Source organism: Glutamicibacter arilaitensis Re117 (assembly GCF_000197735.1).
GTDB classification, from domain to species: domain Bacteria; phylum Actinomycetota; class Actinomycetes; order Actinomycetales; family Micrococcaceae; genus Glutamicibacter; species Glutamicibacter arilaitensis.
Genome location: NC_014550.1, coordinates 1,319,987 through 1,435,329 on the forward strand (window position 1 = coordinate 1,319,987; position 115,343 = coordinate 1,435,329).

Here is a 115,343-nt window from a genome sequence, read left to right on the forward strand (position 1 = left end):
GTGCGCGTGGCTGTGGGTCCGGTGCAGCTGGGCGACCAGAAGCAGGGCACCATCCGTTCCCTGGGCAACCAGGAAGTCGGACATCTCATGGCCATGGTGGGGATGTAACCCATGCTTTCCTCTCACCTTGCAGGCCCGGTGCTGGTCATCGGCACCGGCTTGCTGGGCACCTCGGTGGGATTGGGCTTGCGCGCCAAGGGCGTGCACGTCTACCTGTCGGATATTTCGCCGACCGCTGCCGGGGTAGCCCAGGACATTGGTGCCGGGACGCTGCTGGAGCACCAGCAGATCGCCCCGGAACTGGTCGTCATCGGCGCCCCGCCGGATGTCACCGCCGCCTTGGTGGGCGACGCGCTGCTGGCCTACCCGAATGCAACCGTGGTGGATATCGCCAGCGTCAAGGGCTCCATCCTGGCCGGCGTGCTGGCCGATGAGCGCCTGGGCCAGAGTGACACCTCCCGCTATGTGGGAACGCACCCGATGGCAGGGCGAGAGAAATCCGGTCCGGCTGCGGCCCGTGGCGAGCTGTTCACCTCCATGCCGTGGGTCATCTGCGCCCATGAGGGTGCCGAAGCTTCGCGGGTGAAGGCTGCTGAATCGCTGGCCATCGACTTGGGCGCGACCATGCACCGCATGTCCGTGACCGAGCATGATGAGTCCGTCGCGCTGATCAGCCACTTCCCGCAGGCGGCCAGCTCGATGATCGCCTCGCGGCTGCTGAATGCCGAAGGCCACCAGCTGGCCTTGGCCGGCAACGGGCTGCGCGACACCACGCGCATCGCGGCCAGCGACGAGAAGCTGTGGATCCAGATCTTCTCGCACAATGCCGCCGCGCTGGTGCCGATCCTGACCGGGATGAAGGATGATCTGGACCGGCTGATCAACACGCTGCAGAACCCGCAGGGCCCAGGCGCCCTGCTGGATCTTTCGCAGCTGATGACCGAAGGCAACGCCGGCAAGGCCAGGATTCCTGGCAAGCACGGCGCCCCGCCGCAGGCTTTTGCCCTGGTCACCGTGCTGATCGATGACCGTCCCGGGCAGATCGCGCAGCTGCTGACCGAAATCGGCGACGCGCAGATCAACATCGAAGACTTGCGCATGGAGCACTCCGCCGGCCACCAGGTCGGCATGGTGGATGTTTCGGTCGTGCCCGGCCGGCGCGATGAACTAATTGACGTATTGACCAAGAACGGATGGAAAGTAGCCCAGTGAGCACCTTGAACAACGACAAGCTCGTTATCGCCATCGACGGACCTAGCGGTTCGGGCAAGTCCTCGGTCTCCAAGGCCGTGGCCCGCAAGCTGGGCGCAGCCTACCTGGACACCGGCGCGATGTACCGTGCGATCACCTACTCGGTGCTCGCCGACGGCACCGATCTGTCCGACGCCAACGCCATTGCCCAGGCAGTGCGCGATGCCAAGCTGTCCATCTCGCTTGATCCGGATGCTGAACTGGTGCAGATCGGCGGCGAGGATGTTACCGCTGCGATCCGCGAGCCGCGCATCTCCGAGCAGGTCTCCACCGTGGCCACCAACCTGGACGCGCGTGCCGAACTGGTCCGCCGCCAGCAGCAGATCATTGCCGAGAACACCCGGATCGTGGCCGAAGGCCGCGACATCACCACTGTGGTGGCACCGGATGCCGATGCGCGCATCTTGCTGACCGCTTCGGAAGAGGCCCGGCTTCGCCGCCGCGGCCTGCAGCTCGGTGGAACCCAGAACGAGTCGCAGCTGGCCACCCAGGTGCTGGCGCGCGACGCCAAGGACTCCACCGTAGTGAACTTCACCCAGGCAGCCGATGGGGTCATGACCGTTGACTCCTCGGACCTGGATTTTGAACAGACCATCGACGCGGTGCTTGACGCAATCAGCACCGCAACGAAAAACTAGCCTAAAGCTGGTGCCCATCCTCGGCGAGAGCCGATGAAGATTACGATCGCTGTGAAGGGAATATCATGAGCGAGAACAACTCCACCCACGACGAGGAATACATCCCCGTTGGAGACGACGATATCGCCGAGCGCCTGGCCGAACTGAGTGAGGAAGAGGCTGCGGTTCGCGCCCAGGCTCTGCTCAGCGGACTGGAAGACTACGAACTGGACGAAGAGGACTCCGCCCTGCTTGCAGGACTGGACTCCTTCGATGACGATGATGAAGACGTTGTCATCCCGCCGGTCCTGGCTGTTATCGGACGCCCCAACGTGGGCAAGTCCACCCTGGTCAACCGCATCCTGGGCCGCCGCGAAGCGGTAGTCGAAGACACCCCGGGCGTGACCCGCGACCGCGTGTCCTACTCCGCCGAGTGGATGGGCCGCCCATTCACCATCGTTGATACCGGTGGCTGGGAGCATGATGCCAAGGGCATCCACGCTTCGGTGGCCGACCAGGCAGAAATCGCCGCCGACGTGGCCGACGCCATCCTCTTCGTGGTCGACTCCCATGTGGGAGCAACCGCAACCGATGAGGCTGTGGTGAAGATGCTGCGCAAGAAGGGCAAGCCGGTCTTCCTGGTAGCCAACAAGGTCGATGACTTCAACCAGGAAGCCGAAGCCGCCGTGCTTTGGGGCCTGGGCTTCGGCCAGCCATGGCCAGTCTCGGCCCTGCACGGCCGCGGCACCGCCGACCTGCTGGACGCTGTCATGGAGAAGCTGCCGGCCCACTCGGCCTTCGGCGGCATGATCCCATCGGGCGGTCCGCGCCGCGTCGCGCTGATCGGCCGTCCGAACGTGGGCAAGTCCTCGCTGCTGAACAAGGTCGCAGGCTCCGAGCGCGTGGTCGTCGATGAGTATGCCGGCACCACCCGCGACCCGGTCGACGAGCTCGTCGAGCTGGGCGGAGAAATCTGGCGCTTCGTGGATACCGCAGGCATCCGCCGCCGCCAGCACATGGCAGTCGGTTCGGACTACTACGCTTCATTGCGTACCCAGACCGCCTTGGAAAAGGCTGAAGTCGCCGTGATCCTGCTGGCTGCGAACGAGATCATCTCCGAGCAGGACGTGCGCATCATCCAGCTGGCTATCGAGGCCGGACGCGCGATGGTCATCGTCTACAACAAGTGGGACGAGGTGGACGAGGACCGCCGCTACTACCTGGACCAGGAGATCGAGCGCGACCTCGCGCACATCGAATGGGCCCCGCGAGTGAACATCTCGGCGAAGACCGGCTGGCACAAGGACAAGCTCGTTCCTGCGCTGAACACTGCGCTGGATTCTTGGGACAAGCGCATTCCGACCGGCAAGCTCAACGCCTTCCTGGGCGAGCTCGTTGCAGCCCACCCGCACCCGGTGCGCGGCGGCAAGCAGCCTCGCATCCTGTTCGGCACCCAGGCTTCGGCCCGTCCGCCGCGCTTCGTGCTGTTCACCACCGGCTTCCTGGATCCGGGTTACCGCCGCTTCATCACCCGCCGCTTGCGCGAGACTTTCGGTTTCGACGGCAGCCCAATCGAAGTTTCGATGCGAATCCGCGAGCGCCGCGGACGCAACCGCTAAATTTCGAATCTGCCCCTTCACTTGGTGTAGGGTAAGAATGGAGCTTTTCGCAGACGGCACCCTTGGTTCTCACGACTTGGGGATAACGGCTGCGAGGGCATCGGGCTATGGCGCAGCTTGGTAGCGCGCCTCACTGGGGGTGAGGAGGCCGTGGGTTCAAATCCCGCTAGCCCGACCAGCTCAAGGAAAACCCCGTCGAGATTCTCTCTCGGCGGGGTTTTGCCGTGCCCGCCCGAACACTTCATTCCCGATGGCTATTTTCCAGAAACGGTCCAATGCAACGCAGATTCCAGCAGGTCGATGTCTTCAGCACCACCGCGTACAAGGGCAACCCGCTAGGCGTCGTGCTCGACGGGCAAGGCCTGGATACCGCCTTGATGCAGGACTATTCGCTCTGGTCCAACCTCTCTGAGGTCACATACGTGCTGCCAGCCAACGACGCGCGGGCCGATTACCGTTTCCGCATCTTTGCACGCGAGCGCGAATTCCCCTTTGCCGGGCACCCGGCCTTGGGCACGGCGCGTGCCTGGCTTCATGCCGGAGGAGTGCCGCGCGATCCGAAGCAGCTGCTCGCAGAATGCGAAGCAGGTTTGGTGCCGATCAGAATCGAGGGTGAAACACTTTCCTTTGCCTCGCCACCGGCTGTTCGAACCGGAGCAATCGCCCCGCACGAGCTGGAGGAAATGATCCAGATCCTGGGCATTGACCCGCAGCAGATTGTGGATTCGCAGTGGACGGATAACGGGCCGGGGTGGGCTGCGGTGCTGCTGGAAAACTCGCAGCAGGTTTTGGGCATCGAACCACAGATCCCCAATAAGCCCGGCCGCTGGAAAATCGGGGTCTTCGGCGCCCTGCCGCAGTCGTCGGCACCGGAAAAATTCGAAGTCCGAGCCCTGGCCGTTGAAAACGGCGCGTTGCGTGAAGATCCCGTCACCGGAAGCCTGAATGGTGCCGCAGCCCAATGGCTGATCGACGCTGGGCACGCTACCGCGCCATTTGCCAACCGGCAGGGTGTGAAAGTGGGACGTGATGGACAGGTGAAGCTCAGTGTTGCCGATGGCCAGCTTTGGGTTGGCGGGACGGCGAGCGTCCTGATTGAGGGCAGCATCGAGCTGTAGTGCACGACACCTTGCCTGTTGTGATGCCCCGGCCTTAGCCTTGAATAGTGGGCACGTTAATTCTTGGATTCCATTTCCTCTAGGTAATAGCCAGCGTTGAGCTTCGCTCCGCTGACGCCATCTTCATTGCACCTTTGTGGTGCCCGCAAACCACCAGCACCGCGCCGGCCCGGATTACTCGGCGAACCGGTGCTAGGCAGGAAATTCCCATGACCCAGTCCCAAAATATCCACCAGGCTGCACAGCACGAGAGCGAAATCGAACCTGACTACGTCTGCTCACTGCAAAATATCGCGGTCAGTTTCGGTGAACGAGACGTATTGGCCGGAATCGACCTGTCAATTTCCGGTACCGACAGCATTGCCGTACTCGGCGATAACGGCTCGGGCAAGTCCACGCTGATGCGCGTGATCGCAGGTAACCTCGTGCCTGATCGCGGGCAACGGAAGATGAACGCACCCGGTGCCGTCGCCTATGCTGCGCAGAACCCGAGCTTCGCTGCGGACATGAGCGTGCAGCAGGTGATCGATTCCTATCATCGGCGCTTCCGCGAACTCGAAGGGCTGATACGCGTCATTTCGGCCAAGCTCAAAGACGCGCCAGAGCCTGTCGCCGAACGCTTGATGAAGCAACTGCAGCAGGTTACCGACCTGTATGAGGCGGCCGACGGATATTCGCTGGCCCCGCGCCTGGATAGCGCCTTGGAGCAGCTGGGCCTAGGCGATCTGGACCGCCAGCGCCTGGTGTCCCAGCTTTCGGGCGGACAGAGATCACGGCTGTCGCTGGCCTGTGTCCTGTGCTCAGGCGCGCAGCTGATCTTGCTGGATGAACCAACCAATGACCTGGACCAGAGCGCGATGAACTGGCTGGAACGCACAGTGCACAAGCATCGCGGTGCGCTGGTGCTGATCAGCCATGACCGAATGTTCCTCAAGCGTTTTGCCCGCACCATCGTGGAGGTCGCCGACGGGGCAATCACGCACTACGGCAATGGCTATGACGGATATCTGCATGCCAAAGAGCAAGAACGCACAGCGATCCGCATCGCGTACGAAAATTGGGTGCAGGAGCTCGAGCGTTCGCAGAACTTGGTTGATAAGTATGCTTCACGCGTCAGTGCCATTCCACGCAAGCAGGAGAAACCTGGATTCGGGCATGGAAATTTCCGGGCCCGCGATTCCAGCCACGGTTCCACGTCCAAGATCCGCCAAGCAAAATCCCGGATCGAAGACCTCGAAACCCACCGAGCACCCGAACCAGCTGCCCAGCTGTCCTTCCGCCTGCCCAGCAGCGACGAAAACCAAAGGAGAGGTGAAACCCTGCTGCGGGTGCGCAAAGCCCAGCGCGGTGCCGAGCCCAAGCTGTCCACCGCAAGCTTCGAGATCAAGCTCGGTGAACGCTGGCTGGTGACCGGCCCGAATGGGGCAGGGAAGACTTCGCTGCTCAAAATTCTTGCCGGAGAACTAGAAATCACTGACGGCGGCATTGAACGCACCGCTAACCTGCGCCACGGTTGGCTGCGCCAAGAAGTCAGCGCCCTTCCCGGCCAGAGCCTGATTGAGGCTTTCGCCTTGGCCACCGACCAATACGTTCAGGACGCGGCAGCTTCGCTGGCGCCTCTGGGATTGTTCGCGCCTGAAGATTTCCGGCGCCACCCGATGGCGCTCTCGGTGGGCCAGCGCCGCCGCTTGGAGCTGGCTATTGCAGTGAGCACCAAGGCCCAGCTGCTGTTCCTGGATGAGCCGACGAACCATCTGTCCCCGGCCTTGGTCGAGCAGCTGGAAGATGCGCTTTTGAATTATGCCGGCACGGTGGTGGTCGTCAGCCATGATCGCCGGTGGCAGCAGAAAATGCGCGAACACGGGCAGGTGCACCGCTTGGGCGTCAAGCATGGCGTGGTGGAAGTGATCAAGTAGGAGCAAGCAGCTTGCACGATTGAACTGACCAGTACGGTGGGTGGCCCCGGCAGAACCAGCATGGTTTTGCCGGGGCCTTTCGTGTCTTCCAAGACGCAGCGTTGCGCCTGCTGGATCACTGCTGCTTGTGCCCGAGTTCACAAATTCTATATGATGAGTGTGCGATAAAAGATCATTGCGTTCTAATATCGAACAATGCCGTTATTGACTGAGGTCACGATAGGGAATCGGGAGATGGAACTGTGCAGTTTCACCACAATGGATACGTTTCAGCAGATCCGCGAGTAGAACCAGCAGCCGGAGCGGGCATCGACCGTCCCTCCCAGATGCCGGATGTCATGGACGTGCTGATCGTCGGCGCAGGTCCAGCGGGCATCATCACCGCCGCCCAGCTCTCGCAATTCCCTGATGTGCACACCCGCATCATCGACCGCCGCCCGGGCCGCCTTGAAATCGGCCAAGCCGATGGCATCCAGTCACGCACCGTAGAAACTTTCCAAGCGTTCGGGTTCGCAGAGCAGATAACTGCCGAGGCGTACATCATCAAGGAAACGACCTTCTGGAATCCCGATCCACAGAACCCGGAACGCATCATCCGCACCGATCGCACCCCAGATGATCCCACCGGTGTCAGCGAATTCCCGCACCTGGTGGTCAACCAGGCGCGCGTCATCGACTACTTTGCCCAGTTCGCGGCGAACTCGCCTGCCCGCACGGTGCCCGACTACGGCTGGGACTTCAAGGAACTTTCCGTAGAAGAAGGACAAGAGTACCCGGTTAAGGTCACCCTGGTCGGCTGCGGCGAGGACAACGAAGGCCTCGAACGGGTCGTGCGTGCCAAGTACGTGGTCGGTGCCGATGGAGCGCGAAGCAATGTCCGACGCTCGATCGGCGCGAAGCTCTCGGGAGACAAGGCCAACCACGCCTGGGGCGTCATGGACACCCTGGGGCTGACCAACTTCCCAGATGTGCGCACCAAGTGCGCCATCCACTCCAAGGCCGGCTCAATCCTGCTGATCCCACGCGAAGGCGGGCAGCTCTTCCGCCTCTACGTCGACTTGGGCGAAGTGCCAGAAGGGGACAATGGCAAGGTCCGCGAAACTCCGCTGGAAGAAATCATCGAGCGCGCCAAGGCGATCCTGAACCCCTACTCCCTGGAGGTCAAGGACGTTGCCTGGCATAGCGTCTACGAAGTAGGCCACCGCCTGGCCGACCGCTTCGACGATGTGCCGGTTGAAGAAATCGGCACCCGCGAACCACGTGTCTTCATCACCGGCGATGCCTGCCACACGCACTCGGCCAAGGCTGGCCAGGGCATGAACGTGTCCATGCAAGACGGCTTCAACCTGGCCTGGAAGCTGGGCTACGTGCTTTCGGGGCAGGCCCCGGACAGCCTGCTGCGCACCTACTCGGATGAGCGCAAGGTGATCGCCAAGGACCTGATCGATTTCGACAAGAAGTGGTCCTCCATCATGGCTGCCACTCCTGAGGAACTGGTAGGCCAGGAAGGTGTTGCCGAGTTCTACGTGCGCACCGCCGAATTCCCTGCCGGCTTCATGACCGAGTATGCAGCTTCGGAGCTGACCGCTGGCAAGGACCACCAGGAACTGGCCGCAGGGTTCCCTATGGGCAAGCGTTTCCGTTCCTCGCAGGTCATGCGCGTCGCTGACGTCAACCCGAAGCACCTGGGGCACCACCACCGTGCCGATGGGCGCTACCGTATCTACGTCTTCGCCGACCAGCAGCCGGTGGGGCAATTCGAACAGTTGGCAGAGCTCTCGCGCTGGCTGCTGGAAGACGAGCAGTCGCCAGTAGTCCGCTTCACCCCGAAGGGTGCCGACGCTGACGCGCTGTTCGACATCAAGGTGATCTACCAGCAGGATTACACCACGATGAACGTCAACGACGCACCGAAGGTGTTCCGTCCGAACGTCGGCCAATTCGGTCTCATGGACTACGAAAAGGTCTACACCGCATTGGAAGATTCCGACATCTTCGACGAACGCCAGGTCTCGCGCGAAGGCGCGATCGTGATTGTTCGTCCGGACATGTATGTTGCGAACATCCTGCCATTGAGCGCGAGGGATGAACTGGCTAGCTTCTTCGCACCAATCATGCGCGAGCAGGCCTAGGCCTATTCCCGGGCTAAGCCCGGATACGCGACAGGCGCCACGACTAGCTCGTGGCGCCTGTCGGCGGTTTACGCAACGCCGCAGGCCGGGAATATCTTTTCGGCACATCAGGTTGGACCATGTAGGAGCAAGCAACGCAACGCGGGAAGGCCGGTGCATGGACCAGGAATTCAGCTTCGATCTGCAGCAGATCGTCGAATCAGACATGATCTGCGCTGATGGAGTGTGCTTTGTGCCGCCTACGAGCCAGTCAGCTGCTCAAGAAGATAGTCACGAAGCACCACAGCGTGATTGATCTGTTCATTCTTTGCGCCGAAAACCAAAGTGACCACTGGATGCTGGTCGAGGACTTCTAGGAACTCATCGACGCCAGGGTTCTGGTTCAGTTCCTTGCGGTAATAGGTAGCGAATTCCTCGAAGCGGTCTTCATCGTGGTCCCAGCCCTTGCGCAAATCAGTGCTCGGCGCGATGGACTTGGCCCACTGGTCCAGCTGCAATTTGATCTTGCTCTGCCCGCGCGGCCAGAGCCGATCCACCAGCACCCGGTAGCCATCAGCGGCGCTGGGCTCCGCATAGGCCCGTTTCAGAAGTATCTTCGTCATGAGTCACCTGCAAGTATCTGATTCTGCCTTGCATCGAATTCCATTGTGCGAAAGGATCGATGCGTAGGTGATAGGTCTGCTTATTCGTCTCTAATGTCATCTTTGCACACCGCCATTGCCTTGCATCGGAAAATAAGTGCTTTTCTGTTATCAGTTGGGCAGTGAGTAGGCTAATCTGTAAATAGTTTGGTATTACTGACGGTGCCAACGTAGAACACAAGGTCGTTACGCACGAACTGTTAACAGAATTTTCTGGAGGACCCCACAATGTCGGAACATCGGCCGGTTGACCCGAACAACGAGTCTGCCTCTGAGACGACCAATATCGCTCTTCCTGCGGTGCACAAGGGTTCTGAACCTTCGGTCATCTACACGCTGAGTGAAGATGAGAAAAACGCAGTCCAGGCGCTTCCAGCAGGTTCTGCGTTGCTGATTGCTCATTCCGGTCCCAACAAGGGCGCGCGTTTCTTGCTGGATACCGACCAGAGCATCGCAGGCCGCCACCCGAACGCAGATATCTTCCTGGACGACGTCACCGTATCCCGTCGTCATGCAAAGTTCTCCCGCGAAGGGGAGCGTTTCACCCTCAGCGACATCGGCTCGCTTAACGGTACCTACATCAATGGCGACCGTATCGACGAAATTCCACTGAGCACTGGTGTACAGGTTCAGATTGGCAAGTTCCGCCTGAATTTCTACCAAAGCGTTCCGAACCTTTAAGCTAGTAGAGTTCAAGGTTTTGTCCGCCGGCGTCGAGCACGCCGACATATCCATACATCCGAGGTGTAGACCCTTTGCCGATCTTCGACGCAGCCCGCAGCCCACGACTCGAGGCTTCACGCCACGAGACCGTCCGGCAGGCCGCTCTGAATATCGGCGAAGTGCTCGCGGAACTCAAGAATGAATTCCCGCGCGTCACCGCCTCCAAGATTCGCTTCTTGGAAGACAAGGGCCTGATTATCCCGCAGCGTACCTCTGCGGGGTATCGCAAGTATTCCGCCTCGGACGTCAGCCGCTTGCGGTTCATTTTGTCGGTCCAACGCGACCAGTACCTGCCGCTGAAGGTCATCAAGGACCATCTTGATGCGGTAGACCGTGGCGAAGCACCCGCAGCATTGCCTGGGGGAGCGCCCGTCGCGCCGCAGGCGGTCGATAACGACATGGCTGAGGCAGTGGAGCGTAAAGCCCGTTCGGTGTCGCTGGCTGAGCTGCAAGGCCTAACAGGCTGCAGCGAAGAGCTTGCCAGCGAACTGGTCAAGTTCGGCCTGATTGAACCGGTTGCAGGCTTGTTCGATGCCAACAGCATCGAAGTCACCAAGTCCGCAGTTGAATTGGCCAGCCACGGCGTTGAACCACGCCACCTGCGCCAGTTCCGAACCGCAGCAGATCGCGAATTCTCGCTGATTGAATCAATTGTCGGCAATGAACTTAAAAAGCCAGAGGTTTCGGCTCGCGCCCGTGCGGCAGAAGAAGCCCAAGAGATCTCGCGCCAGTGCTTGAAAATCCACGAAGCCCTAGTGCAACGTGCTATTTCGCAACTAGATCGCTAGGCTGAAATCCAACAGGCAACCACAACTCTAAGGGGCTAGCATGCTGGAACTGGAGTTTGCCGGAATCCGTATTCAACTGCCGGCGAATCAGCCGCTGTTGCTGCTCAGGTACCCAGAGCAAAATCTCTACCTTCCGCTGTGGATCGGTGCACCTGAAGCTTCCGCCATCGCGATGTCCGAGCAAGGGCTGACTCCGCCCCGGCCGATGACCCATGATCTGTTGATCAGCGTCTTGGAAACCTTGGGCGTGGAACTTGAACGGATTGAAATCGTCTCGGTGCATAACGCCGTATTCGTCGCAGAGCTCGTGCTGTCCAATGGCAAGCGCGTAGATTCTCGTTCCTCGGACGCAGTGGCACTGGCCGTGCGCGCCCAATGCCCCATCATGTGCGCAGAGGATGTTCTGCAAGAAGCTGGGGTCAGCATAGAAACTGAAACGGAGGGCGAAGAAGCGCCCGAAGAGCAGTTGCGCGAATTCCGAGAATTTCTGGACAATATCGATCCCGAAGATTTCTCTTCTTAAACTTCAAGCTATTAATTCCTGGAAAATATCGCCTTGAATTGGGCAATTCCAGCAGCGCCCGCGACACGCCTTAAAGTTAAGCTTGAAGGTCTTTGACCATTAGCGGTTATCGCCGTACCGTCTTTGCATAGGGACATTTACCAAGAGCTGTTTTCTGATCGTCATCACTCGCATCCGCACGGTTCTAAATCAGTCCCTGAATACTCGTTTAGAAACGTGCTGACACGCAAGGAGCAATTGGATGGAGTCACGCCAGACGGGACCTCACTATGGGGTCGATGGTGGCAATAAGCAATCCAGCACGCAAGGATTGCTCTTCACCGATGACCTGCCTGAGCTCGATGAGCATGCCGGGTACCGTGGTCCAATTGTGTGCAAGGCTGCAGGGATTACCTACCGCCAGCTCGACTACTGGGCACGTACCGGCCTGGTAGAGCCTGCCGTGCGTGGAGCCAAGGGCTCTGGCAGCCACCGCCTGTATTCATTCCGCGACATCCTCGTGCTCAAGGTAGTCAAACGACTGCTGGACACCGGCGTCTCGTTGCAGCAGATCCGTTCGGCCGTTCTGCACCTGCGTGAACGCGGCGTAGAAGACCTAGCCCAGATCACCCTGATGAGCGACGGCGCCTCGGTGTATGAATGCACCAGCGCCGATGAAGTCATCGACCTGGTCCAGAAGGGCCAGGGAGTCTTCGGCATTGCCGTAGGCCGTGTCTGGCGCGAGGTTGAAGGATCGCTGGCTCAGCTGCCTTCGGAGAGCTCAGTGCAGCAAACGCTGCCAGAAGATGAGCTTGCCGCCCGCCGGGCTGCCAAGGCCTCCCGCAACGTCGGCTAGGACCTGAAGCAGGAAACAAGATAAGAACTTAAACAATTGACCGGATCTTCCATAAATGGAGGATCCGGTCAATTTTTACGTACTGATGAATTCTGCGGCTTAGGTGTTGTTCGGACCAGCGGCCGACAAGACTTCCTTGAGCAGCGCATCGAACTGGGCCAGCATTGGTGCGGTGGCCTTGGAAGGCCACTGGTGTACCGAGTAGGCAGCACCTTGGATCTGCTGCCATTCCGGGTGCTCAGGGATCTCGGGCTTGACCATGGAGTCGCCGAACATCTGGCGCATCTCACCGAGGCGGAAGGTATGTTCTGCCGAATCCTTGCGAACACGGTTGGCGACCACACGTACTGGGCCCAGGGAAGGAGCGAACTCGCGGCGGAACAGTTCCAAGGCACGCTGGGTGCGCTCGGTACCGGCTACGGAGAACAAGCTTGGCTCTGCGACCAATACAAGCTGATCCGATGCGCTCCAAGCCATGCGGGTCAGGCCATTCAGCGATGGAGGGCAGTCAATGAGTACCAACTGGTATCCACTGGTGCGGCTCAGGAGCTGGGAAAGGCGGCGCAAATCGCGGGTGCGCAGGTCCGGCCGGTCGTAGATGCCGGTGTAGGCGTCGCCAACGGCAACGTCAAGTACTGGAATGCGGGTGCGGGATTTCTTCTCTGCTGCCTTGGACTGCCAAGCGCTGGCGACAACCTGATCCTGCAGGCGTGCGCGACGAGCGTTCTTGAGCATCTGCCCAATAGGCTGCTTGCCATTAGCTCGGACTCCAAGGCCAGTGCTGGCATCCGCATGGGGATCCAGATCAATGACGAGAGTTGGAATGCCGGCGGCAAGTGCTGCTGAAGCCAATCCGAGTGTTACGGAGGTTTTTCCTACGCCACCCTTGAGGCTGCTGATGCTCACTACGTGCACGGACCAGACCACGCCTTTCACTGTTCGTTAGTTTAAACGTCCCACCGAATTTTTAGTCTCTCATCATCATAGTGTGCCGACCGGTATTTCACCGACTTTGCAACGTCTGTTTTTGCCATTAGAACCAAGTTAGTGATTAAAACTTCAAGAGGCACTTATATTTCTTGTGGTCTGACCACATGGCGAAATGTTTGGACGTTCTGCCGAATGGACGTGTACTGTAATTTGCAGAAGCAGCAAAGCTTGCTGTTTTTCGAGACCCGGCACGCTGTAGCGACGGGCATGCACTTGATGGAAACAGTCTTGAAAGTGCCGTTGAGCCAGCGTGTAATGATTCGATGTAGGGACACTATGTTTGAAAAGATCTTGGTCGCCAACCGCGGTGAGATTGCAATTCGCGCTTTCCGTGCCGGCTACGAGCTTGGTGCAAAGACTGTTGCTGTCTACCCGCATGAAGATCGCAATTCCATTCACCGCCAGAAGGCCGCAGAGGCCTACCAGATTGGCGAAGAGGGCCACCCGGTCCGCGCCTACCTGGATATCGACGAGATCGTCCGCGTTGCCAAAGAAGCCGGCGCAGACGCAATTTACCCAGGCTACGGTTTCCTCTCGGAAAACCCTGACCTAGCACGAGCAGCCGCGGCAGAAGGCATCAAGTTCATCGGTCCAAAGGCGGACGTGCTTGAACTGGCCGGCAACAAGGTAGCTGCACTGAAGGCCGCTCGCGAAGCAGGGATTCCAGTTCTGGAATCCTCCGAGCCAAGCGATGACGTTGACTTCTTGATCGCAGAAGCTGACCGCATCGGCTTCCCGATCTTCGTCAAGGCAGTTGCCGGCGGCGGTGGCCGCGGCATGCGCCGTGTCGACAAGCGCGAAGACCTGCCAGAGCTGATGGGCGCAGCAATGCGCGAAGCCGGCACCGCGTTCGGCGACCCAACCGTCTTCCTGGAGCAGGCAGTACTGCGCCCGCGTCACATCGAGGTGCAGATCCTCGCCGACGAGCAGGGCAACATCGTTCACCTGCACGAGCGCGACTGCTCGCTGCAGCGTCGCCACCAGAAGGTCGTGGAAATCGCTCCGGCGCCGAACCTCGATGAGTCGATCCGCCAGGCGCTGTTCCGCGACGCCGTGAAGTTCGCACAGACCCTGGGCTACCAGAACGCCGGCACCGTGGAGTTCCTCGTGGACACCGTGGGCGAGCGCGCCGGCCAGCACGTGTTCATCGAAATGAACCCGCGCATCCAGGTTGAGCACACCGTAACCGAGGAAGTCACCGACATCGATCTGGTGCAGGCGCAGATGCGCATTGCCTCCGGCGAGTCGCTGAAGGACCTGGGCATCAGCCAGGACACCATCCAGGTACGAGGCTGGGCCTTGCAGTCCCGCATCACCACCGAGGATCCAGCCAACGGCTTCCGCCCGGATGTTGGAACCATTACCGTATACCGTTCGGCTGGCGGCTCGGGCGTACGCCTGGATGGCGGCACAATCTACACCGGCGCCGAGGTTTCCCCGCACTTCGACTCGATGCTGGTCAAGCTCACCTGCCGCGGCCGCGACTACGCAACCGCTGTAGCCCGTGCTCGCCGTGCGCTGGCCGAGTTCCGCGTGCGTGGCGTAGCTACCAACATCCCATTCATCCAGAACGTACTGGGCGACCCGCAGTTCCTGGCCGGTGACGTCGCTACCGACTTCATCGATTCCCGCCCGGATCTGCTCACCGGCAACGAGTCCCAGGACCGCGGCACCAAGGCGCTGAACTTCCTGGCCCACGTGACCGTGAACCAGCCAAATGGCGAGCGTATCGAGGGCATCGACCCGCGCAAGAAGCTTCCTACCTTCCCGGGCGACAAGTCCGACGAGCCAGAGCGCTCGCCATTCGATGGCCCATCCAAGGCCGCAGTCCCAGCCGATGGCTGGCGCCAGAAGCTTCTGGACCTAGGTCCAGAAGGTTTCGCCAAGGCCCTGCGCGAGTCGAAAGCTGTGGGCATCACCGACACCACCTTCCGCGATGCGCACCAGTCGCTGCTGGCAACCCGTGTGCGTACCCGCGACCTGCTCGCGGCCGCACCAGCCTACGCGCACAACGTGCCGCAGCTGTTCTCCATGGAAGTCTGGGGCGGAGCAACCTACGACGTATCCCTGCGATTCCTGGGCGAAGATCCATGGAAGCGCCTGGAACTGCTGCGCGCCGAACTGCCTAATATCCCGCTGCAGATGCTGCTGCGCGGACGCAACACCGTGGGCTACACCCCGTACCCAACCGAGGTTACCGACGCTTTCGTGAAGGAAGCAGCGGCAGCGGGCATCGACATCTTCCGCATCTTCGACGCGCTCAACGATGTCTCGCAGATGGCTCCGGCCATCAAGGCCGTACGCGAAACCGGCACCGCGGTAGCTGAAGTGGCCCTGTGCTACACCGGCAACCTGCTGGATGCCAACGAGAAGCTGTACACGCTGGACTACTACCTGAACCTGGCCCAGCAGATCGTCGACGCCGGCGCCCACATCATCGCGATCAAGGACATGGCAGGCCTGCTGCGTCCGGCCGCCGCGAAGAAGCTGGTCACCGCGCTGCGCGAGCGCTTCGACCTGCCGGTCCACCTGCACACCCACGACACCTCCGGCGGACAGCTGGCTACCTTGATGGCAGCCATCGAAGCCGGTGTGGACGCGGTAGACGTGGCCAGCGCGGCCATGGCAGGCACCACCTCGCAGCCTTCGGCTTCCGCTCTGGTTGCGGCGCTGGAGTTCACCGAACGCGATCCAGACCTGTCGCTGGATGCAGTGGCTGCGCTGGAACCGTACTGGGAAGCAGTACGCGCCATGTACAAGCCATTCGAATCCGGACTGCCAGCCCCAACCGGTCGCGTCTACCAGCACGAAATTCCAGGCGGCCAGCTCTCGAACCTGCGCCAGCAGGCCATTGCGCTGGGTCTGGGCGAGCGTTTCGAAGCCATCGAGTCGATGTACGCTTCGGTCAACGACATGCTCGGCAACGTGGTGAAGGTGACCCCATCTTCCAAGGTGGTCGGCGATCTGGCCCTGCAGCTGGTCGGCTCCGGAGTTCCGGCAGCTGACTTCGAAACGAACCCGCAGAACTACGACATCCCGGACTCGGTCATCCAGTTCCTCTCCGGAGAACTGGGCAACCCTCCAGGCGGATGGCCAGAACCGTTCCGCACCAAGGCACTGCAGGGACGCAACGTCAAGAACCACATCGAGGACCTCTCGGCAGAGGACCTGGCGGCATTGCAGGCTGACTCGGATACCATCCGCGGCACCCTGAACCGCCTGCTCTTCGCCGGTCCAACCCGTGACTTCGAGAAGTCGGTGGAGAACTACGGCGACCTGTCGGTACTCCACACCCGCGACTACCTCTACGGTTTGGTTCCAGGCTTCGAGCACGTCATCTCGCTGGGCACCGGTGTCCGCTTGCTGGTCAAGCTGGTCTCGGTTTCGGAAGCTGACGAAAAGGGCCTGCGCACCGTCGTGGTCAACCTCAATGGCCAGTCCCGTCAGGTCAAGGTCCGCGACGAATCGGTGGAATCCACCGTGAAGTCCGCACCTAAGGCTGATCCGAAGAACACCGGCCACGTGGCTGCGCCATTCGCTGGTGCGGTGACCGTGAACGTACAGGTCGGCGATTTGGTGGAGGCAGGACAGTCGGTTGCCACCATCGAAGCGATGAAGATGGAAGCTGGAATTACCGCTAACGCCGGCGGCGTAGTCAGCCAGGTAACCCTGGATGGCACCAGCCAGGTACAGGGCGGCGATCTGCTTCTGGTTATTGACCCGAAGTAGTTAGCAGCTGCACCGAAGAGCACAGGGGCTCGTGACTGCGGTTGCGGGCCCCTGCGCTCTGCCATATTGGATTTCTGCGAACCACAAAGACCAAGGAGCTGTGATGCGCGCAAGCAAAACGAACCCCGCTGCTGTGCCAGCGGCGCTGAAGGAACAAGCTGCCCAGCTGCCTTCCAAAGCCCAATCGATCTCGGTACTGGTCTTCACCCTCGACACACATCTGCCGTTCTGCGAAATTGCAGAGCACCTGGCTGAGCAGTTCACCGAACTGGAGCTCACCGCCCAGGTAGGTATGGCCGGACCGCAGCGAGTGAAGTCGGTACTGGAAGGCAAGTTCACCGGGGTCGACGTACTGGTCGTGGTGGGGGATACCAGCAGCGAGTCCGAGGACCGGCTCATGGAGCTGGTTGAATGGCTGCTGGCAAATGGACGCAGAGACCTGGCGGAGAACCTGATCTACGCGGTGCTCGGCCACGAGTACCAGAACCACGCCACCTCGGCCTTCAGCCGTGTGGTGCTGCCGCGCAGCTACTATGCCCGGACGCAGCAAAGCGGCCTCAAGTTGCCTTGGGCCGCTTCAGCTCGCGAATCTTGGGAGCTGGCTAATGCTGTCGTGGACTATGCCTTCGGCTTGGGCGCCGAGTAGATCTCTTCGATTACTGCTTCAAAGTCCTTGAGCACTACTGCACGCTTGATCTTCATCGAGGGAGTCAGATGACCGGTTTCCTCGGTGAAGTCAGCAGGCACAATCCGGAAGGACTTGATGGCTTCGGCCTTGGACACCGAGGTGTTGGCCTTGTCGATCACTGCCTGTACGGTTTCGAGCACCTTTGGATGAGTTGACAGTTCCTCCAGCGAGAGCTTGGCATCGAGCTGGTGGCGTGAGAGCCAACCTGTCAAGGCTTCTGGATCCAAGGTCACCAGTGCAGAAATGAACGGACGGCCTTCACCGACCACCACGCACTGGGAGACCAACGCGTCGGCACGGATCTGGTCTTCAAGCAGCGCAGGAACGACGTTCTTGCCGCTTGCAGTGACGATGATTTCCTTCTTGCGTCCGGTGATCTTCAAGAAGCCATCGGAATCCAGCTCGCCGATGTCTCCGGTGTGGAACCAGCCATCGGTAAAGGTTTCCTCCTGCAGCTCCGGGCGGTTGCGGTAACCGCGCATCACGCACACGCCCTTGGCCAGGATTTCGCCGTCTTCGGCTATGCGCACGGCGTTGCCAGGCAATGGCTTGCCCACGGTGCCGATCTTGATGCGGTCCAAGGCGTTTACCGAAATCGGTGCGGTCGTTTCGGTCAGGCCGTAGCCTTCCAAAATGGTCACGCCAATGCCGTTGAAGAAGTGGCCCAGGCGTTCGCCCAGCGGGCCGCCGCCGGACACTGCATGGCGGATGTTGCCACCCATCGCGGTACGCAGCTTCTTGTAGAGCAGGGCATCGAACAGCATGTGCTTCAGGCTCAGTACCAGCGGCACCTTGCCCTCCTGCTGGGCGCGGGAGTAGGCTACGGCGACGTCAACGCCGGCATGGAAGATCTTGCCCTTGCCGCCGTCTTCGGCTTTGAGCATGGCCGAGTTGTAGACCTTTTCGAAAACGCGTGGCACCGCGAGGATGAAGTTCGGCTTGAACGACTGCAGGTCATCGAGCAGGTGCTTTACATCCGGGGTGTGTCCGGTGCGGCAACCGGCGGCAACGTTGAGAACCGAGATGAAGCGGGCGAAAACGTGGGCCAGCGGCAAGAACATGATGGTCGAGGCGCCAGGGTAGACCGCTTCGGGCAGGGTAGCGACAGCATTTTCTGCCAGCTCCACGAAGTTGCCGTGGGTCAGCTCGCAGCCCTTAGGCCGTCCGGTAGTTCCAGAGGTGTAGATGATCGTGGCTACGTCATCAAGGGAATTGCTCGTACGGTGGGTTTCCAGCTCTTGGTCTTCAATGTTGCGTCCGTCTTCGGAAAGCTGTTCCAAGCCGCCCTCGAACTGCCAGACATGATCTAGTCCATCCAGCTGTTCCTGGTGCGCGGCGCGACGCACTACTGCTTCGTGTGCGGCGGCTTCAACGACAACTGCCTTGGCCCCGGAATCGGAAACGATCCAGGCTACTTGGCTAGGGGAGGAAGTTTCATAGATGGGGACGGTCACGCAGCCGGCGAACCAGATAGCGAAGTCAACGAGGCTCCACTCGTAACGGGTTTTGGCCATCAGCGCGATGCGGTCACCGGGTTCAATGCCGTTGGCGATGAAACCCTTGGCGATTGCTCGGGCATCGGCAGCGAACTGCGATGCGGTGACATCATTCCACGTTCCATCGGACCCTGGCTTAGAGAACAAAGCCGGGTTGGCGGCTGAATTCGCGTGGCGTAGTAGCAGATCGGTAATATTCGACTGCTGAGGCGAATGAATGCGAATTGGCGAGCTGTATTCGCGCATCTGGTCTTCAACTCCTGAAACTTCGTGTGACCCCATTGGCAATGACGGGTAATCCGCATCACATATTTATTACTACAGAGTAACCTACAGTATTTTCAATTCAAAGTCGTTTTCTAGACTTGAGCTCCATCATCTCCCGGATCTCGCTCGGTGGGAAGACGTTTGAGCAAGTACGCGATGCCAAGCAACGCGACGATGGCTAGGCCAAAGTAAATGAATCCGGGAGCTGAGCGGAAGAACAGCACACACAGGAGCAACCCGAGCGGGCCTCCGGCGGCGACGACCCAAGCAAGATTGAGCATCGGGTCACCTGAACCCAGCGCTGCCGGCTCCTGTGGAACGAATTCTTCCGGGGTATCCTCGGCCACGTAATCGCGCGGTCCGCGCATTGCACCGGGCCCGGTGTTGAACAACTTCTCCAGCTGAGCCGCACGCTCGGCGGCACTGGGTTCGCGCGGTGTATTGGAATCGAGCTGCCGGAAATTTTCGACCAGCTCATCCCACTGCGGATCTTTCCGGCCTGAAGGCTGCGCATCTTCGGGATTCATGGGCGCTCCTGCTTAGGCTTATGTTCCGCTGCGGCCAGTTGTGCGAAGAATCGAGCCGATTCGTGGAAAATCTGTTCGGCGTCGTAGTCCAAGGTGGCTACGTGCTTGGAATGCAGCAGCATATGGTGCTCGGCCAGGGTGCCTGAGTTCAACCCTTCGACCAGTTCGTGCACCGAACGCTCGGAAACCACGTTGTCAACGGTCGATCGGAAGAGCTGCACCGGAGCGTCCACCAATGCCAAGCGGCGCCGGGTCTGTGCAAAGAGCGAGTGCAATTGGGCCACTGCCGCAACCGGCGTGCGTGGGTAGGCACCCTCGGTGACACCGCGCTTGGCAATGTCATCGCTGATCGGGGCAACACTGCGCACCACATGCTTGAGCCACGGTGTGTAGGGGGCGACGGGGGAGTCCACGACCAGGCCCGGGTTGACCAGCGACACCCCGGCCACATTGCGGCGAGTTGCCAAATGCAAGGCCAAGGCCCCGCCCATGGACAAGCCAGCGGCAAACACCCGTTCATGGGTCTGGGCCAGCAGATCATAGGCCTGTTCGGTGGCATGGATCCATTGGCCATAATCGCAACCGATCATGTCCTTCCACTGCGTTCCATGACCGGGCAGCAATGGGATAGCCGTATCGAACCCGGCCTGCTCCAAAGAGCTGGCCCAGGGCTGCATAGAAATAGGAGAACCGGTGAAACCATGGATCAGTAGCACCGCATCGGAGCGTTTTCGCCCCTCCGGTGCAATATCTTGTGTATCAAGTTTCATCGTGCCCCTCCAAAAATCTGCATTCACCTTCGAGCGTAGTGCACAATTGGATGGTGCGGAGTGTACTTCGACCACTAGGGTTGCGGTTTCTCTCCCCGCGTAGCTGGTCAACTAGAAGAAGGAATTTTCCACCGTGCTGTACGACTTCCTCAAGCGTTTCGCTGTCCGGCCGTTGATACGAATCTTCTTCAGGGTCAAGATCCAAGGCATCGACAACGTACCTGAATCGGGAGCCGCAATTCTGGCATCCAACCACCTATCAGTCAGCGACTCGGTCTTCCTTCCTGCTGCTTTGGATCGTCCGGTGATCTTCCTGGCCAAGGATGAATACTTCAACGGCACAGGACTCAAAGGCCGGATCACCGCATGGTTCTTCCGCAACATCAACCAGCTGCCCATGGACCGCTCGGGCGGCAAGAAATCCGCCGCGTCGCTGGCCAGTGCCAAGCTCGCATTAGATGAGGGCAAGCTGCTGGGCATCTACCCGGAAGGCACCCGCTCACCTGATGGCCGTTTGTACCGTGCCAAGCTGGGCGTCGCCAAACTTGCGCTGGAATCCGGAGCACCGGTCATCCCGATTGCGATGATCAATACCGATAAAGTCCAGCCAATCAACCAGAGCATTCCGCGCCCGGGGAAAATCGGCATCAAGATCGGCAAGCCGCTGGCCTTCGAGCATCTTGCAGGCAAGCATGATGATCCGGCAGCTATGCGTGCTTGCGCCGATGAAATCCGCAAGGCCATCAATGTGCTCTCGGGCCAGAGCTACGTGGACATCTACGCCCCGCGCAAGCCGAAGAAGTAGAACCGGGCTAAAAGCCAGTGTTACGTCGGCTTGTTACATTCGCCGCGGTACTTTGCTTGCTCCCCACGTAGAATGAACAAGGTGAGCGAAGAAAACCGAACCCCATTGCCAGGCTCCTCTGTAGCCGGCCCCGCCACCGATCCGCAACTAGATTTGTGGCGTGAACTTCCAATTGCCCAGCAGCCAACTTGGCGCGAGCACAAGGATTATCAGTCCTCCATCAACGAATTGGGTTCGCGTCCGCCACTGGTATTTGCCGGCGAAGTCGACGTACTGCGTGAACGCCTCGCCGCAGCCGCACAGGGCAAGGCCTTTTTGCTCCAGGGCGGCGACTGCGCCGAAACCTTTGCCGACGCAACCGCAGATAAGATCTCCTCGCGTGTTCGTACCATCTTGCAGATGGCCGTGGTGCTGACCTATGGCGCGTCCATGCCCGTGATCAAGATGGGTCGTATGGCTGGCCAGTTCGCCAAGCCACGCTCCTCGAATGATGAAACTCGAGATGGTGTAACTTTGCCGGCATTCCGCGGCGACATCGTCAACGGCTTCGACTTCACTCCGGAGTCCCGTGCCCACGATCCAAAGCGCATGGTCCAGGCCTACAACACCTCCTCGGCCACGCTGAACCTGATCCGCGCCTTCACCCAGGGTGGCTTCGCTGACCTGCGTAGCGTGCACTCCTGGAACAGTGGCTTCATGGCCAATCCGGCGCACTCGGCCTACGAGCAGCTGGCTGGCGAAATCGATTCGGCCATCCGCTTCATGGATGCCTGCGGCGCAGACTTCGAGGCGCTCAAGCGCACCGAATTCTTCGCCTCCCACGAGGCGTTGCTGCTGGACTACGAACGTGCGCTGACCCGCACCGACTCGCGGACCGGCTTGCCATACGACACCTCCGGCCACTTCCTGTGGATCGGCGAACGCACCCGCCAGCTGGACCACGCACACGTGGACTTCCTCTCGCGCGTACGCAATCCAATTGGCGTGAAGCTGGGCCCAACCTCGGATCCGGAAGACGTCCTGGCGCTGATCGACAAGCTCGATCCAAACCGCGAACCAGGCCGCCTGACCTTCATCACCCGCATGGGCGCGAAGAACATCCGCGAAAAGCTGCCGAACCTGGTCGAGAAGGTAACTGCCTCCGGCGCCCAGGTTCTGTGGGTTACCGACCCGATGCACGGCAACACCGTCACCAGCCAGAACGGCTACAAGACCCGCAACTTCGAAGATGTCATGGACGAAGTCCGCGGCTTCTTCGAGGTGCACGACGCGCTGGGCACCTTCCCAGGCGGTCTGCACGTGGAGATGACCGGCGACGATGTGGCTGAGTGCCTCGGTGGCGCGGATCCAATCCGCGAGGAAGACTTCGACTCGCTGTACGAGTCGCTGTGCGACCCTCGTCTGAACCACCGCCAGTCCTTGGAAATGGCCTTCCTGGTCTCCTCGGCATTGCAAAGCCGTAGCCGCAAGCGCTAACAGCTAAGAAAAATCCGGTTCCCGAATATACGGGAACCGGATTTTTTCATGCCTGCACCAAGGTCGAAGCCTCAGAAAGCGTAGATGCTGATCTCGCTACCGCGTACGGCTTGCTGATTCAACGGGGACTGCATGCGGACCGTCTGGCTGAAACCGCCAAAGACATTGTGGTTCTTCACGGTAAATCCTGCAGCTTCCAAAATGGCGGTAGCCTCGTCGACGCTTTGCCCGATCACGGATGGAATCTCTACGTACTCCGGCCCCTCAGAGACATTTACGCTCACCGTACTGCCGTACTCGATGGTCCCAGTGGCCGGATCCTGAGCTGCGATCAGGCCTTTTTCAACCACGGCGGAATGGATGGAATCAGCGGTGTTGAGTTTCAGGCCAAGCGACTCAAGTTTTTCCTGCGCCGCATCCTTGCTCAGCCCGGTCAGCGAGGGGACTTCCACCGGAGCATGACCTTTGGAGACTGTGAGGGTGATGATGTTCTTGCGGGGCAATTCCTTGCCAGCGGCGGGGGAGGAACTGATGACCTCACCCTTGTCCGACGATTCAGAATAGGCCTGATCAGTTTTCAGATCCTGGAAACCGATCTCGTTCAAGACTGTGGTTGCTTGCTCCAGGCTTTTGCCCGTGAGATCTGGAACCTCAAAAAGCTCAGGCCCTTGGGAGACGATCAGATCAACGCCCTGGAATTTCATGATGTTCTCGCCGATTCCAGGCTGCGAATCAACCACCCGGCCTATGGCAATTTCGTCGTCGTATGCCGTGCCTATGCGAACGGGAATACCCTGGTCATCTAATTGCGCGACCGCTTGGGACTGGAGCATTCCAGACAAGGAAGGGATGCGGATAATGGTTCCTGGCCCGCGGCCGAAGAACCAGCCAGCACCTGTAACCAGGGCAATGATGATAATCCACATCAGCGTGATGACGAACTTCTGACTACCGGTGCGCGGCTTGCTCAAACGGTGCGTGGGAACCTGCGCCTCTTTCCGCCACTTTTTGGCCGCTTGCTTCTGCGCACGCTTTTGACCGCGCACAGACAGCTCGGATGACTGATCTGCTTCGGCCTCTTCGGCCTTTTCCAGTTCGCTGCCGCGGCTGTACACGGTCGTTGCATTGATCTCTGAATCGGAAACAACATCAGTAGCTCTAGGCTGGGCCAGTGTGGCCTGCGCGTCTCGTAGGTCCAGTACTTCGGTGGCATCGGCTGCCGCAATGACGGTGGTCTGATCAGGATCAAGTTCGCCGTCTTCAACTTCGTACTCAGTTTCGGCCTGATCAGAGTTCCGCTTGAGCCAGAGCCGTTCCCGCTCGTCTTCACGCTCGCGCTGCATTGCATCAAGTCGCTGCTGCAAGGTCGTTGGCATATGCGTGGAAGTTTGCGGAGTGAGATCTTCAATCCCACCTAGCTGTTCTGCTCCCAGATCCAGTTGCCCATCGGTGAGCGTGCTACGGATCTGGATGATCTCCTCCAACAGCAAGGAGGCATCCTGCGGCCGCTTTTCCGGATCCTTTTCCGTACACCATCGAACGAGCTCATCGAGATCCTGAGCCAGACCCGGAACCAGATCCGAAGGCATGGGCATGGGGGAGTCCAAATGATGCTTCATCAACGCAGCGGCGTTGGATTCGGTGTACGGAGCCTGGCCGGTCAGCATCTGATAGATCGTGATGCCCAAGGCATAGATGTCGCTGCGCGAATCGGCGGGAGACCCGGAAACCAGTTCAGGGGAGACGTGGGACAAAGTAGCCACGAGTGTTGCCGACTGGGTATGCGCACTGGCTGCTCTGGCCAACCCGAAATCGGTAACTTTCACTTCACCAATATCTGAGAGCAAGACATTGGCAGGTTTCATGTCACGGTGGATGATGCCTTCACTGTGTGCTGAACTCAGTCCATGGCAGATTTGTTCCAGGACGCTCAGTGCCTGGCGCGGGGTGAACCGACCACGCTCTTGGATAACCTGTTCAAGGTTGCGCCCGCGGACGTATTCCATGACCAGATACACCAGATTGTCGCTCACATTGTGGTCGCGGATGGAAACCACATTTGGATGCGTGATGTTGGCTGCGATGACGGCTTCTGATTCGAAGCGTTCACGCACTGTATGTTCGCTGGCGTAGTTGTCATTCAAGACTTTCACTACGACGGCGCGATGCAGCCGCTTATCCATGGCGCGGTAGATGCGGGACATGCCGCCTAAGGCAAGCAGATGGTCGAGGCGGTACCGGCCATCCAGTGTCTTGCCCAAGGTCGGGTCGGTCAGGGACGTGCTCATTTTGCCGGCGCACCTTCCTGAGCATTGCGCGCGAAGCGGGGCAGAGTCACTAACGGATCCTTTCGAACATGAAAACTACTTTTAATGTACCCAGCTGAACTGACAATTTGCCGTTTAAACTCGAAATCCGCCATTGGTGTTTACCTCTGGCGGATTTCGTTTAGCGTCTCGGGTTGCGAGATTTACCTCGAGCGCAGCTTAATTAGGAAGCGCGGCGAGCTCGTGCTGCACGACGCTTCAAGGCACGACGCTCATCTTCGCTCATGCCACCCCATACGCCTGCATCCTGACCGGACTCAATGGCCCACTGGAGGCAGGTTTCGGTTACTTCACATCGACGGCAGACGCTCTTGGCCTCTTCGATCTGCAACAGGGCCGGACCGGTGTTTCCCACTGGGAAAAACAGTTCCGGGTCCTTTTCCAGACATGCCGCGCGGCTACGCCAATCCATGCTAATTGATGCTCCTTGAAATCTGAGAGGTGTCTGAAGTGCCAAGGGAAATCAACACGCAGGCAAAAAAGACCAAGGAGTGAAATGAAATCCTGGTTGCCTAGCAGTTAACATCTGGCACTTCGAAAGTTCGGAGAAGTCCATTCGGGCACTTCGTTTAACCGACCACATAAGGTTTTCACGTAACGCGGAAGTAAACAAGAGTCACGGTAGCGAAATGTTGCTGAATGCCTGAGTGCTTTCTCACATGGCATTTGACGCTAGTATCCGCTAGTTATTGGAGCTGTGGCGCGTGCAACAGCAAAAGTCAATTGTTGCGGTTTGAGTTCCTGAAGGAGGTCAACGAAAATTAATCATGTGAGCAACGAAAATACAACCTCGTCCCGCCCAACCAGTGTTTTCGTGGTTGCTGCGCTTGTCCTGATTGAGGCACTAGCTACCTTGGCATACGCCATCAGCTACATGCCGAATCTTGATACCAACGGAACTGTGAACTTGGGCGGCCAGCTATTCATGTTAGCTCTTTGCCTGCTGCTCGCAGTTTGGCAAGGCAGCGTTGCGATCAACTTCTTCAAGGGCAAAGCATTCACCCGCGCGCCAATTATTGTTTGGCAGCTATTTCAGCTCATCCTCTCAGTCTCGTTCCTCAGCTCGAATATCCCGATGGTGACGGCCGTGGCGGTACTGGCCATCGTGATTGCCGGAACCACCGTAGTGATGCTCTTCGCGCCAAAGACCACAGCTTTCCTCGGGGACCGGCCGAACCGCTAGAGGACTCTGGGCCAGATTATGCGGGATGTGGATCATTCGCGGCTTACCGTGTTTTGAGATAATTGCACGCCAATAGTCTCCTGAGTGAGCACTGGACCCTTGGGGAATCGCAGGCCAATTCATCGGCTGCAGATCTTGTGGATGCGTAGCTTCGACAACGACCACCTGCCGATCATCGAGCCCCACGGAGCTCATGCCCAAGTCGAATGCCAGACGGCTCGAAGGCGGCACGCACAAAACCACATTGAGTCCTGCTGATCTCAGCACTTCCAACAGCGAGGGCAACCGGGAATCGTTGGTGGCTTCAAGGAATAGACACAGCAACTTTTCGCGAGCAGAGTTTGGTCCTTCGCGCAGAGTCCGGACAAAATTCTCCAAGTCAGTTAGCCCGCTTAGCTGCAAGCCATTCCAACGCTGGGCCAGAGCGACAGAAATCCGTAGGCGCTGTTGCACGTCAGGACAGAGCAAAATAACGCATTGGCTCATTGGCCGCGAAACCACTGCGCCATCGAACGGCGCATACCCCAGAAGATTTTGCGGCTCTGTTCCTGCACCCAGGGTGGCATCATCAGATGGTGTAAGTTGCAGCCAAGTACTACTGGCGGCTTCAGCCGCTTGAACCCGAGTGAGCTGAAAGACTTGGGGTGGATGTCCAGAACTTATCCTGACCCCTCGGCCCGGTAAAGGTGAACAAGTTGGGATTTTGGGCCAGATCATCCTTAACGACTCGGTGGCATTGAATGGGAAGAACCACTGCTCAGTGCATAGCCCGGTGGATTTCAACGTGTTTTGGTCGCGGTCTACAGCACATAGCACCAGGGGAGAACCGGCGCCTCCGAAGCGCAGCAACGAGCCGAGGGCCTCGTCCAATCGCTGAAAATGTTGTGGATGAATATTGGACTGCAACTGTGCCAGTGAATGAACAATAATGATCAGCGACGGGTCTTGCGGCATGGATTCCAAGAAGTCGACAGCGTCGAGAAAGCTATAAAGATCTTCGCCTGTAACGACCCTGAGATTTCCAGTGGTGCCCTGAATCGGCGCTGGCCCGAAACAAAGTATTTTCCTTGGGGAATTGGCCAACGAGGCAAATAATTCGCTGGCGCCTGCTTCGGGCAGGCCGCAGATTAGTATCGAACGTGAACGAGCCCGGTCAATGACTAATGGTTCGAGCCGTGCCCTGTGCAGATTATCAACGACACCGCAGTACAGTGCTCCGCGCTCGATTCCTTCCCAAGTTTCAGGGGGCTGGGCCGATTCTCCAGGCAACGGTAGCGGCTGTGCAAAACCAGATACCGGCCGTACTGTCGATTCCCACTTCGAGGCAAGTTCCGCCGCATGCGCTCGCAACGGATCGCTCGCCATGGGGACGAAGGCTTTTTCGAATCTGCACAAGGACATCAAACTAAGATCATGGCGGTTGCGCTCGAAGAGTTCGCCGTGCAAGGGCGGTTCAATGGCCAGACTGCACTGCATATTTCGAGTGGGCTTAGTTGCGCTCTTGACGATGGCCTGTCCAGGTTCGATGAGCTTGGACGCTGCGGTGGAGCCGACCAGCTCTACAGACTCACTTTGATCGTTGACCCTCAAAGCGATAGTCGTGTTCAAGTTTGCCCGCGTCTGGCCGGTTAAAGCGCCGGCTGGACGTTGAGTGCTGAGGATCAGATGGATTCCCAACGCTCGTCCAACGGCAGCCAATCGATCAATTCTGAGGTTTGCTTGCGGAAGAGTTTCAATGAACACACGAAATTCGTCTACGACTACCAGTAAACGCGGTAGGACATATTCGGATTCATCGAGGGCTTGGTACTCGGCAATATCGCTACAGCCATGGGATGCCAGCAGTTCTTCACGTCGACGCACCTCATGCTCGAGCTGTTCCAGCGTGCGCTCAGCCGCTGCTCCGTCCAGGTCGCTTGCGAAAAGCTGGACATGGGGCAGTGATTCATAGACGCTGAGCCCAGCGCCACCCTTGAAATCGATGAGTGCGAAGGCCAATTGGGCCGGTGAGTAGTTACGAGCGAAATCCGAAATGATGCGTCTGAGCGCTTCCGATTTGCCTGAGCCGGTAGTGCCGCATATCAAGACGTGCGGCCCATCTTCATGAAGGTCGAGAAACACCTCTTCGCCTTGATCACTCATTCCAAGATGGGCACGTACGGCTAGCGTCGGCGCTTGTGTGGAGTCCAAGTGCGAAGTAATTGAGCGTTTTTGCAGCGCTACGAGCTGGTGCACCATTTTGTCGAAGCGGGCGAGGCTCAACGGGCTCAAATTTTGCAATGCCAAACGTTCATCAGGCAGGTGTGCCGAGACTGGGTGCGGAGCAATCCAGTTTTCCGCGCATTCGGCCGTGGCCGGCCAGATCCCCAAAACCAGGGCACCCGGGACGGGCTGGGGTGCCTGGGCAGTGACGTAGATAGTAGACAATGCGTTGTCTTCGTTCCCAAAATGCCGCGATTCTTCTGGGGCTACCAGTTGGGCTGAGGAAACATGGCGCATCAGCAACAACGAGGAGGGAAGACACCTGATACTTGGATCGATTACAAGTCGAATCCGTCCTGCATGTATTGCGGGAAGGTACCGTGCGAGTACCGAGGCGAGGATGGACCCCGCATATTGTCCCTGCGTCGTCTTCAATTGCCAGATGCCAGTGGTGCTGGGGAAAAAGACTGGTCCGTACCAAGGCGCATCCGACTTCGGCTTTTTGAGGCTGCGGAATACTTTGCGGATTCCTTTCGGCGCTGAAGGAGCGATGTCTTGCGGAGACCATAGCCCTTTGCCCCATACCAGCGGCGGCACCTGGGCACAGGGGCGACCCAATGATGCCGAGTCCAGCTCGGAAACAAAGTACTCTCCAAGTTCGGGAGCGTAGTTCTTCCTGGCAGCAATTGCAGCAGCGCGCTGCGCTTTCGCTTCTCTTTTCCACTGGCGCCGTTCGATCAGCAACTGACCGGCAGGGACCACGCCCATCAGTGCCGAAACGCCGCTCAATATGAGGAAGAGCATCGACCCGGTAACCAATGCCAGCAAGATGCCGGAGAGGATCGGTACGAAAGCAGCTAGGACCAAGGCAATCAGCCTTGCCATCTCTGGTTTGGGCGGAGCTTGGATCTCTAGTTGGTCAGGCGAGACCGAAATAGAAGATCCCTCCACCAGCGGATCGCCGATGGCAAATTCGGTGTGCCCGAGGATGAATCGCGAGCCTTGTTCTAAATCGACTGATTCGTATCGACTGCCATCGGGCATAGCGATTTGTTGATTAGCGCAGGCAGACAAATGTAGGCCCCGTGTTGTCACTGATAATTTCGCATGGACCCTGGAGACCAATGGGTCTTCCAACCACAGTGGAGCAGTTCTGCCAATAAGATGCTCGCCCTTGGACAGCGCAATCCATGCCCCGGCATCGGGGCCGCGCCGGATATAGAGCTTGAGGCACGACGTTGCTGTCGGTGCCGAGCGCACTGGCTGCGGTAACTCGCTGAGCAACAGCCTTTCGGAGGCAGGCAGAAGCTCCAGCTCTTCTAGCCGGCACGTGCCCGAATACCACTGTTGCCCCGGGAACTGCTGTTCTAGCAATCCAGCGAGCTGCTCGCCCGAGACTCGTCCGGACATCACAAGTTCGAATTGCCGCGGATGCTGAAATTTTCGGGAAATCAGAAGTAATTCATAGCGGACCATGAGGTCTCCTGAAAGTCATGGGAAAGTGTCATTTCCTATCTAAACCAGCAACTAGGCCGCAGAGGGTGCAAGAAAAACCGGTTGTGGAGAAACGAAAATTAACTATCCACAACTTCGAAAACCTCTTGAAAGCAATCTCCGAGGCAGATAGCATCCCTTGTCATACGAGTTGGCATGCTGTACCGACGACGCGCTCGCCGATAGTCCCCGGAAACGGGATCCTCCTGTAGGAAAGCTAAAAGGAGCCAGTGGTGGATGCGCTGTCTATTGTCGAAGATGAAGTGCGTGAGCTCGTTAGACGCCGAGGATTGGACCCAGCCAAGCAACCCGAGAAGATCCGGTCCCTGATTGGCGACGTAGTTCGTGATTACGACGAACGCGCTTTGCTCGGGGCTGTTCCTTCACTGGGATCGTTGGAAGCCGCCCAACGGTCGGTATTCGACAATGTGGCGGGGTTTGGTGCGCTGCAACCCCTATTGGATGATCCGTCAGTTGAAGAGATCTGGATCAATTCGCCTCATCAAGTGTTTTGCGCCCGAGGCGGGCAAAGCGAACTGACACATATTCGCATGGAAACTGCCGAAATCGCAGCACTGGTAGAACGCATGCTCAAGTCTTCTGGACGGCGTTTGGACCTGTCCCAACCCTTCGTGGACTGCCAATTACCCGATGGCTCGCGTCTGCATGTCGTGATTCCAGATATCACCCACGAACATTGGGCAATCAACATTCGCAAATTCATTGCTCGCGCAGGAAAACTGGACGATTTAGTTGACCTGGGGTCATTGAGCGAACAAGCCGCTTTGTTCCTTTCCACCGCAATCAGCGCCGGACTGAACGTCATCGTGACCGGTCCAACCCAAGCTGGCAAAACCACCATGCTCAACTGCTTGGCTTCGGCAATCGGCCCCAGAGAACGCATCATCACCATTGAAGAAATCTTCGAGTTGAATCTTTCACTACGAGATGTCGTTGCCATGCAAACACGTCTGGCCAATCTCGAAGGCACCGGCGAAATTACCATGCGACGGCTGGTCAAAGAAGCGTTGCGGATGCGTCCAGAACGAATCATCGTTGGTGAGGTCCGAGAAGCAGAATCCTTGGATATGCTGATTGCGCTGAATTCTGGAATCGCGGGGCTTTGCACCTTGCACGCAAATTCTGCCCGAGACGCAATTACGAAAATTTGCACTTTGCCACTGCTTGCCGGGCCGAATATCACCAGCGACTTCACCGTCAAGACGGTAGCCGCATGCATAGACCTGGTAGTTCATTGTGTTCGCGGGCCAGAGGGGCACCGCTATGTCAATGAAATCCTCAGCGTGCGCAACCGCGTCGAGGAAGGGCAAATTGAGTCCTCGACTTTATTCGAACGGCAAACTGAACGGCTGCTTCCGGCGCGGGGAGCAGATTGGTCCCATGAGAAGTTCGATGTTGCCGGAATCAACATTGCCGAATTGATGGCGGTTTAGCTGTGGTTGTGTTCTTTGCGCTTATGGGCGGATTAGGCATCGCGTTGATGGTTGACTGGTTGCTCTTTGCACCATGGGCAAAATCTCGAAATCGCAGTTCTGCCATCAAGAATGCTCTGCTCCATGCTGGCATGGGCAATTTGGCTCCCTCGAAGTTCATCGTGATCTGTGTCGTATGCGGAATAACGTTTACGTTGATTACCTTGGCACTGACCGCATCATGGCTCTTTGCTTTGGTCTTTTGCATTTTCGGTTCGTTTGCACCGTGGGTCTATTTAAGACACCAAGCCGCTAAGCGACAAGCCGCATTGCAAGAACAATGGCCAGAAGTGGTTGATCATTTGCGTAGCGCCATCCGGGCCGGTCTCTCACTTCCCGAAGCATTGAGTCAACTGGCAATGGTGGGTCCACAGATACTGCGCCCCTTATTCCGAGATTTCGCCTTGGACTATCGGGCAACCGCGAACTTTGCTGTCGCTCTGGACCAATTGGGCGAGCGCTTGGCAGACCCGGTGGCCGACAAGATTCTCACGACCCTGCGTATCACGCGTGAAGTTGGTGGCACTGACCTAGGACATACGCTCACGACGCTGTCGGCATTCTTGCGCGATGACGTCAGGACACGCGGGGAACTTGCAGCCCGCCAGTCCTGGATCGTGTCGGCGGCTCGTTTGGCCGTTGCCGCGCCATGGATCCTGCTCTTGGTCCTAGGCACACAGGAAGCAGCCAAGGATGCGTATATGACAGTTGGCGGTGTGATTGTGCTTTCGCTTGGCATGCTGGTTTCCTTCATTTGCTACCGAATCATGCTCCGCCTGGGTACCTTGCCGGTCGAAGAACGAGTGCTGGCATGAGCAGCTATGCGTCGTGGGCAGCGCTTTGCGGACTAGGGCTTGGCCTGGGTCTGTGGCTGATCGTTGTCAACCTGCCGGGATGGCGCAAGATGGCCTTCGCTGATCGGATTGCACCCCACGTTCGTGTTGGGGTGCGAAGCTCGCGCATGCTTGAAGACTCCTGGCATTCGGAATCCGGATACTCGGCATTAGGACAGTTAGCAGCGCCGATGTTGCTACAGATCAAAAGGCTGGCAAGCCTGCATAGTCCTTCGGCGGATACACTACGCAAGCGTTTGGACGCGGCCGGACTGGACATGAGCGTTATTGATTATCGGTCCCAAGAAATTGTCTATGCCTTGACGGGCTTGGTGGCCGGCTCTGCATTCATGGCCTTCGCCGCCATCCAATATCGGGTGTCGTTAGTCCTATCGGTGCTGGTCGTCGTCGGTTTCGGAATTATTGGCTACGCCATGCGCGGTTGGTGGCTCGGCGAACAAATCAACCGTAGAGCTAGAAAAATACTGACTCAGTTCCCGACAGTGGCTGAAGTTCTGGCCCTGACCGTCGGTGCGGGCGAATCAACCACTGGGGCCATCGAAAGAATTTCACGAATCTGTCATGGCGTGATCGGTGATGAATTCACGAAAACCTTGAACGATATTCACGCAGGTACACCGATGGTCCAGGCGATGCAGCACATGTCTGACCGGATGCAGGTCGGAGCCATGACGCGATTTGTCGATGCCATTGTGGTGGCAACGGAGCGTGGCACGCCCTTGGCCCAAGTCCTCAGGGATCAAGCCCAAGATGTTCGGGATGCTTCCAAAAGAGAGCTCATGGAAGTCGCCGGAAAACGAGAGATTTCCATGCTTGTCCCAGTCGTATTCGGGATCCTTCCACTCACCATTGTTTTCGCGGTCTTCCCAGGCCTGGCGTTATTGGAGATGAGCTATTGAAAGATGCCTAGAAAGCTCGAATTATTCACGGTGAAAACCATTAATTAGTTGGAAGGATCCTCATGTACCGCCTACAAGAAGTGATGCTCAATCTCGTGTTGCAGATCGTTGCAACCAGTGAACAAGTCTGGGGAAGATTTGCTCCGAAATTAAAGGACAGTCGAGGAGACGTACCAGGATGGGTCATGATCACGCTCATGTCTGCACTTCTGGTTGCCGCTTTGCTCGCCATCGCAGGACCACGTTTGCAGGACCTGTTCAACCAAGCCATTGATCGAGTTTCAGGGCTGGGATAGGCACATATGAGAGGTAAGGCGCATTCGCGGGAAGGGCCAGATCCTATGGAACCTTTGGGTAACGAACGTGGGTCTGCCGTAGCCGAATTTGTCATGATTACAACTTTGCTTGTGCTCATCGCGATGACGCTCGTGCAACTCGCGTTGGTACTGCACGTGCGCAACACCCTGATCGATGCGGCGTCGAACGGTGCCCACTATGGCGCCTTGGCCAACCGTTCAGCAGGCGATGCTGAAGGCAGGACTCGGACGTTGATTACCGAAAGCCTTCATGGTGGCTTTGCCTCAGGCATCGCAGTGAGTACGACCAACATTGGCGAGAATCAGCTGGTGAACGTATCCGTTAATACGCGAGTTCCTTTGATTGGACTCCTGCCGAATGGATGGGAGCTGCACGTTGAGGGAGAAGCGGTGCGTTATGACTAGCGTCCGGCACCTGGCTTGGAAGATCCGCGACAGAGCATGCGCCGATGAACGGGGGAGCGCGATCGTGGAGTTCATCTTTGCTTCCACGGTGCTGCTGATCCCCATGGTGTATTTGATTTTGGCCGCCGGCCAGCTTCAAGGCGGAAGTTATGCCGTAGTTGGTGCCGCTGACCACGCGGCCAAAGTCTTTGCAGTTGCCCAAACACCCGCCCAAGCCAGATCCGATGCGCATGCCGTCGTACGAAGGACCATGGCCAGCTTCGGGTATGCCAACGCGAGAACTTCAATAAGTTGTGACAAGGAGTGCCTAAGTCCGGGTAGCGTTGTCACGATCAGGGTCGAGCTAGATGTACCCTTGCCCTTTGTATCGGACTGGGTTGAAGCGTCGGCTTTCACCGTGGACTCTTCAGCTTCGCAAAGGACTGATCGATTTGGATAGGCCCAAACGAACGGTACCTAGACTAGGGGATGAGGACGGACAATCCCTCGTGCTGGCCATAGGCCTGTGCGCTATTACCTTGCTGACGATATCGGTGGTGCTGGCAGCCAGCGCGGTCAACCTCAAGGCCCGGCAGTTGCTGTCGCTGGCCGATGGGGCGGTCGTGGCTGCCGTTGATGAATTCGAATTCGTCGCCGACGGTGGCAGGCCAAAAATTCAGCTGGAGCAACAACGCGTGCATCGAGCCGTTCAACAGTACCTTTCGGATGTCGGAGCGGCCGGCCGGGTCGATAACTTACGTATTGCACGAGTGCAAATCATGTCTGATGGGCAAGGAGCCAGGCTCAAGCTCAGTGGGTCGGTGCAACCTCCAATCGTGGGATGGATTATTCCAAGCGGCGTTCCCATAACTGTCGAATCAACGGCCCGAACTGTCCTGAGCAGATAAATCCGTGAGGCAAACCGGTCGACGGTGACAGCGCATTCGGATTTTCCTGTTTTCGGTAGCCAAGGCCGCGGTCGCGGTATGTACCTCATCAAAATTCCCGCTAGGTAAAGCACACAGCGGTCGGTGCCGGAATTTGAGCACTCTGCTCTTGCGCGGGCCACAAGGTTCATTGCTGCGATTTCCGGTCGCAACTGTGCGTGGAGTGTACCTGCCGCGCTACGGCTGGACTCAAGGATCAACGGGTAAATGACGTAGTCTTAGAAGACCATGGCTAAAACTGACTTCTCCGCTGAAATCCGCTCACTGCGTTCGACATTCTCCGCAATTGAAGACGTGAGCGATGTCGATCAGATCAAGGCTGACATTGCAGTCCTCTCGGAGGAAGCCGGCGTTCCCAACCTCTGGGATGACCCGGCTGCTGCACAAATCGTCACCAGTAAGCTATCCCATCGCCAGTCGGAGCTGGAGCGGCTAACTCGTTTGCGTACCCGGATCGATGATCTGGAAGTTCTCGTTGAGCTAGCCGAGCTTGAAGACGATGCCGATACGTTGGATGAGGCAGAAAAAGAGCTAGTCAGCATCCAGAAATCACTTGCTGATCTGGAAATCGTGACGTTGCTGAGTGGTGAATTCGATTCTCGTGGTGCAGTCGTGACCATTCGCTCCGGCGCAGGCGGCGTTGATGCCGCAGACTTCGCAGAGATGCTGTTGCGCATGTACCTGCGTTGGGCCGAGCGCCGTGGATACAAGGCTACTGTCATGGATACTTCCTATGCCGAAGAGGCCGGGCTTAAGTCGGCAACCTTTGAAATCGACGCGCCGTATGCCTTCGGTACGCTATCGGTAGAAGCCGGCACGCACCGTCTGGTTCGTATTTCGCCTTTCGATAACCAGGGTCGTCGCCAGACGTCGTTTGCTGCGGTGGAAGTTGTTCCGCTGATCGAGCAGACTGACACGATCGAAATTCCTGAATCGGAAATTCGCGTGGATGTCTTCCGTTCTTCGGGTCCTGGCGGCCAGAGCGTGAACACCACGGACTCTGCAGTACGCATGACGCACATTCCTACTGGTGTTGTGGTCTCGATGCAGAACGAAAAGTCGCAGATCCAGAACCGTGCCGCCGCCCTTAGAGTCCTTCAGTCTCGACTGCTGTTGCTGAAGAAGGAACAGGAAGATGCGCAGAAGAAGGAATTTGCCGGAGACGTGAAGGCAACGTGGGGCGACCAGATGCGCTCCTACGTGCTCAACCCGTACCAAATGGTCAAGGACCTGCGCACTGAACATGAAGTGGGCAACACCCAGGCAGTGCTTGACGGCGAAATTGACGACTTCATTGATGCCGGTATCCGCTGGCGTGCAGGGGAGCGTCGCCCAAGTAAGTAAGCGCTATCGCGAATCCCCTCTGGGGTAAACGTTTTTGTCATAAAGGGTGTAAGTATCGTCACCGGCACGAAGTTCGCATCGCTGAATATGGCTAGTCATGCCCAAGCTGAGCACTTTGGGTTAGCTGTACGTAGGGCATGAATCTGGCAACACACCTTTTATTTAGGCGAGTTCGTTACCTTGCACAGATAGTGTTTGGAAGACTGGCGCATCCAAAAACGTTTGATCTCGAGATTGGTATTCGTGGGTCGCGCCCCGACGAAGACTAGCGATTGAAGACATGATTAAATTCGAAAACGTCTCGATGGTTTACGAGCCGAAGCAGCAGAATGCGGCTTTGGAAGATGTAAGCATCGAGATAGACCGTGGCGAATTCGCCTTCTTGGTTGGTGAATCCGGTTCGGGTAAGTCGACCTTCCTTAGTTTGGTATTGCGCGAAAAGCGCTCCACTGGCGGTTCCGTCTATGTGGCAGGTCAGAACCTGAACCGCATCCCGAGCCGCCGTGTGCCTAAACTGCGCCGTGACATCGGGTTCGTTTTCCAGGACTTCCGCCTGTTGCGCGAACGTACGGTTTTCGACAATGTGGCTTTCGCCATGGAAGTTATTGGTGCCTCCCGGGCTCAGATTCGCGAGCGGGTGCCGGACGCACTGAAAATGGTAGGTCTTGAAGATAAGGCTCGACGCAAGCCAACTGAACTTTCCGGTGGTGAGCAGCAGCGCGTCGGCATTGCCCGCGCTATTGTCAACAGGCCATCGATCTTGCTTGCCGATGAGCCCACGGGCAACTTGGACCGCAAGAACAGCATTGAAGTCATGAACGTGCTCAACCGCATTAATCAGAACGGCACTACCGTCCTGATGGCAACGCACGCACACGAACTGGTCAGCGAGTACCGCCACCGCGTGATCGAGCTGAGCCGCGGACAAGTTATCCGCGACGAAATTGATGGCCAGTACGCACCGATGACCACCGTGGTCAACCAGGACGGTTCGCGTGAATTGCTTGTTGGCGATTCCGCGGTGGAATACGACGAAGAGTCACAGGTGGCTGAGGAAAAGAAAGACGAGGACCAGTGAGACTAGGATTTATTCTCCGCGAAGCGGCGAAGGGCCTGCGGCAGAACGTCGTCATGGTCGTCTCCGTGGTACTGGTGACCTTCGTATCGTTGACCTTCGTTGGTGCCTCGGTATTGTTGCAGCTCCAGATCAACCAGATGAAGGGCTACTGGTATGACCGCATGGAAGTTGCGGTTTACCTCTGCGATGACACCAGCACTTCGCCAAACTGCGCTGGCAGCGCTGTTTCCGAAGAGCAGCGCCAGAACATCGAAGAGATGCTCAAATCCGAGCAGCTCGCCCCGTACATCAAGGAATTTGCCTACGAGTCCAAGGACCAGGCGTACAAGAACTTCTTGGACCAGTACGAGAACTCGGCTTTGGTTGACCAGGTCACTGCCGAGCAGCTGCCTGAATCATTCCGCGTAGGACTGGTGGACCCGGAAAAGTATCCGGTGATCAATGAAGCCTTCTCCACCGTTGAAGGTGTTGACTCAGTCATTGACCAGAGAGAATTGCTTGAAAAGGTCTTCCAATTAGTGCGTGTGGCTTCCGCTGCGGCAGCTGTCGTGGCAATCGTGATGATCGTTTGTGCGGTCTTGCTGACGGGTACAACCATTCAGCTTTCGGCCATGCACCGACGGCTTGAGACAACCATCATGCGACTCGTCGGAGCATCAAAAGCAACAATTCAGCTGCCATTCATTATCGAAGGTGTGATTGCGTCGCTGATTGGCGGTTTGCTTGCATCGGGGACTCTGTGGTTGCTGTTGCGGTTCCTCGTTGAGGACAAACTGGCCAATGAAAACGTGGGTGTAGCTTTCATCTCTACCAACGAAATTTGGCTAGTTGCTCCGATACTCTTGATTATTGGTATCGTTTTGGCCACAATTTCATCAGTGGTAACGTTGAAGCGTTACCTGAAGGTTTAGCCGAATCGTTACTTAGGCTGAACCGAAGTACGCAATTTCTTAAAGGAGCTCTATGCTTTCGAACGCAGTGCGACGTAAATTCCTACGCGCCTCTATCGGTGGAGCCATGGCTCTCGCGCTGACGTTGCCGGCAGGCTTGGTTGTCGCCGATGAACTGGACGACAAGAAAGCTCAAGTCGAAAAGAATATCGACAACCTCGAGAACGACATGGAGTTCTTGGATGCTGACATCCAAGAAACCGATCAGAAGTTGCGTAACCAGCAGGCCCAGGTTCCTATTGCACAGCAGGCATTGGCTGACGCGCAAAGCCGCGTAGCCAATGCCCAAGCAACTGTAGCCGACCTCAATAACCGCTTGGTCAGCGCGCAGGCCACTCGCGATGAAGTCGCCAAGCAGATCGAAGAAAACGCCGCAAAGATTTCAGAAGCCGAAGACGCGATGGCACAAATCGCTTCCGAAGCCTATAAGCGAGGCGGTGTTTCAGGCGGCCTGGACATGATTCTGAACATGGACTCGGCCACCAAGATGGCTGACGGGCTGGACATGGCCAACCGTGCCATGGAATCCCAGAACGCCAAGTACAACGATCTGGCGCAGGAGCAGGCAAGCAACGAAAGCAATAAGCTTCGACTAGTTGCTGTCGAGAAGGAAATTTCTTCCCTGAAGGCACAGGCCGAGGAGGCCTTGGAGCAGGAGCAGGCCGCTCGCGACGCCGCACAGAGCGCCAAGAATGAGCTGGACGCGCTGGTTGCCAGCACCGAAAAGCTCAGCGCCGAACTGGAATCTCAGAAGCCACGAATTCAGGCCAAGCTGGATAATCAGCAAAAGGAATACGCGGCGGTCAACCAGCAGATCAAGGAACGCCAGGAGCGTTTGATCCGCGAAGCCGCCGAGCGTAAGCGCAAGGCTGAAGAAAAAGCGCGTAAGGAAGCCGAAGCAGAGCGGAAGCGCATCGCTGCCGAAAAGGCTGCGTATGAAGCTGAGCAGGAACGCAAGGCCGCCGAGGCCAAGGCGCAGAAAAAGACTTACAAGAAGAAGACCTATGCGGCTCCGAAGCCTGAGAAGAAGACTTCAAACTACTCTGAGCCGAGCAGCTGGGGATTGGTTAAGCCGACCACCAGTAACCGATTGACCTCGACTTTCGGCTGGCGTCCAACTCCTGCCGGAACCATTGATTACGGTGGCCGTGGCGGTTACGTCCACGCAGGCATTGACTGGGGCTTTGGCGGCCAATGCGGTTCGCCGATTACAGCTGCAGCTGCCGGTGAGGTCTGGATGGCCGGCTGGGGTGGCTCCTCGGGCAACAAGGTCACTCTTTCGCACGGCGTCATCAAGGGCAAGGCCTTGGCAACCAATTACCACCACATGTCACGCATCGCAGTGAGCGTGGGCCAGCATGTGAAACGTGGCCAGGTAATCGGCTATGTCGGTACCACCGGTAACTCGACTGGCTGCCACTTGCACTTCGAAACGATTATCAACGGTTCCCATGTGAACCCATTGGGACTTCTCTAGCGCTAGACTTGTAGTCTGTGCGCGGGAATCCGCTCGCGACATGCAAGGAGAAACGTGGCTAAGAAGAACCAAGAAGATCGAGTGATCGCGAGCAACCGCAAGGCGCGCCACGATTTTGAAATTCTCGACACCTTCGAAGCAGGCATGGTGCTCACGGGTACTGAAGTGAAGTCGCTGCGCGAAGGCAAAGCCTCGCTGGTGGACGGCTTCTGCCAGTTCTACCGCGATGAGCTGTACATCGAGAATGTCTATATCCCTGAATACCTCAATGGATCGTGGACCAATCATGCGGCACGTCGTCGCCGCAAGCTTTTGCTGCACCGCCAGGAACTAATCAAAATTGAGCGCAAGATCAGCGAGGCCGGGCTCACCGTTGTCCCATTGAGCCTGTACTTCAAATCTGGCCGTGCCAAGGTGGAAATCGGCGTAGCCCGCGGTAAGCGGGAATTCGACAAGCGGCAGACCCTGCGCGAAAAGCAGGACAACCGCGAAGCGTTGCGTGCGATGCGTGAGCGCAACCGCGGCAACGCTTAAGACCAGGGTGTGGTGCATTTCGCGTTGGAGCAATCCCATGCGTTGCGCTATGCTTGATAGACACGCCTTAGGGTGTGGTTGTACTCGGGAAACCGGGACTGACAACAAAATACGGGGATGATCGGTTTCGACGGTGTGAGTCGCGACAGATGAAGCGGGCCGAGGACGCAAAGTTATCTCGTAAACGCTCTTTGCAAACCAATAAGTGCCGAATCAAAGCGCACTGACTTCGCTCTCGCTGCCTAAGCAGCCAGACAGTCCGTTAGCCAGGGGATGCTATCGCCCCTGTTCCTAACGTCATTTAGATAGCCACTGTATCCAGCGGATGTTGCCGCTGCTGGGTACACATTTAGGCAACTGTGCTCGGATCAACCACATGTTTGCGTGATGGTTGGGGCAGAGAAATTCCGTAGCAAACTGCGCCCGGAGAAGACCTGGCAACACCACATCGGACGGGAGTTCAATTCTCCCCATCTCCACTATAGTTGACCCCGTGATCGGCATGATCACGGGGTTTTCTTTTTTCATGATGCTTAAAACGGCTTAAATGATGCTTAAACGCCACCCCGAGCAATACAGGAACGACATAGAACGGCATAGATCAAAGTGGCAGTCATCCAGACTATCGAGCGCAAGAAGGACACCGGCTACCGGGTGGTGTACCGGAACAAGGACACCGGCAAGATGGCCTCGCGCATCTTCGATGACGAAGTGAAAGCTCGGACATTCAAAGACTTTCTGGAGGCGAACGGGTCCAGCCTCAAGGCGGCCACAGAGGTGAAGCGCATTCACGATAAGCGGATGCCTCGCGTGCATGAGATCGTGACCTCCCACATTGACCAGCTCACCAAGCCGCAAACCGGGACAATCAAGCGATACCGGAATCACAACGCCGGGCACATCATCGGCTCCACCCTCGGCAACATGGCCATCGACAAAGTCACCAAGCAACACGTGATCGACTGGATGGCCGGACTCCGGGCAGTGAAAGGCTCCAACAAGCCCATAGGCTCCGAGCTATCCCAGCGCACCAAGAAAAACATCCACGCTCTGCTCTCCAGCGCCTTCGACACCGCCGTGGAGGAAGGCAAGATGGCGAAGAACGTGGCGAAGGGGATAGGCGACCCAGATAAGGGCGAGGCCCGCGAAGCGGTCTATCTCTCGCTTGAGGATCTACAGATCATCGAGGACGCCATGCCAGACCAGTACAAGCTATTCATTCGGGTGCTGGCCAAGACCGGGCTTCGCTACAACGAAGCGACCGCGCTACGAAAGCGCGATATCCGAGTCGAGGGCAAGCGGTGCATCATCATGATCACTCGAGCGTGGAAGTCCACCGACGATGGGGAGCAGATCGGCCCACCGAAAACTGAGATGGCGAAGCGCAACGTCACGTGTAGCTTGGAGCTGTCCGCAGATCTGATCGAGCACATGAAAGACCTTCGCCCCGGAGAGCTGATCTTCACTCGACCCGACGGCGAGTTCTTGCGCAACAGCTACTTTCACAAGTACACATGGCAGCCGGTCATCAACAAGCTTGTGGAAGATGGAGATCTGGACGAAAAGCCATGGATTCATGAGATCCGCAAAGCGCACACTACGCACTTGTTGCAGGCCGGTGTGCCCGTGAGCGTTGTACAGGCGCGCCTCGGTCACGAGGATCCGCAAACCACATTGAAGATCTACGCACGGCTGGCGAACGACGATGACCAGAAAGCCGCAGACGCCCTCGGATAGACAAGAACGCCCCCTCGACGCATTGAAGCGTGGAGGGGGCGTTCTCGTGCGTTCTAGGCTAGTTCGCGAACGTCTGGGTGGAATACTCCATGCCTGCGCTTGCGTCCATGGTGATGTCCTTCGGGTCAGCCACGCCGAAACCGATCTTGAACTTCGCCGATTTGCCCGGCTTGATGGTGGTCTGCGGCGGGCCGTCAAGCTTGTTGTCGGTGTCGAATACCGCCTCAGCCTCTTCACCATCCGACGATGCGGTGAAGTGAATCATCACCGGGTCGAAATCTTCTTCGGAACCGTTCTCCACCACCACGTCGAAGCTCACGAAATTAGCATCTTCGTTGGTGACAACCATCTTTCCGACTTCGCTCAACTCAAACTTCTTCGGCTTGCTAATTGCCATGGATACGCCGTTGGTCCAGGTGTACTTGTCGCCGAACTGTAGAGTCTCTACCTGCTCGGTGGTTGCGCTCTCCTTGGTCGCCTCAGACGATGCGGCAGGTTCGGCGCCGCCCTTCTCGATTTCGCCCGAGCACGCAGTCAGGGACAGGGCTAGCGCGGCCGCGGCAGCCAGCGGTGCAAGCTTCTTCATTCGGGGTTCCTCCTATTGATTGATTGAGTGATCAAACTTCACCCTATCCAAGAAATCATTCCCGAAATAAATTCGAAACCGAATCGTTATAGAACCCTCGTAAACAATGAAACGCCCCCGCCGAAATAGGCGAGGGCGAAGCATTAGGCGACATGGCATTCACTCAGTCGCTCGGAAACGACAAGCTTCTGTGAGTCCGTGAGTGTTTCCTCGAACGCATCAATCACCGGTCAAGTCCCGGGGAGTGGTGCAACGCCTGATCCTTCGCAACGATCAGGTCAGGCGCTCAGCGCGTGGAACGAATACGTCACCACCTCCTTCTCCGTGGTGGTGTCCTACCCGGGGGCCACGACGCTCATCCGACACCGAGCCAACACGTCCAGCCCGAGATACCGGCGCCCCTCGGCCCACTCATCGGTCTGCTCGGCCAACACCGCCCCGATCAGGCGGATGATCGCCTCGCGGGTCGGGAAGATCCCCACGCTATCGGTGCGCCGACGAATCTCGCGATTCAACCGCTCATTCGGGTTGTTCGACCAGATCTGCTGCCACACATTCTTCGGGAACCCACTAAACGCGAGGATCTCCTCCTTAGCCGCATCCAGGTGCTCGAACACGGCCGGGAGTTTCTCCTGTACGTAGTCCAGCAACCGGTCGAACTGGGCGTGCACCGCGTCGGCGTCGGGTTGGTCAGAGACCGAGTGCAGCATGGCCTTGACCGTCGGCCACATAGTTTTCGGGGTCACCCCCATCAGGTTCGCCGCGTAATGCGTCCTGCACCGCTGCCAGACCGCACCGGGCAGATTCGCTTACGATCGCGTCCACCAGCCCCGTGTGGGCGTCCGAGGTCACCAACCGGACCCCGGTCAGGCCCCGGGCGATAAGGTCGGCGAAGAACGTGTTCCACGCGGACTTTGTTTCGCTGGTCGCGACCTTCACTCCCAGCACTTCACGTCGCCCATCGGCGTTGACCCCGGTCGCGATCAGCACGACCGCGTTGATCACCCGGCCTCCTTCGCGCACCTTCATCGTCAGCGCATCCGCGGCCACCAACGTGAACGGGCCAGCCTCCGAGAGGGGGCGGTGGCGGAACTGCTCGACCTGTTCATCCAGGTCGGAGGCCATCCGGGAGACCTGGGACTTGGAGAGCGAGTGGATGCCGAGTTGCTTGACGAGCTTGTCCATGCGGCGGGTCGAGACCCCGGCGAGGTAGCAGTCGGCCACGACGGTGATCATCGCGGTCTCGGCGCGCTTACGCCGTTCAAGTAGCCAATGAAGGAAAATACGTGCCTTGCCGGAGCTTGGGGACCGCGACGTCCACGGTCCCGACCCGGGTGTCCAGATCACGGTGACGATGCCCGTTGCGTTACGTGCTCCGAGTATGAGTGCTCTTCCCGTATTCAGCGCCGACCACGGCGTCCGCGTCGGCGGAAAGCAGCGTATTGATCATGGTTTGCAATAACTGGCGCATTAGGTCCGGGGACGCGTCGGTGAGCGCTTCGACAAGAAGGGGTTGAGGGTCGATAATATGAGGTGCGGTCATCGTGAGATTACCTTTCGAGTGAGAAGTAGTGAGCTTTCTCGAAGGATATATCCGGTGGCCGCTTTCTTATGGTCTGGTCACCGGGCGTTACACCACTCTATGGGGCACCACTAAGCCTATTATCCTTACCGCTGAGCTTGCGGATTTCCTTGAAAGCCTTCCTTCGGAGCGCCGAGCTTAGGAAGTGAGGCTTTCAGTTTTCAAGCCCTAGAATGCTCGAATCGCGTGATGCTTAAAGCATCACAGCCTAGAACGATAGTGATCGAGCCTAGATGAGAACCGCATGATTCTGCGGAACTCAGCAACACCGACTAGCCAGAAAATTCGATCTAGGGGTTTTCAATTCTCCCCATCTCCACAAAATTCAGCTCCGGAATCAGGACCAACGTCTTGATTCCGGAGCTTTTTGTTTGCCTCGAAGTCGGCGTTTGCATCGCGAGCCTGTTCGTAGGATGGAGAATTTACACATAGACTTGAAATGAAAGTCCTAGGCTTTGAAACGGCATCGTGTGCAGAATTGGAGTGAGATTGAAGTCGATGGGTAAAAATAGTTCCCAACGGGTATCGCCTTTCCTTTCAGCAATCTATGCCGTAGTGGCTTTCCTCTTGGAAGTAGGGCTGCTCTTCGCCGCAGCGTTGGCGGCGATCGCCTTCATCGACTTGCCGACGATTCCGGCAATTCTCGTAGTAGTTATTCCGCTGTTGGTGGTGTGGGCGATCTTCTTCTCCCCGAAGGCCGTCGTCAAGCTCCGGTTGCGCACCAGGCTGCTGCTGATACATATCATTTACCTGGTTGGCGCTTACGTCCTCTGGCTGAGCGTGGACCACTCCTTCTATGACCAGTCCCAGATCTGGGCGATTGCGATGCTCGCGTTGACCGCAATCAGCGCGATATTGGTCATTGCCACCGGTGGTTATGTGGTGCCGCACGACCGGACCAAGAAGCCGCCTAAGCAGGCTCCAAGCAGAGCAAGCAGCGGTGCTCCCAAGGGACGACGCGCAGCTCGCTAGAATTACAGCAAATGCCAAGCCGAAGGGCTTGGTATTTGTTATTTCCGGCTAGAACAGCAACGCTACTTGGAAGCCGAGCAGGGCCGCTAAGACCGTCGCCAGCAAGGTACCTGCGGCGTTAACCAGGCTGGCTGCAAGCTGGCCTGCCTGCAGCAGGCGAATGGTTTCGAAACTGGCCGTGGAAAATGTCGTGTAGCCGCCAAGTAGGCCCGTACCGGCTGCCACTAGCCATGGCTCAGGCAAGAGCCCTCCGGCGAACAGCCCGGTGAGCAGGCCCAAAGCGAAGGACCCTGAGATGTTGATGAGGATCGTTCCCCAGGGCAACGAGCTTGGAAGCCATAATTTGATCAGAGCATCAAGCACGAAGCGCAGGCAGGCACCTACGCCGCCACACAGCGAGACGATCAGGAATAAGCCGGGGGAGAGCACTATCGACGTCCTCCGGGGGATCGGGCCGCCCATTTGGCACCCACCGCGATACCGCACCAGGTCGCCAGCGCGCCGAGGATCACCGTGCCCAGGGGATAAGCCAGCGCCCAGGGCATGGCCCCGGAGCGCAGCAACTGCATGGTTCCTGTAGCCAGGGCGCTGTAGGTGGTGAAGCCACCCATGAAGCCGGTGCCCAGCAACAGGCGAAGCGAGCGGCGCCGGCCCACATCCCGGCCTCGTCGCGAGAGCGCTTCAAGCAGCATCCCCAGCAGGAAGGCGCCGAGGATATTGGCGATGAAAATTGAGACCGGGACAACGCTTGCCTCGGGGAAGAGCATGCCTAAGGCCTGCCGGGCGGCAGTTCCCAGTGCGCCACCGAGGAACACCAGCAACAGCAAGCCAGGACGCAGATAGACTCGTGGCGCAGAGTTCTGCGAGGTTGGTGCCGGTGGCAATGTCATGGTGCGGGGAGCTATTCTGCGCGAGGGGAAGCTGGTGGCGGGACCAGGAGGACTGGATAGCACTGTCGATGCGCCAGATGCAGGGCGACGGAGCCGTTGAGCACCTCGCGGATCCTGTTGGCCACCGAGCGCTGGCGAACTCCGAGCACGATCAATGCCGCGTCATGGGCCACGGCAAGCTGTGCCAGTTGCGCTCCGGCTCCGCCAGCCCTGGCCTGGGTCTGCCAGTGCAGGTCCAAGCCTGCCAACTGCGCTCGGATCTGCTGGAGCAGTTCCGCGGGGAAGTCCTGAAGCGATTCTTCGCCGGAATCAGGGTCCAGCGGGGCGCTGCGCACGGAGCCATCGTCCAGTTCTTCCAGCTGGTAGCGGGTGGCATCCACGTGGATGCACAGCAACGTGGTGCGCAGCTTGGCGGCAAGTTCTGCGGCGGTGGCCAGCACATGGGCATCAACGCGATCGGGAACGCCGAGAATGATCGGCCGTGCAACCATGCTGCCTCCCTGAGCGCTCGGGTGCGCCGTGGTGGCGCGTCGCTTTTTATTCTTGCACAGCTGGGGCACCCCTAGCTGCGGCGCACCCAGATCAGCGAAGCTTCGATGAAATCCAGCTGATGGGGCAGTTCGATTACCGCTCCGGGCACCAGGCCCTGGGCTGCGGCACGGCGCAGGAACTGCGGATCCTCGTCGCTGATCCGGTCGATGATGGCCCGAGCGCCGGTAAAGCGGTCCAAGCGGATGGCCTGCGAGGCCGGCAGCTGGCCGTGCGCGCTGGGAATTGCATCCCCGTGCGGATCGTGCCGCGGATAGCCCAGCCGGGCATCCAAGGCGTCCACGAAGCGGTCGGTGACGGTGTGCTCCAGCTCTTCGGCCTCATCATGGACTTCATCCCAGCCGTAGCCCAGCTCGTCGCGCAGGAAGGTTTCCAGCAGCCGGTGGCGGCGCACCATGCGCAAGGCTTCGCGCCTGCCGGTGGAACTGAGCGTGATGGCTCCGCGCGGCACGTGGTGGACCAGCGACTTGGCCGCCAGCTTCTGCACCATCGCGGTGGCCGAGGCAGGGGACAGGCCCAGCTGGTCGGCCAGCGCGCCGGTGCTCACCTCGGTCTCTTCCCACTCGGTGAGCAGGTACAGCGCCTTGAGGTAGTCCTCTTCACTGGTGGTCAGCCCGGACGGCCCGCGGCGTGCGCTTTTCATCCTGGTGCCAGCCTAGCTGCGATTCAGATACGGCAGGATCGCCTCGTGCAGCTTGCCATTGGTGGCCAGTGCATTGCCGCCGTGGCAGCCTTCAACGCCGGCGACAGAGGTGAACCGGCCCCCGGCTTCGCGCACTACCGGCACCAGTGCGGCCATGTCGTAAAGTTCGAGTTCCGGCTCGAAGGCGGCATCCAGCGCACCCTCGGCCAGCAGCGCGTAGGACAGGAAGTCGCCGTAGCCGCGGGTGCGCCAGGCGGTATCCAGCAGCTCCAGGAAGCCATCGAGCTTGCCGGCGTCCTTCCAGCCGTTCAACGAGGCGTACCCCAGCGAGGAATCGGCCAGCGAGGCGACCGAGGAAACCTGCAGCGGGCGGGTGGCGGTGGTGCCCACCGCTGCTCCGGGTTCGGTCACGAAGGCGCCCAGATCGGTGGCCGCATGCCAGCGGCGGACCATGGCCGGGGCGGAAACCACGCCGAGTACCGGTTCGTCGTCGATGAGCAGCGCGATCAGCGTGGCCCAGACCGGCACGCGGCGCACGAAGTTCTTGGTGCCGTCGATCGGGTCGATGACCCAGCGCCGCGAACCGCTGCCGTGCACGCCGAATTCCTCGCCGAGCACCGAATCATCGGGCCGGTGGGCGGCCAGTTCGGCCAGGATCAGCTGTTCGGCGCCGCGGTCGGCGTCGGAGACCGGGGTCATGTCCGGCTTGGATTCGACCACCAGGTCGTTGGCGCCGTAGCGGGCCAGGGTGAAGGCATCGACCTTGTCGGCCAGGGCCAGGGCGAAGTCGAGATCTTGCTGCAGGGTGTATTCAGCCATGGTGTTCGCGGGCGCTTAGAGCGCGCCGAGCTCCTTTTCGTGCGTGGTTTCCTCGGTGGTGACCAACCGGCGGTAGGAAGCCAGCCGGTCTGCTGCCTGGGTGCCTTCGGCGTTTTCGGCCCAGGCTTCCAGCGCGCAGCCGGCCTCGCCGGCGGCGTGGGTGCAGCCGCGCGGGCAGCCGGTGGCGATTTCGGCCAGGTCTTCGAAGGCGGCCAGGATGTTATCCGGATCCACCAGGCCCAGCCCGAAGGAGCGGATGCCCGGGGTGTCGATCAGCCAGGAGCCAGGGGTATCGCCCAGGCGCAGGGCCAGGGCGTTGGAGGAGGTGTGCCGGCCGCGGCCGGTCACCGCGTTCACGTGCCCGGTGGCGCGGGTGGAGCCGGTCAGCGCGTTGACCAGGGTGGACTTGCCGACTCCGGAGTGGCCCAGGACCACTGAGACGCAGCCCGAGAGGATCTGTTCAAGTTCGGCCAGGGCCCCGGCATCCAGGCGGGCGCTGGCACCGTCGGCGCTGCGCGCATCCACACCGGAGGCATCGGCTGCGGTGGTGCGGGAAATGACTACCGGGAAATCCAGGCCCTCGTAGTGGGTCAGGAAGTCGGCTGGGTCCTTCACATCGGCCTTGGTCACGCACAGCACCGGCTGGATGCCGGCGTCGTAGGCGGCCACCAGGGCGCGGTCCACGAAGCCGGTGCGCGGCTCGGGGTTCGCTGCGGCCACCACGATGACCAGCTTGTCCACGTTGGCTACGACCACGCGCTCGGTCGCGTCGGTGTCATCGGCGCTGCGGCGCAGCAGCGTGGTGCGTTCTTCGATGCGGATCAGCCGGGACAGGGTATCGGGCTTGCCGGAGGTATCGCCTACCAGTCCCACCAGGTCACCGGGAACGATGGCTTGGCGGCGCAGTTCGCGGGCGCGGGCGGCGATCACGATGCGTTCGTTGGCGGTATCTTCATCCAGGATCGCGGTGTAGCGGCCGCGGTCCACGGTGATGATGCGGCCGATCACCGCTTGCTCGTAGGCAGGGCGGTCCTTGGTGCGCGGGCGGCTGCCCTTCTTGTTCGGGCGGATGCGTACCGAGGATTCGTCGTAGTCCGAGTAGCGCATTAGCCCTGGCCCTTTGCGGTGGCGGCCATGTCGGTCCAGAGTTGCGGGAAGTCGGGCATGGTCTTGGCGGTGGTGGCGATATTTTCCACGCGCACCCCTTCGATGGCCAGGCCCAGCAGTGCGCCTGCGGTGGCCATCCGGTGATCCTCGTAGGAGTCCAGATCAGCTGCCTGCAGGGTTCCGGGAATGATTTCCAACGCGTCGTCGGTGGAGGTCACCGTGGCACCGACCTTGGCAAGCTCGGTTTCCAGTGCCGCCAGCCGGTCCGTTTCGTGCCCGCGCAGGTGCCCGATGCCGGTCAGCTTGCTGGGGGAGTCCGCCAGGGTACACAGCGCGGCCAAGGTGGGAGCCAATTCGGAGGCATCGGCGTAGTCGATGCCGCGGATCACTCCGGTGCCGCGTACGGTAAGCACTCCGTCCTCGTCGTGGCTGATTTCTGCGCCCATCCGGCTCAGGATCTGCACCCATTTGCCACCCACCTGGGTGGTGGATGCAGGCCAGAAGGGCACGCGCACGGTGCCGTTGGTGGCCAAGGCGGCCGCCAGGAAGGGACCGGCGTTGGACAGGTCCGGTTCCACGGTGATAGTGAACCCGGAAAGCTGACCCGGTGCGATGGACCAGCTGCGTGCATCCTCGCCCACGGCTACCTCGACGCCCAGTTCGCGCAGGGTTTGCACGGTCATGGCAATGTGGTCAGGGGAGGCGATATGCCCCGCGGCGGCCCGCAGCTTCAGCCCACCAGGCAGTGCTTGGCCGACCAGCAGCAGTGCGGAGATGAACTGGGAGCTGCCCGAGGCGTCGATGAGCACCTCGTGGCGCTCCTGCAATGCGCTGGCGTCCATGGTGAAGGGCAGCATGCCGGTGGTGCCGGCATATTCGATCCGGGCACCCAGGGTTTCCAAGGCGTCGAGCACCGGGGCCATCGGGCGCACGCGGGCTGCTTCGTCGCCATCGAATGCCACGCTGGCACCGGCAACGGCGGCCAGCGGCGGAACGAAGCGCATGACGGTGCCGGCCAGGCCGCAGTCGATGGACAGCGGGCCGGTGGCCAGCTTGCCCGGGGTGATGGCCACGGTGGTGGAGCCATCTGGCTGCGTGGTGCGTTCGATGCCGATGCCGAAGGCGGCTAGCGCGTCGAGCATCAGTTCGGTGTCGCGGCTGATGAGCGTGTTGTGGATGGTGGATGGCGAGGAGGCCAGGGCCGCCAGGATCAGATATCGGTTGGTCAAGGACTTCGAAGCGGGCACCGAGACGATGGCGTCTAGGCCGGTGGCGGCATGAGGCGCGGCCCACCAGGTCTTTTCTGCGTTGTGCAGCTTATCGGTTGGGCTCCCAGGGGCGCTTGCAGTACTGATTGGTAGATCCTTCGGCTCGAGGCAAGTTTTCACGGTGCGCAGCAGCATCGCAGATGCTCTGCGCCCACTGCTTAATCCTAGCCGAGATTGGCGGGGGAATAAGGTTTTGTCCCGGCTGGTTGTACCTAGTGTGACGATACGACAGGACACTTCAAACGCCGGCGGCACCGCATGCGCGGTTGCCGAGGAACCACGCGGCCTGCGCAGTGGTGCTGGCACGCGCTTAAAGCCGGTCGAACGCGTAGACTCGGCAGTGATGAACAACAAGAGTGTGGACGAGAATCTGCCCGATGTGGCTGCTGAGTCCGAGGAGCAACGCCGCGAACGCTTTGAGCGTGATGCGATGCAGTACGTGGATCAGCTGTATTCGGCTGCCCTGCGCATGGCGCGCAACCCGTCAGATGCCGAGGATCTGGTGCAGGAGGCTTATACGAAGGCCTATTCCGCCTTCCACCAGTACAAGCCCGGCACTAATCTGAAGGCCTGGCTGTACCGCATCCTGACCAACACGTACATCAACCTGTACCGCAAGCGGCAGCGCGAACCGCAGCGCACCTCCACGGACACGATCGAAGATTGGCAGATGGCCCAGGCCATGGAGCATTCTCCGGCCGGGTTGCGTTCGGCTGAGGCCGAGGCGCTGGATCACCTGCCGGATTCGGATGTGAAGGCCGCATTGCAGTCCATCGGCGAAGACTTCCGCATGGCCGTCTACTTCGTGGATGTGGAGGGCTTCAGCTACAAGGAAGCCAGTGAGATCCTTGGAGTGCCGATCGGTACCGTGATGTCCCGGCTGCATCGCGGACGCAAGAATTTGAGGGAACTGCTGGCGGATTACGCCGCAGATCGTGGGATCGCCAACGGCACGCAGAGCAAACGCGGAGCCAAGGCTGAACGAGGAGCGAAATAAGATGGATTGCAATTCATTGGGTGATTGCGCCGATGACCGCATCGTCCGCATCTATGAGTACCTCGACGGCGCGCTGACCCTGGCCGACCTCAAGGAGGTCAAGTCGCATCTGGACGGCTGCCCCGAATGCACCGAGCAGTACGACCTGGAGTGCATCATCCGTTCGGTGGTGCGCCGCAGCTGCCAGGAGCATGCCCCGCAGACGCTCAAGGCCAACATCATCGCGCGGATCTCGCAGATCCGCGTGGAATCCGGCCACTAAGCAGGCAAAGAGAAACCCCGTATCTTCCGAGTTGATCTCGAAGGGTACGGGGTTCTTTTATGTTCGCATCGCTTAGCTGTTTGGGCGCTTGCCGTGGTTGGCACCGCCACGCTTGCGATCGCGACGCTTACGAGCGCGCTTCGACATGGTGACTCCTTAGAGGGATCAATATTACTTCCCGAAAAACTCGGGCCGGCTCATAGTCTTTCACACTTTAATGGCAATTTCCTAACGGAACACCGGTGGTTAACCTTCGCCGGGTTCTGGCAAGTCCAGCCAGGAATACCAGCCGCGGTGCAGCACCAGCCAAGCCATCAGGCCGTATCCGGCCTGGCCTGGAACTCCGCCCGAGGCGTTCAAGTCAGCACGCCATTGCGCATGGGCGCGCAGCGGGGTGAAAGTATCGACGTAGTGGTGGTTGCGGCGCAGGGCCACATCCGAATAGACGCGGTTCAGTTCCGCCACGCGCTGGTTGCGCGCATCATCCAGGCCCGGGGCTGGACCAACCAGCAGCGCCTTGATGTTCATCTGCGAGGCCGAATCCAGGATATTGGCCAGGTTCAACCGGCTGCGCGCGGTGGACACGTCCAGATCGACGTCGCGGTCGGACAGCGCGATGACCAGGCGGTTTTCGTACTGGTCGCTGAAGCGGCGCGAGGCTTCGCCCAGCCAGCGTTCGGCCAGGGCCTCGGATCCTTCGGCGGGGGAAGCCAGCACGAAGGACTGCAGACGCAGAGCCGGATCCTGGGTGCGGGCCATGACACGGCCGAACCAGCCTAATCCGCGGGGGTCGCCATGTCCTGCCAGCAGCTCATCTCCGATTGCGGTAATGCGGATTGTGCGTAACTCCAACTGGGCGACCTTTCGTTGGCTCCAAAATGATGAATCGATCCCCACCTTAGCAGTCATCGCAACGGCAACGGGGGAGGTGGCCATTGGTTAAACCCCACAATTTCCTGCGAAAAACCAGCATCGGGGTTAAAGCACTGTTGCCGGCGAACTTCCAAGATGTTTCTTGGTAGGAAGTTCGCCGGCAACAGGTGGCCAGCAGCGTTCAGCTGATGCGTCTTAGCGGGCGAAAGCCTGCTGGATCAGCACTGCGTTTTCTGCTTCGTGGCGCTTTGCGTTACCAGCGGAGGTTGCTGCCGATGCCGGACGGGAGACCAAGGTGATCTTCTGATCCAGCGATGGAGCAACGTACAGGCCGAAGAACGGCCATGGACCCTGGTTAGCAGGCTCGTCCTGAACCCACGAAACCGAGGCGTTCGGGTACTTGGCCAGTTCGGCGGCGATCTGCTCGGCAGGAGCCGGGTAGAGCTGCTCGACACGTACCAGTGCGGTCTTGGTGTCGTTGGCCTTGGTGCGGGCCGCGAGCAGGTCGTAGTAGACACGACCCGAGCACAATAGCACCTTGTCCACAGCGTTCGTATCGGTGATCGACGCGTCGCCGATGACCTCGCGGAAGCTGCCCGAGGTGAAATCCTCGACCTGGCTTGCCGCAGCCTTCAGGCGAAGCAGCTGCTTCGGGGTGAAGACGATCAGCGGCTTGCGCGGGCGGGCGTAGGCCTGGCGGCGCAACAGGTGGAAGTGGTTGGCACCGGTGGACGGCTGGGCCACAACCATGTTGTTTTCCGCACACAGCTGCAAGAAGCGCTCGATGCGGGCCGAGGAGTGGTCCGGACCCTGGCCTTCATAGCCATGCGGCAGCAGCATGACCAGCGAAGAGGACTGGGACCACTTCTGCTCGGCCGAGGAGATGAACTCATCGATCACGGTCTGCGCGCCGTTGACGAAGTCGCCGAACTGGGCTTCCCACATCACCAGTGCATCCGGACGCTCCACCGAGTAGCCGTATTCGAAGCCCAGCGCTGCGTATTCGGAGAGCAGCGAGTCGTAGATCCACAGCGGGGCCTGGTCATCGCTCAAGTGGTGTACTGGGTACCACTCGTTGTCGTTCTCGCGGTCGTGGAAGACCGAGTGGCGCTGCACGAACGTGCCGCGGCGGGAGTCCTGGCCGGCCAGGCGAACTGGCACGCCTTCCATGGACAGCGAGCCCAGGGCAGCGATTTCGGCGAAGCCCCAGTCGATGCCGCCCTCGCGGGACATCTTCTCGCGGCGTTCCAGCAGCGACTTCAGCTTGGTGTGCATGGTGAAGCCCTCTGGGATTTCCAGGTGGGCGGCACCGATCTTGGCCAGGACCTGTGCGGAGATGGCCGAACCGCGTGCGCCGTCGACGGTGTTCTCGTCGGCAGCCTGGGCGAATGGCTTCTCCAGGTCGTTGATGGTCGAGCCCGGGGTGATGATCGGGATCGGGGAGGTCTGGGCGGCATGCGTCTCGGCGAAGATGCGCTCCAGGTTCTCCTTGTACTCGGCCAATACGTTCTCGGCTTCTTCCTGCGTGATGTCGCCGCGGCCAACCAGGGCCTCGGTGTACAGCTTGCGGGTCGAGCGCTTGGCTTCGATCAGGTTGTACATGATCGGCTGGGTCATCGAAGGGTCATCGCCCTCGTTGTGGCCGCGGCGGCGGTAGCACACCAGATCGATGACGACGTCCTTGCCGAACTTCTGGCGGTACTCGAAGGCCAGCTGGCCTACGTGGACCACTGCCTCCGGGTCATCCCCGTTGACGTGGAAGATCGGAGCCTGCACGGTGCGGGCCACATCGGTGGCGTAGACCGAGGAACGCGAGGAGCTCGGAGCGGTGGTGAAGCCGATCTGGTTGTTCACGATCACGTGCACGGTGCCGCCGGTCTTGTAGCCCGGCAGCTGGCTCATGGCCAGTACCTCGGAGACAACGCCCTGGCCTGCGAATGCGGCATCGCCGTGAACCAGGATCGGCAGTACGGTGTTCTTCGAGTTCAGGCGGTCCAGCTTGGCGCGGGTGATGCCCTCGAGTACTGGATCGACTGCTTCCAGGTGCGATGGGTTGGCAGCCAGGTAGATCTTGGTCTGGTTGCCGGCATCCGAGGTGTACGAACCCTCGGTGCCCAAGTGGTACTTCACGTCGCCCGAACCCTGGACCGAGCCCGGGGTAGCGGTGCCTTCGAATTCGCGGAAGACCTGTGCGTAGGTCTTGCCGGCGATGTTGGTCAGCACGTTCAGGCGGCCGCGGTGGGCCATGCCGATGGCGACCTCGTCCAGCTGCTCGTCGGCTGCGTCGGAGATGATCGCATCCAGCAGTGGAATCAGCGATTCGCCGCCTTCCAGCGAGAAGCGCTTCTGGCCAACGAACTTGGTCTGCAGGAAGGTCTCGAAGGCCTCTGCGGAGTTCAGCTTGCTCAGGATGCGCAGCTGCTCTTCGCGGCTTGGCTTGGCGTAGCCGGACTCCAGCTTTGCCTGGAACCACTCGCGCTCTTCAGGGTTCTGCAGGTGCATGTACTCGGTGCCGATGGTGCGGCAGTAAGCATCGCGCAGCACGCCGAGGATGTCGCGCAGCAGGGCACGGTCCTTGCCGCCCAGACCGCCAGCCAGCCACTCGCGGTCCAGATCCCACAGGGTCAAGCCGTAGTTGTTGATGTCCAGGTCCGGGTGCTTGCGCTGGACGTATTCCAGCGGGTTGATGTCGGCCATCAGGTGGCCGCGCACGCGGTAGGAGTTGATCAGGTGCTGGATCCGGGCAACCTTGTTGACCTGCAGGTCGATGTCGACCTGGTTGTCAACGGCCCAGCGAACAGGCTCGTAAGGGATGCGCAGCTGCTCGAAGATCTCGTCGTAGAAGTTCTGCTCACCGAGCAGCAGCGATTCGACCAGCTTCAGGAATTCGCCCGAACCTGCACCCTGGATGACGCGGTGGTCGTAGGTGGAGGTCAGGGTGATGTGCTTGCCGATGCCCAAGGCAGCCACGGTCTTCTCCGAAGAGCCGCGGTACTCTGCTGGGTATTCCAGTGCGCCGACGCCGATGATCGCGGCCTGGCCCTTGGACAGGCGCGGTACCGAGTGAACGGTGCCGATGCCGCCTGGGTTGGTCAGCGAAACGGTGGTGCCGGCGTAGTCGTCAGCGGTCAGCTTGTTGCCGCGGGCGCGCTTGATCAGGTCTTCGTAGGTGGCCCAGAACTCGTTGAAGCTCAGGGTCTCTGCGGCCTTGATGTTCGGCACGGCCAGCATGCGGGTGCCATCTGGCTTCGGCATGTCGATGGCGATGCCGAAGTTCACGTGGGCTGGCTGGATCGCGGTTGGCTTCTTGTCGATGACATCGTAGGTGACGTTCATCGATGGGATCTGCTTGAGCGCACGGATCACGGCGAAGCCGATCAGGTGGGTGAAGGAGATCTTGCCGCCGCGGGCGCGCTTGAGGTGGTTGTTGATGACAATGCGGTTGTCGATCATCACCTTGGCTGGAACCGCACGCACGGTGGTGGCGGTAGGCACGGTGAGGGAGGCATCCATGTTGGTGGCGATGGCCTTCATTGGGCCACGCAGCGGGGTGCGCTTTTCCTCACCGAAAAGTTCGGTGGAAGGGGTAGCCTTCGGTGCCTGAGCCGGGATCGGCGCAGTCTTCGGTGCTGGTTCAGCCTTCTTTGCCTCGGCGGCCGGAGCTGCCTTGGCCGCAGGGGCTGGTTCGGTGGCACGAGCCTGGGCCGCGGCGCGTGGTGCGCCCTGGCCGTTGGCTGCTGGAGCAGCAGCCGAGGCTGCTGCCGCTGGCGCCGGCTGCGCTGCCGGTGCTGCTGGTGCCGTCTTTTCGGCGGCGAGAGATTCGAAAATATCCCACCATTTCTTATCTACCGAGTTCTTGTCGACGAGATACTGTTCGAACAGCTCGTCTACTAGCCACTCGTTTCCACCAAACTCTTCAGTAAGTCGGTGGTGTGCTTGCTCTGGCACGTGCAACGCCTCTTCCCTGATTTCTACGTTGTTCTAGCTTGAGCCGGTGGTCTTTCGAGGACGTGATACGACCACTGCGGCCCACAAGATTTCTAGACCTGCGCACCAGTCTAGTGACTTTTTCTCGCTCTTGGCCACGGCACGTATCTAATGTCACGAAAGTGTTGCGCATAACATGCCGTTTACCTTGCCTGAACCACCGTTGAGCGAGCGATTCTCGAAGTGGTGCACAATGGCGCTCGGTTCGATAGACTAATTCGCACTATGGAATCTCACTCTCCAAACCGGTGTGCCGCCCAAGGGCGCAGTGCCGGCCACAATAGTCCATGTTCAGGAAGTTCTGCCTCCCGTTTGGAGCCTTCTAGTTGCCGCCTGATCGGTACTGAAACTGAACTTCGCACGCCATTGAATAGGTGGCGATAAGCACCTATGGAATGGCTCTCAATACTTTTTGGCCTGTTGCTGATTCTCGGCACTGGCTTCTTCGTGGCCGTGGAATTCTCCATGGTCGCCTTGGATAAGAGCACCGTGCAGCGCGCCGTTGACAACGGTGAACGCGGCGCCAAGCCACTGCTGCAGTGCTTGACTTCCCTCTCCACCCAGCTTTCCAGCTGCCAGCTGGGTATTACCTTGACCACGCTGCTGACCGGTTACGTGCTGGAACCAGCGATGAGCGCCCTGCTCGAACCGCTGATGGAACAATTCGGGGTGCCTGCGGCAAGCGCGTTGGCCATCGCCGTGGTGGTCTCCATGGTCGTTGCCACCTTGCTTTCGATGCTGATCGGCGAATTGGTCCCGAAGAACATGGCAATCGCCCAGGCGATGAAGGTCGGCAAGCTGCTGGCCCGTCCGCAGCTGGTCTTCACCGCCATCTTCAAGCCCGCCATCATCGTGCTCAACGGCTTTTCAAATGCGGTCTTGCGCAAATTCTTCGGCCTTGAAGCCAAGGAAGAAATCTCTGCCGCCCGTTCCTCTCAGGAATTGGCCTCGCTGGTGCGCCGTTCGGCCCAGCTGGGAACCTTGGACCTGCAAACCGCCCGCTTCGTGGAATCCACGATTGAATTCTCCGAGCGCACTGCGGCCGACGTAATGACCCCGCGAACTTCGATGTCCACCATCGATTCCGAGGCTGCGCTCTCCGAACTGATCGAGGTCAGCGCCGACACCGGTTTCTCGCGCTTCCCGGTCACCACCGGCTCCACCGATGAAATCCAGGGCATCTGCCACGTCAAGGCCATTGTCTCGGTGCCTCGCGAGCGCCGCGAAGCGCTGCAGGTCGGCGAGTTCGCCCGTGACGCACTGTATGTGCCCGAAACCATCCACCTGGACGTGCTGCTCGAGCAGCTGCGTGCCGCCGAATTCCAAGTCGCGATCGTGATGGACGAATACGGTGGAACCGCGGGGCTGGTCACCTTGGAAGATCTGGTCGAGGAAATCGTCGGCGAAGTATCCGACGAGCACGACGAAGACGAGGAAGAGGCTGTCACCCAGCCTGATGGCAATTGGCTGTTCCCGGGCATGTACCGCCCGGACCAGATCAACGAGAACTTCGATAACGACGTCATCCCGGAAGAATCCAGCTACGAAACCATCGGCGGCTTCATGCTCGCCGAACTGGGCCGCCTGGCTGAACTCAACGACCGGGTCGAAACCGAGCATGGCGTATTCACTGTGACCGAGCTTGATGGCCGCCGCATTTCCCAGGTTCGCTTCGAACCAGCAGCACCAGCGCAGGAGGCCGACGATGAGTGATGTCATGGGCCTGATCTGGCTAGTTGTCCTGCTGGCCGGCAACGCGTTCTTCGTTGCTGGTGAATTCGCGGTCATGAGCGCGCGCCGTTCGCAAATTGAGCCGCTGGCCGACGAAGGCAATAAGCGCGCGAAGGTTGCGCTGTATGCCATGGAGCATGTTTCGATCATGCTGGCGGTGTGCCAGCTGGGCATTACCGTCTGCTCGCTGCTGATCCTGAATATCTCCGAACCTGCGATCCACCACCTGTTGGCTGAGCCGCTGACGATGATCGGCATGGCTTCGTCCGTTGCCGACACTGTCGCGTTCTTGATTGCCCTGGTTCTGGTGACCTTCCTGCACGTGACTTTCGGTGAGATGGTGCCGAAGAACATCTCGGTGTCCGTTGCCGATAAGGCCGTGCTGCTGCTGGCCATGCCGCTGGTAGGCCTGTCGAAGGTGCTCACCCCGATTACCGCATCGCTGAACGGCATTGCCAACCTGGTGCTGCATGCCTTTGGCATCGAGCCGAAGGACGAAGTGGCCAGCTCGTACACTGCCGCTGAAGTTCGTTCGATCATCGATACCTCCTCGGAAGAGGGCGCGCTGGATGAAGACGATGCCGCTCGCCTGACCAAGGCGCTGGAATTCTCCTCGGTCACTGCGCGCAGCTGCATGGTGAAGATCGATGACCTGTTCACTTTGGAATACGGGCAGACCACGGCACGCGAGTTCGAGAAGAAGGTCGGCAAGACTGGGTTCTCGCGCATGGTGATTACCAAGAACGAGGTTCCTGTGGGCTACTGGCATGTGAAGGACGTGATGCTCATCGATGATGCGCACTCCACGCAGCCTTTGCTGGATCTGCCGCTGCACCCGTTGGGCCGCTTGGGCCAGGACACCGAAATCGAAGCCGCTCTGGAAGCGATGCGCCAGGAAGGCAACCACCTTTCGGCCGTCGTCGACGAGTCGGGTTCAACTATCGGTGTGGTCTTCCTGGAAGATGTCATTGAGGTGCTGGTCGGTGAAATTACCGATACCACGCGTAAGCGCGTGAACCCTCCGCGCAGTGAGAAGCAAGCAAAATAGCTCAAACTCACGCTTGAACTCGTATTGCGAATGACTCGCAACTGGTAGGATTGACTGCGGTGTCCATTGAGGGCACCGCAGTTTTTCGTTGCCGGCCCATCCTCAGCCAGCACAAGCTAGAAAGCAGTCAATGACACAGAGCCCCATCGTCAGATTTGAAGACGCGCGTCTTGCCTATGGCTCGCGCGTGCTCTGGGAAGAACTGAACCTGTCCATTGCGGCGGGGGAGTTCCTTGCCGTTCTCGGACCCAACGGGTCAGGCAAGACCAGCTTCATCAACACGATGCTGGGCACAACCGCACTGAACCGCGGCAGTGTCTCGATTGCAGGCGAGCCGGTACGCCGGGGATCATCCGTGGTCGGATTGATCCCGCAGCAGCGCCCCTTTGGCGACAATGTTCCGCTGCGCGCTCGCGATCTGGTAGCGCTGGGCCTCGATGGCACGAAGCTCGGTGTTCGCCTGGCTCACAAGTCGGTACGCGGCAAGGTTGATGAACTGCTGGAAATGGTCGGAGCTACCGCTTACGCCAACCGTGCGGTGTCTGACCTGTCCGGTGGCGAACAGCAGCGCTTGCGCGCCGCTCAGGCGTTGGCCAGCAATCCCCGGGTTTTGCTCTGCGATGAGCCGTTGCTCTCCTTGGACCTGAATCACCAGCAGGCGATCAGCGAAGTGATCCACCGCCAAGCGGTGGAGCGCGGCAGCGCAGTAGTTTTCGTAACCCACGAGATCAATCCGATCCTGCCCTACGTGGATCGGGTCCTGTACCTGGCCGAAGGACGCTTCCATCTGGGCAGTGTGGACGAAGTCATGCAATCTTCGGTGCTCACCAAGCTCTATGGCGCACCGGTAGAGGTGCTGCGGGTGAACGGCCGCATTGTGGTGGTCTCCGGAGACGGTAATCGTGCGTTGCCGGCTGATGGGCATGACCATGCTGAAGACATCGACCTAGCGGCGGGAAAGTAGGAGCAGGAGATGAACTTTTCCGACCTCGTAGAAAAAGCCTTTAACTTCCAGGACTACGCGTTGCTGCTTCCTTTGGTCAGTAACTCATTGATTGCCGGCGCTGTCCTAGGCGTCGTCGGCGGCCTGATTGGCATCTTCATCATGATGCGCGACATGGCATTTGCCGTGCACGGCATCGCTGAACTCTCTTTTGCCGGTGCGGCTTTTGCGTTGCTGATCGGCGCCGATGTGGTCACCGGTTCGGTATTGGGCTCACTGATCGCCGCCCTGATTCTCGGCTTCCTCGGGACCAGGGCCAGAGATCGTAATTCTATTACCGGTGTGCTCATGCCCTTCGGCCTGGGCCTGGGCATCTTGTTCATCTCGCTATACGAGGGACGAAGCGCCAATAAGTTCGGCTTGCTGACTGGACAGATCGTTGCCGTGGATGACGTGCAGCTCAATGGAATGCTGGCGCTTTCTGCTGTGGTGGTGATCGCGTTGCTGCTCGTTTGGCGCCCGCTGACCTTCGCGTCGGTGGATCCCGTAGTTGCCAACGCCCGTGGCGTGCGCACCTCTGGCCTGTCGATTATCTTCATGATGATTCTGGCGTTGGCTGTTGCCGTGACAATTCAAGTTGTCGGTGCCTTGCTGGTATTGGCATTGCTGATCACGCCAGCTGCAGCGGCCATGCGAGTGAGCTCCAATCCGATCATCACCGTTGTGCTCTCGATTGTGTTTGCCGAACTTGCTGTTGTGGGCGGCATTCTGCTGGCATTGGCCGGTTCTTTGCCTATCAGCCCATACGTCACCACGATTTCCTTCGTGATCTACGTAATCTGCCGTGGAGTGGAAGCCATGCGTTCCCCGCGCCGGCACCAGGTCTAGGCCCAGCCTCAGGGCATCGGGCGCCTGCGCCCCTGACAGATTGACTAGCAACACCTCCACCGGCAAAGCTGGGGTATGCGTAAAATTCCAGCCCATGAAATCTGGCCGATGGTCCATGCTGAACGCCTTGCGTTAATCGACGATCTGGAAACCTTGGACGCGGCCTCATGGGAGGTTCCTTCGCTTTGTGCCGGTTGGAGTGTCCATGACGTAGCAGCCCATCTGGCGGATAACGCTCGGACGACGTTCTTCCGCCTGTTTATCGCCATGGCCAAGGCCGGATTCAGCCTGGACCGGCAGAACGACAATGGCGTAGCTGAGATGAAAGCTTCGGCTCCTGAGGGAACACTGCAGAAGCTCGTTGAGGTTGCAGCGTTGCGCTGCACCCCGCCGGTGCCTGTGGCCAGCCGCTTGGTCGAGGAAATTGCCCATGGGGAAGATATCCGACGTGCTGTGGGCCTGCAACGGTCTTATCCAAAAAAGGCGCTGGAACCGGCAATCAGATATCAGGCTGCCACCCCGCAAGGCGTTGGTGGAGCCAAGGAACTGGCGAGCAAGGTCCAGCTATGCAGCCAGGACGGGACTTTCCGCTTGGGGATCGGCCCACAGATTGTTGGAAGTCGCCTTGAACTGCTGATGCTGCTAAGCGGACGTGGCGAGCATGCGACAGGTCTATCCGGTCCGGGGATGGCCTTGGTGCGCCAAGGCGCATAAATGACGCGGGTTCCCGGTGGTGCAATGCGGCCGCGCGGGACCAGCGCCGCTAGACGCGTGAAGCATTCTAGCTGTCGTCGATCTGTGGCGGGTCGGGATTTTTCAGCCGTTCTTTGAAGTCCTTGAACCATTTGGAATCGCGCATTAATTGCGGGAACGGCTTATGCATGTATCCGGTTGCCGGGGGAGCAGTGGACCGATAGGACATTGTTGAACCCGGACAGATCATCATCGAATAGTTATCCCGGAATGCGGTGTACTCGTACCACCCGGGAGCTTGTTTTGCCTTATTGCAGATTTCGCAGCGACCGGCAGAATTGGACACGCTGGTCTTGCCGCCGCGGGCAAATTGGGTCACGTGGTCAGTTTCTTCGACCAGCCCGTCGCAGAATGGGGTGCGGCAGTGCCGGTCACGGATTCTGATGAACTTCTTGAGCTTCTCCGGGAAGATCCGGGCTTTAGAATCCATCGTGATCAGTTCCTGATCCCCGGGTGCGGTGTAAAGACGCGTTATTTCGGTCATTACTTCGATCCGCTCAATATTTTCCGGGGTAATTTTGGCTTCCATTTCCTCGAAGGTCAGTTCGTTGGGGATTTGGTGGCCGCCAATCAGTTCCCGGGCTGTCTGGGCAGGAATGAAGCCGTAGCCTTCCAGGTAAGCGGGTTCGCGATCTCCCATGAACAATGATTTATCGGTCATGATCAGACCGAGCTGGACATTGATCTTCTGTTCCGCATTTTCATCGAAGAACATGTAGCGGGAGAGCAAGTCTGCCTGAATCTGGGTGCGCGTGCGTGGATCACCCTTGCGCTTGATGCGCAGGGATTGCTCTCGCAATGTCATCTGCAAACCGGTGCCGCCGACAATGGGAAGCCGTGCGTGGAGGAAAACGCATCCTGCTTCGCGGTCTTTGTGGAAGCGGACGTAGCGTTCGGCGTTGGCTTCCTTGAGCTTTTTGTCTTCACGGTCAGAGGTGTATTTAACGGTGAAGTTGGTGACGGTTTCCTTGATGCGCTTGGGGCCCATGGATTCAAACATGTCTGGGTTCTGCCCGAATATCTCGTCAAACTGGGACCGGCGTAATGGCCGGACATCTTGCAGGGGAGTGAGCATCGCTTGAATCTGTGCTTCGGTAAATTCACCGCGTGAGTAAGCGCTGGCGATGTTAGGGGTGTCTTCGAAGAGGATGCGGCAATTGGACAGGAAACTGCGAGAACCGCGTTGCGGGCGCTTACGGGCAATGGCTACCTGGCTGGCTGCTCCGCGGACCTGGTCATCGATGTTTGTGCCGCGTTCTTCATTTTCGCGCAGGACTTCTTTTTCCAGCTGATGAGCCAGGCCAGCTTGCTGGTAGCGAAGGGAGGAAATCCGCTCTTCGATGGAGGCGATGGCTTGGGCGCACTGTGTTTTGCTGCCGTGGTCTTGGATCCTCGACAGGTCGTTTTCCAGCTGGATCAGGTGGGAATCTAGCTCTTCCTGATCGCTCGCGGGGGCTAGGCCGTTTCCGTGCACCTTTGCTGCGGACATACCATAATCATACTCCCAATATTCGAATATGTCTTCGATTATTATCGCTGGGGATAACTCCGGCACAGAGGCGAAAGTGGTGCTCGGAATGCGCCGGCGACCGCAAAAAGCCTAGGAAGCCGGGGTGGAATCCGTTTTGGATATGGCGCGGCAGTCAGCGCAGAGACCATAGATCTCCACCGTGTGCTCCGGGTCGGAGAAATCATGTTCGGCAGCGACGCGGGCGGCCCAGCGCTCCACGGAGGGGGCCAGGACTTCCACGGTCTTGGAGCAGACGCGGCAGACCAAGTGGTGGTGGTGCACCTCGGTCACGCATCGGCGGAAGCGCGCTTCGCCATCGCCGCTGCGCAGCACGTCGACCAGGCCGTCATCGGCCATGGACTGCAGCAGGCGGTACACCGTCGCCAGCGAAACCTTCTTCTCTGAATCCTGCAGCCAGCGGTGCAGCTGCTGGGCGGTGGCGAAATCATCGACCTCGGTCAGTGCCTCGGTGACGGCCAGGCGCTGCTTGGTGACCCGGGTTTCTGGCTGGGACATCGACGTGCACCATTCCTTGACGTTGTTGCGGACCGGTGGCCGGCCAGCGAACTGGGCCAATCACCTGTGGTTTCCCTCAATTTTAGCCAACTTTCGGCCGCAATGCGTGTCTGGCTCTGGCACGGGCGGGGCGCTGAGCCTACGCTAAGGATATGCGTATCACACCAAGGGGCCATTCCTGCATTGAATTGGCCACGATCGACGGCAAGGTATTACTGGATCCGGGCGGTTTTTCGCAGCTTGAGAACGCGTTCGACGGCATCAATGCCGTGTTGATCACCCACGAGCATGCCGACCACGCCGACCAGCCGGCCATCATCGAGGCCCTGGAAACGAACTCGGTGCTGGAGCTGTACGCACCGGCCGCACTGGCCAAGGCGCTGCGCGAGCAGCTGCCCCCAGCGGCGCAATCCCAGGTGGTGGTCGTGAAGGCCGGCTCCGACTTCATCGTCGGCGGCATCCGGGTGCGGACCTTTGGCGGCACGCATGCGACCATCCACCATACGATTCCGCGCATCGCCAATGTCGGTTACCTGCTGGGGGACCGGGCGGTGGGGCAGCTGGAGGTCTTCCACCCGGGTGACAGCTACGAGGTGCCTTTCGGCGCGCAGCCAGATGTGCTGATGCTGCCGGTGATGGCGCCGTGGGGCAAGATGGCCGAGGCCGCGGACTTCGCGGTATCGGTTAACGCCAGGTGCTGGATGCCGATCCACGACGGTCTGCTCAACGAGCAAGGACTGGGGCTGTTCGACCGCCAGCTCGGGGCTATCGCCGCGCGCCAGGGATGCACCTACCTGCGGGTGGAACAGGGCATCGAACATGATTTGCAGAAAATGGTGGGAGGCAAGCAGTGATGAACCCATTGATCAGCGCCAGTCAGCTTCGCGAAGCGCTGGCTGCCGGGCAGAAGCCGGTCTTATTGGATGTGCGTTGGGTGCTGGGCCGCGATGACGGGGCGCAGAGCTATGCCGCCGGGCATATTCCTGGCGCGGTGTTCGTGGACCTGGAAAAGGAGCTTTCGTCCGCACCGGGCGAGCACACCGGGCGCCACCCGCTGCCGCTGCCGGCGGATTTCGAAGCTGCCGCGCGCAGCTGGGGGATCAACGCCGAGAGCCACGTGGTGGTGTACGACAATTCCGGGGCGCTGGCCGCCGCGCGGGCCTGGTGGGTGCTGCGCCATGCCGGTTTCGATGCCGTGCAGGTGCTCGATGGCGGGCTGGCCGCCTGGAGCGATGCCGGCGGGGAACTGGCACTGGGCTATCAGCAGCCCGCTGCCGGCACTGTGTCCCTGTCCTGGGGCCGGATGCCGGTCGTGGAGTTCGACGAGCTCGATGCGCTGGAAGGAACGCTGATCGATTCGCGGGCCACCGCACGCTACCTGGGCATCGAGGAACCGGTGGATCCGGTGGCCGGGCACATCCCCGGGGCGCTGAACCGCCCCACCACCGACAACCTCGACGCGCAGATGCGCTTCCGCAACCCCGAGGTGCTGCATGATAGTTTCTTGAAGCTCGATGCCCAGCGCAGCGGATCGGCCGCCTACTGCGGATCCGGGATCACCGCGGCGCATCAGGTATTGGCCGCGGCCAGTGCCGGGATTGAACTGGCGCTGTACCCGGGAAGCTGGTCGGAATACTGCTCCTACACCGATGCGCCGGTGGCCACCAGCGATGAGAAGCACCGCCGCTAGAATTTCGCCAACAAGCAAGAAAGGCAGCAATGAGTACGCTGTTCACCAAGATCATCAACGGGGAAATCCCGGGCCACTTCGTGTGGAAGGACGAGACCTGTGTGGGCTTCTTGTCCATCGGGCCGCTGTCCGATGGGCACACCCTGGTCGTTCCGCGCGAAGAGGTCGACGAGTTCACCGATGCCTCCGATGAGCTGGTGGCGCACCTGACACTGGTCGCCACGAAGATCGGACGCACGCAGAAGCGCGTTTTCACCTCCCAGCGCGCCGGATTGATGATCGCCGGTTTCGAGGTGCCGCACCTGCATGTGCATGTGTGGCCGACCAACTCGCTGGCGGATTTCGACCTGTCCAATGCGGCCGATAATCCCGATCCGGCGGCCATGGACAATAACGCCGAAGCGCTGCGCGCGGGCCTGCGCGAGGATGGCCACGGGGAATTCGTTCCCGAAGCTTAAGCTTGAAATTCATTCGCTACCAGTCGCCGGTGCCAAACCTGCGCGGTGTGCACCTGGGGATTTTCGCGCTGGCCAATGGCTTGGGCCATGGCGGGAATCTTACCGTCGCGGAACACGCCATCTGGCGGGCCGGGAATGACTGGTACGACGCTGCCTATCCGAATCCGAGCGACTGCCAGCCGGCGGTCTACGACCATGCGCGCAACCCGGGCGCAGTGGCGTGGTTCAAGGACAGTGCGCAGCACCTGCTGGAGCGCGTCGAGCCCTATTTGAGGTTGCTCGACGCGCACCAGATCGGCTGGGAGAAGCTGGAAAGCGACGCTCCTGGCATCATCATCTACGAAGATGACGTGCAGGTTATCGCCACGCCCGTGGCGGGACGCGGCACCGGCGCTACAGTTGCTCCAGCCCGTCCTTGATGGCCTTGCGGATGCGCTTTTCGCTGACCGAATAGGCGGTGCCCAATTCCTGGGCGAACAGCGAGATGCGCATTTCCTCCAGCATCCACTTCACCTGCGCCAGACCTGCCGGCACCCGGGCCCCGGCAGGAACCCGATCCAAGGCCGCATCATATTCGTCTTCCAGCTTCTGGATGACCACCAGGGCCTGCGAATCACGGGTGACCGCACCGCCGCGCAGCTTCTCCAAGCGCGTCTCGATGCCCTGCACATAGCGTGGCAGGCGCATCAGGTGCGCTGCTCCGGTGGCCGCGATGAACCCCGGATAGATCAGCTGCTCAAGCTGCGAGCGGATATCGGTGACCGCGGCGAACATGGCCAAGGAGTTGGTGCTCTTCAGGTCCTTGTTGATCCGCGTGGAGGAGCCGAAGACCTTCGCCACGATCGCGGTGATCGTGAAGACCGTGTCGATCTGCTCGGCACGCACCGCCTCGAACAGCGCCTCGAATTCGGCGCGATTCATCGGCAGCTTCTCGGGCACCAGCTGGTCCACGGCGGCCATGGTGCAGTCGGCAATCAGCTTCTCGATGGACCCGTGCGGATTCTGCGTGAACACCAGCTTCTCAGCGTTCTTCAGGTGCGAAATCACGAACTTCCCGGCAGGCGGCAAGCGCAGCATCAGCAACCGGATGACGCCGGTGCGGTGCGCGGCATCGCGTTCGGACTCGGTGCGGAAAACGCTCAGGTCGACCTTCTCGCCGGTGTCCATCAGCCCCGGGTAGGCGGTGATCTGCTGGCCCATCACCGTGGTGGTGACCTTAGCAGGCAGCGTATCGCCCAGGGTTTCCCCAGCGGAGGCCAACTGCGGCCAATGATCCAGCGACTTCTGGTCCCAGGCGCCGCTGGCCGCCGAGGCGGTGGCCGCGGCCCCCTTCTTCTTGGACTGCCCCTTTGACGCGGCCGCAGGCTTGCCAGGCACAGCAGGCTTGCCGGTGGCGGCCCCGGGGGAGTTGACCCCGCTGGCCAGTGCGGCGCGGTTGGCTGCGGCGAACTTGTACTGCAAGGCGGCCAGGTCATCGCCGCTGCCCAGCACCTTGCCGGCCCCATCGGTCACGGTGAAGCCGAAGCGCAGGTGCGCAGGCAGCGTCGAGAAATCGAAGACCGAAGGATCGACCACCATGCCGCGCAGCCGGCGCAGCACCAGGGCCAGGGATTCGGCCAGGTCATCGGTGGCCGGGTCGAAGTCCGCCTCCAGCATGGCCAGCGCCTTGCCCGCCACATCCGGGGCTGGCACGAAGTTCTTGCGGATCGCCTTGGGCATGGAACGGATCAGCGCGGTGAGCAGCTCATGGCGCAACCCCGGGATCAGCCACGCGAAGCGCGCAGGATCCAGCTGGTTCAAGAACACCACCGGAACGCTCAGCGACACGCCATCGCCCTCCCCGGCCGCAGCGGCCGGGTTGTACTCATAGCTCAGGGGCAGGTGGATGCTGCCCAGCTGCCAGGTGGTGGGGAATGCTCTCTCATCCACCGAGTCGCCCTCAACCAGCAGCGCCTCGGGATCGAAGTCCAGCAGCGTTGGATCGGTGGCCCGCGCCTGCTTCCACCAGCGGTCGAAGTGGCGTTCGGAGTAGACCTCGGCGCCCACCCGCGCGTCGTAGAACGCGAACAGATCCTCATCGGAAATGCGCAGGTCATGGCGGCGCATGCGGGTTTCGAGCTCTTCGACCTCTTCGAGCAGCGCCCGGTTCTTGGCGAAGAACTTGTGGTGGGTACGCCAATCGCCCTCCACCAGGGCATGGCGGATGAACAGCTCGCGGGCCAAATCCTTGTCCACCCGCCAATAGTGGAACTGGCGGCGCGGGATGATCGGCAGCCCGAAGAGCGTGACCTTCTCATAGCCCATCACCGAACCGGTGCGCTTGGACCAGTGCGGCTCCGAATGGGTGCGCTTGAGCAGGTGCGGAGCCAGCTCCTCCACCCATGCGGGGTCAATGGCCGCATTGGTCCGGGCCCACAGCCGCGAGGTTTCCACCAGCTCGGCGGACATCACCCAGGTCGGGGACTTCTTGAACAGGCCCGAGCCGGGGAAGATCGCAAAACGGGTGCCGCGCGCGCCCAGGTAGTCGCGCTTGCGCTCATCATAGAGGCCAATGTGCCCCAGCAGCCCGGAGAGCAGCGACTTGTGCACAGCATCCTCGTTGGCCGCCGGATCGATCGGTGCGGCCGGGATGGTGATGCCCAGCGGCTTGGCCAGCTGGCGCAGCTGGGTGAACAGATCCTGCCATTCGCGTACGCGCAGGTAGTTGATGAATTCGGACTTGCACAGCCGGCGGAAGGCCGATGAGGACAATTCCTTCTGCTGCTCCTGCAGGTAGGCCCACAGATTCAGCAGCGCAATGAAGTCGGACTTGTCATCGGCGAAGCGCTTATGCAGCTCCACGGCACGATCACGCTGCCCGGTCTCCTCGCTGGGACGCTCGCGCGGGTCCTGGATGCTCAGGCCAGCGGCCAGCACCATCACTTCCTTGGCGACCCCGCGCTGCGCGGATTCGACAATCATCCGGCCCAGGCGCACATCCAGCGGCAGCACCGCCAGCGCCCGACCGGTCTCGGTCAGCTTCGCGGCCTTGTTCTGCTCCAGCGCACCGAGTTCGCGCAGCAGGTTCACGCCATCGGTAATGGCCTTGGCCTCGGGCGGCTGGACAAACGGGAAGCTGGACACCTCGGTGGCCGAGGCGACCACGCCCATGGAGATCATCTGCAGGATCACGCTGGCCAGGTTGGTGCGCAGGATTTCCGGGTCGGTGAACTGAGGGCGCGACTCGTAGTCGGACTCGGCGTACAGGCGGATGGCGATGCCCTCGGACACACGGCCGCAACGACCCGAACGCTGATTGGCGCTGGCCTGGGAAACGCGCTCGATCGGCAGGCGCTGCACCTTGGTGCGGTGCGAATAGCGCGAAATGCGGGCGGTACCGGTATCGATCACGTATTTGATGCCCGGCACGGTCAGCGAGGTTTCGGCGACGTTGGTGGCCAGGATGATGCGCGGTGCGCCACCGGGGTGGAAGACCCGGTGCTGCTCGGCCAGCGAAAGCCGGGCGAACAAGGGGAGCACCTCATAGCGCGGCAGGCGCTTGTTGGCGGTGACCATGGCGCGCAAGGCTTCGGCGGCATCGCGGATTTCGCGCTCGCCGGAGAAGAAGATCAGGATGTCACCGGGTGCTTCGCGACTCAGTTCCTTGACCGCGTCGGTGACCGCATCCAGCGGGTCGCGCTCTTCTTCCAGCGAGTTCTCCGCGGCCTCGTCTTCTTCCAAAGCCGGCTCGGCCTGCAGCGGGCGGTAGCGCAGCTCTACGGGGAAGGTACGGCCGGACACTTCGAGGATCGGGGCAGGTTCGATTTCGCCGCTGGGAAGTGCCTTGCCGAAGTGCTCGGCGAAGCGCTGCGGGTCGATGGTGGCCGAGGTGATGATGATCTTCAGCTCGGGACGCTTGGGCATGATCTGCTTGAGGTAGCCCAGCAGGAAGTCGATGTTCAGCGAACGCTCATGGGCCTCGTCGATGATGATCGCCGAGTATTTCTTCAGCAGCTTGTCGCGCTTGATTTCGGCCAGCAGGATGCCGTCGGTCATGACTTTCAGCTTGGTCTTGCGCGAAACTTCGCCGGTGAAGCGCACGTGGAAGCCGACTTCCTCGCCGATTTCGGTGCCCATTTCCTCGGCGATGCGCTCGGCCACGGTGCGCGCGGCCAGGCGGCGCGGCTGGGTGTGCCCGATCATGCCCTTCTCGGCCAGGCCGAGTTCGATGAGCATCTTGGGAAGCTGGGTGGTTTTGCCCGAACCGGTTTCGCCGGCGATCACCACGACCTGGTTTTCGCGCACCGCGGCGAGGATGTCCTCGCGGCGGGCAGAGACGGGAAGGGCTTCGGGATACGTAATGCTGAGCGCCATGATGTTCCCATTCTATTCGCGTCGCGCATTTTCGTGGTGGCCGCCGGGCCGAAGCGCATTTCGGGGCAGGAAAAGCGAATGCGTGTACAGCGGCAAGCGAGTCAAATTTTCAGATTGTCCAAGCAATTGTCGACAACTTCAGGTTGGTAAATACAAAACTTCCAGATTCTTGAGCCAAGAGGAGCATTTGTGTCCACAAGAATCGAATTCAAGATGCAAACGTCTATGAATCGACCTTGATTGTAGTCAAGGTGAGGTCTTTCACATGTAAGATCGAGGGTAATCATCGACGTGATGCCTAGGCGGTTCCCGTATGTTGCGCACTAGTTGCGCTTCATAACTAGGTGTACGCGCTATCGGTGGGATTCACTCGCAAGGGAACTTTGAAAGGAACTTCAATGAAGAGCTTCACCGCCATGAAATTCGCTGCCATCGCAGCCGCTGGTGCACTGGCCTTGACCGCCTGCGGCGGCAGCGAACCGGAAGGCAGCGCCGCCGGGGGCGACGACGCTGTCAAGATCGGCATCTCGCAGTTCGTCTCGCACCCTTCACTTGACGCAGTCGTCACCGGCTTCAAGGCCGGCATGGAAGAAGCAGGCTACACCGGCGACAAGATCAGCTACGACGAGAACAACGCCGAAACCGATCAGGCGACCAATACCTCGATCGCCGGCAAGCTCGCCGCCGATTCGGATATCGATCTGGTACTGGCGGTGGCTACCCCTTCGGCACAGGCCGCAGCGCAGGCGATCACCAACATCCCGGTACTCTTCTCCGCAGTAACCGATCCGGTTGACGCCAAGCTGGTTGCCTCCAACGAAGCACCGGGCGCCAACGTCACCGGTACCTCGGACATGAACCCGGTTGACGAGCAGCTTCAGCTGCTCAAGGAGCTGGCGCCGGATGCCAAGAAGGTCGGCATCGTCTACTCCTCGGGTGAAGCCAACTCGGCAGTCCAGGTCAAGATGGCCAAGGAAGCTGCCAAGTCACTGGGGTTGACCATCGAGGAAGCAGCAGTTTCGGCTTCCAGCGAAGTCCAGCAGGCAGCCAGCTCGCTGGATGTCGACGCGTACTACGTGCCAACTGACAACGCAGTGGTTTCCGCCTTGGAAGGCCTGCTGCAGGTAGCCCAGAAGAACGGTGTTCCCGTGATCTCCGCTGATGGCGAGTCCGTCAAGCGCGGCGCTACTGCAACCTACGGCATCAACTACGAGAAGCTGGGCGAGCAGACCGCTGCCATGGCCGTGAAGCTGCTCAAGGGCGAAGCTGAACCAGCCACCCTGCCAGTGGAAACCATCTCCGAAGTTGATCTCTACCTGAATGAAGACGCCGCCAAGAAGGTCGGCATCGAATTCACCGATGAGATGAAGGCTGAAGCCGTCGAGGTCTACTAGGCCCCGGCACCAATTTACCGACGCAAGGCGAGGCGCATAACCTGATGCCTCGCCTTTCGTTGTGACTACTCGCAAAACTTACAACTCAAGGATCCACACATGATCACAGCGGTTGAACTCGGCCTGATTTACGCCATCATGGCGCTCGGGGTGTACCTGACCTTCCGTATCCTGGACTTTCCTGACCTGACCGTCGACGGCAGCTTCACCACTGGTGCCGCCGTCGCCTCGGTGGGCATCGTGAACGGGATGAATCCCTGGCTGGCCACGGTGCTGGCCTTCTTCGCCGGCATGGTTGCCGGTGTCATTACCGGCCTGCTGCATACCAAGGGCAAGATCGATGGCCTGCTGGCCGGTATCCTGACCATGATCGCGCTGTACTCGATCAACCTGCGCATCATGGGCAAGGCCAACACCCCGTTGCTGGGCGAGGACACCTTGATCAGCCCGATGCGCGCCTCGGGAATCCTGGGCTCGTGGGCTTCGGTCTCCATCCTCTTCGCCGTCTGCCTGGTCTTCGTGGCTGCAATCGTCTGGTTCCTGCACACCGAACTGGGCATGGCCATGCGCGCTACCGGCGACAACCAGGAAATGATCCGCTCCTTCGGCGTGAGCACCGATAACCAGAAAATCCTGGGCCTGGCCCTGTCCAACGGCCTGGTCGCCCTTTCCGGTGCGGTCATCGCCCAGTACCAGGGCTTCGCCGATATCGGCATGGGCATCGGCCTGATCCTGATCGGCCTGGCATCGGTCATCGTCGGCCAAGCCATCTTCACCCAGCGCTACATCTGGCTCGCGGCCATCGCCGTGGTCTTCGGTGCAGTGATCTACCGCCTGGTAATCCAGATGGCGCTTTCGGCCGGCCTGGAAGTCAACGACATGAAGCTGATTTCCGCGGTCCTGGTGGTCCTGGCCCTGCTGCTGCCCAAGTGGAAGGGTTTCCAGAAGGTCCTCAAGAGCGTCAAGAAGCGCCCGCAGCCCGTTACCGAATCCAAGGAAGAGGTTCGCACCAATGCTTGAAATCAAGAACCTGTCGCGCACGTTCTTCCCGGGAACCGTCAACGAGCGCAAGGCGCTGCGCAATATCAACCTGAACCTGGCCGACGGTGAATTCGTCACCGTCATCGGCTCCAACGGCGCCGGCAAATCCACCGTGCTGAACATGGTGGCAGGCAAGCTGCAGCCAGATGTCGGTTCGGTGACCATCGCCGGCAAGAACGTCACCAAGCTGGCTGACTACAAGCGGGCCAAGTACATTGGCCGCGTTTTCCAGGACCCTATGGCCGGCACCGCGCCGACCATGTCCATCGAGGAGAACATGGCCCTGGCCTACGCCCGTGGACGCTTCCGCGGCCTAGGCCTGGGTGTTGGATCCAAGCGCCGCGAACTGTTTGTCGAAGAGCTCAAGTCCTTGGAACTCGGTCTGGAAAACCGCCTGAAGACCAAGGTGGGCCTGCTTTCTGGCGGACAGCGCCAGGCGTTGAGCTTGCTGATGGCTACCTTCTCCAAGCCCAAGATCCTGCTGCTCGATGAGCACACCGCAGCTCTTGATCCGCAGCGTGCCGCGCTGGTCTCGCGCTTGACCAAGGAAATTGTCGAGCGCCACCAGCTGACCACCTTGATGGTCACGCACAATATGGAACAGGCCTTGCAACTGGGCACCCGGCTGATCATGATGCACGACGGGCAGATCATCCTGGATTTGAACCAGGAAGAGAAATCCAAGATGACCGTCCAGGATCTGCTCGATGAATTCGGCAAGATCAAGGGTGCGCAGCTTGATGACAAGACCATGCTCCAGTAGCTGAGCCACTGTCCGCAGGCCCCGTACCCTTCAGTGGGTGCGGGGCCTGTGGTGGTTAAAGCCTAGGAGAGGTCGGTCTCGAGCTGGCTTTTAAGCTGACTGACACGAACACCGATTCTTGGCATGTTCTTGGGCCCAATGGCGGCGATGAATAGTTGGCGCGGGTGGCCCGCTACGTCGGGCGCAGCCTCGGGTGAACTGGAGAATGCCGGTAAGTGAGCACATGGAAGGACCGGCTGCCGCGAAGATCCCTGTAGATGCCAGGAGCCTGTCTGCCGGGCTGTTGCTGCAAGGCTTTGATGTCGTCGTTCAACGAGCACCTGTAGATCCGGCTGGCATTCCGTGGTCTGGCTTAACGGCCTTGCCCAACGAGGATGAAGCTAAGCCAAAAGGTGAACCAATTCTTCTAGAGATTGAATTCGGTAGTCGGCAAGATTCGCTTCGGGACGACGCGCATGGATATGTCCCCAAGGGCCCCGAATAATGAAAGCTGTTTTCATTCCCGACTTCCGGGCGGGCAGAACGTCGTTGTCTAGTCGATCTCCAACGTAAAGAATGGCATCAGCGGCCAGCCCGGATTCTTCCATGACACGAGCAAAGAATTTCTCGTCTGGTTTGGCTATGCCCCATTGGGTGGAAGAAGCGACAAAGTCGGCCGAGATTCCTGTTTCCGCTAATTGCTTGATGGCACCCTCGGGCTGGTTGCCAGCAATGCCGACGCTCAAGCCAATACCTTGGAGGGCGCGAAGTGCAGACCTTGCGTCGTGGTAGAGATCCGAGGAGAGTATTTGTCCCACATGGTCTGGGGCTTGAATGCCGAGTTCTTTCCAAATCAGTCGATGATCCATAGAACGCTCAATCAGTGATCCGAACATCGCTGAAAAAGTGAAAGTCGATATGCCAGCAGCCCGACGTCGAAAACGACCATTCTTATCCCTGTCGCTGGATCAGCGTTCATTCGCCGGAGCCTGCCACTCGATAATGCAAGATTGGTCTGTCGGGACGCCTGAAATTGTGAATTCCAAGATTAGTTGTTGCGTATCAGGGGGTGGGGCCGGGTAATAGATCCAAGTGGCGTCCCAATCCGTTCCTGTGCCACCGATGCGTCCGCCAACGCAAATATAGCTGGTCCCAACGTCATCGGTAATGTTGGCCTTGACGGGTTCAATTATTGAATTGCTAGGCATTTGTGGTGCAGGATCTGCTTGGTCCGCGCCCTGTTCCTTTATTTTTGAGCTCCACAATTCCAAAGCGGAGTAGAACTGCGTATCTAACCGCCGGGTTTCATCGTTGGTGACACCCCGCAAATGGAATTCCAAGCCAGTATCGCCGTCCGTGACATAACGGGAATAGGGGAGATCCGAGGTCAGGTTGGCACCCTCAAAACGAATATCCACCCCGCGGTGCGTGGCGATTACGAGATCCATTGGCGCTGAAATTATGCGTGGCATAGCCAAAGCCTACACGGCTACGCAGAAGGCGAAATGGAACATGAGATGCCAGCACAAGTATGAACCACGTGGATAACCACAAGCCACTAGCAAGCACCTCAGGTGAATTGATCCGTACTTCATCTGCCAGAGCTGATTCTGCGTTAATTGCCTTCTTTAGCAGGTGGAGTCAGGCTCCTTCTCAACGCCTATCCAAGCTAGCCCCACGCAAAGCACGAAGACGGCTGCTCCGGAGGCTACCGCTAATATGAGGCTGACATGACCCACAAATCCTCCGAGTGTGGACCCCAACGCCAGACCGGCTAAGCCGAGGACCCTACTGGCTGCACTGACCCTACCCATCAGGTGCTCAGGGACCAGCCGCTGACGCAGGGATAGCGAACAGATATTCCAAATCACTGCGTGCATGATGTACAACGCCAGCATGATGCCGGCCAACAACGCCGTTGTGCTGAACGCGAGTACACCCAAACTCAGCGATCCCAGTGCAAGACTTCCAAGTATCACATTGCGATATCCCAGACTGCGTCGAAGCTTCGGAGTGATGGCGCTTCCAGCCAGGCCACCGAGCGCAGAAAATGAGAGCAGAAGTCCGTAACCGGTGGAATCCAGTCCAAGTTTTTCATTGGCAAATAACACCAAAATGGAAAAAGCCATCATGTACCCGACGCTGGCTAAACCGCTGATCATCGACAAGGCCCCAACCAATCGGTGCTTCAGAAGCCAACGAATTCCTTCCCTAGCCTCAGCCCAAATGCGTTGGCGCTCGTCGGAATCAACTGTTGGAGGTGCGCTGCGAGGCAACGCAAGAGCGATCAGTCCAGCAACGGCCCAAAGTCCTCCCATTGAATATAAAGGGATGGCAGCGGCGAAGGCGAAAAGAACTCCTCCGAGAGGAGGGCCCGCGAATTCATCGGTGATCAACTGTGTGGCAGTGATCTGGCTATTTGCTTGATCCAGTTTTTTGTCGCCTACCAGTTGTGGCAGTAAGGCGATCGCCACGGTGTCTGCGGTGCCCTCCAAGATAGCGATAAATGCCATGGCCAGATAGAGCACCAGTAGATTCGGGCCGGAGAAATGAAAGGCCAATGCTAGGAACAGCAGGGCGATGCCACGCAGGACATTTGCTGCGCTGAACAAAGTGCGCCGGTCGAGTCGGTCCACCCAGACTCCAACGGGTAAAGCGAAGAGTAGACGTACTACGGCGTAGCACAACGACAGTCCGGCGATCAGGCGTGGATCCTGAGTTAGAGAAGCTGCGATCAGCGGAACCGCAATAAAGGCCACCCCATCTGCAAGGTTGGACAACGAAGATGCTGCCCACAGAACTGCGAATCCACGTTGAGTAGCCACGTTCCCAGCGTATCCGCATGAATCATGAGAATGGAGTCAACCCTCGCGACAGGTGGGAACAGAAACTCTGAGCTTCAGCGAGGAGTTATCCGCTGGAGTGGGGGGAGTAGCAGTCGCAGTTCTCGTCACAAACGTTCTAGCCCATTGTTTTAGACAGCAGCAATTCAATACGTCCAGTGGTTTCATCTGCGAGTTCCTGACCAGAATCTCGGTAGCCGTTGGCCTGGTACAAGTCGGTTGCCCTCGAAGTCTCGGCGATCACCCATAAGCGCAGTTCTTGGACGCCGGCGTTCTGAGCGTGGCGATCGACGTCGGCCAAGAGTTCGCGAGCGACGCCTTGCCCCCAGAAATTCGGCGCAACGGCGACGTAGTAGATTTCCAGATAGCCATCGTGGGGTGAGCTGATAGTAAATCCTGCTGGAACTGTGGCCTTGGACGCCACCACGAGCCTGGCTTCCGGCAATGCCAGGCGACGGTGAATGCCGGCCAAAGCATTGCTGCCGTCTTCGGGCAGGGGCTTGTGATCGCGTTGCGCGGCAGCAACCGCCCAGATTCTCGCAGCATGGTCAATGTATTGCGTATCTTGCGCCGTCGCTTCAGTAAAGGTGAGTGATGCGTTGTTCTTGCGCTTTGTGCTAAGACCTCAGATCCATGGTGCAGCTGTGGCCCGTTTCGAGTCCGTCCACGACGAATTTCAATACCAAATGCTCGGCGTCCTCGGGAGGAGCGGGCGAATAGATCCACGTAGCTTCCCATGGCGCGTCGAAGCTCGCCATCTCGCCGCCTATCCAAACGTATTCCGTGCCCAAATCGTCTTCGACTTGGGCACAGATGTGCTCGAAAAAGATGTCGCTCGGTAGTGATGGTGCCCTGCCGGCCACAGACGCTCCAAACTCTTTGACCTGAGCGTTCCAGATCTCAAGATTTTTATTGAATCCTGCATCTAGTTCACGGGTCACATCGTTGGCTAGGCTCCGTAGCTTGAACTCAAAACCCGAAGAGTCCACCGCATCGTAGTCTTCCGAGTACTCCTGCCAAGGCGGAGGAACGGTGCTCAGCTTCAGCCCGGCAAAACACACATCAATGCCTTGGTGCACGGCTACGACGAGATCAAGTGGAGCGAATTCGATGCGCGCCATGGAATCAGACTTCACAGCGAGTCATCGAAGATACCCGTCGCTATACAGATGCGCCGTGGCTGTGCGGCCACCGAGCACAGCGGCAAATTCGATTGCACTAAATGATCCCGCTGGAGCCAAGCAGCGAACCAATAATGAACGTCGCAGCTAAGGCCAGCGCACCACCTATCACCAGTCGAAGTGCGGCAACGTGCTTGGAGCTTCCGCCGATGTAGGCGCTGAGCGTCCCGGTGAGGGCAAGCGCGGCAAGTACCGCAACGAAGGTCACCGGAATGCGAATTTCTTCTGGCGGTAACAAGATGGCCAACATGGGCAGGATGGCCCCAACAATAAATGCCACCGCCGAAGCATACGCAGCATGCCAAGGATTGACGACTTCTTCTTCGTCGATATTCAACTCGGCGGACAAGTGGGCCGCCAACGCATCATGTTCGGTTAGTTCGGTAGCCACCTGCATCGCGGTGTGCTTGCTCAGCCCCTTCGCCTGGTAGATCCCGGCAAGCTCAGTGAGCTCAGCTTCGGGATCTTCACGCAGCTCTTGGCGTTCCTTCTCTACCAGGGCACGCTGCGAGTCTCGTTGGCTGCTGACCGAAACATACTCGCCCAGTGCCATCGAGATGGCCCCGCCGATGACCGCGGCCATTCCGGCAGTGATGATCGGGGCGGTGTGGTTGGTGACGCCGGCGACGCCAACAACTGTCGCGGCTACCGAAACAATGCCGTCGTTGGCTCCGAGCACCCCGGCGCGCAGCCAGTTGAGACGTTCGGCGAAGTTCAGATCATGCGGTTCGCCTGGATGCGAATTCAAAGAATCGGTCATTCCCCAACATAACCACCAAGTGCGCGACCAATGCCAGCGTTTGGTTAAAAATGGCAGGAACGGAAAAGGGATTCAGGGATAAAAAATAGCAGGCCCTGGATGTACCAGGACCTGCTATTTCGTTGGTGCCCCTGAAAGGAATCGAACCTTCGGCCTTCTGCTCCGGAGGCAGACGCTCTATCCACTGAGCTACAGAGGCGGGTTGCTGAGCAACAGGAAAAATACTATCAGGTCGCGACTTGATCTGCGCAATTCGAAGCAGCGGGCCTTGATGTGTTGCAAAAGTCACCGGATTAGGCCGGTTTCGCAAGTAAAGGTGGTCACGAATGCTGAATAAGCGCGGTAGTTACCGGTATTCTTGAACGGTGACTCCTGAAGAACTCTCCGCAGCAATATCCGCATGCCTCACCGAAGCCGTAGCCGCAGGTGAAATCTCCGTCGAGGTACCCGAGACCGTACGCGTTGACCGACCGAAGAGCCGTGAACACGGCGACTGGGCTACCAACATCGCGTTGCAGCTGGGCAAGAAGGCCGGCATGGCCCCTCGCGACTTCGCCCAGATCTTGGCTACCCGGCTTGCTTCGGTTCCAGGAGTTGGCGCCGTGGACATCGCAGGTCCCGGCTTCTTGAACATCACCCTCGAAGCAGGAGCGGCCGGCGAGCTGGCCCGCACCATCGTCGAGGCAGGCTCCGCCTACGGCAGCAACGAAGCGCTGGCCGGCCACGTGGTCAACATGGAATTCGTTTCGGCGAACCCCACCGGCCCGCTGCACATCGGCCACACCCGCTGGGCCGCGCTGGGCGATGCGATCTCCCGCGTGCTGCGCGCCTCGGGTGCATCGGTGACCAGCGAGTACTACATCAACGATGCCGGCAACCAGATGAACGTCTTCGCCCGCTCGGTCTACAACCGCATCCACGGCCTGCCTGTGCCAGAGGGCGGCTACCCGGGCGAGTACATCAAGGAACTGGGCGACGCCGTGTTGGCCGAGAATCCTGAGCTGAAGGACCTGGAAGAAGCAGAAGCCATCCCGGCGCTGCGCGATGCCGCCTACAAGGCGCAGCTGGCGGACATCAAGTCCACGCTGGCCGACTTCGGCGTCAGCTTCGACGTGTTCTTCTCCGAAACCACCTTGCATGAACGCGGGGCCGTGGCCGACGCCGTGGCACGCCTGCGCGAACAGGGCCACATCTTCGACTTGGAGGGCGCAGTCTGGCTGCGCACCACCGACTTCGGCGATGACAAGGACCGCGTGCTGATCCGCGCCAACGGCGAACCGACCTACTTCGCCGCCGACGCCGCCTACTACCTGTCCAAGAAGGACCGCGGCTTCGAAGAGAAGATCTACCTGCTGGGTGCCGACCACCACGGCTACGTCAACCGCCTCAAGGCCATTGCCGCCTGCGCGGGAGACGACAAGGACAAGAACATCGAGGTGCTGATCGGCCAGCTGATCAGCGTTAACGGCGCCAAGCTCTCCAAGCGCGCCGGCAACATCATCGAGCTGCGCGATCTGATCAACTGGATCGGCGCCGACGCGCTGCGCTACTCGCTGGCCCGCTTCCCAGCCGATTCGCCGATCGCACTGGATCCAGAGCAGCTGAAGAAGAACACCAACGACAACCCGGTGTTCTACGTCCAGTACGCCCACGCACGCTCGGCCGCCGCGGCCCGCAACGCCGCCGCCAAGGGTGTTACCCGCAACGACTTCGATGCAGCACTGCTCACCGACCCGACCGAGAATGAACTGCTTGCCGTGCTCGGCCAGTTCCCATCGGTAGTTGCAGGCTCCGCAGAATTCCGCGAACCGCACCGCATTGCCCGTTACTTGGAGCAGGTCGCCGGCGCTTACCACTCGTGGTACGCCGCTACCCGCATCACCCCGATGGGCGAAGATGAAGCGATCGCACCGGTGCACGGCACCCGCCTGTGGCTGAACGACGCCGCCACCACCGTATTGGCAAATGGATTGGAACTGCTGGGCGTTTCCGCCCCAGAGAGGATGTAAGACCTTATGGCCGTATCGCCGCTAGCCCCGCAATGGCTGCAATTCCCCGAAAACATCAACGCACTTCGCGACATCGAATGGGCTTCGGGGGTTTCCCGCGAGGCTGGCGGCGAACTGTCTGTCCAGGGCATTTCCGTCTCGAAGCTGGCCGAAGAATTCGGCACCCCGCTGTTCGTGCTCGACGAGAACGACTTCCGCGCGCGTGCCGCAGGCTTCAAAACCGCCTTTGACGAGGCGTTCAAGGACTTGTGCGGGGGAGTAGACGTCTACTACGCCGGCAAGGCATTCTTGTGCACCGAAGTGGCCCGCTGGGTCACCGCCGAAGGCCTGCGCCTGGATACCTGCTCGGGTGGCGAGCTGGCTGTAGCCAGCGCCGCCAAGGTACCCGCTGCCAACCTCTCGCTGCACGGCAATAACAAGTCGGCCGCCGAAATCACCCGCGCCATCGAGATGGGCGTGGGACGCCTGGTCATCGACTCGCTCGATGAGCTTGAGCGCGTGATTTCCATCGCTGATGCCATGGGGCAAACCGCCCAGGTGATGCTGCGCATTACCCCCGGCGTGCACGCCTCCACCCATGAGGCCATCGCCACTGCGCACGAGGACCAGAAGTTCGGGTTGTCCATCTTGGAAGACGGCACCGGCAGCTCCCCGGCACTGCGTGCGGTAGCCGGCGCCCTGGCCGCGAAGAACATCAACCTGCTGGGCCTGCACGCGCATATCGGTTCGCAGATCTTCGAAGCCGAGGGCTTCGCCATGGTCGCGCGCACCATGCTTGGCCTGCTGCACAAGATCCGCGAAATCCACGGCGTCCAGCTGCCTGAACTGGATCTGGGCGGCGGCTACGGCATTGCCTACACTTCCGAAGACCAGCCATCCACCCCGGCCAAGCTGGCAGGGCAGATGGCCCAGGTTGTTTCCGAAACCTGCAAGGAACTGGAACTGGAATGCCCGCGCATTTCCATCGAGCCAGGCCGCGCCATTGCAGGCCCGAGTACCTTCACCCTCTACGAGGCCGGCGTGCGCAAGGACGTCCAGGTCGAGGACGCCTCCGGCACCCTGCATCCGCGCCGCTACATTTCGGTGGATGGGGGGATGAGCGATAACCCGCGCCCGGTGCTCTACGACGCGCAATACACCGCCGTGCTGGCCAGCCGTATGACGCAAAACGACGCAATTATTTCTCGCGTAGTTGGGAAACATTGCGAGTCAGGTGACATAGTCGTGAAAGACGTTTACCTGCCCGAGGACGTGGCGGCCGGCGATTTGCTCGCCGTTCCGGCCACCGGCGCCTACTGCTGGGCGCTGTCGAGCAACTACAACTACCTCACCCGTCCCGCGGTGGTAGCGGTGCGTGATGGCCAAGCCCGTCTGATCGTGCGCAGGGAAACGGAAACAGACTTGTTGGCCCGCGACATGGGAGTTTAATTGAGCGGCGAAAAGAACCTGAAGGTAGCCCTGCTGGGTTGCGGCACCGTCGGAGCCCAAGTGGCCCGAATCCTGCTGGAAGATGCAAATGAACTGGCTTCCCGTTCCGGGGCCGGCCTGCAACTGATCGGCATTGCGGTACGCAACCTCGATGCCAAACGGGATGTAGCGCTGCCCCAGGAGCTTTTCACCACCGACGCCCACGGGCTGATTGCCCAGGCCGATGTGGTGATCGAGCTGCTCGGCGGCCTTGAGCCTGCTGGCGAATACATCGCCGCGGCCCTGTCCAAGGGCGCGAGCGTCATCACCGGCAACAAGGCGCTGATCGCCCTTGAAGGCGCCAAGCTCAACGAGATCGCCGCCGCCAATGGCGCGCAGCTACGCTACGAGGCCGCAGTGGCCGGGGCCATCCCGATCCTGCGCCCGATCGCCGACTCGCTGGCAGGGGACCGCATCACCAAGGTGATGGGCATCGTCAACGGCACCACCAACTTCATCCTCGACGCGATGGACACCACCGGTGCTGCCTTCGACGACGTGCTGGCCGAAGCCCAGGCGCTGGGCTACGCCGAAGCTGATCCAACCGCCGACGTGGGCGGGCACGATGCCGCCGCGAAGGCCGCGATCCTCGCATCCTTGGCTTTCCACACCAACGTCTCCTCCGACCAGGTGTCCACCGAAGGCATCACCGAGGTCACTGCCGCGGATGTGTCCGCAGCGGCGGCAGCCGGCTACGTCATCAAGCTGCTGGCCATTGCCGAGCAGGCCGAAGCGGGCATTTCGGTGCGCGTCTACCCGGCCCTGGTGCGCCGCAGCCACCCATTGGCCACCGTGCATGGCGCGTTCAACGCCGTGTTCGTGGAGGCGGAGAATGCCGGGGATTTGATGTTCTACGGCGCCGGTGCCGGCGGCAACGCCACCGCCTCGGCCGTGATGGGCGATGTGGTTTCCGTGGCTCGGCAGATCGCTGCCGGTGCCCCGCTGCCCAACGGCTCGATCAACCAGGCGCCAACGCTGCTGGACTTCGAGGCGATCACCACCCGCTACTGGATTGGCCTGTCGGTCAAGGACCAGTCCGGCGTGCTGGCCGCCATCGCCACCGTCTTCGGCGAGCATGGGGTCTCCATCGAGTCGATGAGCCAGCAGGTGGACGCCGAAGCCGGCGCGCAGTTGCGCATTCTGACCCACCAGGGCACCGAAGCGGCCCTGGCCAGCACCGTCGAAGCGCTCAAGGCGCTGGACGCGGTGCACTCAGTCTTATCCGTTATGCGAGTTGAAGGAAACTAACGTGGCTCACCAGTGGCGCGGAGTAATCCGCGAATATGCCGATCGCCTGCCAGTGAACGAAAATACCAAGGTCATCACCCTGGGCGAAGGCGGCACCCCGTTGGTCTACGCACCGGCGCTGTCGGCCCATACCGGCAATGAGGTGTACCTGAAGGTCGAGGGCATGAACCCGACCGGCTCCTTCAAGGACCGTGGCATGACCATGGCGATGACCGCCGCGGTAGCCGCCGGCGCGAAGGCCGTGGTCTGCGCCTCCACCGGCAACACCTCGGCTTCGGCCGCGGCCTACGCCACCCAGGCCGGCCTGAAGTGCGCCGTGCTGGTACCGGATGGCAAGATCTCCATGGGCAAGATGTCCCAGGCGATCGCCCACGGCGCGGACATCATCCAGATCGACGGCAACTTCGATAACTGCCTTGAGGTCGCCCGCAAGCTCAGCGAGAACTACCCGGTATTCCTGGTCAACTCGGTGAACCCTGCGCGTATCCAGGGCCAGAAGACCGGCGCCTTCGAGGTCGTGGACTTCCTGGGCGACGCACCTGACTACCACCTGCTGCCAGTAGGCAACGCGGGCAACATCACCGCGTACTGGAAGGGCTACAAGGAGTACTCCACTGAGTGGACCAACGAGGCCGGCAAGGTCCTCGAACCGGTATCCACCAAGAACCCGATCATGTGGGGCTTCCAGGCAGCTGGTGCCGCTCCGATTGTTGCCGGGCACCCGATCACCGAACCGGACACCATCGCCACCGCGATCCGCATCGGCAACCCGGCTTCCTGGGAACAGGCCGAAGTAGCCCGCGACGAGTCCGGCGGCCAGATCGACTCGGTCACCGATGAGCAGATCCTTGAAGCCCACCGCTGGCTCTCCTCGCGCGAAGGCGTGTTCGTGGAGCCTGCTTCGGCAGCCGGCGTGGCCGGCCTGCTCAAGCACCACGCAGCGGGCAACGTCCCGACCGGAAAAAAGATCGTGATCACCGTAACCGGCCACGGCCTGAAGGACCCGGACTGGGCCCTGAAGCAGTCCGACGGCTCGGACGTCGCACCAAAGAAGGTGGCCTTGGACGTAGTCGAGGTTGCCGGCGCCCTGGGCCTGGCCTAAACACCTTCGGCCAGAATTCTTCTGGCCAGCCAACGGCCCGCCGCGCCAATGGCTCTCCTGGAAACGGGGGAGCCGGCCGTGGCGGGCCGTTGTGCATCCATCATCTATCGCACCGAAATCTTGAAGGAACCATGACGCAGCAGATCGCCCTGGGCCAGAAGTTGATCGTTTCCCCTCCGGCCACCTCCGCCAACCTCGGCCCTGGCTTCGATTCGCTGGGCCTGGCCCTGGAATACCGCGACCGCCTTGAGGTGGGCACCGCGCGCTCCAGCAGCGTCGAGATTTTCGGTGACGGGGCCGATGAGCTGCCACGCGATGAATCCCACCTGATCATCAAGGAAATGCACCGCTACTGGAAAGACGCCGGCTTCGCCCCGGTAGGCGTGGACCTGGTGGCGCATAACCGCATTCCGCATGCTCGGGGCATGGGCTCGTCCGCAGCTGCGATCGTTGCCGCCTATGCTGCGGCCGACGCGCTGCTGCCAGCAGAGGCACGTCGTGGAACCGAATCAATCTTCCAGGCCGCGGCCGCGTGGGAAGGCCACCCGGATAATGTGGCCCCTGCGGTCTTTGGCGGTTTGAGCATTTCTGCCACGAATCCCGATGGCAGCTTCAGCTCGGTGCAGGTGCCATTGCACCCGGATCTGCGTGCGGTGCTGGCCATCCCCTCTAACGGGCTGTCCACCGAAGTGGCCCGTGGCGCACTGCCCTCGCACATCGAGCATGCAGTGGCCGCGGCGAACAGCGCTAGTGCTGCCTTGCTGATCCACGCTTTGAGCAACGACCCAAGCCAGCTGCTGGGTGGCACCAAGGACTACCTGCACCAGGATTACCGGGCTGCGGCCATGCCGCAAAGCGCCGCACTGATTGCCAAGCTGCGCGATGCCGGATTGGCCGCAGTGGTTTCCGGTGCCGGCCCAACGGTGATGACCCTGGTGTCCAGCGAGGACCAGGTAGCTGCCGTGCAAGCGGTGATCAACGAATTTTCTGCGAGTTCTTCAGTGTCTTGGCGTGCTGAAGTTCCCAAGCTTGCCTCTAACGGTGTTACAGTAGAAGTGCTGTAACACCATGGCAGGCCGGATCGCTGGGCAGTAGCCCGGTCCGAATCATTTGTGGCCAGTGTTGATGCGGATAAATTCGGTTCTTGAACCCCATTTCATCCCTCCAGCCGCTCCGGATTTCCCTGCAGTTCGCAGCACCTTTGATATCCCGCATCCAGGTACGTCTTCGTGCCCAGGCGATATCAGTTTCTTTAATCCACCGCAGTTTTGCTCCGAATTCTGGGCTATCTTGCGGGGAGAAAGTGAAGTAGCCACGAAATCTTCGGCTACGGAACATCATTTACGGCATAGTGGGCCTGCCTGAAGCGGCCCATCCTACGAGTCAGAAGGAACTTTCGTGACCGAAACCACGAGCCTCACCGAAGGCGTGGACACCAAGACTTCCGAAAATAAGAGTGCCGGTCTGGCCTCTTTGAAGATGACCCAGCTGCAGCAGTTGGCTTCCCAGCTGGGAATTACCGGCGGGTCGCGCATGCGCAAGGCTGATCTGGTCAAGGCCATCGGCGACCACCAGCGCGGTGGCTCCGTTGCCGCGAAGGACGACAAGGCTGCCCAGGAAGCTAAGGCCGCCAAGGCTGAAGCACCAGCAGAAAAGGCTGAAGCCGAGGCACCTGCAAAGGCAACCAAGGCCCGCGCACGCCGCGAGCCAAAGGCCGCCGCTACCCAGCAGGCCGAGACCGCAGCCCCTGAGGCAAGCGCCACCGAGCAGGCACCAGCAGAAAAGCCAGTTCGTGCACGCCGCACTTCGCGCCGCGTCACCGACTCGGGCAAGATCAACGCTCCAGCAGAAAACGCTGAAGCAGCTGCCCAGGCACCAGCTGAAGCTCCGGCCACCGAGCAGGCACCAGCAGCTGAGGCCAAGGCTCCGCGCCAGCGCCGCAACTCGCGCAACAACAAGCCAGTTGACCAGCCAGCCGAGCAGGCAGCTGAGCCAACCGAGGCTGAGGCAGAGAACGCCGAGAACAACGGCGAAGCACGCGAAGAGCGTCGCGAACGCGGCAACCGCCGTGAGCGTGGCAACCGCCGCGAGCGCAACAACGATCGCACCGCAGAGCGTGGCGAACGCGCTGAAGCTGGCGAAGGCGAGAACGCTGAAGAGCGCACCGACCGCCGTGAAGAGCGTCGTGAACGCGGCAACCGCCGCGAGCGCAACAACGATCGCAATGAGCGCAACAACGATCGCAACGAGCGCAACAACGATCGCAACGACCGCAACGACCGCAATGAGCGCAATAACGATCGCAATGATCGCAATAACGACGGCGTTGACTCGGAGAACACCGAGGATCGCAACGACCGTTCGGATCGCAACGACCGCCGCGAACGCCGCGAACGCAACAACGACCGCAACGATCGCAACAACGACCGCAACGATCGCAACAACCGCCGTGAGCGCAACAACGATCGCAACAACCGCAACCGCCGCAACCGCCGTGATGACGACGAGCCGCAGCTGAGCGAGGACGACGTCGTATTGCCGATCGCCGGCATCCTGGACGTACTGGAGAACTACGCCTTCGTACGCACCTCCGGCTACCTGCCAGGCCCGAATGACGTCTACGTCACCCTGGGACAGGTCAAGAAGTACAACCTGCGCAAGGGCGACGCCATTGTTGGCGCAATCCGCCAGCCACGCGAGGGTGAAACCCCTAACCCGCGCCAGAAGTTCAACGCGCTGGTGCAGCTGACCTCGGTCAACGGCAAGAAGCCAGAGGACAACCGCGAACGCGTCGAGTTCAACAAGCTCGTTCCGCTGTACCCAACCGAGCGCCTGCGCCTGGAAACCGATCCGAAGCTGGTCGGCCCACGCGTCATCGATTTGGTTGCCCCGATCGGCAAGGGCCAGCGTGGCCTGATCGTTTCGCCTCCAAAAGCCGGCAAGACCCTGATCCTGCAGGCTATTGCCAACGCGATCACCATCAACAACCCAGAAGTGCACCTGATGATGGTGCTCGTTGATGAGCGTCCCGAAGAAGTCACCGACATGCAGCGCACCGTCAAGGGCGAGGTCATTGCCTCGACTTTCGACCGCCCGGCTGATGACCACACCACCGTGGCCGAGCTGGCCATCGAGCGCGCCAAGCGCCTGGTGGAAATGGGTATGGATGTCGTCGTCCTGCTGGACTCGATGACCCGCTTGGGCCGCGCCTACAACCTGGCAGCTCCTGCCTCGGGCCGTATCCTCTCCGGTGGCGTCGACTCGGCAGCGCTGTACCCTCCGAAGCGCTTCTTCGGTGCAGCCCGCAACATCGAAAATGGCGGCTCGCTGACCATCCTGGCTACCGCTCTGGTTGAGACCGGTTCCAAGATGGACGAGGTCATCTTCGAGGAATTCAAGGGCACCGGCAACATGGAGCTTCGCCTCTCGCGCCAGCTGGCCGAGAAGCGCATCTTCCCAGCGGTGGATGTCAACGCATCCTCCACCCGCCGTGAAGAGCAGCTGATGAGTGCCGAAGAGGTACGCATCATGTGGCGCCTGCGACGCATGCTCTCGGGCATCGACCCGCAGCAGGCACTGGAAGTGCTCACCGGAAAGATCCGCGAAACCGGATCCAACGCCGAATTCCTGATGCTGGTCAACAAGACCACGCCAAACAAGGATTAGCACCGCATACCGCCATGGCGTCCGGCCAGCTTGCCGCACCGGCAGCTGGCTGGACGCCATCGGCGCGTAGTGACACCTCGCAGCCCAGTTCACGCTGGCGCAGCGCTTAGAATTGAATTCCAGCAGTGCCGCAGCCGCATCAGCGCCTGGCACTGCGCGGAAAACGCCAACAAGGAAGCACACCCACCATGTTCGAGTCCGTCAAGTCGCTACTAGAAGAGCATGCCGCCATCCAGGCGCAGCTCTCGGATCCAGCGGTGTACGCCGACCAAGCGCTGGCCCGCAAGCTCGGCCGCCGCTCGGCACAGCTGAACGGCATCGTCGAAGCCTACAACAAGTGGCAGACCGCCACCGATGACCTGGAAGCAGCCCAGGAAATGGCTGATGAAGATCCAGACTTCGCTGAAGAGGTGCAAGCCCTCACCGAGGAACTGCCGCAGCTCGAAGAGAAGCTGCGCCGCCTGCTGATCCCACGCGATGAGAACGACGGCCGCAACGTGATCCTCGAAGTCAAGGGCGGCGAAGGCGGCGACGAAGCGGCACTGTTCGCAGCGGACCTGCTGCGCATGTACACCCGCTTCGCCGAGCACAAGGGCTGGAAGGTGGAGATGATCTCCTTCAACGAGTCCGACCTCGGCGGCTACAAGGACGCTCAGGTGGCCATCAAGGGCAACTCGAACGACCCAGCGGAAGGCGTCTATGCCCAGCTGAAGTTCGAAGGCGGCGTGCACCGCGTGCAGCGCGTGCCGGTCACCGAATCCCAGGGCCGTATCCACACCTCGGCTGCCGGCGTTCTGGTGCTGCCCGAAGTTGATGAGCCAGAAGAAGTCGATATCCATCAGAATGACTTGAAGATCGACGTCTACCGTTCCTCGGGCCCTGGCGGCCAGTCGGTGAACACCACCGACTCCGCAGTGCGCATTACCCACCTGCCTACCGGCATCGTGGTGGCCATGCAGAACGAGAAGTCGCAGATCCAGAACCGCGAAGCCGCCATGCGCGTGCTGCGTTCGCGCTTGCTGGCCCACCAGCAGGAGATCATCGACAAGGAGAACTCGGCCCAGCGTGCCAGCCAGATCCGCACCATGGACCGCTCCGAGCGCATCCGTACCTACAACTACCCGGAAAACCGCATTGCCGATCACCGTACCGGCTACAAGGCCTACAACCTTGACGCCGTGATGGACGGCGATCTGCAGCCGGTCGTTGAATCCTGCATCCAGATGGATGAGGAAGAGCGCTTAGCAGCGCTGGGCGAGTAATACCGCCTTGGAAGAACTAACTGCCGTACGCCGCCAGGCGATTGCGGCGCTGGCCGACGCCGGGGTGCCAAGCCCCGGCGTCGACGCAGATCTGCTGCTCTGCCATGTGCTGGGCATCAGCCGTTCGGAACTGAAGCTGCGGCAGATGCGCGGGGACGCTTTTGACCCGGCATACCGCCAGCAATTCACCGAGCTGGTGGCCGCCCGGCGCACCCGCATCCCGCTGCAGCACCTGACCGGGGTGGCGCACTTCCGCTACCTTGAGCTGAAGGTGGGCCCCGGGGTATTCATCCCGCGTCCGGAAACCGAAACCGTGGTGCAGCAGGGTATCGACTACTTGCATGCCCAAGGTATCGATAATCCGCGGTGCATCGACTTGTGCTCGGGCTCCGGCGCCATTGCCGCGGCCCTGGCCAGCGAAGTGCCAGGCTCCAGCGTGTGGGCTGTGGAACTCTCCGAGCAAGCCATTGGCTACACCCGGGCCAACTGCCAGCCGCACCAGGTCAATGTGCTGCACCAGGATGCTTCGCAGCTGCCAGCAGAACTGCATGGCACCATGGACCTGGTGATTTCCAATCCGCCGTATATTCCACCGAACGCGATTCCGCGGGAGGCCGAAGTACGCGAGCACGACCCGCAGATGGCGTTGTACGGACTGGGGGAGGACGGGCTGCAGATTCCACGGGCCATCACCGCCCAGGCCATGGCGCTCTTGCGCCCTGGCGGGTACTACGTGATGGAACACGCCGAAGTGCAGCGCGAAAGCGCGGCAGCAATGCTGCGCGAGGCTGGTTTCACCCACGTTGCCGGCCATGAAGACCTTTCGGGGCGCGCCCGCGCCACATCTGGCTACGCGCCGCAATAACCAAATCACACTCAGTGCATGAAAGAATGATCCCGTGAGCACAACATTTTCGGTTAGCAACGAACAAGAACACGTTGAAGGCATCGCCGCAGCCAAAGCCGCACTGGCAGAGAAGCGCTGCATCGTCTTGCCTACAGATACCGTTTACGGGATCGGCGCAGACGCGTTCAGCGCCCAGGGCGTAGCCATGCTGCTGGCGGCCAAGGGCCGCAATCGCACCATGCCTCCACCGGTGCTCATTGCCCAGAGCGCCACCATGGACGGCCTGGCTCGCGACATTCCCGACGAAGCACGCAAGCTCGCCGAAGCCTTCTGGCCCGGTGGGCTGACCCTGATCCTGCACGCCCAGCCTTCGCTGACCTGGGATCTGGGGGAGACCCGCGGCACCGTCGCACTGCGCGTACCCAATGACGAGACCGCTTTGGAACTTCTGGGCCAGACCGGCCCGCTGGCCGTATCTTCGGCCAACCGCACCGGCAACCCGGCGGCACTGAACATAGAGCAGGCCCTGGAGCAGCTCGGGGATTCGGTGGATGTGTACCTCGATGGCGGCCCGCGCGGCGAAGAAGGCGATGACGTACTGCCATCGACCATCATCGATTGCACCGGCCAGCACCTTTCGGTGGTGCGCTCTGGCGCGATTTCCATTGAGGAACTGCGCGTGGTGGTTCCCGGCATTCTCGATCTGGGACAGGACGCACCGGAAACCAGCGCATGAGAACATACGTACTGCTCATCGCCTTCAGCTTTACGGTCTCCTTCCTGCTCACCCCGATTATCCGCACGCTGGGCAACCGCTTTACCGGCAACCAGCTGGTGCGTGAACGGGACCAGCACCAGAAGCCGATCGTCAAGTTCGGCGGGCTGGCGATTATCGCCGCTTTCGCCGCCGGGCTGTGGATGGCCAGCAACTTGCATTTCTTCCGCGGGGTGTTCGGCAATGACGAAGCCATCCGGGGGATCGCCTACGCACTGGGCGTCATCGTGGTCATGGGCTTGGCCGATGACATGCTTGATCTGAAATGGTGGATAAAGCTTGCCGGCCAGATCCTGATCGGCTGGCTGGCGGCAACCCATGGAATCATCATCAAATCCCTGCCTGTGGGCTCGTGGCAGATCGATGAACAATGGCTGCAGATTGTAGTGACGATTTTCTTGATCGTGTTGACCATGAACGCGATCAACTTCTCCGATGGCCTGGATGGATTGGCCGCGGGCCTGGCAGCCATCGGCGCAGCGACCTTCTTCGTCTACTCCTATGTGCTGGCCACCCATGTCAGCGCGGATGACTACGCCAACATCGGCGCGCTGCTGTGCGCCCTGCTGCTCGGCGCCTGCTTGGGCTTCCTGCCGCATAACTTCAATCCGGCCAATATCTTCATGGGGGAGACCGGGGTGCTTGCCATCGGCATGATCCTCTCGGTGGCTGCCATTGCGGTCACCGGCGATGTGCAGGGCTTGGAAGCCCGCCGTTTCCGCAACATTCCGGCCTACATGCCGATGCTGCTGCCAATGGTCATTGTCTTCTTACCAGTTCTAGACCTTGTACTGTCGGTATTCCGCCGGCTGGCCAACAAACGCTCACCCTTTTCCCCAGACGCCAAGCACATCCACCACCGAATGCTGGCACAGGGACACTCGGTGCGCCACTCGGTGATCCTGCTGTACCTGTGGGCTGCGGTGATTGCTGTCTCAGTAGTCTCGATTGCCTTCATCCCGGTAGTGCTGGTGGTGCCCACCGCGCTGTTGTTCTTCCTAGTGGCAGCAATAGCCACGTGGCGCCCCCTGGTGCTCAAGCGGGTCCAAGGCCTGCGCAAGCGGTTGGGCAATTCTTAGCCCGTTCGATAAGCGAAGTAACCCGCAAGCAATCTGTTTCTATCTCGTGTAGAATTCACTGTGGATCTTCTTCCGGCCGCTCTTTCGGGAACGGCGGGAAGTTTCAAGTTTCATCAGCATCGATGGGTGCACGATGGTACCTCGGTGTTGACGAAGAAAGGTTGCGGACGTGAATTCTGGTTCTGCCCGCGTCAGTGCTTCGTCAGCTCCGAAATCCATCTGGTTGCCGATTCTTGGGTTGTCACTGGTGTATTCGGCGATCGCTACCGCCATATTTTTCCTGATTTCATGGCTGGTTGCAGATCTTCGCTACGCGCTTTCTGGTGCGCTGGCTGCCGGAATTGTCATTGGCTTTTTCGCAATCGGTATCCTCATCGCCGAAGCTGCTGGGCGAATTCGCCACTCGTGGGCCATGCCTGCGTTCTTGGGTGTCTTTGTCATCAAGGTTTTTGGCATTGCCTTCGTGTTGTTGAACCTGGGATTGCCCGGATGGGTTAATCGCCAGGGATTCGTTCTTGCAGCAGCAATCTCTCTCGTTGCCTGGCAGGTTGGTGAGGTACGGGCTTTCATGAAGGCTCGCCTCGCTATCTACAACGAGGAATAGAGTGTTCCATCCGACAATTGGGTCGGTGGGGTGCTGTGAGTTTGATAAGCTTACTTCGGGTCATTTTTGGCCGTCCGCTTAACTGCGGGCGGAATATGCAATATGCATCCGCGGGGTAACCCGCAGATGGACCTTCATCAGGGTTGATGCCTCCGGCTGAAACCATGATGGGATCCCCGTTTGATCTTTTCTTCACACGGTGAGAGGCAGTTACCGCCAGTCACCGCCTTTTGCCCGTGACCGTTACTGCAGAGAGGACAGCGCGTTGTTCGCGTTTGCGCTCCCAATGGCCTCAGAAGAAGGCGGCTTCGTCCCGCCATCCGTGTCCGATACCCACCTCCCGGATATTTTCCCGTGGATGGCTGAGTACGGAACCGGTTTCGGCAAGCAGATGCTCATGATCGTTTTGTCGATCGTGCTTATCACTTGGTTCTTCACTAAGGCCATTAAGAACCCGAAGTTGGTTCCAGGCAAGATGCAGTACATCGCTGAGTCCGGTTACGCGTTTGTACGTAACGGAATTGGCCGCGACATCATCGGCGAGAAGAACTTCCGTCCTTGGATTCCTCTGCTGTTCGCGACCTTCTTCTTCGTACTGCTGAACAACCTTTTCGGCGCGATTCCGTTCCTGCAGCTTCCATCGTTCTCACACGCTGGTTCTGCATACGCGATGGCTATCATCATCTACGGCACCTGGATTGCTGTAGGCCTTAAGAACCACGGTATTCGCTACTTCAAGTTGGCCGTCGTTCCGTCCGGTGTTCCGGGCTGGATCATGCCACTGATGATTCCGTTGGAAATCATTTCTAACTTCATCGTTCGCCCGCTGACGCACTCGCTGCGTTTGATGGCAACGATGCTGGCCGGTCACATGATCGTGATGCTGGCAGCTGCCGGCGCTCGTCACCTGATCGTTGTTCAGGATTCCTTGGCAATGAACGGCCTTGGCATCCTGGTCATCGTTGGCTCGGTCGCTATGTACTTCCTGGAACTTCTGATCATGGTTCTGCAGGCGTTTGTTTTCGCCCTGCTGACCGCGATCTACCTCCAGGGTGCAATTGAAGCCGACGCCCACTAGGCCAACTCTTCTTTTCTTCCAACCCACAAAGATCTTCCTTGAGTCGCTCAAGGAATACCTCACAACCTACCGGCAAAAGCGCGGTATCTTGAAAGGAACATAATCACATGTTGCACGGCTCCCTGAATATGATCGGCTACGGCCTGGCTGCTATCGGTTCGGCTATCGGCGTTGGCTTGATCTTCGCTGCCTACATCAACGGTGTTGCACGTCAGCCTGAGGCTCAGCGCATCCTGCAGCCAATCGCCATGCTTGGCTTCGCACTTGCTGAAGCACTGGCCATCCTGGGCCTGGTCTTCGCTTTCGTCATCGGCGCCTAGTCTTTTCGCAACTGTAGTGGCCTCGCCACTATCGCGAGGCGTACACACAAGCGGAAACTAGTAGATAAGGAATAGTGAGAATGAACAGCACTGATTTCATCCTCGCTGCGAGCGAATCGGTCAACCCGCTGTTGCCGAACCCGTGGGAAATTCTCGTCACGGGTGTTGGTTTCGCGGTCCTTCTGTTCATCGTCATCAAGGTAATTGCTCCGAAGTTCGAGCAGTCCTATGAAGATCGCGTCACCGCGATCGAAGGTGGCCTGGAGAAGGCTGAAGCAGCGCAGAAGGAAGCAGAGGAGACCTTGGCTCAGTACAAGGCCCAGCTTCTGGAAGCACGCACCGAAGCAAACCGCATCCGTGAGGAAGCTCGTAGCGAAGGTGCTCAGATCCTCGCAGATCTGAAGACCAAGGCAACCGATGAGGCAGCTCGTATCACCGAGCAGTCGCACCGTCAGATCGAAGCAGAGCGCGTTTCGGCTCTGGCTTCGCTCCGCACCGACGTGGGCGCATTGGCTACCGAGCTTGCAAGCAAGGTTGTTGACGAAGCTCTGCAGGACGATGCCCGTGCCCAGCGCGTGGTTGACAAGTTCCTGACCGATTTGGAAGCTCAGCAGAACGCAGGTGCATCGAACTAATGGCAAGTGTATCGAGCGAGTCACTAGCAAAGGCTTTGGCGTTCCTGGAACCCAAGCTGGCACTGGCATCTATTGAGCTGCCTAAGGAACTGTTCGCGGTCCTGGAAGTACTGGATGCAAATGCCGGTCTTCGCCGCGCATTGACTGACCCAGCCCGTGATGCTGCCGAAAAGGCAGGCCTCTTGGCCCAGCTGCTGCACGGAAAGGTCTCGGCTGACGCTGAGGACACCGTTGCCCAGCTGGCTTCTACCCGTTGGAGCTCGGAACGCGACATTAGCGATGCGCTCGAAACGCTGGCTGTCACTGCGGTTACCGCAGTGGCTGAGCAGCAGGACGGCGCTTCGGGGCTGAACAAGCTGGAGCAGGATCTGTTCTCCTTCATCGAGGTAGTTCGTGGCAACCACGAACTGCAGCGTGCGTTGGATGATGCACAGGCCCCAGTCGAGGCAAAGCGCGCTCTCGCGCTGAAGCTCGTGCCTAACGCGTCGCAGACCTCTCAGGTATTGATCTCGCAGGCAGTTTCGAACCCTCGTGGTTTGAAGCCAGCAGCTTTGCTTGAACGCTTCGTGGAGCTCGTGGCCAAGCGCCAGCAGCGCTGGATCGCTTCGGTGACCAGCTCTGTAGAGCTTTCGGCGACTCAGCTTTCGCGCCTGGAGACCAGCCTGAACAAGCTTTACGGTCGTCAGCTCAAGCTCAACGCCACTATCGACCCATCGCTGGTCGGTGGACTGGTAGTCAAGGTTGGCGACGAAGTTGTCGACGCTTCCGTGGCATCGCGCGTGGCAGATTTGCGCCGCGCCTTGGCCAGCTAGGACTCATTAGGCGAAGGAGCAATCCTTTACCTGGTGTTCCTGGCTGCCAGGACCACAACAGACTTCATTCACATTCGATTCGGTGTTTTAGAACCGGATCACAATTTAGGAGAGCAGGGACTGCAGATGGCCGATTTGACCATCAATGCCAACGACGTCCGTAATGCCCTAAACGAGTTCGCATCTTCCTACGAACCGGGTAAGGCAGAGCGCACCGAGGTGGGACGCGTCGTCGCCGCGAGCGACGGCATCGCCAGAGTGGAAGGCCTTCCTTCCGTCATGGCAAACGAGTTGCTGAAGTTCGAAGATGGCACCCTGGGCCTTGCCCAGAACCTCGATACCCGCGAAATCGGTGTCGTTGTGCTTGGTGACTTCACCGGCATCGAAGCTGGCCAGAAGGTCGAGCGCACCGGCGAGATCCTTTCGGTTCCAGTTGGCGACGGCTACCTCGGCCGCGTGGTTGACCCATTGGGCGAGCCACTGGACAACCTGGGCCCAATCGCTTCCGAGGGCCGCCGCGCCCTGGAGCTTCAGGCACCAGGCGTTACCCAGCGCAAGAGCGTGCACGAGCCAATGCAGACCGGTCTGAAGGCTATCGACGCCATGATCCCGATCGGCCGTGGCCAGCGTCAGCTGATCATTGGTGACCGCCAGACCGGTAAGACCGCTATCGCGGTTGACACCATTCTGAACCAGCGCGCCAACTGGGAATCCGGCGACCAGACCAAGCAGGTTCGCTGCGTCTACGTGGCAATTGGCCAGAAGGCATCGACCATCGCTGCCGTACGCCAGACCCTCGAAGAGCAGGGTGCACTGGAATACACCACCATCGTGGCTTCCCCCGCATCTGACCCAGCAGGCTTCAAGTACTTGGCACCATACGCAGGCTCGGCCATCGGCCAGCACTGGATGTACGGTGGCAAGCACGTTCTGATCGTCTTTGATGATCTGTCGAAGCAGGCTGAAGCCTACCGTGCCGTGTCCCTGCTGCTGCGCCGTCCGCCAGGACGCGAAGCTTACCCAGGTGACGTCTTCTACCTGCACTCCCGCCTGCTTGAGCGTTGCGCCAAGCTGTCGGACGAGTTGGGTGCAGGTTCGATGACTGGTCTGCCAATCATCGAAACCAAGGCCAACGACGTGGGCGCGTTCATCCCGACCAACGTCATCTCGATCACCGACGGCCAGATCTTCTTGCAGTCGGACCTGTTCAACGCCAACCAGCGTCCAGCAGTCGACGTGGGTATCTCCGTATCCCGCGTTGGTGGCTCGGCTCAGGTCAAGGCCATGAAGAAGGTCTCCGGTACTTTGAAGCTTGAATTGGCTCAGTACCGCGACATGCAGGCATTCGCGATGTTCGCTTCGGACCTGGATGCTGCTTCCAAGCAGCAGCTGACCCGTGGTGCACGTCTGATGGAACTGCTCAAGCAGGGCCAGTACACCCCATACCCAGTCGAAGACCAGGTCGTTTCGATCTGGGCCGGCACCAACGGTTACCTGGACGATGTCCCGGTTGAGGATGTACGCCGCTTCGAGGGCGAGTTCATCGACTACCTGCGCCACCGCACCGACGTGCTGACCGTGATCGGCCAGACCGGCAAGCTGGAGAACGAGACTCTGGAAGCCATGAAGACCGCTGTTGCGGACTTCAAGGCCGGCTTCTTCGGCGAAGGTGACGACAAGCTTGTCGCCGCCGGACACGAAGAGCACGACGCTCTCGATTCCGAGTCCGTTGACCAGGAACAGATCGTCAAGCAGAAGCGCTGACAATTTCCTTACGAGGGGGAGCGGCTCCGGTAACGGCGCCGCCCTCCCGAAGTAGGGGATAAGGAAAGGACACACATGGGAGCCCAGATTCGGGTCTACCGCCAGAAGATCGGATCGACCAAGTCGATGCGTAAGATCTTCAAGGCGATGGAACTGATCGCTGCATCCCGCATTGGTAAGGCACGTACGCGTGTCTCGGCCTCGTTGCCGTATGCCAATGCGATTACCCGTGCAGTAACCGCCGTCGCGTCCCAGGCCGATGTCGAGCATCCACTGACCACCGAGCCGGCGCAGGTTCGCCGCGCCGCGGTCTTGGTGATGACTTCGGACCGAGGACTTGCCGGGTCCTACTCCGCCAGCGTTCTGAAGCAGGCAGAGCACCTCGTGGAACTCCTGCGTGAAGAAGGCAAGGAAGTCAAGACCTACTTGGTCGGCCGCAAGGCCCAGGCTTACTTTGATTTCCGTTCACGCGAGTACGCACGAGTTTGGACCGGGGAAACTGATTCCCCGCGTTTCGAAACCGCACGCGAGCTGCGCGACGTTCTCCTTGAGGACTTCGACACCGACTTCGAGCAGGGTGGCGTGGATGAAATCCACGTCGTCTACACCCAGTTCAAGTCGATGGTCACGCAGGAACCGACGGTCATCCGTCTGTTGCCGTTGGAGGTTGTCGAGGATGAATCCGAGACTCCAACCGACGAGCTATTGCCACTGTACGAGTTTGAGCCATCGCCGGAAGAAGTGCTTGATTCACTGCTCCCGCGCTACATCGATTCTCGACTGTTCAACTGCCAGTTGCAGTCCGCAGCTTCCGAACTCGCTGCACGTCAGCGCGCTATGAAGGCCGCAGGCGACAACGCTGGTGAACTGATCAAGAAGTACACCCGATTGCTCAACAATGCCCGTCAGGCTGAAATCACCCAGGAGCTTTCGGAAATTATCGCCGGCGCAGACGCGCTGAACAGCTAATTTACGAAGACTCCGACCAGACAAGAAGTGAGAAAGATGACTGCCCAACTCAACGAGCAGGTTACCGCAGGGGCCATCGGTCGCATTGCGCGCGTGACTGGCCCGGTCGTGGACGTCGAGTTCCCAGCCGACGCACTGCCTGCTATCTACAATGCACTGACCGCTGAGCTGACCCTCAACGGCGAAACCAAGAAGATCACCTTCGAGACCAGCCAGCACCTCGGTGAGGGCCTGGTCCGCGCGGTATCGCTGCAGGCCACCGACGGCCTGGTCCGCGGTGCCGAAGTACAGGACACCGGCGCTGCCATCTCCGTCCCAGTAGGCGACGGCGTCAAGGGCCACATCTTCAACGTGCTGGGCGATGCCCTGGACGTTGACAACTCGGAGATCCAGGTCACCGAGCGCTGGCCAATCCACCGCCAGCCACCTAAGTTCTCGGAGCTTGAGGGCTCGACCGAAATGCTGGAAACCGGCATCAAGTCGATCGACCTTCTGACCCCGTACATCAAGGGCGGCAAGATCGGCCTGTTCGGCGGCGCTGGCGTTGGCAAGACCGTGCTGATCCAGGAAATGATCACCCGTGTTGCACGTAACTTCGGTGGTACCTCGGTATTCGCCGGTGTGGGCGAGCGCACCCGTGAAGGCAACGACCTCTGGGTCGAAATGGACGAAGCAAACGTTCTGAAGGACACCGCCTTGGTGTTCGGCCAGATGGATGAGCCACCTGGAACTCGTTTGCGCGTTGCACTGTCGGCTCTGACCATGGCGGAATACTTCCGCGATGTGCAGAACCAGGACGTGCTGCTGTTCATCGACAACATCTTCCGCTTCACCCAGGCAGGTTCCGAGGTGTCGACCCTTCTGGGCCGCATGCCTTCGGCCGTGGGTTACCAGCCGAACTTGGCCGATGAAATGGGTCTGCTGCAGGAACGCATCACCTCGACGAAGGGCCGCTCGATTACCTCGATGCAGGCTGTTTACGTCCCGGCCGATGACTACACCGACCCGGCTCCAGCAGCAACCTTCGCCCACTTGGATGCAACCACCGAGCTGTCGCGTGAAATCGCGTCGCGCGGCCTGTACCCGGCGATTGACCCGCTGACCTCGACCTCGCGCATCCTGGATCCGCAGTACATCGGCCAGGATCACTACGATGTAGCCATCCGCGTGAAGGCTATCTTGCAGAAGAACAAGGAACTGCAGGACATCATCGCGATCCTGGGTATCGACGAACTGGGCGAAGAAGACAAGATTGTCGTTGCCCGCGCACGTCGTATCCAGCAGTTCCTGTCGCAGAACACCTACACCGCAAAGCAGTTCACCGGTGTCGAGGGCTCGACCGTGTCGATCAAGGACACCATCGAAGGCTTCAAGGCTATTTGCGATGGCGAATTGGACCACATTGCAGAGCAGGCGTTCTTCAACATCGGCGGTCTGGACGACGTCGAGCGCCAGTGGGCCGAGATCCAGAAGGCTAGCTAATCATGGCTGAGCTTCAGGTCGAAATCGTCGCGGCTGACCACTTCGTGTGGTCCGGCGCTGCGAAGCTGGTCAAGGCTCGTTCGGTGGACGGCGAGATCGGTGTACTGCCCGGTCACGTTCCGATGCTGTCCGTGCTTGCCGCTGGGGATCTGGAAATCGAACCGATTTCCGAGTCCCGCTTCTCGGTCCAGATCGATGGAGGTTTCTTCTCCGTGGATTCGGATCGCGTAGTGATCGTTGCTGACAACGCTGTGCTTGGTACCGCAGCGTAGGCGATGAATTGTTTGAGATAACCGCACCAGTTCTGATCGCGTTGCTGATCTTGATCGGCATCGCCATGTTCTTTGGCGCCATGGCCGTGCGCCGCATTCAATTGCGGCGCACGCTGGGCACCTTCGATGCGTCGATCCTTGCGCCTAACGGCAAATGGATCATGGCCATCGGCCGCTACGGCGGAGCGCATCTGGACCTGTTGCGGTTTTTCTCTGTTTCACCCATCCCCAGCTTCGTTATCGAACGCAGGGGACTGGACATCACCGGACGGCGCGAGCCGACCGATGAGGAAGCCTCGCGGATCCCGCCGGGCTTCATCATCGTGATGCTGGACCGGAACGGAGAAGAGCTGCTGCTGGCCATGGACTACCGTGACTACACCGGCTTCTCGGCCTGGCTGGAAGCCGGACCGATTGCCGGAAGCTGGCAGATCTAGAACTTGATAGGAGAAACCGCTGTTGCAGATGCAACGGCGGTTTTTTCATGCCCTGGCACCGGCTGCAGTGAGCAGCAATCCTGGGGTGCGCTCTGTGCGAAACTGCTTGGCTTGCCTCCACGATGGCAGTTGACTGTATCCATGTTGCGGACACTAATCCTGGGCGGTACCGGCTGGCTCGGCTCTGAGCTGGCACAGCAATTGGTTGAGGCAGGGCACGAGGTCACCGCGTTGGCCAGGGGAGTAGCCGGCACCGTACCGGACGGGGTGAGGCTGGTGCGCGCCGACAGGTCATTGCCCGGCGCTTATGACACGGTATCCCGCAGTGAATGGGACGAGGTGATCGAGCTGTCCTATGAGCCTGCATTCGTCGAAGAAGCACTAGCTGCCCTGTCGGCACACGCCGCGCACTGGACCCTGGTCTCCACCGTCTCGGTGTATGCGAACCAGCAGCAGCCCGCTGCCAACGAGGACGCGGCCGTGTACGAGCCGAGGGATCTGGGCGACTACGGCCAGGCCAAGGTGGCGGCCGAACGGACTAGCGAACAGGTGTTGGGCGAGCGGTTGCTGATTGCCCGCCCCGGACTGATTACCGGTCCCAAGGACCCAACCGATCGCTTCTCCTACTGGGTTTCGCGTCTGGCGCTGGCCGGTGCCGCACAGGTGCTCACCCCGGCGGTGCAAGGCAGGTATGTTCAGGTGATCGACGTGCGCGACGTTGCGGCATGGATTATCGATGCAGGACAGCGTGAACTGCAGGGTGTGGTCAATGTCGTGGGAACGCCCCGGCCGCTCGCTGATGTGCTGGATACCGCAGCACAGGTGGCAGGTTTTACCGGCGAGCTGGTGGCCGCCGAAGACCAGTGGCTGCAGGATCACCAAGTCAGCTATTGGCCAGGAGAGCGTTCCCTGCCGCTGTGGCTTCCACGCGAAGATTTTGGCTTCTTGCAGCGCGGGAATCAGCGCTACAAGTCAGCTGCTGGCCCGGAACGGGACATGACGGACTTGCTGGCAGATATCCTGGCTGATGAACGGGCTCGCGCACTGGACCGCGAGCGGCGTGCTGGCCTGGACCGGGGCAAGAACTGGAACTGCTGGCAGAGCTTGCCCGCCGGGGCTAGGCGTCCTAGAGGTATTCGCCCTTGCGGATCGTCTGGACCAGCTGCAGGTCAGCGTCCAGGACCAGCGCATCGGCGGCGAATCCATAGTGCAGCGACCCTACCTCATCGGCCAGGCCGATCAGCGAGGCCGGGATGGCAGTAGCCGAGGTGACGGCCTGAACCGGTGAGACGCCGGCCTGCACAGCACGCTGGAGAACCTCAAGCAGCGTGCAGGTTCCTCCGGCCAGGGAATTGTCGCTGGCAAGCCGTGCCTGCCCCATGGCCACGTTCACTTCCTGCGGGCCGAGGGTGTATTGGCCATCAGCCAAGCCGGTAGCGGCCATGGAGTCGCTGACCAGCAAGATGTTCTCCGCGCCGACCAGGCGGTAGACCAAGCGCACGGTGTCAGGGGACAGATGGACCCCGTCTGCGATCAGTTCCACGAAGGCATTGCGGTTCACCGCCTCTTCCAGGCAGGCAGCCACCGGTCCGGGCTCGCGGTGGTGCAGGGGAGGCATGCCGTTGAACAGGTGGGTGACCGTGGGACGTTCGGTAAATCCATCCACTCCGGCGCTGCGCAGCTGCTCACGGGCAAAGCGCAGGGAATCTGCGGTGCACTGGGCGCTGGCGTTGGTGTGTCCCAGCGAGGGGACCACGCCCTGGGAGACGAGCTGTTCAATGAGCTCCTCGCTGCCGGCCAGCTCGGGAGCATAGGTCATGGTACGCAGCTGGCCGCGGCTGGCGGCTACCAGCTCGGAGACGAAATCGGGATCCGGGGCCTGCAGATAGCGCGGATCCTGGGCGCCGCAACGCGCTTCGGACAGGAACGGGCCCTCGGCATGGATGCCGGCGATCTGCCCTGCCTCGGCTAATTCGGCCAGCAGCTCTGCTGCTTCGATCATCGCGGTCGGCTCGGCGGTGACCAGCGAGGCGAGCAGGGTGGTAGTACCCGAGCGGTGCAGGTGGGCGATTGCCTTGGCAGCACTTGAATGATCTGGTGCCGAGAAATCGGCACCGAGTGCACCATGGCAGTGTAGGTCGATCAGGCCCGGAATAATGATGGAGCCGGGAGCCACCTCGCGCACCGGATACTGATCAGCATCGGCCAGGGCGTTGAAGTCATCGCGGTTGCCGGCAAAACGAATGCGGTCTCCGTCCACGGCGAGCACGCCATCGGTGACCTTGAGACCATCGGAGATGAGGGTTGCGTAAAGGGCGTAGCGCGTCGTAGTCATGTTCCCAGCTTAGAAGAGAGAACGCGTCCAGTCACCGGCTGGGGCCAATAATCTCTAAGCGGACTTGGCGGTTAGCGCGCGTTGGGTTCACCGTGCCTTTGGAAACAGCGCGGAACCGGTGTTCACGCCAAGGTGCACGGTCCGCAGATAGGTGCTGAGTACCGCCTTTGGGACTCAGGCTAGCTGCTGGTTCCAGACGGTGGCTGCCGGGATGGATCAGCGCCGGCAGCCAAGCGCCGCAGCGTCTGGGTAGCACTATTCTTTTCACCGGCCTGCGCTTGCGCTTGGCGGGCAGCCTGAGCCGCCGCCTGATGTTCCTTCACGCTGCCGAATCTGTTCTTCATTGCCCGGTAGACCTTGCGGAACATGCGGTAGAGGAAGAACCCGATCAGCACGGCGGCCAACCCGAGCGCGGCAGCCAAGACCGGCAGCAGCACGGCTGCGAAGACGAGGATCAGTGCGCCGAAATCTTCGATGAGGCTGCGGATCCACTGGGTGATCGGTTCGGGCACGACATTGGTCGCTGCAGTGACCGAGGATTTGCCCAAGCTCACCGACAGTGCGGAGCCGGCCCCGAGCAGTCCGGTCAGGATGGCAACTTCCACGCCAGAATTTGCTCCCAGTCCAATGCCTACGAGGGCACCGAAAATGGGCCGCAGCCACACCGAGATGGATTCCATCGATAAATTCAAGAACGGAATCTTATCGACACCGGCCTCGCCGATCGCAAGCACCGCACAGATTCCCAGAACCCACGGGTTGGTGATGCTTTCAGGAATCTGCCTGGCCGCAGAGGAAATCATTTCCGGCGCAGTATCTGGAATCGCCAGTCCCGCGATACCCAGGGCCAAAACCGTGAAATAAGGACGCAGGCCCGCAGCTGAACCGCTGCCAATGGCCATGAGCGAAGCTGTCAGCGGATCCAATTGTCCTCCTGGGCGAAGTTGCTTGGTGCGCTGGCGCACCAAGCACAAGGGCTGGTGGAGAACAGATTAGCAGCTGGGACGGTAGTACGAGCCGGAACCAAGAGTGGCACGCGGCGCAGAATCCCAAAAGGTCGTGCTGCCGCGAGGGACAGCAAGTGAAAGCTTAGAAGAGGCGTCCGGCCGAGTCGTCCACGCCGCGCATGGCGTCGTAGTCCAGTGTCAGGCAACGGATTCCGCGGTCCTCAGCCAAGGTACGTGCCTGCGGCTTGATCTGCTGGGCGGCAAAAACACCGGTCACTGGCTTGAGCAGGGGATCGCGGTTCAGCAGTTCCAAGTAACGGGTTAGCTGTTCCACGCCATCGATGTCGCCGCGGCGCTTGAGCTCCACGGCCACGGTGGCACCCTTGGCATCGCGAGCCAAGATGTCTACCGGGCCGATGGCGGTCATGTATTCGCGGCGGATCAACTGGTGCCCGGTGCCCAGCAGCTCGATCTGTTCGGCCAGCAGGCGCTGCAGGTCAGCTTCCACGCCATCCTTGATCAGCCCCGGATCGGTGCCCAGGATGTGGGCCGAGTCGTGCTCGAAGCTGTGGAAGTTGATGGTCAGCTTGTCATCGGTCTTCGCGCTGGACACAGTCCAGGTCGCGGTGGCGCCCATGGCTGCGGCATCCTCGCCTGGCTCGACCTCATGCAGGGTCAGCGGTGGATTCATCCAGTTCAGCGGCTTGTAGCTGCCGCCATCTGAGTGAATGAGAACCGAACCGTCGGCCTTGACCATGATCAAACGGGTCGCCAAGGGAAGGTGGGCTCGAAGACGGCCCTCGTAATCAACTGAACACTTTGCTACCACTAAACGCACCCCACACACTTTACTAGCTGGTTGCGACTTGTGCCGGGAGATACGGCATGATTAATGACATGCCACGTTCCAACCGCCCGCGCCGTTCCAATAACTCCCGTCCCGCCAAGGGGCGGAACCAAGGGTCAGGCTCCGGTTTCCGCGATGGCGGGCAGGACGACGGATCGGACCAGGAAGAGTGGATGCAGCGTGCCCGCTTCGGCGTGGTGCTTCGCCAGGACGCGCCCGATGGTCAATGGCATGTACGCAAGATTGCGCCGCTAAACGCCAATAAGACCTATACCTGCCCGGGCTGCCACCGTCCCATCGGCATCGGTGTGGCCCATGTGGTGGCTTGGCGGGCAGATCACTGGTCCGGCGATGACGCGGCAGCCAATGCGCGCCGTCACTGGCACCCGCACTGCTGGGAAACCCGCTCTTACCGGTACTGAGCGCTCACGCTATGTACGACTGCTACCGGCGGTCCTGCCGTGCGACGAAGACTTCGTGCAGCAAGATCATGGCGCTGGCTGCGACCGGGATGGCCATCAGCGCGCCGGTAACCCCGGCCAGCGAGCCTCCGGCAATTACCGAGATCACGGCGACGGCGCCCGGTAGTGCCACCGCGCGGCGCATGATGCGAGGCGAAACGAAGTACGCCTCGATCTGCAGGTAGCCGAAGTAGCAGATCGCATAAATCAAGGCGGTCTGCCAGCCCAAGGACAAGGTCACCAGGGTTACCAGCACCCCGGCGATGACTCCGCCGACCAGCGGGATGAAAGCCAGCAACGCCACCAGCAAGGTGAGCAGGGCGGTAAACGGAACGCCCAGGATGCTCATCAGGATCAAGGCCAGCAGGCAGTTCAATATCGCCACCGTGGCTTGGCCCATCACGTAGTTGCCCACCGAACGGGTAATGCGCACGGTCAGCTCGGCGACGCGCTCGCGCTTGGAGCGCGGGGTCAGGCGCAGGGAGAAGCTCATCATGCCCGGCAGGGAAGCCAAGAAGTAAATGGCCAGCACCAGCACGATCAGCACGCCGAACATGGACTGGGCGACGGTCTGCGAGACACCCAGTACGCCGCCGAAGACATTGGTCACCGCGCCGGAATCGCCAAAGAAACGGTCGACTTCGGTCATGATGCGCTCGGAGACCGCATATTGCCGGTCAATTTCCACAACCCATTCGCTCTTGAGGAAATCGTCGACGATTTCCGGAGCGCGGGTGATGAAGGCGGTGATCTGGTTGACCAGGGTAGGGATGATCAGGGCCATGAAGCCGCCGAAGATCGCTAGCAGGCTGACCATGGTTGCGGCCACGGCCAGCGGACGGGACAGGCCCCTGCGCATCAGGAAGCGCACAATCGGATCAAGGCCCAAGGCGATGAACAGCGCGATGGCAATCCAGGTCATCAGCGAACCGACATTGGTCAGCAGGTAGAAGCCGCCTAAGGCAATGCCCACACCGATGGTGCCCAAGAAGCCCATGGCGATTGGATGCAACGCCGGGATCGGTTCGGGGGAGCCTTCCAAGAGGGCGGCCGATTCCTCGCCGGGCGCTGGAGCGTGCTGGGGGTTATTGAGAATCTTGCCCACTTTACCGGCAATCTTCTTGGTCCATCCTTCGCGCACATCGTCATTGGACGTGGGGGTGGAAGCTGGGGAGCGCGGGACCTGCGCAGCAGGAGAAGCTGGGCTCGCTGGCTGGGAATTTGCCTCATGCGGCTGGGAATGCGCTGGGGATTCCTGCCCGGAAGCAACTGGCTTGGCTGCGTGCTCCGAACCGTCCAAACTCTTCTCTGGCGCGTGCTTATTGCGATGCGGGCGCGGTTGATCTTGCTCCATGGGTCAGAGCATATCGCGCGGAGGTGACTATTAAGTGGTTCAAGACACTGTGGACTTCGGTTGTTGAGCCAGTTCACAGGCATGGAACGGAACCACGATTGGCTTGGACTCGTTAGACTTGTCAAAGAACAGCTGTGAGACGTAGGCGAATAGGTGAACCTGTGCGAAAAGTAATCTCCGTGATCGCGATGCTGCTGGGGGCTGCGGCCCTGGTAGTCGGCATCGGACAGAAGACCTTTTGGGCTCCGCCCGAAACGGTCACTGCGAACATGCCGCAATTGACTGATGAGGCACCGCTGACCCTGATTGAATCCTCGGTCAACTCCCCAAAGCTTGATCCAGTGGAACTGGTGATTACTGCAAAGGGCGAATTCACCGCTTCCTTGGGTCGCGACTATGACGTCGCAGCCTGGATCGGCGATGCAGCGCATGTGTCGGTGACTGGTATCGATACCGAAAACCACAAGATGATCGCCGAATACACCAAGGGCAAGGGCGAAGTGCCAAACCCTGCTGGCGCTGACATCTTCTTCGACTCGCAGACCGCTGACAAGACCATGACTTACCGCTGGACTGCTCCAGACACCGGGGACTGGTCCCTGCTGCTGGCCGCAGGTGGAAAGGATGCCGCTCCGGTGGATATCTCGGTAACCTACGCCAACGATGACGCCATGCCATTTGCCGTGCCTTTGATCATTGCCGGCTCCGTGCTGCTGGTCTTCGGCCTGGCCCTGCTGATCATGCGCCCGGCAAAGCCTAAGACCGGAACGAACACCCAGCACTCGGTAGCAGTCGCTGCCGTTCTTGCGCTGGCGATCTCCGGTGTTTCGCTGCCTATGGCCCCAAGCGATGATTCCAGCGCCAGCCCGTCGGAATCTGCCCAGAAGTCCGATGAAGCCAAGAAATCCGATGACTCCAAGAAGCCAGAGGATGAGAAGGCGTCTGAAGAAGCACCGAGCTCCGCATCGGCTTCTTCCTCGGTTGAAGAAACCGCCAGCTTCCCGGTGATCACCGAAGAGCAGCTCAAGCGCGTGCTTGCAGATGCCCAGGAACAGATCTCCAAGGCAGATGACAAGACCAGCTCCAAGGCATTGGACTCCCGCAGTGCAGGGGCATTCAAGTACCTGCGCAACAAGCGCTACGAGATGCTCAAGGAAAAGTTCAAGGTAGACAAGCCACTGGCACTGACCACCCAGGTCATCCGTTCCGCAGCAGTGCCGAACGCCAGCGAAGCGAAATTCCCGCGAGTGATCTCCGTAGTCACCGCGAAGAACAACGACGCAGATACCTTGCCACAGGCACTGACCCTGGTGCAAGAGAACGCCCGCGATAACTTCAAGGTTGTCTTCGCCGGGCAGATGCTGCCGAACTCCACCTTCCCAGGCATCGCAGTGGGCGATCCATCCACCACCCAGCTGAAGGCTGATTCCAAGGGCCTGCAGATGACCCCGGAGAAGGCATTGGAAGCACTGGCCAAGGTGCTCAGCGATGACGGCGCCAAGGAAAAGAGCAAGTTCGCCAAGTCGGACTTCATCGCTGCAGTGCATTCGGCACAGAAGGATGAAGCCAAGGCTGCCAACGAAGCGAAGGTGACCTACAAGCGCAGCGTCACCGAGGGGGACACCAAGGTCGTTTCCACCCCTGATGGCGGAGCGATTGTCACCGGCAAGCTGAACAACAAGGCACGCTTCATCCGCACCGAAGATGCGGATCCGCTGGAGAGCAAGGATAAGCTGACCGAACAGCTGCTGGGTTCGAGCTCCTCGAATGGCGATGTGGAAAGCACCTACGCTGAACCAGTAATGTTCTACCTGCCAGCCGATGGCTCCAAGGACAAGATCCAGCTGATCTCTGCAAGCCAGGTCCTGCTCGATGTGAAGGAAGTTGACTAATACCCATGACCGACCAGAACATTCCCTCAACCCGCGGTGCGGTAGATCTTTCAGCTCTGGCTCACCAGGGCTCGGAGGCTACCCAGAGCGCGCCGGCAGCTGCGGCGAGCTGGACCACCAACCTGGACCAGGGCGCGTTCGAGCAGTTCGTTGGCATGTCCCAGCAGGTTCCTGCCATTGTGTCCCTCGGTTCGCCTCGCGTGCAGGTCTCCGTGGACCTGGATGCAACCCTGCGCAAGCTCGTGGATGCCAAGGGCGGCAAATTCATCCTGGGTCTGGTGGATGCCGAAACCTATCCGCAGATCGCCCAAGCATTCCAAGCACAGCAGATTCCGATGGTGGTTGCCCTGATCAAGGGACAGCCTGTTCCGCTGTTCCAGGGTCCTGCCGCTGAAGAGCAGATTGTCCAGGTTTTCGCACAGCTTGAGCAGCTCGCAGTCCAACAGGGCATGAGCGGTACCGCCCCAGCCTTCTCCGGGGAAGCCCAGCAGGGCGAACCGGAACTTCCGCCGCTGCACCAAAAGGCCGTGGATGCCATTGATGCTGGTGACTACGCGGCTGCCGAAGCCGCGTATCTGGAAGCGCTGAACGAGAAGCCGAACGACAAGGATGCGCAGATTGGCGTGTACCAGGTTCGTTTGCTTTCCCGCACGCACAACCTGGACTTGGCCAAGTCCCGCGACAAGGCCGCGCAGAACCCTGATGACATCGCAGCCCAGCTCGATGTCGCAGATCTGGACGTGGTGGGCGGACATGTTGAGGATGCCTTTGGGCGTCTGGTGTCATTGATCTCGCGCCTGGCTGATGAGGACCGCGAGCGCGTGCGCCGCCGGTTGATCGAACTGTACGCAGTGATCGGCAACAACGATCCGCGTGTAGCGGCCTCCCGGCAGAAGCTGGCCCGCGTACTCTTCTAGGCTGATCTTCCAACGCGCAAGCACATGACTTCAACGCCGTGACCTAGGCATTTGCCAGGTCACGGCGTTTTTGGGCTTCAGGATTAACTCCAAAGGATGATGCGATCTGACTTGGGGCATTGTTAGCCTTGATATATGAATCAGATCGCACTGGATATACGGGGTCTCGCCAAGCAATTCGGCGCCAAGATTGCCGTAAACAACGTCAGCTTGCAGGTTCCAGCAGGGTCCTTCTATGGACTAGTAGGACCCAATGGCGCCGGCAAGACCACCATGCTCTCCATGGCCACTGGACTGCTGCGTCCGGACTCAGGCCAAGCGCTGGTCAACGGCGTAGACATCTGGGCTGATCCGCAAACTGCCAAGGCCACCTTGGGTGTCCTAGCTGATGGCGTGCGCCAATTTGACCGGCTCACCGGACGCCAGTTGGTGACCTATTCCGGCCTATTGCGCGGCATGGACCGTGCAGAAGTCGCCCAGCGCACCGAAGACCTGCTGCGCGTAATGGATCTGGTCTCCGATGGGGACAAGCTGGTAGTGGATTATTCCGCCGGCATGACCAAGAAAATTTCCCTGGCCACGGCCATGATCCACTCGCCAAAGCTGCTGGTGCTGGATGAGCCTTTCGAAGCAGTGGACCCGGTATCGGCCGCGAACATCCGCGACATCCTGAACAACTATGTCGAATTCGGAGGTACGGTCATCGTCTCCTCGCACGTGATGGACCTGGTCCAGCGCATGTGCACGCATGTGGCCGTGATTTCCGATGGCGTGCTCAAGGCCCAGGGCACTGTGGATGAGGTCCGCGGCTCCAAGAGCTTGGAAGATCGCTTTGTCGATCTGGTAGGCGGCCGCGCTAATAACGAGGGGCTCTCATGGTTGCGCACGTCCTAAGCCTGAAACTGCGCCTGCTGGCCAACGGTTTCAAACGCTCCATCGGCCAGCTCATTGGTGTGATCATCGGCGGGCTATATGCCCTGGGCATGATCGTCATGCTGACCCTCGCTGTCTGGTTCACTGCCGGTGAGATTCCTTTCCAGGCAGATATCTTCACCCTGATCGGCTCGGCCGTGGTCCTTGGCTGGGCCATCATCCCACCGCTGCTGACCGGTGTTGATCTGACCTTGGAACCTTCGCGCTTCGTGCACTTTGGAATTCCGGAAAAGACCCTGGGTCCCGCACTGGTGCTCGCCGGCTTCATTTCGATCCCCGCAGCACTGACCATCGTGGGCCTGATCGGTGCCTCGCTGATGTGGCGCTTGGATGCCGCGGCGCTGACACTGGCGCTGGTGGCAGCTATAGCGACTGCGGTCATGGCGATCTTGCTGTGCCAGTATCTGGTAATCATGGCTACTGCGCTGCGCGCCAAGCGCCGCTTCCGTGAATTGACCTTCGTGCTGCTTTTCGTGGTGCTCGTGGGCTTGGGTCCGATCCTCTCCTCGGTGTTCTCTGCAGCGCTGAGCCTGGGCGACTGGGTCAGCCCAATTGCCGCGGTGCTGGGCTACACCCCGCTGGGTGCCTTTGCCGCCGTTCCCGGTGCTTTTGCCGCCGGACTCTACGGGCAGATGGCCATTCACCTGTTGCTGGGAGTGATCTACCTTGGGGGACTGTACTTGCTGCTGGCCCGCGCTACGGCGAAGGCGACGGTCACCCCGCCGCCTGAGCAGCGTGCGGCCACGGCGAAGGGGCTGGGTTTCTTCAAGCTGCTTCCGGCTACTCCTACCGGAGCGGTGGCAGCGCGCGCACTGACCTACTGGCTCAAGGATCCGCGCTACGCCATTGGCGTGCTCATCGTACCTATGCTGCCGTTGCTCTTCTGGTTCACTGGCAATCAAACGGGCAGCTACGCGATGATGTATGTGCTGGGCCCAATGATCGGAATTCTCATGGGATTCTCGATTTCAGCAGATATTTCCTATGACAATACGGCCTTCGCGCTGCACGCATTGACCGGTATTTCCGGCCGGGCTGATCGTGCTGGACGAGCACTGTCTTGTTTGCTGGTTGCTATTATCCCGGTCCTCGCGGCGGCTATTCTGCCGGGGCTCATTACCGGTTCCTTCTGGCGCATCCCGGGGGACTTGGGGCTGTCCTTGGCCGCCCTGTTCATTGCGCTGGGTGTTTCCTCGGTGGCTTCGGCCCGCTACACCTACTCGGTACCGCTGCCGGGAGACAACCCGATGAAGACCCCTCCGGGTAATGGCCTGCGCGTGGCATTGACCCAGATTCTCACCATGCTGGTCATGGGCCTGCTGCTGATCCCGGTGCTCATTCCGTACGTGATCGGCTGGGTTCAGCAATCGCAGTCCCTTGGTTTCATCACCTTGGGTGCTGGCCTGGTCCTGGGTGTGCTGCTGTTGCTCGGCGGTATTGCGCTGGGTGGCAAGTGGTACGAGAAGCGCACCCCGGAACTGATGCAAGCGGTCATGCTCAACAAGTAGCCAAAGCCCATTGCTGTGGGATGCCGGCCGCCTGTCAGGAAGTGGATTCCTGGCAGGCGGCCTTTTGCATGTGGCCGGTGCGTGGAGGTTCACAGGATATTGGCCGTGTCGCACTGAAAGGTCGGAATATCAGTCAAGTAAGAGCTGCCACGGGCTAACAAATTAGCTCGAAGTTGACTGTTGACTTGTGAAAACAAATTTCGCTTCGAGGCCCTGCAGGGGCTGCAGGCAAAGTCAATGTGGACAACCTCCCATGCTTTGGGCACGGACAGGAAAGCCAATCCGTATTAGACTTGAAGGCATGGTGGAACAGTCTGAAGAAACCCGCGGTGGCACTGCCACGATCGAACGTACCGAGACAACCCAGAGTGTCGAGGCCGGAGATCATGAGCGCTTTGCGCATTACGTGCAGAAAGAGAAGATCATGGAATCGGCATTGTCCGGTGATCCAGTGATCGCTCTGTGCGGCAAGGTCTGGACGCCAGGCCGAGATCCGAAGAAGTTCCCGGTATGCCCCGAGTGCAAGGAAGTCTACGAATCCTTGATGGGGTAGTGCTTGGAACCAACCAGCACTACTTCACACAATGCACGCGGCCGGGAAAAGGTAAATGACCGAGACACTCTTTGATTTTGGCGACAAGCTTCCACTAGAAGACAAGCTTCCGGTAGCGTACCCGGAACGTGCGGCATGGGGAACCGGCCCGAAGCTGCGTGCTTGGCAGGCCGAAGCGCTGGCCCTGTACTTCGATACCGAGCCCCGGGACTTCATGGCAGTGGCAACGCCTGGTGCAGGTAAAACCACCTTCGCGTTGCGTCTGGCCAAGGTTCTGATCGATTCGGGCAAGATCAACCGCTTGATCGTTGTTGCGCCTACCGACCACCTGAAAAAACAGTGGGCGGATGCAGCAGCTCGTGTGGGTATTTCCTTGGACCCCAATTACAAGAACTCGGATGGCCGCCACGGCTCGCATTACATGGGTGTGGTGGTGACCTATGCCCAGGTGGCGCTGAAGCCAGCGGTTCACCGGGCCAAAACCGAGGACGCACGCACCTTGGTAATCATGGATGAGGTCCACCACGCCGGTGATGCACTGTCCTGGGGCGACGGCATCCGCGAGGCCTTCGAACCGGCAACCCGCCGCTTGGCACTGACTGGTACGCCATTCCGTTCCGATGCCGCCCCGATTCCTTTCGTGCAGTACGTGGACGAGGGCGATGGCATCCGCCGTTCCAAAGCCGACTACACCTACGGCTACGGCAGCGCCCTGGCCGACCACGTGGTCCGCCCGGTGCTGTTCATGGCCTATTCGGGCAATATGCGATGGCGCACCTCTGCCGGCGAAGAGATGGAAGCAAACCTCGGCGAAGGCTTCACCAAGGATGTCACCGCCCATGCCTGGCGCACCGCGCTGGATCCGCATGGCGACTGGATTCCTTCGGTGCTGCAAGCTGCTGACCGCCGCCTCTCCGAGGTCCGCCGCACCGTGAAGGATGCCGGTGGGCTGATCATCGCCACGGACCACGAGGATGCGCGCGGGTATGCTGCCCAGCTTGAGGCCATCTGCGGCGAGAAGGTCACCACCATTCTTTCCGATGACCCCAAGGCATCGCAGAAGATCGACGATTTCTCCGAATCCGAAGCGCGCTGGATGGTTGCGGTGCGCATGGTGTCCGAAGGCGTGGACGTTCCGCGCCTGTGCGTGGGTGTCTATGCGACTTCTACCTCGACTCCTTTGTTCTTCGCCCAGGCAGTGGGCCGTTTCGTGCGTAGCCGCAAGCGCGGGGAAGTAGCCAGCGTCTTCCTGCCTTCGGTACCGATCCTGATGGCCCTGGCCAATGAAATGGAAGTCGAGCGCGACCACGCATTGGACCGAGAAGGCTCCAAGGACGAGGACGGGCTGGATGATTCGCTGCTGGAAGCGGCGAACAAGGAAGACAAGGCCAGCGACGAGCTGACGCGCAATAAGTTCGAAGCCCTGAACTCCCAAGCTTCCTTCGACCGCGTACTCTTCGATGGTGGCGAGTTCGGCACCGGCGCCGATATCGGCAGTGAAGAGGAGCTGGGCTTCCTCGGGATCCCGGGCCTGCTGGATACCGAGCAGGTTTCCGAGCTGCTGCGCAAGCAGCAGAACAAGCAGATTTCCAAAGGCGCGACCAAGCCGGCACCGGTCTCCGATCACCGCCTCATGATGGAACTGCGCACCAAGCTGTCCAAGAACGTCTCGGCCTGGGCAGCACGCACCGGCACCCCGCATGGCCAGATCCACAACAAGCTGCGCAGCGTGTGCGGCGGTCCTGCCGTTCCGCAGGCAACTGTTGACCAGCTGCAGGCGCGCATCGACAAGCTGCAGGATTGGTTCGTAGGGCGCAAGTAGCGTGATCGTTTTTGGCTGATGGAGCCGCACCAAGGTGTGGCTCCATCAACTTTTCCAAGGCACTGCGACCTGCGAGGACGCTAGCGCATCAGTCGGGCATCTAGGAATCGATGCAGTCGCAGGGCCAGCTGACGGATCGTCGCACTGGCGTAGTGGCTAGGACGCCACGCAACTTATAGCGGCAGGTGCAGCGACTCCGGTGGATGCATGTCGCGGGGCGCACGGAGGCAGCCGGGCAGAGATCCGCGAGCCTAGCCTAAGGAGAGCACCGTGACGCCGGCGGCGCGCAGCTGATCGTGCACGGCTGGAAGGCCCTGCGGGGACACCGCCGCGGTCAGCGGAGAAATCACCGTGGTGGCAAAGCCCGCTTGCACGGCATCCAGGGCCGTAGCCTTCACACAGTGATCAGCGGCCAGGCCAACGAGATCAACAGCAGTGATGCCTTTGGCCTTCAGCCAAAGACCGAGCAGCTCTCCGCTTTCATCCGCCTTATCAGCTGTGGGATCCAGTTGCCTGGCTTCGAAACCGGAATACGCCGCGGTGAACCGTCCCTTGGCGAAATGCGCATCCACCGCGAGGCCGGCGATGTGCGGATGCAAGGCCGCGCCCGGGGTTCCCGCCACGCAGTGCACCGGCCACGAATCAATGAAGTCCGGGTTTTCGGAGAAATGATCTCCTGGCTCGATGTGCCAGTCCTGGGTGGTGACGATTGCCGAGTAGGAACCCTTGCGTTCGGCTACGTCAGCGGCAATGGCGGCAGCGACTGCATTGCCGCCGGCCACAGCAAGTGCGCCGTCTTCGCAGAAGTCTGGTTGGACATCAATAATCAACAGGGCTGTGCTCATCGCTGCCTCCTTGGCTAGGGGAGAGTAGACCTTGGAAAACTGCAGACCGCAGAATCCTTGAATCTAGATCCTACGGTCTGCAGCTGAGTTTTTCGTGTGTTTGCTTAGCCCTGGATCATGACGGTCGGGATGACCGGTTCACCACGCTGCATCTTGCGTGCAACTCCAGGCAGCTCCTGGATCGATGCGTAGTGGCGTTCGGTGGCGCGCTTGACGCCAGCGGCCCCCACGTAGGACTGGTCGATCTCGCCATTGCGGACCAGCGGAACCACCAGATCGCGCTCCGGGCCGCCGGTGGTGTGCTCGGAAGTGGAGATGACTTCAGCCATCGCACGGTTGCGGTCGTTGAGCTGGCGGACCGCATACTTGCGGCCACCCACGCTGGCCTTGTTCGCCGCAGCCTTGGCCACCGGAATCCACTGGCCCGCATCATCCTGGCGGGCAACGAGCTTGTACACCATGGACGCGGTCGGATGGCCCGAGCCGGTCACCAATGCGGTGCCCACGCCATAGGAATCAACCGGGGCGCTGGCCAGGGCGGCAATGGCGTACTCATCGAGATCCGAGGTCACGGTGATCTTGGT

Annotated in this window: 103 protein-coding genes, 2 tRNA genes, 1 other RNA gene and 2 pseudogenes (2 of these 108 running past the window's edge); 72 read left to right on the top strand and 36 right to left on the bottom strand. The window is 60.0% G+C overall.

What is annotated here, in order from left to right:
- The 8 genes from AARI_RS06530 to AARI_RS06565 form a co-directional block, all read left to right on the top strand.
- Positions 1-108 carry the 3' portion of a pseudouridine synthase gene (locus AARI_RS06530; RefSeq protein ID WP_013348539.1) on the top strand. The gene continues 1,014 nt to the left of window position 1, outside the view, so 108 of the gene's 1,122 nt are visible here — the last part of the coding sequence; its start codon lies beyond the left edge, outside the window; the stop codon is at positions 106-108.
- A 3-nt stretch (positions 109-111) separates the two neighbouring features.
- A complete protein-coding gene (locus AARI_RS06535; RefSeq protein ID WP_013348540.1) occupies positions 112-1,212 on the top strand; it encodes a prephenate dehydrogenase in 1,101 nt (366 codons plus the stop codon).
- Positions 1,194-1,889, top strand: coding sequence for a (d)CMP kinase (cmk, locus tag AARI_RS06540; RefSeq protein ID WP_049862586.1), 696 nt, complete (start codon positions 1,194-1,196; stop codon positions 1,887-1,889). The genes AARI_RS06535 and cmk overlap by 19 nt, the downstream gene beginning before the upstream one ends.
- A gap of 65 nt (positions 1,890-1,954) precedes the next feature.
- Positions 1,955-3,487, top strand: coding sequence for a ribosome biogenesis GTPase Der (gene der, locus AARI_RS06545; RefSeq protein WP_013348542.1), 1,533 nt, complete (start codon positions 1,955-1,957; stop codon positions 3,485-3,487).
- A 101-nt stretch (positions 3,488-3,588) separates the two neighbouring features.
- Positions 3,589-3,665, top strand: a tRNA-Pro gene (locus AARI_RS06550).
- Positions 3,666-3,762: 97 nt separating this feature from the next.
- A complete protein-coding gene (locus AARI_RS06555; RefSeq protein ID WP_013348543.1) occupies positions 3,763-4,605 on the top strand; it encodes a PhzF family phenazine biosynthesis protein in 843 nt (280 codons plus the stop codon).
- A 209-nt stretch (positions 4,606-4,814) separates the two neighbouring features.
- A complete protein-coding gene (abc-f, locus tag AARI_RS06560) occupies positions 4,815-6,521 on the top strand; it encodes a ribosomal protection-like ABC-F family protein (protein WP_013348544.1) in 1,707 nt (568 codons plus the stop codon).
- A gap of 242 nt (positions 6,522-6,763) precedes the next feature.
- Entirely contained in the window at positions 6,764-8,653 is a 1,890-nt protein-coding gene (locus tag AARI_RS06565) for an FAD-binding monooxygenase (protein ID WP_013348545.1), read from the top strand.
- A gap of 239 nt (positions 8,654-8,892) precedes the next feature.
- Here AARI_RS06565 and AARI_RS06570 read toward each other — a convergent pair whose 3' ends face one another.
- Positions 8,893-9,255: a DUF488 domain-containing protein gene (locus AARI_RS06570; RefSeq protein WP_013348546.1), complete on the bottom strand. Its 363-nt coding sequence runs from the start codon at positions 9,253-9,255 to the stop codon at positions 8,893-8,895.
- A gap of 267 nt (positions 9,256-9,522) precedes the next feature.
- Here AARI_RS06570 and AARI_RS06575 point away from each other — a divergent pair, with 267 nt between their 5' ends.
- From AARI_RS06575 to AARI_RS06590, 4 genes are all read left to right on the top strand, one after another.
- Complete coding sequence (locus AARI_RS06575; RefSeq protein ID WP_013348547.1) at positions 9,523-9,975, top strand: FHA domain-containing protein; 453 nt, start codon at positions 9,523-9,525, stop codon at positions 9,973-9,975.
- Positions 9,976-10,049: 74 nt separating this feature from the next.
- Positions 10,050-10,805: a transcriptional regulator FtsR gene (gene ftsR, locus AARI_RS06580; RefSeq protein ID WP_013348548.1), complete on the top strand. Its 756-nt coding sequence runs from the start codon at positions 10,050-10,052 to the stop codon at positions 10,803-10,805.
- Positions 10,806-10,845: 40 nt separating this feature from the next.
- Positions 10,846-11,328 carry a bifunctional nuclease family protein gene (locus AARI_RS06585; protein WP_013348549.1) on the top strand — a complete coding sequence of 161 codons (483 nt, stop codon included), beginning with the start codon at positions 10,846-10,848 and terminating at the stop codon, positions 11,326-11,328.
- A 241-nt stretch (positions 11,329-11,569) separates the two neighbouring features.
- On the top strand, positions 11,570-12,163 hold the full coding sequence (locus AARI_RS06590; protein ID WP_013348550.1) for a MerR family transcriptional regulator: 594 nt from the start codon (positions 11,570-11,572) through the stop codon (positions 12,161-12,163).
- Between the two features lie 99 nt (positions 12,164-12,262).
- On the opposite strand, the gene AARI_RS06595 is transcribed toward AARI_RS06590, so the two are convergent.
- Complete coding sequence (locus AARI_RS06595; protein WP_041649532.1) at positions 12,263-13,078, bottom strand: ParA family protein; 816 nt, start codon at positions 13,076-13,078, stop codon at positions 12,263-12,265.
- A 351-nt stretch (positions 13,079-13,429) separates the two neighbouring features.
- Between AARI_RS06595 and AARI_RS06600 the strand changes: the two genes are divergently transcribed.
- Together AARI_RS06600 and AARI_RS06605 are read left to right on the top strand one after the other, a co-directional pair.
- Positions 13,430-16,882, top strand: a complete 3,453-nt coding sequence (locus AARI_RS06600) for a pyruvate carboxylase (protein ID WP_013348552.1) — start codon at positions 13,430-13,432, stop codon at positions 16,880-16,882.
- A 103-nt stretch (positions 16,883-16,985) separates the two neighbouring features.
- Positions 16,986-17,528 (top strand): hypothetical protein, encoded by a 543-nt coding sequence (locus AARI_RS06605; RefSeq protein ID WP_013348553.1) that lies wholly within the window; start codon positions 16,986-16,988, stop codon positions 17,526-17,528.
- On the opposite strand, the gene AARI_RS06610 is transcribed toward AARI_RS06605, so the two are convergent.
- The 3 genes from AARI_RS06610 to AARI_RS06620 all read right to left on the bottom strand — a co-directional run bounded on the left by AARI_RS06610 (position 17,501) and on the right by AARI_RS06620 (position 20,630).
- Complete coding sequence (locus tag AARI_RS06610; RefSeq protein WP_013348554.1) at positions 17,501-19,312, bottom strand: AMP-dependent synthetase/ligase; 1,812 nt, start codon at positions 19,310-19,312, stop codon at positions 17,501-17,503. The two genes, AARI_RS06605 and AARI_RS06610, sit on opposite strands and share 28 nt — an antisense overlap.
- Before the next feature lie 113 nt (positions 19,313-19,425).
- The gene (locus AARI_RS18525; RefSeq protein WP_013348555.1) at positions 19,426-19,860 is read right to left on the bottom strand and encodes a hypothetical protein; all 435 of its coding nucleotides are present in this window, start codon (positions 19,858-19,860) and stop codon (positions 19,426-19,428) included.
- Positions 19,857-20,630 carry an alpha/beta hydrolase gene (locus AARI_RS06620; RefSeq protein WP_013348556.1) on the bottom strand — a complete coding sequence of 258 codons (774 nt, stop codon included), beginning with the start codon at positions 20,628-20,630 and terminating at the stop codon, positions 19,857-19,859. Before AARI_RS06620 ends, AARI_RS18525 begins: the two co-directional genes overlap by 4 nt.
- A gap of 133 nt (positions 20,631-20,763) precedes the next feature.
- Between AARI_RS06620 and AARI_RS06625 the strand changes: the two genes are divergently transcribed.
- A complete protein-coding gene (locus AARI_RS06625; protein WP_013348557.1) occupies positions 20,764-21,435 on the top strand; it encodes a lysophospholipid acyltransferase family protein in 672 nt (223 codons plus the stop codon).
- A 72-nt stretch (positions 21,436-21,507) separates the two neighbouring features.
- The gene (locus AARI_RS06630; RefSeq protein ID WP_041648616.1) at positions 21,508-22,911 is read left to right on the top strand and encodes a class II 3-deoxy-7-phosphoheptulonate synthase; all 1,404 of its coding nucleotides are present in this window, start codon (positions 21,508-21,510) and stop codon (positions 22,909-22,911) included.
- A 71-nt stretch (positions 22,912-22,982) separates the two neighbouring features.
- Here the strand turns inward: AARI_RS06630 and AARI_RS18530 are convergent, their stop codons facing one another.
- From AARI_RS18530 to AARI_RS06645, 3 genes are all read right to left on the bottom strand, one after another.
- Entirely contained in the window at positions 22,983-25,199 is a 2,217-nt protein-coding gene (locus tag AARI_RS18530) for a Stk1 family PASTA domain-containing Ser/Thr kinase (RefSeq protein WP_013348559.1), read from the bottom strand.
- 202 nt (positions 25,200-25,401) lie between these two features.
- Entirely contained in the window at positions 25,402-25,650 is a 249-nt protein-coding gene (locus AARI_RS06640; protein WP_013348560.1) for a WhiB family transcriptional regulator, read from the bottom strand.
- Between the two features lie 633 nt (positions 25,651-26,283).
- The gene (locus AARI_RS06645; protein ID WP_013348562.1) at positions 26,284-30,099 is read right to left on the bottom strand and encodes an FHA domain-containing protein; all 3,816 of its coding nucleotides are present in this window, start codon (positions 30,097-30,099) and stop codon (positions 26,284-26,286) included.
- A gap of 251 nt (positions 30,100-30,350) precedes the next feature.
- Between AARI_RS06645 and AARI_RS06650 the strand changes: the two genes are divergently transcribed.
- The 13 genes from AARI_RS06650 to AARI_RS06710 all read left to right on the top strand — a co-directional run bounded on the left by AARI_RS06650 (position 30,351) and on the right by AARI_RS06710 (position 42,131).
- Complete coding sequence (locus AARI_RS06650) at positions 30,351-31,571, top strand: CpaF family protein (RefSeq protein WP_041649541.1); 1,221 nt, start codon at positions 30,351-30,353, stop codon at positions 31,569-31,571.
- A 2-nt stretch (positions 31,572-31,573) separates the two neighbouring features.
- Positions 31,574-32,425 (top strand): type II secretion system F family protein, encoded by an 852-nt coding sequence (locus tag AARI_RS06655; RefSeq protein WP_013348564.1) that lies wholly within the window; start codon positions 31,574-31,576, stop codon positions 32,423-32,425.
- Entirely contained in the window at positions 32,422-33,363 is a 942-nt protein-coding gene (locus AARI_RS06660) for a type II secretion system F family protein (RefSeq protein WP_013348565.1), read from the top strand. The genes AARI_RS06655 and AARI_RS06660 overlap by 4 nt, the downstream gene beginning before the upstream one ends.
- 62 nt (positions 33,364-33,425) lie before the next feature.
- Complete coding sequence (locus AARI_RS06665) at positions 33,426-33,659, top strand: hypothetical protein (protein ID WP_013348566.1); 234 nt, start codon at positions 33,426-33,428, stop codon at positions 33,657-33,659.
- Between the two features lie 54 nt (positions 33,660-33,713).
- Entirely contained in the window at positions 33,714-34,085 is a 372-nt protein-coding gene (locus tag AARI_RS06670; RefSeq protein ID WP_157867108.1) for a TadE family protein, read from the top strand.
- 488 nt (positions 34,086-34,573) lie between these two features.
- Complete coding sequence (locus AARI_RS06680) at positions 34,574-34,972, top strand: hypothetical protein (protein WP_013348569.1); 399 nt, start codon at positions 34,574-34,576, stop codon at positions 34,970-34,972.
- 267 nt (positions 34,973-35,239) lie between these two features.
- The gene (prfB, locus tag AARI_RS06685) at positions 35,240-36,355 is read left to right on the top strand and encodes a peptide chain release factor 2 (RefSeq protein ID WP_013348570.1); all 1,116 of its coding nucleotides are present in this window, start codon (positions 35,240-35,242) and stop codon (positions 36,353-36,355) included.
- A 280-nt stretch (positions 36,356-36,635) separates the two neighbouring features.
- A complete protein-coding gene (gene ftsE / locus AARI_RS06690) occupies positions 36,636-37,433 on the top strand; it encodes a cell division ATP-binding protein FtsE (protein WP_013348571.1) in 798 nt (265 codons plus the stop codon).
- The gene (ftsX, locus tag AARI_RS06695) at positions 37,430-38,344 is read left to right on the top strand and encodes a permease-like cell division protein FtsX (RefSeq protein WP_013348572.1); all 915 of its coding nucleotides are present in this window, start codon (positions 37,430-37,432) and stop codon (positions 38,342-38,344) included. Before ftsE ends, ftsX begins: the two co-directional genes overlap by 4 nt.
- A 52-nt stretch (positions 38,345-38,396) precedes the next feature.
- Positions 38,397-39,860 carry a M23 family metallopeptidase gene (locus AARI_RS06700; protein ID WP_013348573.1) on the top strand — a complete coding sequence of 488 codons (1,464 nt, stop codon included), beginning with the start codon at positions 38,397-38,399 and terminating at the stop codon, positions 39,858-39,860.
- Between the two features lie 54 nt (positions 39,861-39,914).
- Entirely contained in the window at positions 39,915-40,394 is a 480-nt protein-coding gene (gene smpB, locus AARI_RS06705) for an SsrA-binding protein SmpB (RefSeq protein ID WP_013348574.1), read from the top strand.
- A 113-nt stretch (positions 40,395-40,507) separates the two neighbouring features.
- Positions 40,508-40,876, top strand: a transfer-messenger RNA (tmRNA) gene (gene ssrA / locus AARI_RS18935).
- A gap of 124 nt (positions 40,877-41,000) precedes the next feature.
- Complete coding sequence (locus AARI_RS06710) at positions 41,001-42,131, top strand: tyrosine-type recombinase/integrase (RefSeq protein ID WP_013348575.1); 1,131 nt, start codon at positions 41,001-41,003, stop codon at positions 42,129-42,131.
- A 58-nt stretch (positions 42,132-42,189) separates the two neighbouring features.
- On the opposite strand, the gene AARI_RS06715 is transcribed toward AARI_RS06710, so the two are convergent.
- Together AARI_RS06715 and AARI_RS06720 are read right to left on the bottom strand one after the other, a co-directional pair.
- Positions 42,190-42,717: a DUF4352 domain-containing protein gene (locus AARI_RS06715; RefSeq protein ID WP_013348576.1), complete on the bottom strand. Its 528-nt coding sequence runs from the start codon at positions 42,715-42,717 to the stop codon at positions 42,190-42,192.
- Positions 42,718-43,052: 335 nt separating this feature from the next.
- Positions 43,053-44,260, bottom strand: a pseudogene (locus AARI_RS06720) (IS256 family transposase).
- 537 nt (positions 44,261-44,797) lie between these two features.
- Here AARI_RS06720 and AARI_RS06725 point away from each other — a divergent pair.
- Positions 44,798-45,271 carry a DUF2568 domain-containing protein gene (locus tag AARI_RS06725; protein WP_013348577.1) on the top strand — a complete coding sequence of 158 codons (474 nt, stop codon included), beginning with the start codon at positions 44,798-44,800 and terminating at the stop codon, positions 45,269-45,271.
- 48 nt (positions 45,272-45,319) lie between these two features.
- On the opposite strand, the gene crcB is transcribed toward AARI_RS06725, so the two are convergent.
- From crcB to aroA, 7 genes are all read right to left on the bottom strand, one after another.
- Positions 45,320-45,700: a fluoride efflux transporter CrcB gene (gene crcB / locus AARI_RS06730; RefSeq protein WP_013348578.1), complete on the bottom strand. Its 381-nt coding sequence runs from the start codon at positions 45,698-45,700 to the stop codon at positions 45,320-45,322.
- A complete protein-coding gene (locus AARI_RS06735) occupies positions 45,700-46,161 on the bottom strand; it encodes a fluoride efflux transporter FluC (protein WP_013348579.1) in 462 nt (153 codons plus the stop codon). The genes crcB and AARI_RS06735 overlap by 1 nt, the downstream gene beginning before the upstream one ends.
- An 11-nt stretch (positions 46,162-46,172) precedes the next feature.
- Positions 46,173-46,652 (bottom strand): universal stress protein, encoded by a 480-nt coding sequence (locus AARI_RS06740; RefSeq protein WP_013348580.1) that lies wholly within the window; start codon positions 46,650-46,652, stop codon positions 46,173-46,175.
- Positions 46,653-46,723: 71 nt separating this feature from the next.
- On the bottom strand, positions 46,724-47,353 hold the full coding sequence (locus AARI_RS06745; protein WP_013348581.1) for a metal-dependent transcriptional regulator: 630 nt from the start codon (positions 47,351-47,353) through the stop codon (positions 46,724-46,726).
- Positions 47,354-47,365: 12 nt separating this feature from the next.
- Positions 47,366-48,172 (bottom strand): inositol monophosphatase family protein, encoded by an 807-nt coding sequence (locus AARI_RS06750; protein WP_013348582.1) that lies wholly within the window; start codon positions 48,170-48,172, stop codon positions 47,366-47,368.
- Positions 48,173-48,187: 15 nt separating this feature from the next.
- Positions 48,188-49,279 carry a ribosome small subunit-dependent GTPase A gene (gene rsgA / locus AARI_RS06755; RefSeq protein WP_013348583.1) on the bottom strand — a complete coding sequence of 364 codons (1,092 nt, stop codon included), beginning with the start codon at positions 49,277-49,279 and terminating at the stop codon, positions 48,188-48,190.
- Positions 49,279-50,682 (bottom strand): 3-phosphoshikimate 1-carboxyvinyltransferase, encoded by a 1,404-nt coding sequence (gene aroA / locus AARI_RS06760; protein ID WP_013348584.1) that lies wholly within the window; start codon positions 50,680-50,682, stop codon positions 49,279-49,281. The genes rsgA and aroA overlap by 1 nt, the downstream gene beginning before the upstream one ends.
- 208 nt (positions 50,683-50,890) lie before the next feature.
- Here aroA and AARI_RS06765 point away from each other — a divergent pair, with 208 nt between their 5' ends.
- Together AARI_RS06765 and rsrA are read left to right on the top strand one after the other, a co-directional pair.
- A complete protein-coding gene (locus tag AARI_RS06765) occupies positions 50,891-51,544 on the top strand; it encodes a sigma-70 family RNA polymerase sigma factor (RefSeq protein ID WP_081461212.1) in 654 nt (217 codons plus the stop codon).
- A 1-nt stretch (position 51,545) separates the two neighbouring features.
- Positions 51,546-51,806, top strand: a complete 261-nt coding sequence (rsrA, locus tag AARI_RS06770) for a mycothiol system anti-sigma-R factor (RefSeq protein WP_013348586.1) — start codon at positions 51,546-51,548, stop codon at positions 51,804-51,806.
- 72 nt (positions 51,807-51,878) lie between these two features.
- On the opposite strand, the gene AARI_RS20405 is transcribed toward rsrA, so the two are convergent.
- The 3 genes from AARI_RS20405 to AARI_RS06780 form a co-directional block, all read right to left on the bottom strand.
- Positions 51,879-51,953, bottom strand: a complete 75-nt coding sequence (locus AARI_RS20405) for a 50S ribosomal protein bL37 (RefSeq protein WP_369299107.1) — start codon at positions 51,951-51,953, stop codon at positions 51,879-51,881.
- 99 nt (positions 51,954-52,052) lie between these two features.
- Positions 52,053-52,658, bottom strand: a complete 606-nt coding sequence (locus AARI_RS06775; RefSeq protein WP_041649560.1) for a GDSL-type esterase/lipase family protein — start codon at positions 52,656-52,658, stop codon at positions 52,053-52,055.
- Between the two features lie 216 nt (positions 52,659-52,874).
- Complete coding sequence (locus AARI_RS06780; protein ID WP_013348588.1) at positions 52,875-56,627, bottom strand: multifunctional oxoglutarate decarboxylase/oxoglutarate dehydrogenase thiamine pyrophosphate-binding subunit/dihydrolipoyllysine-residue succinyltransferase subunit; 3,753 nt, start codon at positions 56,625-56,627, stop codon at positions 52,875-52,877.
- A gap of 429 nt (positions 56,628-57,056) precedes the next feature.
- Here AARI_RS06780 and AARI_RS06785 point away from each other — a divergent pair, with 429 nt between their 5' ends.
- The 5 genes from AARI_RS06785 (at position 57,057) to AARI_RS06805 (ending at position 61,990) form a co-directional block, all read left to right on the top strand.
- Positions 57,057-58,379: a hemolysin family protein gene (locus tag AARI_RS06785; protein ID WP_013348589.1), complete on the top strand. Its 1,323-nt coding sequence runs from the start codon at positions 57,057-57,059 to the stop codon at positions 58,377-58,379.
- Positions 58,372-59,445, top strand: coding sequence for a hemolysin family protein (locus AARI_RS06790; protein ID WP_041648621.1), 1,074 nt, complete (start codon positions 58,372-58,374; stop codon positions 59,443-59,445). Before AARI_RS06785 ends, AARI_RS06790 begins: the two co-directional genes overlap by 8 nt.
- A gap of 130 nt (positions 59,446-59,575) precedes the next feature.
- The gene (locus AARI_RS06795) at positions 59,576-60,409 is read left to right on the top strand and encodes a metal ABC transporter ATP-binding protein (RefSeq protein WP_013348591.1); all 834 of its coding nucleotides are present in this window, start codon (positions 59,576-59,578) and stop codon (positions 60,407-60,409) included.
- 9 nt (positions 60,410-60,418) lie between these two features.
- Positions 60,419-61,276: a metal ABC transporter permease gene (locus AARI_RS06800; RefSeq protein ID WP_013348592.1), complete on the top strand. Its 858-nt coding sequence runs from the start codon at positions 60,419-60,421 to the stop codon at positions 61,274-61,276.
- A 75-nt stretch (positions 61,277-61,351) separates the two neighbouring features.
- Positions 61,352-61,990 (top strand): maleylpyruvate isomerase family mycothiol-dependent enzyme, encoded by a 639-nt coding sequence (locus tag AARI_RS06805; protein WP_013348593.1) that lies wholly within the window; start codon positions 61,352-61,354, stop codon positions 61,988-61,990.
- A gap of 67 nt (positions 61,991-62,057) precedes the next feature.
- On the opposite strand, the gene AARI_RS06810 is transcribed toward AARI_RS06805, so the two are convergent.
- Both AARI_RS06810 and AARI_RS06815 read right to left on the bottom strand, forming a co-directional pair.
- Positions 62,058-63,518 carry an HNH endonuclease gene (locus tag AARI_RS06810; protein WP_013348594.1) on the bottom strand — a complete coding sequence of 487 codons (1,461 nt, stop codon included), beginning with the start codon at positions 63,516-63,518 and terminating at the stop codon, positions 62,058-62,060.
- Positions 63,519-63,629: 111 nt separating this feature from the next.
- Complete coding sequence (locus AARI_RS06815; protein WP_013348595.1) at positions 63,630-64,055, bottom strand: Fur family transcriptional regulator; 426 nt, start codon at positions 64,053-64,055, stop codon at positions 63,630-63,632.
- Between the two features lie 152 nt (positions 64,056-64,207).
- Here AARI_RS06815 and AARI_RS06820 point away from each other — a divergent pair, with 152 nt between their 5' ends.
- The 4 genes from AARI_RS06820 to AARI_RS06835 are packed head-to-tail and all read left to right on the top strand — an operon-like array spanning position 64,208 to position 66,622.
- Positions 64,208-64,909, top strand: coding sequence for an MBL fold metallo-hydrolase (locus tag AARI_RS06820; RefSeq protein ID WP_013348596.1), 702 nt, complete (start codon positions 64,208-64,210; stop codon positions 64,907-64,909).
- A complete protein-coding gene (locus AARI_RS06825; RefSeq protein WP_013348597.1) occupies positions 64,909-65,745 on the top strand; it encodes a sulfurtransferase in 837 nt (278 codons plus the stop codon). The genes AARI_RS06820 and AARI_RS06825 overlap by 1 nt, the downstream gene beginning before the upstream one ends.
- Before the next feature lie 29 nt (positions 65,746-65,774).
- Positions 65,775-66,203: an HIT family protein gene (locus tag AARI_RS06830; RefSeq protein WP_013348598.1), complete on the top strand. Its 429-nt coding sequence runs from the start codon at positions 65,775-65,777 to the stop codon at positions 66,201-66,203.
- Between the two features lie 2 nt (positions 66,204-66,205).
- Complete coding sequence (locus AARI_RS06835; RefSeq protein WP_013348599.1) at positions 66,206-66,622, top strand: hypothetical protein; 417 nt, start codon at positions 66,206-66,208, stop codon at positions 66,620-66,622.
- Here AARI_RS06835 and hrpA read toward each other — a convergent pair.
- On the bottom strand, positions 66,597-70,556 hold the full coding sequence (gene hrpA, locus AARI_RS06840; protein WP_013348600.1) for an ATP-dependent RNA helicase HrpA: 3,960 nt from the start codon (positions 70,554-70,556) through the stop codon (positions 66,597-66,599). The two genes, AARI_RS06835 and hrpA, sit on opposite strands and share 26 nt — an antisense overlap.
- Positions 70,557-70,954: 398 nt before the next feature.
- Here hrpA and AARI_RS06845 point away from each other — a divergent pair, with 398 nt between their 5' ends.
- From AARI_RS06845 to AARI_RS06855, 3 genes are all read left to right on the top strand, one after another.
- Complete coding sequence (locus AARI_RS06845) at positions 70,955-71,950, top strand: ABC transporter substrate-binding protein (RefSeq protein ID WP_013348601.1); 996 nt, start codon at positions 70,955-70,957, stop codon at positions 71,948-71,950.
- 99 nt (positions 71,951-72,049) lie between these two features.
- Positions 72,050-72,970: an ABC transporter permease gene (locus AARI_RS06850; protein ID WP_013348602.1), complete on the top strand. Its 921-nt coding sequence runs from the start codon at positions 72,050-72,052 to the stop codon at positions 72,968-72,970.
- Entirely contained in the window at positions 72,963-73,754 is a 792-nt protein-coding gene (locus tag AARI_RS06855; protein WP_013348603.1) for an ABC transporter ATP-binding protein, read from the top strand. Before AARI_RS06850 ends, AARI_RS06855 begins: the two co-directional genes overlap by 8 nt.
- A 380-nt stretch (positions 73,755-74,134) precedes the next feature.
- Here AARI_RS06855 and AARI_RS06860 read toward each other — a convergent pair whose 3' ends face one another.
- The 7 genes from AARI_RS06860 to AARI_RS06890 form a co-directional block, all read right to left on the bottom strand.
- A complete protein-coding gene (locus AARI_RS06860) occupies positions 74,135-74,602 on the bottom strand; it encodes an HAD family hydrolase (RefSeq protein WP_157867110.1) in 468 nt (155 codons plus the stop codon).
- A 99-nt stretch (positions 74,603-74,701) separates the two neighbouring features.
- Positions 74,702-75,205 carry a hypothetical protein gene (locus tag AARI_RS06865; protein WP_157867111.1) on the bottom strand — a complete coding sequence of 168 codons (504 nt, stop codon included), beginning with the start codon at positions 75,203-75,205 and terminating at the stop codon, positions 74,702-74,704.
- A 156-nt stretch (positions 75,206-75,361) separates the two neighbouring features.
- Positions 75,362-76,558 carry an MFS transporter gene (locus AARI_RS06870; protein WP_013348605.1) on the bottom strand — a complete coding sequence of 399 codons (1,197 nt, stop codon included), beginning with the start codon at positions 76,556-76,558 and terminating at the stop codon, positions 75,362-75,364.
- Positions 76,559-76,694: 136 nt separating this feature from the next.
- Positions 76,695-77,048, bottom strand: coding sequence for a GNAT family N-acetyltransferase (locus AARI_RS06875; RefSeq protein WP_013348606.1), 354 nt, complete (start codon positions 77,046-77,048; stop codon positions 76,695-76,697).
- A 145-nt stretch (positions 77,049-77,193) separates the two neighbouring features.
- Complete coding sequence (locus AARI_RS06880; RefSeq protein WP_013348607.1) at positions 77,194-77,697, bottom strand: hypothetical protein; 504 nt, start codon at positions 77,695-77,697, stop codon at positions 77,194-77,196.
- 97 nt (positions 77,698-77,794) lie between these two features.
- Positions 77,795-78,517, bottom strand: a complete 723-nt coding sequence (locus tag AARI_RS06885) for a VIT1/CCC1 transporter family protein (RefSeq protein WP_013348608.1) — start codon at positions 78,515-78,517, stop codon at positions 77,795-77,797.
- A 123-nt stretch (positions 78,518-78,640) separates the two neighbouring features.
- Positions 78,641-78,716, bottom strand: a tRNA-Arg gene (locus tag AARI_RS06890).
- Between the two features lie 166 nt (positions 78,717-78,882).
- Here AARI_RS06890 and argS point away from each other — a divergent pair.
- The 21 genes and pseudogenes from argS to AARI_RS20050 form a co-directional block, all read left to right on the top strand.
- Entirely contained in the window at positions 78,883-80,526 is a 1,644-nt protein-coding gene (gene argS, locus AARI_RS06895; protein WP_013348609.1) for an arginine--tRNA ligase, read from the top strand.
- A 6-nt stretch (positions 80,527-80,532) separates the two neighbouring features.
- Positions 80,533-81,954 (top strand): diaminopimelate decarboxylase, encoded by a 1,422-nt coding sequence (lysA, locus tag AARI_RS06900; protein ID WP_013348610.1) that lies wholly within the window; start codon positions 80,533-80,535, stop codon positions 81,952-81,954.
- Entirely contained in the window at positions 81,955-83,241 is a 1,287-nt protein-coding gene (locus AARI_RS06905; RefSeq protein WP_013348611.1) for a homoserine dehydrogenase, read from the top strand.
- 1 nt (position 83,242) lies between these two features.
- Entirely contained in the window at positions 83,243-84,343 is a 1,101-nt protein-coding gene (gene thrC / locus AARI_RS06910) for a threonine synthase (RefSeq protein ID WP_013348612.1), read from the top strand.
- 131 nt (positions 84,344-84,474) lie between these two features.
- Entirely contained in the window at positions 84,475-85,407 is a 933-nt protein-coding gene (gene thrB, locus AARI_RS06915; protein ID WP_013348613.1) for a homoserine kinase, read from the top strand.
- Positions 85,408-85,741: 334 nt separating this feature from the next.
- The gene (rho, locus tag AARI_RS06920) at positions 85,742-88,009 is read left to right on the top strand and encodes a transcription termination factor Rho (protein ID WP_013348614.1); all 2,268 of its coding nucleotides are present in this window, start codon (positions 85,742-85,744) and stop codon (positions 88,007-88,009) included.
- A gap of 188 nt (positions 88,010-88,197) precedes the next feature.
- On the top strand, positions 88,198-89,271 hold the full coding sequence (gene prfA, locus AARI_RS06925) for a peptide chain release factor 1 (RefSeq protein ID WP_013348615.1): 1,074 nt from the start codon (positions 88,198-88,200) through the stop codon (positions 89,269-89,271).
- A gap of 7 nt (positions 89,272-89,278) precedes the next feature.
- A complete protein-coding gene (gene prmC / locus AARI_RS06930; RefSeq protein ID WP_013348616.1) occupies positions 89,279-90,136 on the top strand; it encodes a peptide chain release factor N(5)-glutamine methyltransferase in 858 nt (285 codons plus the stop codon).
- A 34-nt stretch (positions 90,137-90,170) separates the two neighbouring features.
- Positions 90,171-90,854, top strand: coding sequence for an L-threonylcarbamoyladenylate synthase (locus AARI_RS06935; RefSeq protein WP_013348617.1), 684 nt, complete (start codon positions 90,171-90,173; stop codon positions 90,852-90,854).
- Positions 90,851-91,972 carry an MraY family glycosyltransferase gene (locus tag AARI_RS06940; RefSeq protein WP_013348618.1) on the top strand — a complete coding sequence of 374 codons (1,122 nt, stop codon included), beginning with the start codon at positions 90,851-90,853 and terminating at the stop codon, positions 91,970-91,972. The genes AARI_RS06935 and AARI_RS06940 overlap by 4 nt, the downstream gene beginning before the upstream one ends.
- Positions 91,973-92,141: 169 nt before the next feature.
- Positions 92,142-92,576: a hypothetical protein gene (locus tag AARI_RS06945; protein ID WP_013348619.1), complete on the top strand. Its 435-nt coding sequence runs from the start codon at positions 92,142-92,144 to the stop codon at positions 92,574-92,576.
- Positions 92,577-92,862: 286 nt separating this feature from the next.
- The gene (gene atpB / locus AARI_RS06950) at positions 92,863-93,654 is read left to right on the top strand and encodes a F0F1 ATP synthase subunit A (protein ID WP_081461112.1); all 792 of its coding nucleotides are present in this window, start codon (positions 92,863-92,865) and stop codon (positions 93,652-93,654) included.
- 107 nt (positions 93,655-93,761) lie between these two features.
- Positions 93,762-93,974, top strand: coding sequence for an ATP synthase subunit C (locus AARI_RS06955; protein WP_013348621.1), 213 nt, complete (start codon positions 93,762-93,764; stop codon positions 93,972-93,974).
- A gap of 80 nt (positions 93,975-94,054) precedes the next feature.
- Entirely contained in the window at positions 94,055-94,609 is a 555-nt protein-coding gene (locus AARI_RS06960; protein ID WP_013348622.1) for a F0F1 ATP synthase subunit B, read from the top strand.
- The gene (locus tag AARI_RS06965; protein WP_013348623.1) at positions 94,609-95,421 is read left to right on the top strand and encodes a F0F1 ATP synthase subunit delta; all 813 of its coding nucleotides are present in this window, start codon (positions 94,609-94,611) and stop codon (positions 95,419-95,421) included. Before AARI_RS06960 ends, AARI_RS06965 begins: the two co-directional genes overlap by 1 nt.
- 126 nt (positions 95,422-95,547) lie before the next feature.
- A complete protein-coding gene (atpA, locus tag AARI_RS06970; RefSeq protein ID WP_013348624.1) occupies positions 95,548-97,185 on the top strand; it encodes a F0F1 ATP synthase subunit alpha in 1,638 nt (545 codons plus the stop codon).
- Between the two features lie 75 nt (positions 97,186-97,260).
- A complete protein-coding gene (locus tag AARI_RS06975) occupies positions 97,261-98,154 on the top strand; it encodes a F0F1 ATP synthase subunit gamma (protein WP_013348625.1) in 894 nt (297 codons plus the stop codon).
- Positions 98,155-98,190: 36 nt separating this feature from the next.
- Complete coding sequence (gene atpD, locus AARI_RS06980; protein WP_013348626.1) at positions 98,191-99,636, top strand: F0F1 ATP synthase subunit beta; 1,446 nt, start codon at positions 98,191-98,193, stop codon at positions 99,634-99,636.
- A gap of 2 nt (positions 99,637-99,638) precedes the next feature.
- A complete protein-coding gene (locus AARI_RS06985; RefSeq protein WP_013348627.1) occupies positions 99,639-99,908 on the top strand; it encodes a F0F1 ATP synthase subunit epsilon in 270 nt (89 codons plus the stop codon).
- Between the two features lie 8 nt (positions 99,909-99,916).
- Positions 99,917-100,345 (top strand): DUF2550 domain-containing protein, encoded by a 429-nt coding sequence (locus AARI_RS06990; protein ID WP_013348628.1) that lies wholly within the window; start codon positions 99,917-99,919, stop codon positions 100,343-100,345.
- A 141-nt stretch (positions 100,346-100,486) separates the two neighbouring features.
- Positions 100,487-101,035 (top strand): annotated as a pseudogene (locus AARI_RS20050) (NAD-dependent epimerase/dehydratase family protein); the annotation flags it as partial.
- Between the two features lie 436 nt (positions 101,036-101,471).
- On the opposite strand, the gene nagA reads toward AARI_RS20050, so the two are convergent.
- The 3 genes from nagA to nucS form a co-directional block, all read right to left on the bottom strand.
- Positions 101,472-102,680, bottom strand: coding sequence for an N-acetylglucosamine-6-phosphate deacetylase (gene nagA, locus AARI_RS06995; protein ID WP_013348630.1), 1,209 nt, complete (start codon positions 102,678-102,680; stop codon positions 101,472-101,474).
- A 179-nt stretch (positions 102,681-102,859) separates the two neighbouring features.
- Positions 102,860-103,606 (bottom strand): DUF4126 domain-containing protein, encoded by a 747-nt coding sequence (locus AARI_RS07000; protein ID WP_013348631.1) that lies wholly within the window; start codon positions 103,604-103,606, stop codon positions 102,860-102,862.
- Between the two features lie 163 nt (positions 103,607-103,769).
- The gene (gene nucS, locus AARI_RS07005; RefSeq protein WP_013348632.1) at positions 103,770-104,465 is read right to left on the bottom strand and encodes an endonuclease NucS; all 696 of its coding nucleotides are present in this window, start codon (positions 104,463-104,465) and stop codon (positions 103,770-103,772) included.
- A 47-nt stretch (positions 104,466-104,512) separates the two neighbouring features.
- Between nucS and AARI_RS07010 the strand changes: the two genes are divergently transcribed.
- Positions 104,513-104,896 carry a hypothetical protein gene (locus AARI_RS07010; RefSeq protein WP_226910917.1) on the top strand — a complete coding sequence of 128 codons (384 nt, stop codon included), beginning with the start codon at positions 104,513-104,515 and terminating at the stop codon, positions 104,894-104,896.
- Positions 104,897-104,918: 22 nt separating this feature from the next.
- Here the strand turns inward: AARI_RS07010 and AARI_RS07015 are convergent, their stop codons facing one another.
- Complete coding sequence (locus AARI_RS07015) at positions 104,919-106,289, bottom strand: AI-2E family transporter (RefSeq protein ID WP_013348634.1); 1,371 nt, start codon at positions 106,287-106,289, stop codon at positions 104,919-104,921.
- 161 nt (positions 106,290-106,450) lie between these two features.
- On the opposite strand from AARI_RS07015, the gene AARI_RS07020 reads away from it, so the two are divergent.
- From AARI_RS07020 to AARI_RS07045, 6 genes are all read left to right on the top strand, one after another.
- A complete protein-coding gene (locus AARI_RS07020; protein ID WP_157867112.1) occupies positions 106,451-108,181 on the top strand; it encodes a hypothetical protein in 1,731 nt (576 codons plus the stop codon).
- Between the two features lie 5 nt (positions 108,182-108,186).
- Positions 108,187-109,098: a co-chaperone YbbN gene (locus tag AARI_RS07025; RefSeq protein WP_013348636.1), complete on the top strand. Its 912-nt coding sequence runs from the start codon at positions 108,187-108,189 to the stop codon at positions 109,096-109,098.
- Positions 109,099-109,233: 135 nt separating this feature from the next.
- Complete coding sequence (locus AARI_RS07030; protein WP_013348637.1) at positions 109,234-109,992, top strand: ABC transporter ATP-binding protein; 759 nt, start codon at positions 109,234-109,236, stop codon at positions 109,990-109,992.
- Positions 109,974-111,539, top strand: coding sequence for a hypothetical protein (locus AARI_RS07035; protein ID WP_013348638.1), 1,566 nt, complete (start codon positions 109,974-109,976; stop codon positions 111,537-111,539). The genes AARI_RS07030 and AARI_RS07035 overlap by 19 nt, the downstream gene beginning before the upstream one ends.
- Positions 111,540-111,840: 301 nt before the next feature.
- Positions 111,841-112,092: a DUF3039 domain-containing protein gene (locus AARI_RS07040; protein ID WP_013348639.1), complete on the top strand. Its 252-nt coding sequence runs from the start codon at positions 111,841-111,843 to the stop codon at positions 112,090-112,092.
- 55 nt (positions 112,093-112,147) lie between these two features.
- The gene (locus AARI_RS07045; protein WP_013348640.1) at positions 112,148-113,914 is read left to right on the top strand and encodes a DEAD/DEAH box helicase; all 1,767 of its coding nucleotides are present in this window, start codon (positions 112,148-112,150) and stop codon (positions 113,912-113,914) included.
- Positions 113,915-114,165: 251 nt separating this feature from the next.
- Here the strand turns inward: AARI_RS07045 and AARI_RS07050 are convergent, their stop codons facing one another.
- Both AARI_RS07050 and AARI_RS07055 read right to left on the bottom strand, forming a co-directional pair.
- Positions 114,166-114,759: an isochorismatase family protein gene (locus AARI_RS07050; RefSeq protein WP_013348641.1), complete on the bottom strand. Its 594-nt coding sequence runs from the start codon at positions 114,757-114,759 to the stop codon at positions 114,166-114,168.
- A 104-nt stretch (positions 114,760-114,863) separates the two neighbouring features.
- Positions 114,864-115,343 carry the 3' portion of a nicotinate phosphoribosyltransferase gene (locus AARI_RS07055; protein WP_102598412.1) on the bottom strand. It continues 780 nt past the right edge of the window, so only the last 480 of its 1,260 coding nucleotides appear in the window; the start codon falls outside the window, past its right edge; the stop codon is at positions 114,864-114,866.

Bases quoted from the DNA above. Each gene is read 5' to 3' on its own strand.
- AARI_RS06535 (WP_013348540.1), top strand. From the start codon at position 112: ATGCTTTCCTCTCACCTTGCAGGCCCGGTGCTGGTCATCGGCACCGGC.
- der (WP_013348542.1), top strand. From the start codon at position 1,955: ATGAGCGAGAACAACTCCACCCACGACGAGGAATACATCCCCGTTGGA.
- lysA (WP_013348610.1), top strand. From the start codon at position 80,533: ATGGCCGTATCGCCGCTAGCCCCGCAATGGCTGCAATTCCCCGAAAAC.
- AARI_RS06640 (WP_013348560.1), bottom strand. From the start codon at position 25,650: ATGGATTGGCGTAGCCGCGCGGCATGTCTGGAAAAGGACCCGGAACTG.
- AARI_RS06610 (WP_013348554.1), bottom strand. From the start codon at position 19,312: ATGCGCGAATACAGCTCGCCAATTCGCATTCATTCGCCTCAGCAGTCG.
- AARI_RS07050 (WP_013348641.1), bottom strand. From the start codon at position 114,759: ATGAGCACAGCCCTGTTGATTATTGATGTCCAACCAGACTTCTGCGAA.
- atpA (WP_013348624.1), top strand. From the start codon at position 95,548: ATGGCCGATTTGACCATCAATGCCAACGACGTCCGTAATGCCCTAAAC.
- cmk (WP_049862586.1), top strand. From the start codon at position 1,194: ATGGAAAGTAGCCCAGTGAGCACCTTGAACAACGACAAGCTCGTTATC.
- AARI_RS06820 (WP_013348596.1), top strand. From the start codon at position 64,208: ATGCGTATCACACCAAGGGGCCATTCCTGCATTGAATTGGCCACGATC.
- rsrA (WP_013348586.1), top strand. From the start codon at position 51,546: ATGGATTGCAATTCATTGGGTGATTGCGCCGATGACCGCATCGTCCGC.
- AARI_RS06785 (WP_013348589.1), top strand. From the start codon at position 57,057: ATGGAATGGCTCTCAATACTTTTTGGCCTGTTGCTGATTCTCGGCACT.
- thrB (WP_013348613.1), top strand. From the start codon at position 84,475: ATGACGCAGCAGATCGCCCTGGGCCAGAAGTTGATCGTTTCCCCTCCG.
- AARI_RS06965 (WP_013348623.1), top strand. From the start codon at position 94,609: ATGGCAAGTGTATCGAGCGAGTCACTAGCAAAGGCTTTGGCGTTCCTG.
- AARI_RS06800 (WP_013348592.1), top strand. From the start codon at position 60,419: ATGAACTTTTCCGACCTCGTAGAAAAAGCCTTTAACTTCCAGGACTAC.
- AARI_RS06975 (WP_013348625.1), top strand. From the start codon at position 97,261: ATGGGAGCCCAGATTCGGGTCTACCGCCAGAAGATCGGATCGACCAAG.
- AARI_RS07045 (WP_013348640.1), top strand. From the start codon at position 112,148: ATGACCGAGACACTCTTTGATTTTGGCGACAAGCTTCCACTAGAAGAC.
- AARI_RS06855 (WP_013348603.1), top strand. From the start codon at position 72,963: ATGCTTGAAATCAAGAACCTGTCGCGCACGTTCTTCCCGGGAACCGTC.
- AARI_RS06955 (WP_013348621.1), top strand. From the start codon at position 93,762: ATGTTGCACGGCTCCCTGAATATGATCGGCTACGGCCTGGCTGCTATC.
- AARI_RS06885 (WP_013348608.1), bottom strand. From the start codon at position 78,517: ATGACCGATTCTTTGAATTCGCATCCAGGCGAACCGCATGATCTGAAC.
- AARI_RS07040 (WP_013348639.1), top strand. From the start codon at position 111,841: ATGGTGGAACAGTCTGAAGAAACCCGCGGTGGCACTGCCACGATCGAA.
- AARI_RS06630 (WP_041648616.1), top strand. From the start codon at position 21,508: ATGAACAAGGTGAGCGAAGAAAACCGAACCCCATTGCCAGGCTCCTCT.
- abc-f (WP_013348544.1), top strand. From the start codon at position 4,815: ATGACCCAGTCCCAAAATATCCACCAGGCTGCACAGCACGAGAGCGAA.
- AARI_RS06700 (WP_013348573.1), top strand. From the start codon at position 38,397: ATGCTTTCGAACGCAGTGCGACGTAAATTCCTACGCGCCTCTATCGGT.
- rsgA (WP_013348583.1), bottom strand. From the start codon at position 49,279: ATGCGCTACTCGGACTACGACGAATCCTCGGTACGCATCCGCCCGAAC.
- AARI_RS06735 (WP_013348579.1), bottom strand. From the start codon at position 46,161: ATGACATTGCCACCGGCACCAACCTCGCAGAACTCTGCGCCACGAGTC.
- AARI_RS06745 (WP_013348581.1), bottom strand. From the start codon at position 47,353: ATGAAAAGCGCACGCCGCGGGCCGTCCGGGCTGACCACCAGTGAAGAG.
- hrpA (WP_013348600.1), bottom strand. From the start codon at position 70,556: ATGGCGCTCAGCATTACGTATCCCGAAGCCCTTCCCGTCTCTGCCCGC.
- AARI_RS07030 (WP_013348637.1), top strand. From the start codon at position 109,234: ATGAATCAGATCGCACTGGATATACGGGGTCTCGCCAAGCAATTCGGC.
- AARI_RS06765 (WP_081461212.1), top strand. From the start codon at position 50,891: ATGAACAACAAGAGTGTGGACGAGAATCTGCCCGATGTGGCTGCTGAG.
- AARI_RS06620 (WP_013348556.1), bottom strand. From the start codon at position 20,630: ATGAAACTTGATACACAAGATATTGCACCGGAGGGGCGAAAACGCTCC.
- AARI_RS06590 (WP_013348550.1), top strand. From the start codon at position 11,570: ATGGAGTCACGCCAGACGGGACCTCACTATGGGGTCGATGGTGGCAAT.
- AARI_RS06740 (WP_013348580.1), bottom strand. From the start codon at position 46,652: ATGGTTGCACGGCCGATCATTCTCGGCGTTCCCGATCGCGTTGATGCC.
- AARI_RS06860 (WP_157867110.1), bottom strand. From the start codon at position 74,602: ATGGATCATCGACTGATTTGGAAAGAACTCGGCATTCAAGCCCCAGAC.
- AARI_RS06940 (WP_013348618.1), top strand. From the start codon at position 90,851: ATGAGAACATACGTACTGCTCATCGCCTTCAGCTTTACGGTCTCCTTC.
- nagA (WP_013348630.1), bottom strand. From the start codon at position 102,680: ATGACTACGACGCGCTACGCCCTTTACGCAACCCTCATCTCCGATGGT.
- AARI_RS06985 (WP_013348627.1), top strand. From the start codon at position 99,639: ATGGCTGAGCTTCAGGTCGAAATCGTCGCGGCTGACCACTTCGTGTGG.
- AARI_RS06960 (WP_013348622.1), top strand. From the start codon at position 94,055: ATGAACAGCACTGATTTCATCCTCGCTGCGAGCGAATCGGTCAACCCG.
- atpB (WP_081461112.1), top strand. From the start codon at position 92,863: ATGGCCTCAGAAGAAGGCGGCTTCGTCCCGCCATCCGTGTCCGATACC.
- AARI_RS06715 (WP_013348576.1), bottom strand. From the start codon at position 42,717: ATGAAGAAGCTTGCACCGCTGGCTGCCGCGGCCGCGCTAGCCCTGTCC.
- AARI_RS06790 (WP_041648621.1), top strand. From the start codon at position 58,372: ATGAGTGATGTCATGGGCCTGATCTGGCTAGTTGTCCTGCTGGCCGGC.
- AARI_RS07010 (WP_226910917.1), top strand. From the start codon at position 104,513: ATGATTAATGACATGCCACGTTCCAACCGCCCGCGCCGTTCCAATAAC.
- AARI_RS18525 (WP_013348555.1), bottom strand. From the start codon at position 19,860: ATGAATCCCGAAGATGCGCAGCCTTCAGGCCGGAAAGATCCGCAGTGG.
- AARI_RS06810 (WP_013348594.1), bottom strand. From the start codon at position 63,518: ATGTCCGCAGCAAAGGTGCACGGAAACGGCCTAGCCCCCGCGAGCGAT.
- AARI_RS07015 (WP_013348634.1), bottom strand. From the start codon at position 106,289: ATGGAGCAAGATCAACCGCGCCCGCATCGCAATAAGCACGCGCCAGAG.
- AARI_RS06805 (WP_013348593.1), top strand. From the start codon at position 61,352: ATGCGTAAAATTCCAGCCCATGAAATCTGGCCGATGGTCCATGCTGAA.
- aroA (WP_013348584.1), bottom strand. From the start codon at position 50,682: ATGCTGCTGCGCACCGTGAAAACTTGCCTCGAGCCGAAGGATCTACCA.
- AARI_RS06795 (WP_013348591.1), top strand. From the start codon at position 59,576: ATGACACAGAGCCCCATCGTCAGATTTGAAGACGCGCGTCTTGCCTAT.
- prfA (WP_013348615.1), top strand. From the start codon at position 88,198: ATGTTCGAGTCCGTCAAGTCGCTACTAGAAGAGCATGCCGCCATCCAG.
- AARI_RS06665 (WP_013348566.1), top strand. From the start codon at position 33,426: ATGTACCGCCTACAAGAAGTGATGCTCAATCTCGTGTTGCAGATCGTT.
- AARI_RS06850 (WP_013348602.1), top strand. From the start codon at position 72,050: ATGATCACAGCGGTTGAACTCGGCCTGATTTACGCCATCATGGCGCTC.
- AARI_RS06605 (WP_013348553.1), top strand. From the start codon at position 16,986: ATGCGCGCAAGCAAAACGAACCCCGCTGCTGTGCCAGCGGCGCTGAAG.
- AARI_RS06825 (WP_013348597.1), top strand. From the start codon at position 64,909: ATGAACCCATTGATCAGCGCCAGTCAGCTTCGCGAAGCGCTGGCTGCC.
- prfB (WP_013348570.1), top strand. From the start codon at position 35,240: ATGGCTAAAACTGACTTCTCCGCTGAAATCCGCTCACTGCGTTCGACA.
- AARI_RS06660 (WP_013348565.1), top strand. From the start codon at position 32,422: ATGAGCAGCTATGCGTCGTGGGCAGCGCTTTGCGGACTAGGGCTTGGC.
- AARI_RS06585 (WP_013348549.1), top strand. From the start codon at position 10,846: ATGCTGGAACTGGAGTTTGCCGGAATCCGTATTCAACTGCCGGCGAAT.
- AARI_RS06845 (WP_013348601.1), top strand. From the start codon at position 70,955: ATGAAGAGCTTCACCGCCATGAAATTCGCTGCCATCGCAGCCGCTGGT.
- AARI_RS06750 (WP_013348582.1), bottom strand. From the start codon at position 48,172: ATGGCTGAATACACCCTGCAGCAAGATCTCGACTTCGCCCTGGCCCTG.
- AARI_RS06575 (WP_013348547.1), top strand. From the start codon at position 9,523: ATGTCGGAACATCGGCCGGTTGACCCGAACAACGAGTCTGCCTCTGAG.
- AARI_RS07035 (WP_013348638.1), top strand. From the start codon at position 109,974: ATGGTTGCGCACGTCCTAAGCCTGAAACTGCGCCTGCTGGCCAACGGT.
- AARI_RS06865 (WP_157867111.1), bottom strand. From the start codon at position 75,205: ATGCCACGCATAATTTCAGCGCCAATGGATCTCGTAATCGCCACGCAC.
- atpD (WP_013348626.1), top strand. From the start codon at position 98,191: ATGACTGCCCAACTCAACGAGCAGGTTACCGCAGGGGCCATCGGTCGC.
- ftsE (WP_013348571.1), top strand. From the start codon at position 36,636: ATGATTAAATTCGAAAACGTCTCGATGGTTTACGAGCCGAAGCAGCAG.
- AARI_RS07025 (WP_013348636.1), top strand. From the start codon at position 108,187: ATGACCGACCAGAACATTCCCTCAACCCGCGGTGCGGTAGATCTTTCA.
- AARI_RS06570 (WP_013348546.1), bottom strand. From the start codon at position 9,255: ATGACGAAGATACTTCTGAAACGGGCCTATGCGGAGCCCAGCGCCGCT.
- AARI_RS06725 (WP_013348577.1), top strand. From the start codon at position 44,798: ATGGGTAAAAATAGTTCCCAACGGGTATCGCCTTTCCTTTCAGCAATC.
- AARI_RS06815 (WP_013348595.1), bottom strand. From the start codon at position 64,055: ATGTCCCAGCCAGAAACCCGGGTCACCAAGCAGCGCCTGGCCGTCACC.
- AARI_RS18530 (WP_013348559.1), bottom strand. From the start codon at position 25,199: ATGAGCACGTCCCTGACCGACCCGACCTTGGGCAAGACACTGGATGGC.
- AARI_RS06555 (WP_013348543.1), top strand. From the start codon at position 3,763: ATGCAACGCAGATTCCAGCAGGTCGATGTCTTCAGCACCACCGCGTAC.
- AARI_RS06880 (WP_013348607.1), bottom strand. From the start codon at position 77,697: ATGGCGCGCATCGAATTCGCTCCACTTGATCTCGTCGTAGCCGTGCAC.
- AARI_RS06645 (WP_013348562.1), bottom strand. From the start codon at position 30,099: ATGGTCCGCTATGAATTACTTCTGATTTCCCGAAAATTTCAGCATCCG.
- AARI_RS06600 (WP_013348552.1), top strand. From the start codon at position 13,430: ATGTTTGAAAAGATCTTGGTCGCCAACCGCGGTGAGATTGCAATTCGC.
- AARI_RS06830 (WP_013348598.1), top strand. From the start codon at position 65,775: ATGAGTACGCTGTTCACCAAGATCATCAACGGGGAAATCCCGGGCCAC.